At 65.0% G+C, this 112931-nt stretch carries 104 protein-coding genes (2 of these 104 running past the window's edge); 37 read left to right on the plus strand and 67 right to left on the minus strand.

Annotated features, from left to right (window positions below; all coding sequences use genetic code 11):
- Both QMN23_RS17535 and arsB read left to right on the plus strand, forming a co-directional pair.
- Nucleotides 1-277, plus strand: the 3' portion of a protein-coding gene (locus QMN23_RS17535) for an arsenate reductase ArsC (protein ID WP_282000620.1). The gene continues 137 nt to the left of window position 1, outside the view; 277 of the gene's 414 nt are visible here — the last part of the coding sequence; its start codon lies beyond the left edge, outside the window; it ends in the stop codon at nt 275-277.
- Between the two features lie 12 nt (nt 278-289).
- Nucleotides 290-1354, plus strand: a complete 1065-nt coding sequence (gene arsB / locus QMN23_RS17540) for an ACR3 family arsenite efflux transporter (RefSeq protein ID WP_282000621.1) — start codon at nt 290-292, stop codon at nt 1352-1354.
- Nucleotides 1355-1456: 102 nt separating this feature from the next.
- Here the strand turns inward: arsB and bfr are convergent, their stop codons facing one another.
- Entirely contained in the window at nt 1457-1924 is a 468-nt protein-coding gene (bfr, locus tag QMN23_RS17545) for a bacterioferritin (RefSeq protein ID WP_282000622.1), read from the minus strand.
- Nucleotides 1925-2034: 110 nt separating this feature from the next.
- Here bfr and QMN23_RS17550 point away from each other — a divergent pair, with 110 nt between their 5' ends.
- The 4 genes from QMN23_RS17550 to QMN23_RS17565 all read left to right on the plus strand — a co-directional run bounded on the left by QMN23_RS17550 (nt 2035) and on the right by QMN23_RS17565 (nt 5888).
- The gene (locus QMN23_RS17550; protein ID WP_282000623.1) at nt 2035-2439 is read left to right on the plus strand and encodes a pyridoxamine 5'-phosphate oxidase family protein; all 405 of its coding nucleotides are present in this window, start codon (nt 2035-2037) and stop codon (nt 2437-2439) included.
- A gap of 30 nt (nt 2440-2469) precedes the next feature.
- A complete protein-coding gene (locus QMN23_RS17555; protein ID WP_282000624.1) occupies nt 2470-4170 on the plus strand; it encodes an adenosylcobalamin-dependent ribonucleoside-diphosphate reductase in 1701 nt (566 codons plus the stop codon).
- A gap of 76 nt (nt 4171-4246) precedes the next feature.
- Complete coding sequence (locus QMN23_RS17560) at nt 4247-4504, plus strand: GSU3128 family (seleno)protein (RefSeq protein WP_282000625.1); 258 nt, start codon at nt 4247-4249, stop codon at nt 4502-4504.
- Between the two features lie 25 nt (nt 4505-4529).
- Nucleotides 4530-5888 (plus strand): MATE family efflux transporter, encoded by a 1359-nt coding sequence (locus QMN23_RS17565; RefSeq protein WP_282000626.1) that lies wholly within the window; start codon nt 4530-4532, stop codon nt 5886-5888.
- 9 nt (nt 5889-5897) lie between these two features.
- Here QMN23_RS17565 and QMN23_RS17570 read toward each other — a convergent pair whose 3' ends face one another.
- From QMN23_RS17570 to QMN23_RS17585, 4 genes are all read right to left on the minus strand, one after another.
- Entirely contained in the window at nt 5898-6569 is a 672-nt protein-coding gene (locus tag QMN23_RS17570) for a YdbL family protein (RefSeq protein ID WP_282000627.1), read from the minus strand.
- 235 nt (nt 6570-6804) lie between these two features.
- Complete coding sequence (locus tag QMN23_RS17575) at nt 6805-10341, minus strand: hypothetical protein (protein WP_282000628.1); 3537 nt, start codon at nt 10339-10341, stop codon at nt 6805-6807.
- A gap of 187 nt (nt 10342-10528) precedes the next feature.
- Nucleotides 10529-10813 (minus strand): HU family DNA-binding protein, encoded by a 285-nt coding sequence (locus QMN23_RS17580; RefSeq protein ID WP_282000629.1) that lies wholly within the window; start codon nt 10811-10813, stop codon nt 10529-10531.
- 194 nt (nt 10814-11007) lie between these two features.
- A complete protein-coding gene (locus QMN23_RS17585; protein ID WP_282000630.1) occupies nt 11008-13485 on the minus strand; it encodes a penicillin-binding protein 1A in 2478 nt (825 codons plus the stop codon).
- A 144-nt stretch (nt 13486-13629) separates the two neighbouring features.
- On the opposite strand from QMN23_RS17585, the gene QMN23_RS17590 reads away from it, so the two are divergent.
- A complete protein-coding gene (locus QMN23_RS17590; protein WP_282000631.1) occupies nt 13630-14679 on the plus strand; it encodes a DUF3187 family protein in 1050 nt (349 codons plus the stop codon).
- A 22-nt stretch (nt 14680-14701) separates the two neighbouring features.
- Here the strand turns inward: QMN23_RS17590 and lspA are convergent, their stop codons facing one another.
- On the minus strand, nt 14702-15187 hold the full coding sequence (lspA, locus tag QMN23_RS17595) for a signal peptidase II (RefSeq protein WP_282000632.1): 486 nt from the start codon (nt 15185-15187) through the stop codon (nt 14702-14704).
- Between the two features lie 76 nt (nt 15188-15263).
- Nucleotides 15264-18035 carry an isoleucine--tRNA ligase gene (gene ileS / locus QMN23_RS17600; protein ID WP_282000633.1) on the minus strand — a complete coding sequence of 924 codons (2772 nt, stop codon included), beginning with the start codon at nt 18033-18035 and terminating at the stop codon, nt 15264-15266.
- A gap of 295 nt (nt 18036-18330) precedes the next feature.
- Here ileS and QMN23_RS17605 point away from each other — a divergent pair, with 295 nt between their 5' ends.
- Both QMN23_RS17605 and QMN23_RS17610 read left to right on the plus strand, forming a co-directional pair.
- The gene (locus tag QMN23_RS17605; protein ID WP_282000634.1) at nt 18331-20091 is read left to right on the plus strand and encodes a cytochrome c3 family protein; all 1761 of its coding nucleotides are present in this window, start codon (nt 18331-18333) and stop codon (nt 20089-20091) included.
- A 45-nt stretch (nt 20092-20136) separates the two neighbouring features.
- Nucleotides 20137-21585 (plus strand): ATP-binding protein, encoded by a 1449-nt coding sequence (locus QMN23_RS17610; protein ID WP_282000635.1) that lies wholly within the window; start codon nt 20137-20139, stop codon nt 21583-21585.
- An 18-nt stretch (nt 21586-21603) separates the two neighbouring features.
- On the opposite strand, the gene QMN23_RS17615 is transcribed toward QMN23_RS17610, so the two are convergent.
- The 4 genes from QMN23_RS17615 to aroF all read right to left on the minus strand — a co-directional run bounded on the left by QMN23_RS17615 (nt 21604) and on the right by aroF (nt 26142).
- Complete coding sequence (locus QMN23_RS17615) at nt 21604-22452, minus strand: ChaN family lipoprotein (protein ID WP_282000636.1); 849 nt, start codon at nt 22450-22452, stop codon at nt 21604-21606.
- A 14-nt stretch (nt 22453-22466) separates the two neighbouring features.
- Nucleotides 22467-24524, minus strand: a complete 2058-nt coding sequence (locus QMN23_RS17620; RefSeq protein WP_282000637.1) for a M1 family metallopeptidase — start codon at nt 24522-24524, stop codon at nt 22467-22469.
- A 49-nt stretch (nt 24525-24573) separates the two neighbouring features.
- Nucleotides 24574-25056 (minus strand): hypothetical protein, encoded by a 483-nt coding sequence (locus tag QMN23_RS17625; RefSeq protein ID WP_282000638.1) that lies wholly within the window; start codon nt 25054-25056, stop codon nt 24574-24576.
- A 66-nt stretch (nt 25057-25122) separates the two neighbouring features.
- Entirely contained in the window at nt 25123-26142 is a 1020-nt protein-coding gene (aroF, locus tag QMN23_RS17630) for a 3-deoxy-7-phosphoheptulonate synthase (protein WP_282000639.1), read from the minus strand.
- A 361-nt stretch (nt 26143-26503) separates the two neighbouring features.
- Between aroF and QMN23_RS17635 the strand changes: the two genes are divergently transcribed.
- From QMN23_RS17635 to QMN23_RS17660, 6 genes are all read left to right on the plus strand, one after another.
- Nucleotides 26504-26947 (plus strand): YqaA family protein, encoded by a 444-nt coding sequence (locus tag QMN23_RS17635; RefSeq protein WP_282000640.1) that lies wholly within the window; start codon nt 26504-26506, stop codon nt 26945-26947.
- Between the two features lie 16 nt (nt 26948-26963).
- Nucleotides 26964-28133: a vWA domain-containing protein gene (locus QMN23_RS17640; RefSeq protein WP_282000641.1), complete on the plus strand. Its 1170-nt coding sequence runs from the start codon at nt 26964-26966 to the stop codon at nt 28131-28133.
- A gap of 4 nt (nt 28134-28137) precedes the next feature.
- Nucleotides 28138-28542, plus strand: a complete 405-nt coding sequence (locus tag QMN23_RS17645) for a hypothetical protein (protein ID WP_282000642.1) — start codon at nt 28138-28140, stop codon at nt 28540-28542.
- Between the two features lie 533 nt (nt 28543-29075).
- Nucleotides 29076-31040, plus strand: coding sequence for a methyl-accepting chemotaxis protein (locus tag QMN23_RS17650; RefSeq protein WP_282000643.1), 1965 nt, complete (start codon nt 29076-29078; stop codon nt 31038-31040).
- 167 nt (nt 31041-31207) lie between these two features.
- Nucleotides 31208-31747, plus strand: coding sequence for a DUF2284 domain-containing protein (locus QMN23_RS17655; protein WP_282000644.1), 540 nt, complete (start codon nt 31208-31210; stop codon nt 31745-31747).
- A 14-nt stretch (nt 31748-31761) separates the two neighbouring features.
- Nucleotides 31762-32064 carry a hypothetical protein gene (locus QMN23_RS17660; RefSeq protein ID WP_282000645.1) on the plus strand — a complete coding sequence of 101 codons (303 nt, stop codon included), beginning with the start codon at nt 31762-31764 and terminating at the stop codon, nt 32062-32064.
- A 224-nt stretch (nt 32065-32288) separates the two neighbouring features.
- Here QMN23_RS17660 and QMN23_RS17665 read toward each other — a convergent pair whose 3' ends face one another.
- Nucleotides 32289-33629, minus strand: a complete 1341-nt coding sequence (locus tag QMN23_RS17665; protein ID WP_282000646.1) for an MFS transporter — start codon at nt 33627-33629, stop codon at nt 32289-32291.
- A 197-nt stretch (nt 33630-33826) separates the two neighbouring features.
- On the opposite strand from QMN23_RS17665, the gene QMN23_RS17670 reads away from it, so the two are divergent.
- Together QMN23_RS17670 and QMN23_RS17675 are read left to right on the plus strand one after the other, a co-directional pair.
- A complete protein-coding gene (locus QMN23_RS17670) occupies nt 33827-34513 on the plus strand; it encodes a DUF554 domain-containing protein (protein WP_282000647.1) in 687 nt (228 codons plus the stop codon).
- An 82-nt stretch (nt 34514-34595) separates the two neighbouring features.
- The gene (locus QMN23_RS17675) at nt 34596-35177 is read left to right on the plus strand and encodes a DJ-1/PfpI family protein (protein WP_282000648.1); all 582 of its coding nucleotides are present in this window, start codon (nt 34596-34598) and stop codon (nt 35175-35177) included.
- Between the two features lie 146 nt (nt 35178-35323).
- Here the strand turns inward: QMN23_RS17675 and QMN23_RS17680 are convergent, their stop codons facing one another.
- The 16 genes from QMN23_RS17680 to QMN23_RS17755 form a co-directional block, all read right to left on the minus strand.
- Nucleotides 35324-35869 (minus strand): hypothetical protein, encoded by a 546-nt coding sequence (locus QMN23_RS17680; RefSeq protein ID WP_282000649.1) that lies wholly within the window; start codon nt 35867-35869, stop codon nt 35324-35326.
- A 34-nt stretch (nt 35870-35903) separates the two neighbouring features.
- Complete coding sequence (locus QMN23_RS17685; RefSeq protein WP_282000650.1) at nt 35904-43916, minus strand: DUF4347 domain-containing protein; 8013 nt, start codon at nt 43914-43916, stop codon at nt 35904-35906.
- 104 nt (nt 43917-44020) lie between these two features.
- Nucleotides 44021-44572 (minus strand): phage tail protein, encoded by a 552-nt coding sequence (locus QMN23_RS17690; RefSeq protein ID WP_282000651.1) that lies wholly within the window; start codon nt 44570-44572, stop codon nt 44021-44023.
- Between the two features lie 16 nt (nt 44573-44588).
- Complete coding sequence (locus QMN23_RS17695; protein ID WP_282000652.1) at nt 44589-45116, minus strand: phage tail protein; 528 nt, start codon at nt 45114-45116, stop codon at nt 44589-44591.
- Nucleotides 45117-45130: 14 nt separating this feature from the next.
- A complete protein-coding gene (locus tag QMN23_RS17700) occupies nt 45131-45649 on the minus strand; it encodes a phage tail protein (protein ID WP_282000653.1) in 519 nt (172 codons plus the stop codon).
- Nucleotides 45650-45760: 111 nt separating this feature from the next.
- A complete protein-coding gene (locus tag QMN23_RS17705; RefSeq protein WP_282000654.1) occupies nt 45761-46060 on the minus strand; it encodes a DUF6916 family protein in 300 nt (99 codons plus the stop codon).
- A 33-nt stretch (nt 46061-46093) separates the two neighbouring features.
- Nucleotides 46094-46624 (minus strand): GNAT family N-acetyltransferase, encoded by a 531-nt coding sequence (locus QMN23_RS17710; RefSeq protein ID WP_282000655.1) that lies wholly within the window; start codon nt 46622-46624, stop codon nt 46094-46096.
- A 480-nt stretch (nt 46625-47104) separates the two neighbouring features.
- Nucleotides 47105-47698: a hypothetical protein gene (locus tag QMN23_RS17715; protein ID WP_282000656.1), complete on the minus strand. Its 594-nt coding sequence runs from the start codon at nt 47696-47698 to the stop codon at nt 47105-47107.
- 106 nt (nt 47699-47804) lie between these two features.
- Nucleotides 47805-48296: a glutaredoxin domain-containing protein gene (locus QMN23_RS17720; protein WP_282000657.1), complete on the minus strand. Its 492-nt coding sequence runs from the start codon at nt 48294-48296 to the stop codon at nt 47805-47807.
- 322 nt (nt 48297-48618) lie between these two features.
- Nucleotides 48619-49524, minus strand: coding sequence for a hypothetical protein (locus QMN23_RS17725; protein WP_282000658.1), 906 nt, complete (start codon nt 49522-49524; stop codon nt 48619-48621).
- A gap of 259 nt (nt 49525-49783) precedes the next feature.
- A complete protein-coding gene (locus QMN23_RS17730) occupies nt 49784-50005 on the minus strand; it encodes a hypothetical protein (protein WP_282000659.1) in 222 nt (73 codons plus the stop codon).
- A 198-nt stretch (nt 50006-50203) separates the two neighbouring features.
- Nucleotides 50204-51247 (minus strand): transposase, encoded by a 1044-nt coding sequence (locus tag QMN23_RS17735; protein ID WP_282000660.1) that lies wholly within the window; start codon nt 51245-51247, stop codon nt 50204-50206.
- Nucleotides 51248-51311: 64 nt separating this feature from the next.
- Nucleotides 51312-51425 (minus strand): DUF4124 domain-containing protein, encoded by a 114-nt coding sequence (locus QMN23_RS17740; RefSeq protein WP_282000661.1) that lies wholly within the window; start codon nt 51423-51425, stop codon nt 51312-51314.
- A 573-nt stretch (nt 51426-51998) separates the two neighbouring features.
- Nucleotides 51999-52949 carry a hypothetical protein gene (locus tag QMN23_RS17745; protein WP_282000662.1) on the minus strand — a complete coding sequence of 317 codons (951 nt, stop codon included), beginning with the start codon at nt 52947-52949 and terminating at the stop codon, nt 51999-52001.
- Nucleotides 52950-53620: 671 nt separating this feature from the next.
- The gene (locus tag QMN23_RS17750; RefSeq protein WP_282000663.1) at nt 53621-53896 is read right to left on the minus strand and encodes a cytochrome C; all 276 of its coding nucleotides are present in this window, start codon (nt 53894-53896) and stop codon (nt 53621-53623) included.
- On the minus strand, nt 53893-54231 hold the full coding sequence (locus QMN23_RS17755) for a YajD family HNH nuclease (RefSeq protein ID WP_282000664.1): 339 nt from the start codon (nt 54229-54231) through the stop codon (nt 53893-53895). Before QMN23_RS17755 ends, QMN23_RS17750 begins: the two co-directional genes overlap by 4 nt.
- 169 nt (nt 54232-54400) lie before the next feature.
- On the opposite strand from QMN23_RS17755, the gene QMN23_RS17760 reads away from it, so the two are divergent.
- On the plus strand, nt 54401-55357 hold the full coding sequence (locus tag QMN23_RS17760; RefSeq protein ID WP_282000665.1) for a response regulator: 957 nt from the start codon (nt 54401-54403) through the stop codon (nt 55355-55357).
- A 12-nt stretch (nt 55358-55369) separates the two neighbouring features.
- Here the strand turns inward: QMN23_RS17760 and QMN23_RS17765 are convergent, their stop codons facing one another.
- From QMN23_RS17765 to QMN23_RS17815, 11 genes are all read right to left on the minus strand, one after another.
- A complete protein-coding gene (locus tag QMN23_RS17765; protein WP_282000666.1) occupies nt 55370-55684 on the minus strand; it encodes a hypothetical protein in 315 nt (104 codons plus the stop codon).
- Between the two features lie 107 nt (nt 55685-55791).
- Nucleotides 55792-56436: a hypothetical protein gene (locus QMN23_RS17770; protein ID WP_282000667.1), complete on the minus strand. Its 645-nt coding sequence runs from the start codon at nt 56434-56436 to the stop codon at nt 55792-55794.
- Between the two features lie 294 nt (nt 56437-56730).
- A complete protein-coding gene (locus tag QMN23_RS17775) occupies nt 56731-58317 on the minus strand; it encodes a hypothetical protein (RefSeq protein ID WP_282000668.1) in 1587 nt (528 codons plus the stop codon).
- Nucleotides 58318-58651: 334 nt separating this feature from the next.
- Nucleotides 58652-60094 carry a sigma-54-dependent transcriptional regulator gene (locus QMN23_RS17780; protein ID WP_282000669.1) on the minus strand — a complete coding sequence of 481 codons (1443 nt, stop codon included), beginning with the start codon at nt 60092-60094 and terminating at the stop codon, nt 58652-58654.
- On the minus strand, nt 60091-62415 hold the full coding sequence (locus QMN23_RS17785) for a sensor histidine kinase (RefSeq protein WP_282000670.1): 2325 nt from the start codon (nt 62413-62415) through the stop codon (nt 60091-60093). The genes QMN23_RS17780 and QMN23_RS17785 overlap by 4 nt, the downstream gene beginning before the upstream one ends.
- Before the next feature lie 384 nt (nt 62416-62799).
- The gene (locus QMN23_RS17790) at nt 62800-63168 is read right to left on the minus strand and encodes a surface-adhesin E family protein (protein WP_282000671.1); all 369 of its coding nucleotides are present in this window, start codon (nt 63166-63168) and stop codon (nt 62800-62802) included.
- A 44-nt stretch (nt 63169-63212) separates the two neighbouring features.
- Nucleotides 63213-64859, minus strand: coding sequence for a thiol reductant ABC exporter subunit CydC (cydC, locus tag QMN23_RS17795; RefSeq protein ID WP_282000672.1), 1647 nt, complete (start codon nt 64857-64859; stop codon nt 63213-63215).
- Nucleotides 64841-66589, minus strand: a complete 1749-nt coding sequence (cydD, locus tag QMN23_RS17800; RefSeq protein WP_282000673.1) for a thiol reductant ABC exporter subunit CydD — start codon at nt 66587-66589, stop codon at nt 64841-64843. The genes cydC and cydD overlap by 19 nt, the downstream gene beginning before the upstream one ends.
- Nucleotides 66582-67148 carry a YaeQ family protein gene (locus QMN23_RS17805; protein ID WP_282000674.1) on the minus strand — a complete coding sequence of 189 codons (567 nt, stop codon included), beginning with the start codon at nt 67146-67148 and terminating at the stop codon, nt 66582-66584. The genes cydD and QMN23_RS17805 overlap by 8 nt, the downstream gene beginning before the upstream one ends.
- 209 nt (nt 67149-67357) lie before the next feature.
- Nucleotides 67358-67558 carry a cold-shock protein gene (locus QMN23_RS17810; RefSeq protein WP_282000675.1) on the minus strand — a complete coding sequence of 67 codons (201 nt, stop codon included), beginning with the start codon at nt 67556-67558 and terminating at the stop codon, nt 67358-67360.
- A gap of 160 nt (nt 67559-67718) precedes the next feature.
- Nucleotides 67719-67985, minus strand: a complete 267-nt coding sequence (locus tag QMN23_RS17815) for a hypothetical protein (RefSeq protein WP_282000676.1) — start codon at nt 67983-67985, stop codon at nt 67719-67721.
- A 265-nt stretch (nt 67986-68250) separates the two neighbouring features.
- Between QMN23_RS17815 and QMN23_RS17820 the strand changes: the two genes are divergently transcribed.
- The 4 genes from QMN23_RS17820 (at nt 68251) to QMN23_RS17835 (ending at nt 73884) form a co-directional block, all read left to right on the plus strand.
- Complete coding sequence (locus QMN23_RS17820) at nt 68251-68604, plus strand: hypothetical protein (RefSeq protein WP_282000677.1); 354 nt, start codon at nt 68251-68253, stop codon at nt 68602-68604.
- A 305-nt stretch (nt 68605-68909) separates the two neighbouring features.
- The gene (locus QMN23_RS17825) at nt 68910-69545 is read left to right on the plus strand and encodes a trimeric intracellular cation channel family protein (protein WP_282000678.1); all 636 of its coding nucleotides are present in this window, start codon (nt 68910-68912) and stop codon (nt 69543-69545) included.
- A 46-nt stretch (nt 69546-69591) separates the two neighbouring features.
- Nucleotides 69592-70794 carry a class I SAM-dependent rRNA methyltransferase gene (locus QMN23_RS17830; RefSeq protein WP_282000679.1) on the plus strand — a complete coding sequence of 401 codons (1203 nt, stop codon included), beginning with the start codon at nt 69592-69594 and terminating at the stop codon, nt 70792-70794.
- Nucleotides 70795-70905: 111 nt separating this feature from the next.
- Nucleotides 70906-73884, plus strand: coding sequence for an NAD-glutamate dehydrogenase domain-containing protein (locus tag QMN23_RS17835; protein ID WP_282000680.1), 2979 nt, complete (start codon nt 70906-70908; stop codon nt 73882-73884).
- 151 nt (nt 73885-74035) lie between these two features.
- On the opposite strand, the gene QMN23_RS17840 is transcribed toward QMN23_RS17835, so the two are convergent.
- The 7 genes from QMN23_RS17840 to QMN23_RS17870 form a co-directional block, all read right to left on the minus strand.
- Nucleotides 74036-74467: an MOSC domain-containing protein gene (locus QMN23_RS17840; protein ID WP_282000681.1), complete on the minus strand. Its 432-nt coding sequence runs from the start codon at nt 74465-74467 to the stop codon at nt 74036-74038.
- Nucleotides 74468-74512: 45 nt separating this feature from the next.
- Complete coding sequence (moaA, locus tag QMN23_RS17845) at nt 74513-75490, minus strand: GTP 3',8-cyclase MoaA (protein WP_282000682.1); 978 nt, start codon at nt 75488-75490, stop codon at nt 74513-74515.
- Nucleotides 75491-75595: 105 nt separating this feature from the next.
- A complete protein-coding gene (mobAB, locus tag QMN23_RS17850; RefSeq protein WP_282000683.1) occupies nt 75596-76696 on the minus strand; it encodes a bifunctional molybdenum cofactor guanylyltransferase MobA/molybdopterin-guanine dinucleotide biosynthesis adaptor protein MobB in 1101 nt (366 codons plus the stop codon).
- A gap of 32 nt (nt 76697-76728) precedes the next feature.
- On the minus strand, nt 76729-79140 hold the full coding sequence (locus QMN23_RS17855) for a sensor histidine kinase (protein ID WP_282000684.1): 2412 nt from the start codon (nt 79138-79140) through the stop codon (nt 76729-76731).
- A gap of 97 nt (nt 79141-79237) precedes the next feature.
- Nucleotides 79238-79711: a PAS domain S-box protein gene (locus QMN23_RS17860; RefSeq protein ID WP_282000685.1), complete on the minus strand. Its 474-nt coding sequence runs from the start codon at nt 79709-79711 to the stop codon at nt 79238-79240.
- A gap of 73 nt (nt 79712-79784) precedes the next feature.
- Nucleotides 79785-80792 (minus strand): 4Fe-4S binding protein, encoded by a 1008-nt coding sequence (locus QMN23_RS17865; protein ID WP_282000686.1) that lies wholly within the window; start codon nt 80790-80792, stop codon nt 79785-79787.
- A gap of 85 nt (nt 80793-80877) precedes the next feature.
- Entirely contained in the window at nt 80878-82332 is a 1455-nt protein-coding gene (locus tag QMN23_RS17870) for an ammonia-forming cytochrome c nitrite reductase subunit c552 (protein WP_282000687.1), read from the minus strand.
- A gap of 288 nt (nt 82333-82620) precedes the next feature.
- Here QMN23_RS17870 and QMN23_RS17875 point away from each other — a divergent pair, with 288 nt between their 5' ends.
- Complete coding sequence (locus QMN23_RS17875) at nt 82621-83736, plus strand: methyl-accepting chemotaxis protein (protein WP_282000688.1); 1116 nt, start codon at nt 82621-82623, stop codon at nt 83734-83736.
- Nucleotides 83737-83870: 134 nt separating this feature from the next.
- A complete protein-coding gene (locus tag QMN23_RS17880; protein WP_282000689.1) occupies nt 83871-84668 on the plus strand; it encodes an alpha/beta fold hydrolase in 798 nt (265 codons plus the stop codon).
- Nucleotides 84669-84732: 64 nt separating this feature from the next.
- Here the strand turns inward: QMN23_RS17880 and QMN23_RS17885 are convergent, their stop codons facing one another.
- On the minus strand, nt 84733-85659 hold the full coding sequence (locus QMN23_RS17885) for a PLP-dependent cysteine synthase family protein (RefSeq protein WP_282000690.1): 927 nt from the start codon (nt 85657-85659) through the stop codon (nt 84733-84735).
- 91 nt (nt 85660-85750) lie between these two features.
- Here QMN23_RS17885 and QMN23_RS17890 point away from each other — a divergent pair, with 91 nt between their 5' ends.
- Nucleotides 85751-86335, plus strand: a complete 585-nt coding sequence (locus QMN23_RS17890; RefSeq protein ID WP_282000691.1) for an NUDIX hydrolase — start codon at nt 85751-85753, stop codon at nt 86333-86335.
- Nucleotides 86336-86487: 152 nt separating this feature from the next.
- Here the strand turns inward: QMN23_RS17890 and QMN23_RS17895 are convergent, their stop codons facing one another.
- The gene (locus QMN23_RS17895; RefSeq protein WP_282000692.1) at nt 86488-86868 is read right to left on the minus strand and encodes a PilZ domain-containing protein; all 381 of its coding nucleotides are present in this window, start codon (nt 86866-86868) and stop codon (nt 86488-86490) included.
- A 175-nt stretch (nt 86869-87043) separates the two neighbouring features.
- Between QMN23_RS17895 and msrA the strand changes: the two genes are divergently transcribed.
- The 6 genes from msrA (at nt 87044) to QMN23_RS17925 (ending at nt 90036) form a co-directional block, all read left to right on the plus strand.
- On the plus strand, nt 87044-87511 hold the full coding sequence (msrA, locus tag QMN23_RS17900) for a peptide-methionine (S)-S-oxide reductase MsrA (protein ID WP_282000693.1): 468 nt from the start codon (nt 87044-87046) through the stop codon (nt 87509-87511).
- 132 nt (nt 87512-87643) lie between these two features.
- Nucleotides 87644-88663 carry a low-specificity L-threonine aldolase gene (gene ltaE, locus QMN23_RS17905; RefSeq protein WP_282000694.1) on the plus strand — a complete coding sequence of 340 codons (1020 nt, stop codon included), beginning with the start codon at nt 87644-87646 and terminating at the stop codon, nt 88661-88663.
- A 169-nt stretch (nt 88664-88832) separates the two neighbouring features.
- Nucleotides 88833-88991, plus strand: a complete 159-nt coding sequence (locus QMN23_RS17910) for a hypothetical protein (RefSeq protein ID WP_282000695.1) — start codon at nt 88833-88835, stop codon at nt 88989-88991.
- 87 nt (nt 88992-89078) lie between these two features.
- Complete coding sequence (locus tag QMN23_RS17915; RefSeq protein WP_282000696.1) at nt 89079-89327, plus strand: hypothetical protein; 249 nt, start codon at nt 89079-89081, stop codon at nt 89325-89327.
- A complete protein-coding gene (locus QMN23_RS17920) occupies nt 89324-89620 on the plus strand; it encodes a hypothetical protein (protein WP_282000697.1) in 297 nt (98 codons plus the stop codon). The genes QMN23_RS17915 and QMN23_RS17920 overlap by 4 nt, the downstream gene beginning before the upstream one ends.
- 11 nt (nt 89621-89631) lie before the next feature.
- Nucleotides 89632-90036, plus strand: a complete 405-nt coding sequence (locus QMN23_RS17925; RefSeq protein ID WP_432613083.1) for a glutaredoxin family protein — start codon at nt 89632-89634, stop codon at nt 90034-90036.
- Here the strand turns inward: QMN23_RS17925 and QMN23_RS17930 are convergent.
- Nucleotides 89993-90520 (minus strand): YbhB/YbcL family Raf kinase inhibitor-like protein, encoded by a 528-nt coding sequence (locus tag QMN23_RS17930; protein ID WP_282000698.1) that lies wholly within the window; start codon nt 90518-90520, stop codon nt 89993-89995. The two genes, QMN23_RS17925 and QMN23_RS17930, sit on opposite strands and share 44 nt — an antisense overlap.
- Before the next feature lie 223 nt (nt 90521-90743).
- Here QMN23_RS17930 and QMN23_RS17935 point away from each other — a divergent pair, with 223 nt between their 5' ends.
- Nucleotides 90744-92417, plus strand: a complete 1674-nt coding sequence (locus tag QMN23_RS17935; RefSeq protein ID WP_282000699.1) for a methyl-accepting chemotaxis protein — start codon at nt 90744-90746, stop codon at nt 92415-92417.
- 14 nt (nt 92418-92431) lie between these two features.
- Here QMN23_RS17935 and QMN23_RS17940 read toward each other — a convergent pair whose 3' ends face one another.
- From QMN23_RS17940 to QMN23_RS17965, 6 genes are all read right to left on the minus strand, one after another.
- Nucleotides 92432-92845, minus strand: coding sequence for a rhodanese-like domain-containing protein (locus QMN23_RS17940; protein ID WP_282000700.1), 414 nt, complete (start codon nt 92843-92845; stop codon nt 92432-92434).
- A gap of 135 nt (nt 92846-92980) precedes the next feature.
- Complete coding sequence (locus tag QMN23_RS17945) at nt 92981-93385, minus strand: bacteriohemerythrin (protein WP_282000701.1); 405 nt, start codon at nt 93383-93385, stop codon at nt 92981-92983.
- A gap of 52 nt (nt 93386-93437) precedes the next feature.
- Nucleotides 93438-94187: a dienelactone hydrolase family protein gene (locus QMN23_RS17950; protein WP_282000702.1), complete on the minus strand. Its 750-nt coding sequence runs from the start codon at nt 94185-94187 to the stop codon at nt 93438-93440.
- A 264-nt stretch (nt 94188-94451) separates the two neighbouring features.
- On the minus strand, nt 94452-95105 hold the full coding sequence (locus QMN23_RS17955) for a YceH family protein (protein WP_282000703.1): 654 nt from the start codon (nt 95103-95105) through the stop codon (nt 94452-94454).
- A 94-nt stretch (nt 95106-95199) separates the two neighbouring features.
- The gene (locus QMN23_RS17960) at nt 95200-95535 is read right to left on the minus strand and encodes a hypothetical protein (protein WP_282000704.1); all 336 of its coding nucleotides are present in this window, start codon (nt 95533-95535) and stop codon (nt 95200-95202) included.
- A 14-nt stretch (nt 95536-95549) separates the two neighbouring features.
- Entirely contained in the window at nt 95550-97064 is a 1515-nt protein-coding gene (locus QMN23_RS17965; RefSeq protein ID WP_282000705.1) for a hypothetical protein, read from the minus strand.
- A gap of 521 nt (nt 97065-97585) precedes the next feature.
- Here QMN23_RS17965 and QMN23_RS17970 point away from each other — a divergent pair.
- A complete protein-coding gene (locus QMN23_RS17970; protein ID WP_282000706.1) occupies nt 97586-98497 on the plus strand; it encodes a DMT family transporter in 912 nt (303 codons plus the stop codon).
- Between the two features lie 37 nt (nt 98498-98534).
- On the opposite strand, the gene QMN23_RS17975 is transcribed toward QMN23_RS17970, so the two are convergent.
- Nucleotides 98535-99428 carry an MBL fold metallo-hydrolase gene (locus QMN23_RS17975; protein ID WP_282000707.1) on the minus strand — a complete coding sequence of 298 codons (894 nt, stop codon included), beginning with the start codon at nt 99426-99428 and terminating at the stop codon, nt 98535-98537.
- 68 nt (nt 99429-99496) lie between these two features.
- A complete protein-coding gene (locus QMN23_RS17980; protein ID WP_282000708.1) occupies nt 99497-101146 on the minus strand; it encodes a methyl-accepting chemotaxis protein in 1650 nt (549 codons plus the stop codon).
- Between the two features lie 291 nt (nt 101147-101437).
- Between QMN23_RS17980 and QMN23_RS17985 the strand changes: the two genes are divergently transcribed.
- From QMN23_RS17985 to QMN23_RS17995, 3 genes are read left to right on the plus strand one after another with little or no spacing between them, the layout of a single operon-like run.
- Nucleotides 101438-101782 carry a transcriptional regulator gene (locus QMN23_RS17985; RefSeq protein ID WP_282000709.1) on the plus strand — a complete coding sequence of 115 codons (345 nt, stop codon included), beginning with the start codon at nt 101438-101440 and terminating at the stop codon, nt 101780-101782.
- On the plus strand, nt 101779-102786 hold the full coding sequence (locus tag QMN23_RS17990; RefSeq protein ID WP_282000710.1) for a tRNA dihydrouridine synthase: 1008 nt from the start codon (nt 101779-101781) through the stop codon (nt 102784-102786). Before QMN23_RS17985 ends, QMN23_RS17990 begins: the two co-directional genes overlap by 4 nt.
- Nucleotides 102787-102790: 4 nt before the next feature.
- Complete coding sequence (locus QMN23_RS17995; RefSeq protein WP_282000711.1) at nt 102791-103015, plus strand: DUF3820 family protein; 225 nt, start codon at nt 102791-102793, stop codon at nt 103013-103015.
- A gap of 46 nt (nt 103016-103061) precedes the next feature.
- On the opposite strand, the gene QMN23_RS18000 is transcribed toward QMN23_RS17995, so the two are convergent.
- The 4 genes from QMN23_RS18000 to QMN23_RS18015 all read right to left on the minus strand — a co-directional run bounded on the left by QMN23_RS18000 (nt 103062) and on the right by QMN23_RS18015 (nt 106441).
- Complete coding sequence (locus QMN23_RS18000) at nt 103062-103427, minus strand: DUF2784 domain-containing protein (RefSeq protein ID WP_282000712.1); 366 nt, start codon at nt 103425-103427, stop codon at nt 103062-103064.
- Nucleotides 103428-103557: 130 nt separating this feature from the next.
- Nucleotides 103558-104982, minus strand: a complete 1425-nt coding sequence (locus QMN23_RS18005) for an MATE family efflux transporter (RefSeq protein WP_282000713.1) — start codon at nt 104980-104982, stop codon at nt 103558-103560.
- A gap of 341 nt (nt 104983-105323) precedes the next feature.
- Nucleotides 105324-105944 (minus strand): LysE family translocator, encoded by a 621-nt coding sequence (locus tag QMN23_RS18010; protein ID WP_282000714.1) that lies wholly within the window; start codon nt 105942-105944, stop codon nt 105324-105326.
- Nucleotides 105941-106441: an Lrp/AsnC family transcriptional regulator gene (locus tag QMN23_RS18015; RefSeq protein WP_282000715.1), complete on the minus strand. Its 501-nt coding sequence runs from the start codon at nt 106439-106441 to the stop codon at nt 105941-105943. Before QMN23_RS18015 ends, QMN23_RS18010 begins: the two co-directional genes overlap by 4 nt.
- Nucleotides 106442-106656: 215 nt before the next feature.
- On the opposite strand from QMN23_RS18015, the gene QMN23_RS18020 reads away from it, so the two are divergent.
- Nucleotides 106657-107172 (plus strand): FKBP-type peptidyl-prolyl cis-trans isomerase, encoded by a 516-nt coding sequence (locus QMN23_RS18020; RefSeq protein ID WP_282000716.1) that lies wholly within the window; start codon nt 106657-106659, stop codon nt 107170-107172.
- Between the two features lie 82 nt (nt 107173-107254).
- Here the strand turns inward: QMN23_RS18020 and QMN23_RS18025 are convergent, their stop codons facing one another.
- The 6 genes from QMN23_RS18025 to QMN23_RS18050 all read right to left on the minus strand — a co-directional run.
- Nucleotides 107255-108493 carry a glutaredoxin family protein gene (locus QMN23_RS18025; RefSeq protein WP_282000717.1) on the minus strand — a complete coding sequence of 413 codons (1239 nt, stop codon included), beginning with the start codon at nt 108491-108493 and terminating at the stop codon, nt 107255-107257.
- A gap of 73 nt (nt 108494-108566) precedes the next feature.
- On the minus strand, nt 108567-109307 hold the full coding sequence (locus tag QMN23_RS18030; RefSeq protein ID WP_282000718.1) for a DUF72 domain-containing protein: 741 nt from the start codon (nt 109305-109307) through the stop codon (nt 108567-108569).
- A 301-nt stretch (nt 109308-109608) separates the two neighbouring features.
- Complete coding sequence (locus tag QMN23_RS18035; protein ID WP_282000719.1) at nt 109609-111135, minus strand: B12-binding domain-containing radical SAM protein; 1527 nt, start codon at nt 111133-111135, stop codon at nt 109609-109611.
- Nucleotides 111136-111287: 152 nt separating this feature from the next.
- Complete coding sequence (locus QMN23_RS18040) at nt 111288-111731, minus strand: hypothetical protein (protein WP_282000720.1); 444 nt, start codon at nt 111729-111731, stop codon at nt 111288-111290.
- A 21-nt stretch (nt 111732-111752) separates the two neighbouring features.
- Nucleotides 111753-112394, minus strand: a complete 642-nt coding sequence (locus QMN23_RS18045) for a DUF4136 domain-containing protein (protein ID WP_282000721.1) — start codon at nt 112392-112394, stop codon at nt 111753-111755.
- Between the two features lie 89 nt (nt 112395-112483).
- On the minus strand, nt 112484-112931 hold the end of the coding sequence (locus QMN23_RS18050) for an HD-GYP domain-containing protein (protein ID WP_282000722.1). Its footprint extends 494 nt past the window's final position; only the last 448 of its 942 coding nucleotides appear in the window; its start codon lies off the right edge, out of view; its stop codon occupies nt 112484-112486.

The following is a 112931-nucleotide window of genomic DNA, read 5'->3' on the forward strand; positions in this document are numbered from 1 at the left end:
GGCGATCCGGGTGATGCGGGAACTCGGCATCGACATCGCGCACCACCGCTCAAAGGAACTGGGCGAATTCGCCGGCGAAACCTTCGACTATGTCATCACCCTCTGCGACAGCGCCAACGAACAGTGCCCGCTCTTTTTCGGCGGCGTCACCCACACCCATCTCGGCTTTGCCGACCCGGCCGGGGCGACGGGGAGCGAAGCGGAGATCGACGAGGCGTTCCGCCGGGTCCGGGACGACCTCAAAGAACGGCTGCTCGCCTTTTTCCGGGCGAACTGAGCGGAGGGGGCCATGTCCGTAAAATTGCCGTTTCTCGACCGCTTCCTCACCCTCTGGATCTTTGCCGCCATGGCGCTCGGGGTGGCCCTCGGCTACTTCGTCCCCGGCAGCGAGGCGTTCATCGACCGCTTCCGGGTCGGCACCACCAATATCCCGATCGCCGCCGGCCTGATCCTGATGATGTACCCCCCCTTCGCCAAGGTGAAATACGAGGAACTGCCGGAGGTCTTCCGCGACCGGCGGATCCTCGGCCTCTCGCTGGTGCAGAACTGGCTGATCGGCCCGGCGCTGATGTTCGTGCTGGCCGTCGTCTTTCTCCCCGACAAGCCGGAGTACATGGCCGGGCTGATCATGGTCGGCCTGGCCCGCTGCATCGCCATGGTGATCGTCTGGAACGAACTGGCCAAGGGGAATACCGAATACGCGGCGGGGCTGGTGGCGTTCAACAGCATCTTCCAGGTGCTCTTCTACAGCGTCTACGCCTGGTTCTTCATCACGGTGCTGCCGCCGCTGTTCGGCCTGGCGGGGAGCGTCGTGGCGGTGAGCATCGGGCAGATCGCCAAGAGCGTCTTCGTCTACCTGGGGATTCCGTGTCTGGCGGGGGCGCTGACCCGGCTCGTCGGCGTGAAGCTGCGGGGAAAAGCCTGGTACGAGCGGCAGGTGCTGCCGAAGATCGGCCCGTTGACCCTGATCGCCCTTCTCTTCACCATCGTGGTGATGTTCGCCCTCAAGGGGAACCTGATCGTCCAGCTCCCCTTCGACGTGGTCAGGATTGCCATCCCCCTGGGGATCTACTTCATCCTGATGTTCGTCGGCTCGTTCTATCTCGGCAGGAAACTGGGGGCCGACTACTCCCGGACCACCACCCTCGCCTTCACTGCCGCCAGCAACAACTTCGAGCTGGCCATCGCCGTGGCGGTGGCGGTCTTCGGCCTCAACTCCGGGGCGGCCTTCGCCGCGGTGATCGGGCCGCTGGTGGAGGTGCCGGTGATGATCGGCCTGGTCAACGTCGCCTTCCGGTTCCAACGCCGGTATTTTCCCGCCGGCGAACCGGCCGACACACCAGCAGACCGGTAGCGGCACAAGCAGGCGCAAAGGTCTGCCAGACGATAAAAACGCCGGGACCTCGATGGTCCCGGCGTTTTGCCGTCTGCCCCGGCCGGCGGCACCGACGCCCGGTCAGTCGAGCTGTTCCGCCAGGTAGGCCGGCACCCCCATCTGCCGCAACTGGTCCAGCTGGGCCTCGATCTCGTCGATATGCCCCTCCTCTTCGCGGAGAATCCCTTCCAAAAGCTCCCGGGTGCCGTTGTCCCCCACCTCCACCGCCACCCGGATGCTCTCGTTGTATCCCCGGATCGCCCCCTCTTCGGCGGCATGATCGTTCTGGTGCATCTTCGGCACCTCGTCGCCGATGTGCATCTTGTTCAGGTTGCTGACGATCGGCCGCCCTTCGAGAAAGAGAATCCGGGCGATCAGTTTCTCGGCATGCTTCATCTCGTCGATGGCCCGCTTTTCGATGCTCTTGTGCTGCCGCTCGTACCCCCAGTTGTCGCACATCTCCGCATGCACCATGTACTGGTTGATGGCCGTCAGCTCTTCGGCAAGCCGACTGTTCAACTGGTCGATGATCCGCTCGTTTCCTTTCATCCGCCACCTCCGCCCCGCGAAATGTCCCTGTCGCCAAACCGCGGCAAGGCCCTGCTTTTATGGTATTATTACCGACAGCGGAATTTCTTCAAGGGAAGGAGACCACGGAGATGTTCAGCGAAGAAATCAAGGACTTCATCGACCGGTCGCCGATGGCATTCGTCGCCTCGGCGGACCAGGCCGGCACCCCCCACCTGGCGGCGGCCCGCAACCTCCGGGTGCTCGATGACGACCACTTGGTGTTCGAGAACTGGTTCTGTCCCACCACCCTGGCCAACGTCACCCGCAACCGGCGGCTGGCGGTGGCGATCGCCACCCCCGACGCCACGGTGGGGTTCCAGTTCCTCGGCACGGTGAGCGAGGCACTCGACACCGCCATTCTCGATGGCTACCTCCCCGGCGGCGAAGCGCCAGGCTTCCCCCAGTCGCTGACCAGGCTGGTGATCCGGGTCGAGACGGTGCTGCCGTTTGTCGCCGGGGTCCATGCCGACGGTGCGGGCGACCGGCGGGAGTAAGCGGCTGATCCCGCGGAGGAGGCCGGACCGATGGAGCTGTCAGCAAACGCCCTTGCCGTGCTGCACGCGCGGTACCTGCTCAAGGATGAACGGGGGCGGGTGATCGAATCGCCCCGGGAGATGTTCGGCCGGATCGCCCGGACCATCGCCGCCGTCGAAAAGCGCTATCCCAACGGCAATGCGCCCTGCTGGGAAGAGCGGTTCTTCCAGTTGCTCAGCACGCGCCGTTTCCTCCCCAACTCGCCAACGATCATGAACGCCGGCAAGCCGGCCGGCCAGCTGGCCGCCTGCTTCGTCCTGCCGGTGGACGATTCGCTGACCGGCATCTTCGAAACGCTGAAGAACGCGGCGCTGATCCTGCAAAGCGGCGGCGGTACCGGCTTCTCCTTCTCCCGGCTCCGCCCCCGCCGGGATATCGTCCGCTCCACCGGCGGCATCGCCAGCGGTCCCGTCTCGTTCATGAAGATCTACAACTCGGCAACCGACGTGATCAAGCAGGGAGGAGCGCGGCGTGGCGCCAACATGGGGATTCTCCGCGTCGACCACCCGGATATCGTCGAATTCATCCGGATCAAGCGGACCGCCGCCGAACTGGCCAACTTCAACATCTCCGTCGCCGTCACCGACCGGTTCATGGCCGAATTGGCGGCCGACGGCACCTACGAGCTGGTCAATCCGCGCTCGGGAGCGGTGACCGGCACGGCGCGGGCCCGGGAGGTCTTCGACGAGATCGTGACCAGCGCCTGGGAGACCGGCGACCCGGGGGTGATCTTCATCGACCGGATCAACCGGGCCAACCCGACACCGCAGCTCGGTAGCTTCGAGAGCACCAACCCCTGCGGCGAACAGCCGCTGCTCCCCTACGAGGCGTGCGTCCTCGGCTCCCTCAACCTCGCCCGTTACGCCCGGGACGGCGCCCTGGATTACCCCGCCCTCGGCGATGCCGTCCGGACCGCCGTTCGCTTCCTCGACAACACCATCGACGCCAACAGCTATCCCCTCCCGGCCATCGAGGCGATGCACAAGGGGAACCGGAAGATCGGCCTCGGCGTCATGGGGTGGGCGGACCTGCTGGTCCTCCTCGGCCTGCCGTACAACCACCCGGCGGCCTTCGCCCTGGCCCGGACGGCGATGAAGTTCATCCGCGACACCGCCCGCCAGGCCTCGGCGGCGCTGGCGGCCGAGCGGGGGCCGTTCCCCAATTTCGCCCGGTCGATCTATGCCGCCCAGGAGCTGCCGCCGCTGCGGAATGCCACCGTCACCACCATCGCCCCGACCGGCACCCTGGCCCTGATCGCCGACTGCTCCAGCGGCATCGAACCGTATTTCGCCCTCGCCTACAAACGGCTGGTCCTCGACCGCGAGCTGACCGAGGTCAACCGGCTCTTCCTCCGGTTTGCCGAAGAACGGGGCTTCGCCTCGCCGGAGCTGCTCCGGGCGATCGAGCGCCGCGGTTCACTGCGAGGAGTCCGCAGCATTCCGACCGGGGTGCGCCGGCTCTTCCGGACCGCGCTGGAGATTCCCCTCGAAGACCACATCGAGATGCAGGCCGCCTTCCAGGAATACACCGACAATGCGGTTTCCAAGACCATCAACCTCCCCCACCGGGCGACCCGCGAGGATGTGGCGCGGGCCTACCGGCTTGCCTATGCCAGGGGATGCAAGGGGGTGACGGTCTTCCGCTACGGGGCGAAGAAGGGAACGTTGGTGAAATTTGCCGATGTCGACTGAAGCGGTCGTGAAAAAGAGTTGCATCACGGCCTGACAGGCGCCATAGTGGTGCCGGGACCGTACCGGAGGGACGACCATGCAGATCAGGAAACGAATTCTCGATTTCGAGTACGAAGAAGTGCTGGATGCCAAGACCCGGGAGCTGATCCGGGTCGGCTGCGCGGTGGCGGTGGGGTGCCCCACCTGACTGAAGAAACACTTCGCGGCAGCGAAGGAAGCGGGGGCGTCAGCCGCCGAACTGAAGGAAGCGCTGGCCTACGGGGTGATCGCCCCCTCCGGCCGGGCCAAGAATTTCGTCCAGGGGCTGGCCGCCGACCTGGGCATCGACGACTGAGCAGCGAGGAGACGGGATAAGGAGCATGGCAGGTAGAAGCTTGAGCGAACGGGGCGCCCGCCGCCGGACCAAGCGGGTCTCCATCCGCCGCAACGTCATCAGCCTCTCCCTGCCGGTGTTGCTCTCTTCGCTCTTCCAGCGGCTGGTCGCCATCGTCGACATCTTCCTGGTCGGCGGGCTGGGCGCGGCGGCCATCGCCGCCACCGGCCTGGGCCAGCTGCTGGTCCTGGTCACCATGACCGTCTTCTGGGGGCTGGCCACCGGCACGACCGTTGTAGTCGCCCACCTCTGGGGGAGCGGCCGTCGCCGGGAGGCGAAAAGCGCGGCATTCGCCGCCTGCCTGGTCTGCGTCGCCATGACCATGGTCGCCTCGGCCCTCGGCGGCCTCTACGGCGACCGGCTGGCAGCCTTTCTCGGTGCCCGCCACGAGGTGCTCACCCTGGCGGCGGGCTATATCCGGCTCGTTTTCATCTATCTGGCCTTTACCACCGGCCTCAACATCCTCTCGGCAATCATGCACGGCATCGGCAACACCCGGACGCCGATGCGGGCGATCATCCTGGTCAACATCCTCCATGTCCTGATCGCCTGGCCGCTGATCTACGGCGCGTTCGGCCTCCCCCGTCTCGGCGTCACCGGCGCCGCCTTCGCCATCAATGCCTCCGAATGCATCGGCTTTCTCTACCTGCTGTTCCGGGCGATCCGACTGCGTTACCTGCGCCCCGGGCGCCCCGACCCGACCCTCTTCCGGCGAATCTGGCGGGTCGGCTGGCCGGTGGCCCTGGAACGGGTCGCCCAGCAGAGCGGCCAGCTCTTCTACGCCAAGCTGATCATCGGCTACGGCACGGCGGCCTACGCCGCCCACCAGATCGGCGTCTCCATCGAGTCGCTCTCCTTCATGCCCGGTGCCGGGATGGGAATTGCCGCCGCCACCCTGATGGGACAGGCGCTCGGCGCCCGGAAGATCCGCCGGGCGCGGATCAGCCACCGCGAAGCCCTCCGGCTGGCGGTGATCGTCATGGGGACGATGGCGATCGTCTTCCTCACCTGCCCCGCCTTGCTGATCGGCCTCTTCACCACGGACCCGGCGGTGATCGACAAAGGGATCGTCTTCCTCCGGCTGGTCGCCTTCGCCCAGCTGCCGCTGGCCGTTTCCTTCGTCTACGCCGGCAGCCTGCGCGGGACCGGCGACACCTTTTACGTCTTCCTCGTCACCCTTGCCGCCATGTGGGGCATCCGGGTCTGCTTTTCCTGGCTCGCCGCCGACTGGCTCCACCTCTCCCTCTATGCCGTCTGGGGGGTATTCGTGGTCGACTGGTACGCCCGGGCGCTCGCTTTCTGGGGCCGCTACCGCCAGCGGGACCTGCACGCCGCCATCATCTGACCGGTGCCGCTATTTCTGGACCCACCGGCCGTTGGCCAACTGGACCCACCAGCCGGGTCGCGCCTCTTCCCGCCGGGTATCGGCGTAGGTCGCCGCCGCCTTGCCGAGCACCTGGTTGATCGCCGCCTTGCTCTCCTTCTGCTTGTTGAGCTTGATGATCGCCCGGGCCATCCCGGTGATCACCGTCTTGCGGTTGTCGTTTTCCGCCTTGACCAGCGCCTCGGTCTGGGCGGAGCTGCGCCCCTTGTCGCGGACCGTCACCAGCCCCTGGTTGGTCTCGCCGACCACCCCGCTGGTCCGCAGCGCATCGAGCTGCGGCAGGCGGGCCCGCATCTCGTCATAGGCCCGCAGTACATCGGGCATGCTCGACAGCTCGATGGCCAGTTCGTCGGCATAGTTGTCGGCCGCCCAGGCCTGGGAGACAAAGGAGATCGAAGGGAGCCGGTCGAAGAGCCGGCTCTGGGGCGTACTCGTACCCGGCTCGGCCGGCTGTTCCGCCGGCGGTTTGGCGGTTGGCGAACTGCTCTGCTCGTCGCCCGGCTTGAGGAGCATTTCGTCAAGGGACTTGTAGGCATCCTTGACCGCCTTTTCTGGGAAATAAACGTTGACGGTGATAATGGCACACGCCGCCAGCATACTGCACAGCCCGGTCACGACCCACTTGAGCATTGTTCGCATCATATCTTCCTCCTGTCAGCAGAGATCACCCGTGCACTATACCACATCGGCCGACCGTTGGCACCCCGCCGGCAACCGCTGAAAAAATCCAACCTGATTATCACCACACTTCCGCCACCGTCCCCCCTCCCATCACGGGGGAGGACGTATTAGTGCCTGCGGCAGCTTGACACCAAGCGGCAAAACCATTGTCGGACCGATCTTGCGCAGCTGCTCGCGCCGTATTCCTTCGGCCTTGTCAGTCCCGCCAGTTGAACTGGGTATCGGCCGGCGCCTCTCCGGCCGGCTCGGCACCCCGCACCGCTTTCCCCCGCGCCGCTGCCTCCCGGATCGCGCTGAAGAGATGGTCGAGGGCGATCCGGTTCTGCAGCGGCGCCACCGTGACGCTCAGATCCCGGATACCGAGGAAATCGGTATGGGAGATGTCGAGGGTGGTGAAGGTCAGGAAACCGCCTTCCAGGTAGGCGCTGAGCTCTCCCCGATCATAGGGCCGGTCGTTGCGGAAAAAGAAGCCGCGCAGCTTCTTGCCGGCCAGCCGCTGGAGGAACTCCTTGGAGAGAAGCATCCGCTCCTGCTTCCCCTTACGGGCCCAGAGATCGGTAAAGCCGCGCAGCCCGGCCAGTCCCGATCCTTCGCCATAGAGGCTGACGCCGCCGTCAAGACGCCCCGAAACATACCCCTGGATCTTCGGGATCGCGCTGCAGAGCTGTTGCAGGCTCATCCCGTCCACCAGGAGATCACCGCCATAGGCGATCCCGCGGCGCAACGCCACGAAGCCACGGCCGAAAATGGCCCCGTCATAGAAGCGGGAGCGAAGCGCGACGATCCGGACGATACCGTCCCCCTCCTGCAGCACCATCGTCGTTTCGCCCAGATTGAGCGGCCCGAAACGGACCGCACCGATCGTCAGCTCCCGCCCGGCGGCCGGCCGGGCCAGTTGATCGCGGAGCGCCGGGAAACGGGCCCGGGTGAAGGTGGTCGCCTCGGGAGGGCGGTGAAGTTGGGGAGCGGCGGAATCATAGTCGACGGGAATCGTTCCGGAAATATCCCCGATCACCAGCCGCTGGGAGGGGACCTCCAGCCGCACCCCGGCCAGGGAAAGGGCGCCGTCGACCTTCACCGCCGGGCCGTTGACTGCCGCCAGCCCGGCGACAGCGACGGTTCCGGCCACCGTCGCCTCCTGGATCATCCGGGGAAGAATGTTGACCACCGGATCGATCAGCTCGTTGACGGGGGTCGGCGCCAGCGAAAAGGCGACGGTCCCCTGCCGCTGCGGCGTCATCAGCTGCCCGATCCGCCCCTTGAGCCGGACGGCAACGGCCTCGCCGGCCGTCACCACGGCATCGTCGACGGTCAGCGCCGCGCCGGCATACTGGCCCGTCAGCCGCAGCCCGCCGTCGCTGAGGATGCTTTTCCCCCCCGCCCCGGCCAGGGCGACCTGTGCCAGTTGCACGGCTCCCCGGCAGTCGAGGCCGGTCGCTCTCCCGTAATGGCCGGTAACGGTACCGGTCGCCTGCCCGCCGGTCACCGTCACCCCCTTCTTGCCGGCCAGCATCCCCTGCAGTGGCCCGAGGCCCGCCTTGGTGACCGTCGCCGCAAAAGCCAGCTCCGGCTTGCTCCACCCCTGGCTGGCAACCAGCCGGGCAGTAACCGGCCCGCCGGCCACGGTCCCGGCCAGCTCGGCCGTACCGCCATCCTCGGCCAGCGCGAACCGGACGAGGCCCGAGGCCAGCGGCTGACCGCGCACCGCCAGTTGGCCAAGGGAGAGCGAACCATCCCCCGCCGGCCAGTTCCGGCCATCCCGCCGGCGGAGCGCCCCCTGCCAGCTGCCGGCGAGGCCGGTGATCGTCAGCTGATCGCGGCTGACCGTCCCCCCGTTCAGGCTGACGGCCAGCGGACGGTCACCGCCGCTGCCGGCGGAGCGGGGAAGCAGGCGAAAACGGATCGCCGCAGCGCCGAAGTCGGTCGTCGCCACCCGGAAACGGCCGGCGGTCAGCGCCAGCGAGCTGCCGTCGAAACTGAACAAGGAACGGGCGGCAGCGGTGGTCCGATCCCAGGCGATGCCGGTACCGCTCAGCGTCCCGTCGCCCGTCATGGCCCCACGACGCCGGCTGAAGCGAAGGGCAACCCGCCCGTCGCCGACGGTCAGCCGATGGCTGCGGAGTTCTCCCTGCCAGCCGGTGGCATTGATGGCTGCCGTTCCTGCCAGGGTGGCAAGGTTCGCCCCCTGCACCGCCAGCGAAGCCGACACCCGGCCAGTGGGCGACTTGACGCCGTAGCGCTCCAGGAATCCGGCCAGGCCGGCCAGGGGCGCCTCGGCCAGCCGGAGTTCGCCGTGCAGCGGGGTGGCGGTGCCTGGGGCAAAGGTTGCAGCGCCGGTCAGCGTCAGACCGGCGAAGCGGGCGGTCACCGGGGCCGTCTCGATCAGCAGCGGCCGCAACCGCTCCGAGAGCCTGACAACCAGCGGCAGTTCGAGCCGGGAGAGGGGAACGGTCCGATCGGCAGCGGCAGCGACCAGCCGGCCCCGGGCGATAAGTTCGCCGCCGGCGTGTTCAAAGGTCACCACACCGCCGACGGCCCGGCAAAGCGGCCGACCATCCAGGGAGAGCGCACCGTCCTGCAGGAACAGATCGCCGGACAGCGTGCCGATGCCGCGCCGGGCACTCCCCGTCAGCCGGAGGCCATGGCTGCCGAGCCGGCCGGCAAGGGCGACCCGCCGCGCCACCGCCGCCGGCAGCAGCAGCGCCGCCAGCCGCTGGAGCTCGACCTCGGCCAACCGGCCGCTAATAGTGAATTCCCGCGCGCCGCGCACCCCTTGCACCGTGCCGGCCAGCCGGGCCGCCAACAGCTTGTCGACGGCAATGTCGAGGCTCTCCAGCCGGGCCTCGTCGGTGGCGGGGCGATACCAGCCGCGGCCGGCGAGGCGCACAGAGAGCGGTACCGGTCGCCCGGCAAGCGGGACGGTCAGGTTACGGACCTCCGCCTCGGCTGCCAACGAATAGCGGCCGCTCCGCAGGGCAGCGGTAAGCTGCAAGCTTCCCGCTGCCGTTGCCAACGCCGACGAAGGCACGCCACGCACCAGCCCGGCGAAAGGGGCAAGAGCGAGCTGCGGGGCATCGAGCCGGAGCGCAAAATCCGGGGTGGCGCCCGGGCGGAAATCACCCCGTAGGGTATAGCGGTTCCCCGCATGATCGCGGCAGGAGAGATCGACCGTCCCCTCGCGGCTCCCGCGCGACGCCAGCTCGCGCAAGCGCAGGGAAAGGCCCTGCACCCCGTAGCCGACCCCCCGGACAGCCCCGTCACGGATCTGCAGCACCCCGATCCGGACCTCGGCCCCCCGCCCCTTTGCCTTGGTCGGCCGGCGCAGCCCCGCCACATTCCAGATACCGGCGCGGTTCCGCAACAGTTCGAGCGTTGGCCGCTCCAGCTCGACGCGCCGGAAGACCGGCTGGCCCCGCAGCAGAGCCGGCCACTGTGGCGCGATCACCACGGCCTCAGCGGTCGCCAGCCGGCCGGCCGGGAAGCCGGACGGGTTATCAACGGCCACGCCGCGGATGACCAGCGAATCGCCCCGCAGTTCCAGGCCGGCAATCCGGACCGGGTAATGGAGATAGCCGGTCAGCAGTCGGCCGAGCTGGGGAGCGGCAAAGGTGGCGAGATAGATTTTCAGGAGGATGGCCAGGGCAAGCACGATCAGCACGAGCGCTGCCAGCAGGCAGGCTGCCAGGCGCCCGAATCGCCGGGACGTGTGGCTTGGTTCAGCAGAGCGCGGCATCGATCATCTTCCCCCTGACGGAGACTTTAATCGGCAACGAGGGGATTGGCAAGGGGCAAGGATAAAACGGACGACGGGGCGGCCGGAAAACGGGCCCGGATAAAGAAAAAGCCCCGATCAGGCGGGGCTTTCTCATTTCGCTGCAGAGTCAACCATTGCGTCGCCCGAAACGGGCGGTCGGCAGAGATTATTTCTTCTTGCCAGCAACGGCGTCCTTGAGGGCTTTGCCCGGACGGAACTTGGGAACCTTGGCGGCAGCGATCTTGATTTCCTTACCGGTCTGGGGGTTACGGCCGGTGCGGGCCTTGCGGGTGGATACCTCGAAACTCCCGAAGCCGACCAGGGTAACTTTGTCACCCTTTTTCAGCGCATCGCCGACAGCGCCAATGAAGGCACCAACAGCCTTGTCAGCAGCTGCCTTGGTCAGGTTGGCAGATTTCGCTACAGCATCCACAAGTTCTGCTTTGGTCATGGTCAACCCTCCTTTTTATGATAATTCACGGAATACTATAGACAGAAATTTCCACTTTGCAAGGGATTATTTACGGAAATGAAATTTTTTTATCCGCCGGAAACCGTTGTCACAAAAGGACTTATGGCTCCCACCCCCCTCTCAACCCCCGTCAATCGGCGTCGTCGATTCATAACACTATAAAATCATTACAACTATTGCGCATCATCCGCCGCCGGCGCATCGCTATCATAGCTCTTCGGCTCGGTCCCGGCCGCGAACCCCTCGACGATCGCTCCCGGCGCGCCATCGCGCGCCAGCTTGCCCGTTTGAGGATCGATGGTGGCAAAGGTAATATCCGACGGCGCCGTAAAATTCTTCACCGGCAGCCGGGCAACCGCCTGTTTCATGAATTCGGTCCAGATCGGCGCCGCCGCCTGGCCGCCCGATCCCCCGGCCCCGAGGGAGCGTTCCTGATCATAGCCGACCCAGACGCCGGTTACCAGTTGCGGTACATAGCCGATAAACCAGGCATCCTTCATATCGTTGGTGGTACCGGTCTTCCCGGCCACCGGCCGGCCGAGCGCCCGGGCCCGTTGTCCGGTGCCGCTGGTGACGACACTTTCCATCAGATTGGTAATGATGTAGGCGGTTTCCGGCGAGATGACCGGGACGGCGGCTGGCCCGCGCTCGCTGCCGGCAGCCGGCGCTGGAGCCTGTGCCGGCGCCGTTGCCCCATCCCCGTCGACAACCGTCGCCGAGGAGTTGTTGGTCATCACCGGGATCACCGGAGGCGCCGTCTCCTCCAGCACCTTCCCGTCGCTGTCCTCCACCTTGGTAATGAAATAGGGGGTGGTCCGGTAGCCGCCGGAGGCGAAGACCGCGTAGGCCGAGGTCAATTCGAGGGGGGTAAGGCTCGACGAACCGAGCGCCAGGGTCAGGTTGGCCGCCAGCGGCGAGGTAATGCCGAGTTTCTTGGCGTAATCGATCGCGTAGTCGACGCCAATCTGTTCGAGGATCTTCACGCTCACCACGTTGATCGAGTTGGTCAGCGCCTCACGCATCGTGACGTTGCCGCGGTAGATATTGTCATAGTTCTTCGGCCGCCAGGCCTTTTCCTGGCCGCTGTCATACTCGACGGGGGAATCGTCGAAGATGGTGGCGGGCGTCAGCCCCTTGTCGAGGGCGGCCGCATAGATCAGCGGCTTGAAAGCCGACCCGGGGTTGCGGCGCGCCTGGATCGCCCGATTGAACTGGCTCTTGTGGAAATCGTAGCCGCCGACCATCGCCCGCACCGCCCCGGTCCGGGGATCGATCGACACCACCGCGGCCTGGGCCTCCGGCTCCTGATCGAGGGCCAGCACCGCCCCGGCCTTGTTGACATCCGGGGTAATGACGCTAACCAGGACCACGCTGCCGAGCGGCAGGAATTTCCCTTTGCCTTCCTGTTTGCCCCAGCTGTTGACCAGTTGGAGCTTGCCCGCCCAGGCCATGTTTTTCCGCGACAGGATGCCGGTCCGGTCGCCGACCCGGACCGTCGCCTCACCCTTGGCCGGGTTCACCGCCGTCACCACCCCTTGGTAGGTGCTCCCCTCCTTGAGGCTGGCCGTGTCGATGCCATCTTCCACCTTCCGGCAGAAGTCGTCGACCTCCGTCTCGGCAAGGTAGCGAAGCGGGCCGCGGAACCCCTGGCGCTTGTCGACGTTCTTCAGGCCGGTCACCACCGCTTCGTAGGCCGCCTTCTGCATCGCGCCGTCCATCGTCGTATAGATCCGCAGCCCTTCCTTGTACAGCTTGTCCATGCCGTACTTCTCTTCGAGCTGAATCCGGATGTGCTCGAGGAAATAGGCCGACTGGTCGCTGTTGACCGTTTTCATCGACTTGATGACGATCGGCATCGCCCGGGCATGCTCCGCTTCCGCCTGGGTGATATATCCCTCCTTGACCATCCGGTCGAGGACGTACGCCTGGCGCTCCTTGGCCCGATCCAGGTGCTTGATCGGCGAATAGTAGTTGGGCGCCTTGGGGAGGCCGGCCAGCATCGCCATCTCCGCCAGGTTCAGCTGGTCGACGTTCTTGCCGAAGTAGGTCTCCGCCGCCACCTGCACCCCGTAGGAACCCGCGCCGAGATAGATCTGGTTCAGGTAAATATAGAGGATTTCGTCCTTGGAGAGCCGTTCCTCCATCCGTTTGGCAAGGATCGCCTCCTTGAACTTGCGGGAGAACTTCTTCTCCGGAGTGAGAAGCATCGACTTGGCCACCTGCTGGGTGATGGTGGACGCCCCCTCCTTCTTGCTCAACGACAGGAGGTTCTTGACGGCCGCCCGGAGAATCCCCACATAGTCGAGCCCCTTGTGTTGATAAAAGTTGGCATCTTCCGCGGCGACAAAAGCCTGGATCAGCTGGCGGGGAATCTTGTCCACCGGGACGACGATCCGCCGCTCCAGGTAAAATTCGCCCACCAGGCTGCCGTCGTCGCCGAACACCTGGGAAACGATCGGCGGCTTGTAATCGGCCAGGCGATCGACCCGCGGCAGCGAGTTGTACAGGAAAAACAGGTAACCGGCTAGTGCGAGCAGCCCGATTCCACCGATGATCGAGGCTGTCACGAGAAAAATTTTTAATGGACTTTTTCCTTGCCGCCGGTTTATGTTCCGGGAGGCGGGGTTCTGCCGACCGTTGTACAACGCCATAAAACATCTCCAAGCCGTTGAAATGCAGGCTATTACGTGCTATCTGATCACCATAGCCCAGATCGCCGCGCCAGTTCAAGAAGTTTGTGGCCGGGCGCGGGACGGGGCGAGTGGTGACATGCGACGAACAGGAGGGATACCCGAATGACGAGTTGCCCAAAAAAACAGAAGTTTTGGCCGCGGATGGCGGCACCGCTCCTCACCTCTGCAGGCATCGCCCTAGTGGCTGCCTTGACCGGAGCCCCGGCGCTCGCCATGGAGATCACTCCGTTCCGGGTCGTCAACATGAGTCCGCTGGTGCAGATTTTCGGCCTGCCGGTGCCGGACAGCGCCCGCGTCCTGCAGCCCAATCAAGGCGAGGTGTCGCTCTCCGTCAACCTGGCCAACAATTTTGCCATTGACGAAAACAACCACGAGGCGATCACGCTGGATGGAGAAACCTACCGGGGGGCGCTCGACCTCCGCTATGGCCTGGCCCGGCGCTTCGAGGCGGGGATCGAAATCCCGGTAGTCGCCCAGAGCGGCGGCTTTCTCGACGGCTTTATCGAATGGTTCCATCGGACCTTCGGCTTCAACAACGGCGGCCGGGATGAGGTGCCGCGCGACCGACTCCTCTACCGCTACGAGCGGGATGGCAGCGACCGGCTGGTCATGGACGACGGCGGCGTGGGGCTGGGGGACATTCGTTTGACGGGGGGGATGCAGCTTTACGACGAACAGACCGAGGCGCCCCGCTCGCTTTCCCTGCGGGCGGCGCTCAAGCTACCTACCGGCAACAGCCACAAGCTGCGCGGCAGCGGCAGCGTCGACTTTTCACTCTGGCTCAACGGCAGCGACGATTTTCGCCTCGGCCCGGCAGGACATATGACCATTTTCGGCTCCGCCGGCGGGACGGTGATGAGCGACGGCGACGTCCTGAAGGATCAGCAGCGCAACCTGGCGGCCTTCGGCGCCGCCGGCTTCGGCTGGAGCCCGGCCGACTGGATCGCCTTGAAGGCCCAGGCGCTCTGGCACACCTCCCTCTACCGGGACAGCGAGCTGCGGGAGTTAGGCAACGACACCATCATGGGAACCATCGGCGGCACGCTGGCCTTTACCGAGCGGACCAGCCTGGATCTCGGAGTTTCTGAGGATTTGAGCGTAAAAACCGCCCCCGACGTCACCTTCAACTTCGCCCTGCATCATCGGTTCTGAGCGGCGCCACGCGCCGGGCGGATCAGGCTTTTCCGTGCCGCCGCTCTTCGCGGAGCATGTCGAACGCCAGGAGGGCAACGCCGACGCAGATGGCCGAATCGGCAACGTTGAAGGCGGGCCAGTGGTAAGTGCGCCAGTAGACATCGAGGAAGTCGATCACTTCGCCGAGCCGGACCCGGTCGATCAGGTTGCCGAGGGCACCGGCAAAGATCATTGCCAGCGCGACCGCCGCCAGCGTCTGGTCGTCCCGCAGTTTCCGGTAGGCGAAAATGATCACGACCAGGGCGGCCAGCGAAATGCCGATAAAGAACGGCAGCCGGTAACTGAAGCCGGAAAGAAAACTGAAGGCAGCGCCCCGGTTGCGCATGTAGGTGATACTGAACAGGCCGTCGATGACCGGCCGGGACTGGTAAAGCGCCATGCTCCGGTCGATCAGGATCTTGGTCGCCTGGTCGAGGCCAAGGATCAGCACGGTCACGGCCAGCAGGATTAGGTAGCGTGGTTTCATAGCGGCAATCTTTCGTCAGTCGGACGGAAAACGCGCCGGCGGTCTCGCCGCCGGCGCCGTGGTTTCCGGCAGTTTCTCACTTCACGGCGGCGGTACACTTGGCGCAGAGGGTCGGGTGCTCCGGATCGATCCCCAGCTCCTCCTCATAATGCCAGCAGCGCTCGCATTTCGTCCCCGGCGCGGCGCCGACCCCGATTCGCAACCCCTTGACGTTCTCCGCTTCCATGCTCTCGCCGGCAATCTCCGTCACCAGCTCCACCTTGGAAACGATAAAGATCGTTGCCAATTCATCGGCATACTCTCGAAGGAAAGCAAGAAGCTCCGGTTCGGCGGCCAGCTGCACCGCCGCGTCGAGGGAGTGGCCGATCACTTTCTGCACCCGGGCCTGCTCCAGAGCCTTGGCAACGTCGCTACGGACCCGGATGATCTGTTCCCAACGCTCGACGAGCGCTTCGTCCTTCCATTCGGGACGCAACGGCGGGAAGGCCGCGAGGTGGACGCTTTCCTCGGCCTGCTTCGGCATGTACCGCCAGACCTCGTCGGTGGTGAAGGAGAGGACCGGCGCCATCAGTTTCACCAGCGCTTCCAGCACCAGGTACATGACAGTCTGGGCGCTGCGCCGTTCCGGCGAATCCTTGCGGTTGGTGTAGCGCTCCTTGATGATGTCGAGGTAGAAGGCGCTCATCTCGACGGTACAGAAACCATTGACCGCATGGTAGAGAATGTGGAACTCGTACTCGTCGTAAGCCCGCAGCACCTTCTCTTTGAGGAGTTCCAGCTGGTGCAGGGCCCAGCGGTCGAGCTCGGTCATCGCCGCGAAGGGTACCATGTCGGTAGCCGGATCGAAGTCATAGAGATTGCCGAGCAGGTAGCGGCAGGTGTTGCGGATCCGCCGGTAGGCTTCGGCAAGGCGGGTCAGGATCTCCTGGGAGATCCGGATGTCGTCCCGGTAATCCTGGGCCGCCACCCAGAGACGGAGGATCTCGGCGCCGTATTTCTTGATCACCTCTTCAGGGGCGACGACGTTGCCGACCGACTTGCTCATCTTCCGCCCGGAACCGTCGACGACGAAGCCGTGGGTGAGAACCTCGCGGTACGGTGCCCGCCCCCGGGTACCGACACTGGCCAAGAGCGACGAGTGGAACCACCCCCGGTGCTGGTCGCTCCCTTCCAGGTACATGTTGGCGGGCGAGCCGAGCTCGGGGCGGTTCTCCATCACCGCCGCATGGGACACCCCGGAGTCGAACCAGACATCGAGGATATCCATCTCCTTCTCGAAGTCGGCCTTGCCGCAGGCCGGGCAGGTCGTTCCGGCCGGCAACAGCTCCGCCGCCTCCTTCTCGTACCAGATATCGGAACCGTCTGCCATGAAGAGGTCGGCAACATGGTGCATCACCGTGCCGTCGGCGAGGATCTCGCCGCAGGACTTGCAGTAGAAGGCGGTAATCGGCACCCCCCAGCTCCGCTGCCGGGAGATGCACCAGTCGGGCCGGTTCTCGATCATCCCGTAAATCCGCTCCTGCCCCCACTTGGGAATCCAGGAAACTCGGTTGATCTCCTCCAGCGAGCGCTGGCGGAGATTGTTCTTCTCCATGCCGATGAACCACTGTTCGGTCGCCCGGAAGATGATCGGCTTCTTGCAGCGCCAGCAGTGGGGATAGGAGTGGGTGACCTCGCCGGCGCCGACCAGGGCGCCGACTTCCCGCAGCTTCTCCATCACCGAAGCATTGGCATCGAAGACGAACTGGCCGCCGAAGAACTCCAGGCTCTGGATGTAGCGGCCCCGGTTGTCAACCGGGTTGTAGATATCGAGCCCCTCCTTGAGCGCCAGTTCATAGTCCTCCTGGCCATGCCCCGGCGCCGTGTGGACGCAGCCGGTACCGGCTTCGAGGGTGACGTGGTCGCCAAGCAGCACGATCGAGTCCCGATCGTAGAAGGGGTGCCGGCACCGTTTCCGATAGAGGAGGTCGGCGCCGAAAGTGGCAATCACCTCTCCCTGCACGCCGGTGGCCTGCTGAAAGGCATCTTTGAGCCCCTCGGCCACCACCAGCGCCTCGCCACCGGTTTCCAGGGCAACGTAGCTGAGCTCGGGGTGGAGGGCGATCGCCAGGTTAGCCGGAATGGTCCAGGGGGTGGTGGTCCAGATGACCAGGGAGACTTTCTTGCCGGCCAGGGCGGGCACCGCGGCGCTGATGTCGTCCTGGAGGGCGAATTTGACGTAGATAGAGGGCGAAACCTTGTCGGCGTACTCGACTTCCGCCTCGGCCAGTGCCGTCACGCACGACGAACACCAGTGGACCGGTTTCTTCCCCTTGTAGAGGCCGCCGTTTTCGGCGAAGCGGGCCAGTTCCCGGGCGGTGATCCCTTCGTAGTCGAAGCTCATCGTCAGGTACGGCTTGTCCCACTGGCCGAGCACGCCGAGCCGCTCGAACTCCTGGCGCTGGATATCGACGAACTTCGCCGCGTACTCCCGGCACTGCTTGCGCATCTGGTGCTTGGAGATCTCGTGCTTCTTGCTCCCCAGGTTCTTCTCCACCTGCAGTTCGATGGGAAGGCCGTGGCAGTCCCAGCCGGGGACATACGGCGCGTCGTGGCCGGTCATCCGTTTGCTCTTGAGAATGATATCCTTGAGGATCTTGTTGAGGGCGTGGCCGATATGGATATGGCCGTTGGCATACGGCGGGCCGTCATGGAGAATGTAGCGCGGCTTTCCCGCCCCCGCCGCGGTGAGCTTGCCGTACAGGTCCTGCTCCTGCCACCCGGCAAGGATGTCGAGCTCCTTCTGGGGGAGATTGGCCTTCATCGGGAAATCGGTAACCGGCAGGTTCAGGGTTTGCTTGTAGTCCATGAAACGTCCTCCGCAACGTAAGTGTTCATCCATAAAAACGAGGCGCGGCACGGGCCGCGCCAAACATGGTACGCTACAAGTAAACCGTCGAAAAGTCAAGGGTAAACGGGAAAATCCCCCCTACCCCGGCCAGCCGCCGCGCCGGGAGCGAGAAACGTCGGCCGCCACGTTGACCGGGCGGGAGTGTGGCGTTAGAATGAAAACTAATGCGAAAAAAGTGTCGGCCCGCCGGCGCAGAGTGTACAATCCCCTTCGCCCGGTCCGGAAAGGGCTGCGGAGAAAGGAAAGACGATCCATGACGAATCGCCAGCTGCTTCCCGCGCTCTTCCTCCTGGCGCTCGCAGCACCGGCCCTGGCCGCCGCGCCGCCGGCCGGGGAGTCGGGCTGCATCGCCTGTCACAGCAATGCCACAACGATGAAGGAAGCCGGCTACCCCCATTTCACCGTTACCAACGCCGAAGTCGAGGCCCAGTCGGGGATGACCGCCGACTGCCAGGACTGCCACCGGGGTGATCCGCAAGCGCGGGACAAAGAAAAAGCGCACACCGGGCTCGGCCGGCTGTTGGTGGTCAGGAAGAAAGGGCTGACCGCCGAACCGGTGGAACGGCGTCATCCGCTCTACTTCGGCGAGGGCGGCATGGGCCGGATCAGGTACGTGGCCGACAAAGACGGCAAGGGGGTGTTCGATTCGACCGTGACTACCATCCTCTGGCAGGATAAGCGCCCCGACACCCTGTCGCAGAACTTCACCATGATGAAGCAGACCTGCGGCGCCTGCCATCCCCGCGAATTTGCCCAGTTCACCACGAGCACCATGGGGCGGAATGCCAAACAGAGCTCGTATCGCAGCTGGACCGATGCCGCCCGGGGACCGCATAACTGCGGCGTCTGGTTTGCCGGCAACTACGACCGGATCGCCGCCAATACCGCGGTACCGTTCAGCGCCGCGGTAAACGACCTGAACCAGCGGGCCTGCAACAGCTGCCATGTCGGCTGCCTCGACTGCCACTATGACCCGCAGCCGGCATCGACGACCGACCCGAAACTGGGGATGCACACCTTCAACCGGACCCCGAAACCGGAAAGCTGCTACGGCGGCGGCCGGGGCTCGCTCTGCCATGCCGGCCCGGAAGACCGGCGGCGCGGCGCCGGCTACTTCGGCAGTTCCTTCTCCCACCCCGAAGGAGCCGAACCGGACATCCACCTGGCTAAGAAAGTCGGCTGCCTCGACTGCCACGAAAGCAGCCGTGACGGCAAGCTGTCCCACGCCATGGTCAAGCGCCAGGCGACCTGTGACCGCTGCCATGCCGCCATCGTCAAGAGCCACGGCAGCTCGGTGCACCGGCACCTTGCCTGCGAGGCCTGCCACATCCGCAACGTCGGCGGTTACCAGGGGACCTTCTGGGGCCCGGGAAAACTGGCCGGCTCGCCGACCCCATTCCTCAAGTACAAGGAGTATTACGGCATCATGGCGGACCCGATCCTGATCCGCGACCAGCGGGGAAGATGGATTCCGGTCAAGCCGTTCCCGATGGCAGTGATGAACGTCAAGACGGCCGACTTCAAGCCGGGGCTCTATTGGCGCTGGCCAGGCACCCTCCCCGATCTGCAGCGGACCGATGATGCCTGGGGCTACGTCGGGCTCTTTGACGGCCTGCCGGAAAACAACAAGGCACTGCTCTGGATCCAGATCGACAAACTCTCCCACAAGTACGGTCCGGCCCGCTCCTGCGACTCGTGTCACGGTACACCAGACGGCGAACAGCGCCAACTGGTCAGCTGGGATTACGCCGGTCCCGGCGCGCTCCCCTTCAGCGGCAGCCATACAGTCATCGCCAACAGCCATGGCCTGTTCATCCGCGACATGAAGGCAACCGACAGCGTCGAACCGACCACCGGAAATACCATTTCCAGCTTCGCGCCGTGGATTTACCTGAAAGACCGCTGGTCGATCCCCGGCAATTTCGCCGTGCCGCTGCCCAAGGACCGGGCCGGCTACGAACGGCTCAAGGGCAACCGGCCACAAGCGATCGCTACCGGTATCGTTCATCGGTAGCCCGACGGACCAACGACCGGCCATTTACCGGAGGAATCTCCACTCATGACCGACACAATCCGGATGCTGATCCTCGAAGACTCGGAAGACGACCTGCTGCTCTTGCTCCGCGAGGTGCGAAAAAGCGGCCTGGAGCTGACCCACCACTGCGTCGACAACGCCGCAGCCATGTGTGAGGCGCTCGATCGCCAGGAGTGGGACATCATCATTGCCGACTACAACATGCCCCAATTCGGCGCCCTGGCCGGGCTCGGAATAGTCAAGGAACGCCGTCTCGATATCCCGTTCATCATCGTTTCCGGCAAGATCGGCGAGGATCTGGCGGTGGCGGCGATGAAGGCCGGCGCCCACGACTACCTGATGAAAGGGAACCTTTCCCGGCTCGTCCCGGCCATCGAGCGGGAAATCCGCGAGGCTGGCGAGCGGCAGCGACGGCGCCAGGCCGAGGAAGCGATCCATACCCAGTTCAACCAGATCAGCACCATTTTCGACTCGCTCAACGCCATGGTCTACGTCATGGATATGGAAAACTTCGAACTCATTTATCTGAACAAGTACGGCACTCAGCTGTTCGGTGAAGATTGGGAAGGAAAGCCGTGTTACGAGGTGATCCAGGGGGGAAAGACCGTTCCGTGCGACTTCTGCTCCAACGACAAGCTGCTTATCGACGGCAAGCCGCTCCCTCCCTACATCTGGGAGTACCGGAACGAAACCAGCAGCCGCTGGTACCAGTGCATCGACAAGGCGATCCGCTGGACCGACGGCCGGCTGGTCCGGATGGAGATCGCCATCGATATCACCGAACGGAAAGAAATGGAGCGGATGAAGGATGAGATGATCTCGGCGGTGAGCCACGAGATGCACACCCCGCTGACCGCCATGCTCGGTTTTACCGAATTCCTGCTCGAGAACGAGGTCGACCGGGACCAGCAGAAAAACTTCCTCCGCACCATCTACAAGGAAACCGAGCGGCTCAACGAGCTGATCAACAACTTCCTCCAGCTGCAGCGCCTCAAGGCCAGCACCGTCAAATTCAGGATTTCCCCGGTCAAGGTGCGGCTCCTCCTTGACGATGCGGTTTCCCTCTACGCCGCCAGCGCCAAAAATCACCGGTTCAGCGTAGAGTGCCCGCCGGACCTGCCGCCGGTCCGCGGCAATGAAGAACAGCTCTACCAGGCGATCTGCAATCTCGTCTCCAATGCCATCAAGTACTCTCCCGAAGGCGGCACCATCGCGATCGGGGCCGCAGCCGACGACGGGATGATTACCATCCGGGTGCAGGACGAAGGGATCGGCATTCCGCCCGAATTTCACGACAAGATCTTCGATCGTTTTTTCCGGGTGGACAATAGCGACCGGCGCAAGGTGGGTGGTGCCGGGCTCGGTCTCACCCTGGTGAGGGAAATCGTTGCCGCCCACGGTGGCCGGGTGCGGGTCGAAAGCATTCCCGGCAAGGGAAGTACGTTCTTCGTCACCCTGCCGGTAATGAGGTAGGCGGGCGTTGCGAACCCGTCAATGGGTCAGCCAGAGATAATCGGCGTCGGCCACCGTTACCTCGCCCCGGTGGGCCCGTGAGTCGGGAAGGATGACCCAGCCGCCGAGCGCCGGATCATCCCCGGCAACCTCGGCGGGAATCCCCCCCCGGATAGCATGCCCCGCCCCAGTAATCACCACCATCGTCCGCCCCGGATTGCGTCGGGCGAAGCGGACGATGTGGAAAGCCATCGATTTGTTCCAGAGCTGCTGCGCTTCGCAGAAATTCCGGAAAAGGTCCTTCTCCGGGGCGTGGTCGGCATAGGCCCGCCGCACCATCTCCATATACGCCGAATTCACGTCACAGGTCACGTTGGGGACAAGCCGCGCCTTTTCTTCGGGGGCAAGGGAGGCAAAGCCGTGGCGGGCCACCTTGCGGGCGATCTCCCGGGGAATGTTCAAGCCGACCACCGGTATCCGCTTCTCCCGGGCATAGCACAGAATTGCGCCGTAAAAATGCCACGGCATCTGCCAGTTTCGGTAATACACCTCGCGAAACTCTTTTTCGGCCAATGCTCCGGCCGTCCACCGGTCGAGCGCCTCCTGGCTCTCGGCGGTGAACATCTCCATGCCGATGGCCAGCGGCACCCCGGCCTCTGCCAACGCCCGGATGACCCGTAGCTGAAAATCGTGATCGGCCTGGACGTCATGGATCTCGCCGACATAGACCAAGCGGGCCGCCTTGATCTCCCGGACCATCTCATGGAACGGGATTTCCCGGTTATCCTTTACCCGGACGATCAGATCATGACCGCGGCTCGCCACCGCCAGCAGAATGACCGCCGCCAGCACCGCCAGCGGCACGACCATTTTGGCCCTTCTCCCCATGCTCCCCTCCCGTCTCAGAAGACGACCGTCCCGGCCCCGGCGACAGGCGGCACCGTTTCTTTGCGCCGGTTTTCCCCGGCAGAAAAAACCAGCAGACTGTAACGGCCATAGTGGGTGATCTTCAGGGCGCAGGCCTCGGCGGCGGCCAGCGACCGGGGGAGGAACAGCGCGGCCACCCGCTCGCTGCTCCGCAGTCGGTTGCCGGCGACGAACAGGGCATCGCCCGGCGCTGCATAGCGCACGCCATCGACGGTAAACCCGGCCGGCGCGGCTTTCACCTCCGCCGGCAAAACCGGCAACAAGCCGGCCGCACGCGGGATGCCGCAGAGGAGCAGGTCGCGGTTGGCCAGAGCAGCGGTCGATAGCGCCCCCTCCCGGACCAGCACGGCATCCTCCCGGCCGAGCGAGCGCAGCAGCAGCCGGAGCAGCGGCTCGTAGGCTTCGTAACCGGTGGCGACCACCACGGTCAGCGCCCGGCTCCCCTTCAGCCGGTTGACGGTGGCCGGCAGTTCGTCAGCGGCGAGCAGCCGGAACAGGTCGACCTCCGGGTCGAGCAGCAGCCGCTCCGGCGCCGCCGGCACCCGGAACGCAAAGGGGGTCGCGGCCGATGCCAGCTGCAGAGTCCGGTCGTAAGACTCCCCCCCCGCCGTCAGCCGGATCGTCAGCGGAACCGCATAGGGGGTCCCCTCCTGGCGGACCGTACCCCGCACCTCCCACTCCACTCCCCGGCGTTGGCGGGTCACCCCGGCGAAGCTGAGCCGCGGCCCCCCCGGCCGGTCGAGCCACTGGGCAACGAATGGCGTGAGCTCCTCGCCCGCCGCCCGGGAAAAGGCCCGGGTAAAGTCGTCCCACGAGGCACGCTGGAAGCATTTATCGCGAAACACCTCCCGCAGGGCGGCCTCGAAGGCCTTGTTGCCGATCCGCCGCCGGATCATGTGGAAGAGCATCGCCCCCTTGCCGTAGCCGATCGACCGGGAGGCGGGATCGCTGCGACTGACGAACTGGCGGAGCGGGAAATCGGCCCCCGGTCCGACGAGCGAGGCGTAGTCGGCCAGGATGCGGAACCGGTACCCCCGCGCCGCCCGGGGCGACTGCCGCTCCTCCTGGTGGTAATCGGCCAGATAGGTGACCAGCCCTTCCGACCAGTTCCCCCGCCGGTAATCGACCAGGACGCCGTTGCCCCACCAGTTGTGGGCGATTTCGTGCGGGAGGCTGGTATCGATGATGAACGGCAGCCGGATCACCGTACCGCCGATCAGCGTATAGGAAGGGAAGCCATAGCCGGTCGGGAAGAAGTTTTCCACCACGGCGAATTTTTCGAAGGGATAGGTACCGAAGCGGCGGTCGTCCTCGGCGAGGTAGCGCGCCGACGCGGCAAGATAGCTGTCCGCCAGGGGGGCATCGTCGGCAAGAAAGTAGGTATAGAGCGGCAGCGAGCCGAGTTGCCGTTCCTCGATCCGGTAGGGTCCGGCCGACAGGGCGAGCGTCTCCACCGGGTGTTCCTCTTCCCAGGTGGAACTGGTCACCCCCGCCGCCGTCGTGCGGGCAATCCGCCGGCCGGCGCTGATCGCTTCGGTCCCGGCGGGAGCGATCAGCGTCAGGGTACGGCGACCGGGGCGGACCGGCGGCACGGGATACCATTCGGCATCGCTGCCGAGGTAAGTCCCCTGCGGCGAGATCGTGCCGCTGACCCCGTAGGTCGGATCCTCGGTGGCCACCGGATGCGCCGGCGCCCGGTCGGCGAAGCGGCAATGATAGCTGACCGTCACCTGCGGCGCCGGGCTTCGTTCCGGCAGCTCCACCACCAGCAGGTCGCCGGTACGCCGGAAGTGGGCCGGCTGGCCGGCCACGGCGACCCGGTCGATCTCGGCCGCCGGATTGAGCGTCAGGGACAGGGCGACGGCCGGCTCACCGCTCAGCTGCAGCAGGGTCTCGCCAGTCAGGAGCTGGTGCTCGGGATCGAGGCGGACCCGGAGCTCCTGGCGTTCCACGCCGAAGGAGCTCGGCGTGGAACAGGCCGGCAACGGCAGGCTGGCGAAAAGGATAACGATGAGCAAAAGGAGCGGTTTCATGGGGTATAACTATACCACCAAAACTGCTCGGCGAAAGGGACGGTCGGGATCAGCGCGCCGCGCCGCCGGCCGTCGCGGGGAGATAGCGGTAGCGCTTCCGTTTCTCCCCGGCCAGGGCGAGGAGATCCGCCTGGGCCACCTTCCAGACGCCATCCTCCCACACCAGGCGAAGCGAGCGGGTGCTGAACTCGGTGGCCGCCGGCCCCCCCTCCAGGCCGAAGCGCCCCCGTACCGTAGCCGCGTCGGCGCTCCGGACGGAGACCCGGACCTCCTGCAGCTGCTCCCAGCAGCAGGCGGGACGCCGGGCGGCACCGGCCAGCTTCCGGGCGAACCCTTCGCGGCTCTCCCGGCCGGTGACGCTCGTCCGGTCGTAGAGCGCACCGTAATCGCCGCTGCGCCACAACTCCAGGATCGCCTCCAGCTGTCGCTGGATCTCCCCGGACAGCTGGGAATCGGCCGGGCGGACCGTCCGCCCCTCCACCGTCCCCACCAGCAGCAGCACCAGCCACATCATCCCGAGTACCCGCTTCATCCCCGACCTCCTGTCGTGAGTTTTTTCTCATCATACGGAGGCCGGGGAGCAGGCGCAAGGGCTTTTCTACACCGTCCGGCCCACCGATTCGGCCACCAGCTTCAGCTGGGCCATCAGGGTGGCGAACTTTTTCGGCTTCAGCGATTGGGGGCCGTCGGACGAGGCCCGCTCGGGATCGGGATGGACCTCGATGATCAGGCCGTCGGCGCCGGCGGCCACCGCGGCCAGCGCCATCGGCCCGACGTAGTGGTAATCGCCGGTGCCGTGGGACGGGTCGACCACCACCGGCAGGTGGGTCTTCTCCTTGAGGACCGGGATGGCCGACAGGTCGAGGGTGTTGCGGGTGGCGGTCTCGAAGGTGCGAATCCCCCGTTCGCAGAGGATCACCGACTGGTTCCCCTCCGCCAGGACGTACTCGGCGCTCATCAGGAATTCCTGGATAGTCATCGACATCCCCCGTTTGAGGAGAACCGGCTTCCGGAGCTGTCCCACCTTCTTGAGCAGGGCGAAGTTCTGGGCGTTACGGGCGCCGATCTGCAGGATGTCGGCATACTCGGCGACCAGCTCGGCGGTTTCCGGATTGACCACCTCGGTGACGATCGGCAGCCCGGTGAGCGCCCGTGCCTTGGCAAGCAGCTTCAGCCCCTCCTCCTCCAACCCCTGGAACGAGTAGGGTGAGGTCCGCGGCTTGAACGCTCCGCCGCGCAGTACCCGCGCTCCGGCAGCCTTGACCGCCTCCGCCGTCTCGACGATCTGCGCCTCACCCTCCACCGAGCAGGGGCCGGCCATGACGATGATCTCAGGGCCGCCAATCCGCACCGTTGCGGAAATCTCGATCACGCTCGGTTCCAGTTTGACCTCCTTGGATGCCAGCTTGTACGGCTTGAGAATCGGCAGCACATTCTCCACCCCATGCATCGACTCGATCGACTGGAGGACCAGTTTGCCCCGCTCGTCGCCGACCGCCCCGATCACGTCCCGGGTCGTCCCGTGAATGACGTGGGGCTTGTAGCCGAGCTCCTTGATCCGCTTGAGCACTTCGTCCCGATCCTTCTTCGCCGCGCCCGCCTTCATGACAATGATCATCCTTTCCTCCTTGTGGTCCCGGAAAAGCACAAGGCCGGAGGATTCCCCCCCGGCCTTGATTCTCTGTGCAGCATTAAAAAAGCCGGGGGCGGTTTCCTGTCCACCCTCGGCTTCCGGTTTTGTGTATGGTTTGGTTCAGCTTCCCCTACGATAAACCTCGACCCTGGGCAGACGGCCTAAAATAAAAGCCGTACCAAAAGTAAAAGTTAAAGTAGGAAAAGAAACCGTGCTGATGCATGGTCGCAATAGTTGCCGTTTTGCCGGCAGATGTCAAGTGATAATTTCATCCCCCCGCCAGCGACGGGCAACCGGTTGCGCAAACCCTTTGACATCCTCCCCCCCGTTCCGCTACGGTTAGATCATGGAGCAGCTGATCGCCAGCCACAGTTATCCGGCCCTCTTTCTCCTCAGCTTCCTCGCCTCGACCCTGCTCCCGCTCGGGTCGGAGTGGCTGCTGGTGCTGCTGGTGCTGCGCCGCGGCGACCCGCTGCTGGCGGTCGCCGTCGCCACCGCCGGCAACTATCTCGGCGCCTGCACCACCTACCTGATCGGCCTTTACGGCGGGACGCTGCTGGTCCGCCGGGTATTGCGGATCGACGAAGCGGCCGAGGATCGGGCGAAGCGCGTGTACCGGCGTTACGGCGCCTGGTCGCTGCTCTTCTCCTGGCTGCCGGTGGTCGGCGACCCGCTCTGCCTGGTCGGCGGCCTGCTCCGGGTCGGCTTCGGCCGCTTTTCCCTGCTGGTCGGCAGCGGCAAACTGCTCCGCTACGCCGCCGTCGCCTGGCTGACACTGCAGAGCAACTGACGAACAAGACGAAGCCATGTCCGATACAATACTCGAAAACGCCATCGTCCGTTTGCTGAAGCGCCGCCCCTTCTACGGCCAGTTCCTGCTCGGCCTCCGCCGGCTGGAAGGGGAGACCGCCGCACCGCTCGGCGTCACCATCCGCGACGGCGTGCCGACCCTGACCGTCTCCCCCCGCTTTGCCGCTGCACCGCCGGCGATCCAGGAAGGGCTTTTGGAACACGTCATCAAGCACCTCCTCCATCTACACATGTCCCGCCGCAAGGGACGTCACGCCGGCGACTGGGACATCGCCTGCGACCTGGCGATCAACCCGACGATTGCACAACTGCCGGCCGAGGCCTACCTGCCCGCGTCGTTCGCCCTTCCCGACGGCCTGGCAGCCGAGGAATACTATGCCCAACTGGTCGACCCCTTCGACCTCGGCGGCCTCGACGGCGCCGGCATCGGCGACGCCGCCCGGGATGAAGGGGGAAAGAGCGGCGCCGGCCGCGACGAAATGCCGGCCGGGGAACTGGTCGACGACCACTGCCAATGGGACGACGCCGAGAGCACCCCGCTCCGGCTGGCGGAAGAGGTGGTGCGGGGGCTGACCCGCGACGCCTGGCAAAAGTGCGACGGCGAGGTGCCGGCCGACATCCGCCGGGTGGTCGAAGGGCTGCTTCGGCCATCGCCGATCCCCTGGCGCCAAATCCTCCGCCAGTTCGTCGCCGCCGCCGGGCGGACCGGCCGGGAAACCACCTGGATGAAGGAGCACCGCCGGTTCGCCCACGTCACGCCGGGAAGTCGCAAGAAACGTCGGCTGAACCTGCTGATCGGCATCGACGTCAGCGACTCCACCAATATCGTCGCCCTCCGCGAGGCCTTCGCCCACGAGCTGGTCCGGATCTCCCGGGGGCGGGAGGCGCAGCTGACCGTGCTCTACGCCAACAGCCGCGTCCAGCGGATCGAGACCTTCCGGGGGAGTACCGCCGTCGCCGAGGTCTATCACGGCGGCGGCTTCACCGATCTCCGGCCGGTATTCGATTATGCCAGGACCATGCAGCCGCGCCCGGCGGCGGTGATCTACCTGACCGACGGCATCGGCCCAGTGCCGGAACGGATGGAGTTCCCCACCCTCTGGGTATTGACCAGCGACGGCGAAAAACCGGCTCCCTGGGGAGTGGCAATGAGACTGGAGGTATGAAGCAATGACCGACACCCAACCGATGACCGCCGATTCGGTCAGGGAGCTGCTCGAAGCCGCCGGCGCGACGGTGATGGCCCGCTCGGGCCGCTCCGAAAGCTACGGCTCACCGCGGGATTTCTCCTTCGAGGTCAAGGCGCTCTTCGCCAACGGCCTCGGGCTGCACATCATCGCCCGGCAGTTCAATTATCGGGACCCGTGGGAGGCGGAGGGACGGATCAACGAAGTGGTCGACGTCTCGCTGCTCCGCGACGGGACCTACACGGCACTGCCGAAAGGGTATCCCTGGTTCCAGGGGTGCGATCTGGAGGAGGGGGTCGACGAGGCGGGACTCCGGGAGATCGTCGCCTGCGTCCGGGAGCTCAATCCGAAGGTCTACCTGCTGCAGGAGCTGACCGGCGACCTGTAGCAGCCGCAGGCGCCGGCCACAACAGAAAAGCCCCGGCGGAGCAACTCCGTCGGGGCGATCGAGTGGCGAAAGGGCTGGTTCCCTCCCTGGAACCGATGGGCACGTTCCATAAAATACTAATGTGATTCCTTTTACGTAAATCCCCCACCCATGTCAAGCAATAAAACGGCTTGAAACGGCTGTTCGAGGCGTGCCGGCGGCCACAATTGCTGCCATTCCGTATCGGCAGACACCCCTCAATCGTTCGCCCCGACGGCCGCCGCCGCAACAGCCGGGAATCCTTCGCCTTTATCAAACAGTGTTCGCGAAATCCGCAATAATTAAACATTTTTCCTCAAGATATCCCCACCGGCACCGATAGCAATACCTAGGGCAACACCGCAACATAGGGGGGCAACGGGCGGCCTGCAAGCCGCCGGCCCGCCAACCGATCAGTCCTGCCAAAGAAGGCAGCGCCGCAGCACAATCGTGAAGCGGCCGCTGCCTTTTGTCGTTTTTGCCGGTCATTTGCAATGCAAAGGGGGAGAAGGCTGATGCAGATTTTTCACAACTTGCGGATTCGCGGTAAATTCATGATCATCATCTGTTCGTTGACCATCCCGATTGCGATTCTGCTCTACCTGCTCGTCGCCGAAAAGAACATCGCCATCGACTTCGCCGCCAAGGAGATCAGCGGCGATCGCTATCTCCGGCCGCTCTACCAGCTGCTCGTCACCGTTCCCCGCTACCACCTCGATGCCGGCACCCCGGCGGCCGGGGCGGACCGGGAGCGGGTTGCCACCGCACTGCAGGAGCTGGAAACCACGGAGCGGGCCCTGGGAGGGCCGCTCAAGACCGGCGAAAAGTATGACGCCCTGCTTGCCGCCTGGAAACCGCTGGCGGAGCAGCCGGCGGACCGCCAGGCATTTACCGCCACCTACCAGAACATCCAGGCGCTCATCTCCCAGGTGGGAGACACCTCCAACCTGATCCTCGATCCCGACCTCGACAGCTACTACGCCATGGACGCCACCTTGCTCAAGCTGCCGGCCATCGAGGACATCCTCTGCCAGCTGATCATTCATGCCCGGGAGAGCCTGACCGCCGGCACGGTGTCGGCCGACGCCAAGACCCGCTTCGTGGTGCTGCTCGGCCAGCTCCGTTTCAATATCGGCGAACTGCAGCGCGGCATGGGGGTGGCCTACGCCAACAACGGCGCCGGCAACCTCAAGCCGAAGGTCGGGCCGCTACTTGAGGCAACCGTGGCTGCCGTCAACGGTGTGGCCGACACCATCGAGAAAGAGATCATCGCCGGCGACCGGCCGACCATCGACGCCGCAGCATTCGAAAGCCGGACCGTCGCCGCCGTGACCAAGGCCAGCGAGCTGTGGCAGCAGAGCATCGGCGAACTCGATCTGTTGCTCGGCCTGCGGATCGCCGGTTTCCAGCAGAAGAAGTATTTCGCCATCGCCTGGGTAAGCGTCATCCTGGTCGCCAGCATCATCCTGTCACTGTTCATGGTTCGGAACATCGCCCAGCGGCTGGCAGCCGTCGCCCTGTCGCTCAGCGAAGTAGCCGGAGGAAACCTGGCAATCCAGGTTGCCGATCCGGCCCGGGACGAAGTCGGCGACCTCTGCCGGGCGCTCGGAGAAACCGTCAGCGCTCTGCGCGGCCTGGTGGAGCTGACCGTCCACTCCTCCCACGAGGTAGCGACGGTGGTCAGCGGCCTGGAAGAAGGGGCCCGCTCGACCGTCCGGGAGCTGGAGCAGCAGTGCGTCCAGGCGAGCCAGGCAGCCACGGCGGTGGAGGAGATGAGCCAGACCATCGATGAGATCGCCCAGGGGGCGCGGAACGTCTCCGGCCACTCCCAGGAGGCGATCGGTGCCACCGAAAACGGCCGCGGCGTCACCAGCGACACTACCGGGGCGATCAAGCGCATCCACGACGCCACCGGCGGGCTGGCGGCAATGATCGAACAGTTGAACGGCAGTACCGCCGAGATTGGCGAGATCGTCTCGGTGATCGAAGACATCGCCGACCAGACCAACCTGCTGGCCCTCAACGCCGCCATCGAGGCGGCCCGCGCCGGCGAAATGGGCCGGGGGTTCGCGGTAGTCGCCGACGAGGTTCGGGCACTGGCGGAAAAGACCGTCCGGGCCACCGCCGAGATTTCCCGGCGGATCGAAACGGTGCAGGCCGATGCCGGCCGGACGGCCAAAACGATGGAAAGCGCCCTCGGCGAAGTGGCGGTCGCCTCCGATCACATCCGCCGGCTCGAAGAGGTCTTTGTCAGCATCGACGGCAAGGTGCAGTCGGTCAACGACCAGATCGCCCACATCGCCGTGGCGATCGACCAGCAGTCGACCGTTTCCCAGGAAGTGTCGCACAACATCGAACAGACCTCCAGCTCGGCCCGGGCGGTGGAACAAGTATCGCGCAGCGTGCTCGGCACGGTAGAGACACTGAAGCAGACCGCCGCCAGTCTGGTGTCGACCACCGCCCGCTTCCGGATGGGCTAGCCACCCCGCCCCTCTCTCAACGGCGGCGCCCCGGGAACGCCCGGCCGCGCCGCCGCCAGCTCCTTCCGCTTGCAATTCGCCCGAATCTCTGCCATCTAATGGGATGACGACGGCGCCCGGACCGGCAGGGACCGGTCGGTGTCCAAGCGAAGCGAAGGAGAAGGAAGATGGCGGATCAGGCGTTGCTGCAGAAACTGTTTCAGGAAGGCGGGGGACGTGATTTCCGCTGGATCGACCCCGCCGAGATCGTCGTCGGCCAGTGGGTGCGGCTGAAGTGCATGTTCGGCTGCAGCGACTACGGCCGGAACGCCTCCTGTCCGCCCAACACCCCTTCGGTGGCCGAGTGCCGCGACTTTTTCCGCGAATACCGCCTCGGGGCGATCTTCCACTTCGCCAAACGGCTCGACGACCCGGAGGAACGGCACGGCTGGTCGCGGGAGCTGAACCGGCAGCTCTTGGAACTGGAGCGGTCGGTCTTCGTCGCCGGCTATCAGAAGGCCTTCCTGATGTTCATGGACAACTGCAAGCTCTGCCGGGAATGCGCCCGCAGCCGCGCCAACTGCCGCAATCAGAAGCATGCCCGCCCCTCGGCCGAGGCGATGGCAGTCGACGTCTTCGCCACCGTCGCCAAGTTCGGCTACCCGATCGAAGTGCTCGGCAGCTACGGCGAAGAAATGAACCGCTACGCCTTCCTGCTGATCGAATAGCACAGGAGCCCGTCATGCCCGGAAGAACCGTCATTGCCGCCGCCCTCCTCGTCGCTGTCACCACCGGCGTCGGCCACGCTGCAGCAACCGCTGCGCCGGCCGCTCCCACCAGCCCTCCCGCACAGCCGGGCAACACGGCACTGCCGAGCAACCTCTTGCCCACCGCCGACCCGGCCGCAACGCCGCCCGCCGCCAACCCGGTCACCACCTCCCCGCCGCCCGCCGCCCCGCCCCGGAGCAGCGGCATGCAGCACGAGTTCCACGGCGGTTTCACCACCATCTTCGGCGTCACCAACGGCACCCCCCGTTCTAACTGACGAGCCGCCATTTTTCTCCCTCTCCCCAGCCCTCCCCCATCAGAGGGGGAGGGAGTTTATGGGAGCTTGCGGAAGATTGGAGCTTTTCGGTTTCGAATGCGGCGACGAACCACCGGACGGTGCATCGCGTTCGGATTTGCGCCAGATTCGTCGCGGCCGACCGAGCGACACCGCAGGCGGAGCAGCGCTACGGCGAAGATGGCGTGAAGACGGACGCGAGCCCTCTAAGGGTCTTCGGGGGGGGACGTGAGGTCTGCCGCCGCCTGCATCCCCGCCGCTACCTCGGGAATGATGCCGAGCCGGGCGTAGATCGGCCGGACCAGTGGCCGCAGATGCCGCAGCTGCCGGCCGAAGAGCACCCCGCCGAGCAGGCAGGCGAGCCCGCCGAGCAGCAGGGTATTCTGGGCGCCGAGCCGGTCGGCCACCGCGCCGGCCAGCAGGCTGCCGATCGGCGTCGCCCCCATGAACGACATGGTGAAGAAGCTCATCACCCGCCCCCGCTTGTCGTCGTCGACGATCGTCTGGAGAATGGTGTTGCTGGAGGCAATCTGGGCCATGGCGCCGAAGCCGGCCAGGGCAAGAAACAACGGCGAGAGGACCAGCGAGCGGGAGAGCGCGAAACCGGCTACGCCGAGACCGAAGACGCCGGCGGCCACCGCGATCACCCGGCCGAGGCCGAGGACACTCCTGCGGGAAGCGAGGTAGAGGGTGCTGCCGAAGGCGCCGATCCCGGCCGAAGCCATCAGGAAGCCGAAGGTATGGGCGCCACCATGGAGGACCTCCTTGGCGAAGATCGGCATCAGCACCACGTACGGCATCCCCATCAGGCTGATCAGGCCGAGCAGCATCAGGATGTAGCGGATCGGCTTGAAATCGAAGGCGTAGCCGAACCCCTCGCGCAACTCGTGGAGGACATGCTTCCGGCCGGGACGCGGCGGCACCGGCCGGAGCCGCATTGCCGCGAGGGCGATGATCACTGCCAGGTAGCTGGCGGCATTGATCAGGAAGCAGACTCCTTCGCCGAGGGTGGCGACCAGGATTCCGGCAATGGACGGGCCGATCAGCCGAGCGCCGTTGACCATCGACGAGTTGAGGGCGATGGCATTCCCCAGGTCTTCCTTTTTCTCCACCATCTCCACCACGAACGACTGACGGATCGGGATGTCGAAGGCATTGACCACCCCCAGCAGCGCGCTCAGCACGATGATCAGCCAGATCGGGATCGTACCGGCCAGGACGAAGGCCGCCAGCACCGCCGCCTGGACCATGGCCAGTGTCTGGGTAGCGATCAGCAGCGGCCGGCGCCGCCAGCGGTCGGCCAACACCCCGGCCACCGGCGCCAGGAGGAAGGTCGGAATCTGGCTGGCAAAGCCAACGACGCCAAGCAGGAGCGCCGAGCCGGTCAGCCGGTAGACGAGCCAGCTCATCGCCACCTGCTGCATCCAGGTGCCAACCAGCGAGACGCTCTGGCCGGCGAAAAACAACCGGTAGTTCCGGGAATGCAGCGCCCGCAGCATCAGCCGCAGCCGTTCTCCAACCTTCTCCAGCTGATCATTCGCCCCCATCGACACCCGTTACCCCTTTGCCTTCCAACTTGTTTGCCCCGCTGCCGTCGTTCGTTAGACCGGTCGACTATCTATGCTAACAGCAGCGAGGCCACTTGTCACCATCCTCTTTTCACCGGCGGCCGCCAACCGGCATTTTTCGTTGCCAGCCGCCGGCAGCCATGCTATTACGGCGACATTCCCCGCAAGGAGTCCCCATGATTCTCACCGGAACCATCGCCAACGTCGCCACCATCTGCGCCGGCGCCCTGATCGGTCGCTATGCCGGCCGTTTCGTCCCCGCCCAAACCCGCCGGACGGTGATGGCCGGGCTAGGACTGACCGTCCTGCTGATCGGCCTGCAACTGGCCCTGAAGAGCCGCCAGCCGCTGCTGGTAATCGGCGGGCTGATCATCGGCGGCGTACTCGGCGAGCTGCTGCAGATCGAAGCGCGGCTGGAAAATTTCGGCCGCTGGCTGCAGGAACGCTATGCCGGCGCCGGCAACATCGCCGAAGGCTTCGTTACCGCCAGCCTCCTCTACTGCGTCGGCGCCATGGCGATCATGGGCTCCTTGCAGGACGGCCTCGGCGGCAAGCCCTCCATCCTCTACGCCAAAGCCGCCCTCGACGGCGTCGCTTCCATCGCCCTCGCCTCGACCCTCGGCATCGGCGTGCTGTTCGCCGCCCTGCCGGTGGCCCTCTATCAGGGGGGGATCACCCTGGCCGCCGAGGTGGCCAAGGGGGTGCTGACCGAACCGGTGATCGTCGAGATGAACGCCGCCGGCGGCCTGCTGATCGTCGCCATCGCCCTCGACATGCTGGAGCTGAAGCGCATCCCGGTCGGCAACCTGCTGCCGGCGGTCTTCGTCGTTGTCGGGCTTGCCTGGGCGTGTGGCCTCGCCTGAACCGGGCGGGAAAACGTGGTAGACTTGAGCCATGGTCGGCAGTCGGTCGGCCAGAGTACGGTTCGACAAGGAGAACGAGCTCATGGCAACGAAGAAGATTCTGATGCTGGTGGGTGATTACGTGGAAGATTACGAAGTGATGGTCCCCTTCCAGGCGCTGCAGCTGGTCGGGCATCAGGTGCATGCCGCCTGCCCGGGGAAGAAGGCCGGCGAATTCGTCCGGACGGCCATCCACGACTTCGAAGGGGACCAGACCTACAGCGAGAAGCGCGGCCACAACTTCACCCTCAACGCCACCTTCGCCGACCTCCGCCCGGAAGATTACGACGCCCTGGTCATCCCCGGCGGCCGCGCCCCCGAATACATCCGGCTCAACGAAGACGTGCTGGCGGCTGTCCGCCACTTCGCCACGGCCGGCAAGCCGATCGCCGCCGTCTGCCACGGCGCCCAGCTCCTGGCGGCGGCCGGCGTCCTCAAGGGGCGGCAGTGCAACGGCTACCCGGCGGTAGCCCCGGAAATCCGCAGCGCCGGCGGCAGCTGGGTCGAACTCCCGATGGACGGCGCCCACACCGACGGCAACCTGGTCACCGCCCCGGCCTGGCCGGCCCACCCCGCCTGGCTGGCCGCCTTCCTGAAGCTGCTTGGGACGAAGATCGAACCGTAACGGTTACTGGCTATTTTTAGTGACGCGGTTTGGTGGGAAAAAGGTGAGTTAAGAATATTTATTAAAACGCCCCCGCCATTCCACGAAGGGAACGGCGGGGGCGTCGGCAGGTTGGCGAGCCGGGGCAGCCGCCCGGCTCTTCCCGGCTACCGCACGGCGCCGATCGTTACCGCCAGCTTGTCGGTCAGGTCGACGGTGCTGTTGGTCAGCGTGTCGTACCCCACCGCCTTGACGATCGTTACCGGCGCATTCAGCGCCTGCAGCCCGCTCAGGGTGATGCTCGCCCCCGTCCCCACCGTGCACGCCAGCCGCAGGAACTCGCCCGAACGGTAGCTGTCGCTGGTGGTCGCCATCGTCAGGTACGCCTTCCGCGTCGAGGCCGAGTAGTTGCCGTAGGCCAGGTTCGTCCCGCTCAGCGCGCTCCCCGGGGTGAGCGTGCTGGTGACGATCTGCCCGCTGCCGCCGGTGGTCGTGGTGACGTCCATCCCCACCGGCAGCGTCAGGGTGAAGTCGATGCCGCTGATCGACGCCGGCAGCTGCGCCGTGCTCATGGCGCTGAAGGTCACGGTGGCCGTCCCGGCTGGAAAGACGTAGTCGCCGGTCGACGGGGTGCTGCTGCCGTCGCCTCCGCCGCAGCCGGCCAGGGCCGCCAGGGTCAGGATCACGCCGATCAGGTGCTGTACTCTCTTCATGCTTTCCTCCTCAGGTATATTTCCATTTCGCTCGTTAGTGAATCGCGCCGATGGCCATCCGCAGGATGACGATGACGTCGCTGATGTCGACCTTGCCGTCACCGACCGAGATGCCGTTGACCATCGGCGCGACGTCGAGCCGGGTCAGTTGGCTCGTGTCCGGCTGGATGATCCCGACGGTCATCCGCAGCGCCTGCAGGGCGTCGACGACGGTGAGTTTCGCCGTGTCGGTGGCCGTCGGCAGGGTGTAGATGATGTTCCGCTGCACGGTGACGCTGGTGTTGTTCTGGTCGACGCCGGTGACCGCTACCTGGTAGACCTTGGCTTCGCTGAAGGTCAGCGGCTGCTGGAAGCTGCCGTTGACTACCGCCGGGGTGTAGCTCTGGCCGTTGACGCTGACGGTGACGGCGACCGGGGTGGTGTTGTCGGCGACCGTGCCGGCCAGGGTGTAGCTGCCGAGGACGGTCCGGATGTCGGCGGCCGGGTCGCTGACCGCCAGGGAGAAGGCCGTGGCCAGGGTGACGGTCCGCTTGATTTCGACGGTCTGCCCGGCGCCGTTCGTGGCGGTGATCAGGATGGTGTTCTGGCCGTTCTGCAGGGTGGCGGTGAATGCGTAGCCGCTGGCGGTGAGCGCGGCCAGCTGCGGCGTGGCGCCGTTGACCGACCAGCTGACGACGGTGGTGGCGTCGAGCGGGCTGATGCTGCCGCTGACGGCGATGTTCTGCTGGTAGGTGACGGCGTTGTCGTCGGGGGTGGCAACCGTCAGCTGCGGTGCCGTCGCGTCGAGGGTGATGGTCCGGCTGGTGGTGCTGCTGACGCCGGCGTTGTTGGTGACGACGACGGTAACGGTGTTCGCCCCGGCCACGAGTTGCACCGGATAGCTGAAGCTGCCGTCGGCGTTGACGGTGACGGCGACGCCGTTGACGGTGACCGAGCGGATGCCCGCCGGGTCGCGGGCGATGCCGCTGACGTTCTGGGTGGTGACGGTGGTGACGGCGTTGTTGGAGAGGGTCGAGAGCGTGGTGGTCGGCGGCGTGGTGCCGTAGACGACGGTGATGCTCTGGGTGACCTGGGGCGCGCTGCTGTAGTTGGCGTCGCCGGCCTGGTTGGCGGCGATGGTGCACGTGCCGAGCGCCTTGCCGGTGACGGTGGTGCCGCTCACCGTGCAGACGGTTGGGGTAGTACTGCTAAAGGCCACGGTCAGGCCGGAAGTGGCGGTGGCGCTGACGGTGGCGGTGCCGCCGACGGTGAGCGACGGTGTGCTACCGAAGCTGATCGTCTGGCTCCCTTTGCCGATGCTGATGCTCTGGGTGGCCGGGGGCGCGGCGGTGTAGTTGCTATCCCCCGGCTGGTTGGCGGCGATGGTGCAGGTCCCGGCGGTGAGGCCGCTGACGGTGGTGCCGGTGACGCTACAGACCGCCGGGGTGGTGGAGGTGAAGCCGACGGTCAGGCCGGAAGTGGCCGTGGCGCTGACGGTGGCAGTGCCGTTGACGACGACGCTCGGCGCGGCGCCGAAGCTGATCGTCTGGCTCCCCTTGCCGACGGTGATGCTCTGGGTGGCCTGGGGGGCCGGGTTGTAGTTGCTGTTCCCCGCTTGATCGGCGGCGATGGTGCAGGTCCCGGCAGTGAGGCCGCTGACGGTGGTGCCGCTCACCGTGCAGACTGCCGGGGTGGTGGAGGTGAAGGCCACGGCCAGGCCGGAAGTGGCCGTGGCGCTGACCGTGCCGCTGCCATTGACGGTGAGGGTCGGCGCGGCGCCGAAGCTGATCGTCTGGCTCCCCTTGCCGACGGTGATGCTCTGGGTTACCTGGAGGGCCGGGTTGTAGTTGACACTCCCCGGCTGGTTGGCGGCGACGGTGCAAGTCCCGGCCGTGAGGCCGCTGACGGTGGTGCCGCTCACCGTACAGACCGCCGGGGTGGTGGAGGTGAAGGCGACGGCCAGGCCGGAGGTCGCCGTGGCGCTGACCGTGCCGCTGCCGTTGACCACCACGCTCGGCGCGGTGCCGAAGCTGATCGTCTGGCCCGCCTTGCCGACCACGATGGTCCGCTGGACGGCGGGGGCGGCGCTGTAGGTGGCATTCCCCGCCTGGGTGGCGGTGACGACGATGCTGCCGGCACCGGTGATGGTCAGGAGGTTGCCGGAGAGGCTTGCCGGGCCGCTGGTGAGGCTGAAGGAAACCGGCAGTCCGGAGGTGGCGGTGGCGGAGAGGGCGAGCGGGGCATCGCCGTAGGTGGCCGTGGCCGGCGGGGTGAAGGTGATGCTCTGATCCAGCGTGCCGTTGGTCAGGGTGTAGGTGGCGGTCAGGCTGGCAACGCTGGCGGTGACGGTGTAGCTCCCCGGCGTGCCGTTGGCGGCGACGCCGTAGGCGGCGCTGCCGGCAGCATCGCTAGTGGCGCTGCCGTTGGCGGCGATGCTCGCGCCGCTGGCCGGGCCGGTGAAGGTGACGGTGACGCCGTCGAGCGGCCCGCCGAGGGCGTCGGCAACGGCAGCAGTGAGCGGGGCGGCGAAGGCGACGGTGGGGGGTGCCAGCTGGCCGGAACCGCCGGTGGCGGTGAGACTGGCCGGCAGCCCCCGTTCGTAGGCGCCCATATCGCAGGAGCCGTTCTGCGGCCGGCTCAGCCCCCGCTGGTCGGCGGTCGGGGCGCCGGTGCAGTCGCCGGCGTCGATGGCCGGGGAGTTATTGAGCAGCGCCATGGTCATGGTCGGGCCGCCGTTGTCGGCCAGCGTGCCGAGGAGCGGGTCCTGGCCGGTCAGGTTGCCGGTGCTGTCGCCGGTAATGGTGGCGCCGGCGGAATCCTGGATCAGGTTGTAGCCCTGGGACGTGACGGTGCCGGCGATGTCCGGACCGGTAGCGGCGCTGTTGCCGGCGACGATGCTGTTTTTGATGGCAAGGGTGCCGCCGGCGACGGCGATGCCACCGCCCAGGGTCGTGGCGTTGTTGTTGGCAACGGTGACGTTGACGAGGGTGGCCGCCCCGCCGCTATTGGCGATGCCGCCGCCCTGGGCCGTGGCGCTGTTGTCGCTGATGGTGACGTTGGTCAGGCTGAGGGTGGCGCCGGTGGCAATGGCCCCCCCGCTGGCCGCGCTGTTATTGCGGAACAGGGTGTCGCTGACGGTTATGGTCCCCGCGGCGCTGATGGCCCCGCCGGTGGCGGTGGCGCTGTTGCCGCTGAAGACGCAGCCGCTGATGGCGGTGGTGGCGGTGGCATTGTCGCTGAGCGCCCCGCCGGTGACGGCGCTGCCGTCGGCGAGGGTCAGTTTCTCCAGGGTGAAGCTGGTGCCGGCAGCAACCTGGAAGAGCTGGACGGCGTTGCCGCCGCTGAGGGTGAGCTGGCCGGCGCCGGGACCGCTGATGGTCAGGTCCTTGTCGATGGTGAGGCTGGAGACGAGGGTGATGGTCTGCCCGTTCAGGCCGCCGGCAAAGGTGACGGCATCGCCGGGATTGGCGTCGAGAATGGCCTGGCGGAGCGAACCGGCGCCGCTGTCATTGGTAGTGGTGACCACACGGGTGGTGGCGGTGGTGACGGCAACGGTGTTGGAGTCGGCACCGGTGCCGCCGCTATTGTAGGCCCGCACCCGGTAGTAGTAGGGAGTATTGGCGGTCAGGCCGCTGACGGCGGCAGTAGTGACGTTGCCGACATCTTTGTTGGCGTAGCCAGCCACCGGGCTGGTGAAGCCGCTGTCCGTGGCCACATCCAGCTTATAGCCGCTGGCGCCGCTGGCACTGTTCCAATTGGCGGTGAAACCGGAGAAGGTAACGGCGCTGGCAGCGCTGGCCGTCGGGGCAGCCGGGGCGGTGAGCTGGCTGATGATGTTGGAGCTGCCGCTGGTGCCGCTGCCGTTGTAGGCCCGCACCCGGTAGTAGTAGGTGGTGGTGGCGGCAAGGCCGCTGACGGCGGCAGTGGTGACGTTGCCGACGTCTTTGTTGGTGTAGCCGGCCACCGGGCTGGTGAAGCCGCTGTCCGTGGCCACATCGAGGTAGTAGCCGCCGGCGCCGGTTACCGCTCCCCAGGTGGCGCTGAAGCCGCTGGCGGTAACAGCGGTGGCGGCGGTGGCGATGGGGATCAGGCTGTCGACCAGCACGCCGGTGGTGGCGCCGACACCATGGAGGGTGAGGTCGGCACTGTTGCCGGCGACATCAGTGATGGTGCCGGTGTTGAGGGCCAGGGCGCCGACGGCGATGCCGTCGCTGTCGAGATCGCCGCTTTGCACCGTGTAGCGGTAGGTGATGCCGGTGGCGGTCTTCGCCAGGTAGGCGGCCGTCCGGGGGGTAGCGCCGACGGTCAGCCCGAGGGTGGAATCGGTGCCGGTGACGGTGACGTTCTCGCTGAAGCTGACCGTGAAGTCCAGATTCTGGCCGGCGGTATAGCTGCCGTTGGCCGGGACGGTGACCGTGGTGACAGTGGGGGACACGTTGTCGACGGTGGCGTTGCTGCTGCCGGCGGCGGTGGTGGTATTACCGGCGTTGTCGCTGGCGGTGACGGCGACGTTGCGGTTGGTGGCGCTGTTGAGGGCACCGGCCGCGATGACATAGGTGGCACTCCAACTGCCGCCGCTGTTCGTCGCCGCTACGGCGGCACCGCCGCCGAACTGGCTGAAGTCCACCGTCACGCCGCTGATGTCGGCATTGTTGTCGCCGCCGGCGGTGTTGTCCCAGGTGGCGATGACCGTATCGCCGATCTTGAAGGTACCGCCGCTGCCGGTGGCGCCGCTGATGCCGATGTGGGCGGCTGTGACCGTCGGCGCGATGGTATCGACGGTGGCGTTGCTGGTGTCGGCGGTGGTGGTGCTGTTGCCGGCATTGTCGCTGGCGGTAACCGAGACATTGCGGTTGGTGGCGTCAATGGCCCCGGCGACCAGGGCGTAGGTGGCGGTCCAGCTGCCGGCGCTGTTCGTCGCCGCCACGGCGGAGCCGCCGCCAAACTGGCTGAAATCGACGGTGACGCTACTGATGGTATCGCTGTTGTTGTCGCCGCCGGCGGTGTTGTTCCAGGTGGCGGTGACGGTGTCGCCGATCTTGAAGGCGCCGCCGGTGCCGGTGGCACCGCTGATGCTGATATTGGCAGCGGTGACCGTCGGCGCGATGGTGTCGACGGTGGCGTTGCTGGTGTCGGCGGTGGTTGTGCTGTTACCGGCGTTGTCGGTGGCGGTAACGGCGACGTTTTTGTTCGGGCCATCGATGGCCCCGGCAACGAGGGTATAGCTGGCGGTCCAGCTGCCGGCGCTGTTCGTCGCCGCCACGGCGGAGCCGCCGCCGAACTGGCTGAAGTCCACCGTCACGCCGCTGATGGTGTCGCTGTTGTTGTCGCCGCTGGCGGTGTCGTTCCAGGTGGCGGTGACGGTATCACCGATCCGGTAGGCGCCGCCGCTGCCGGTGGCACCGCTGATACTGATGCGGGCGTCGGTGACCGTCGGCGCGATGGTATCGACGGTGGCGTTACTGGTGGCGGCGGTGGTAGTGCTGTTGCCGGCATTGTCGCTGGCGGTAACCGAGACATTGCGGTTGGTGGCATCGATGGCCCCGGCGACCAGGGTGTAGGTGGCGGTCCAGCTGCCGGCGCTGTTCGTCGCCGCCACGGCGGAGCCGCCGCCAAACTGGCTGAAATCGACAGTGACGCTACTGATGGTGTCGCTGTTGTTGTCGCCGCCGGCGGTGTTGTTCCAGGTGGCGGTGACGGTGTCGCCAATCCGGTAGGCGCCGCCGGTGCCGGTGGCACCGTTGATGCTGATATTGGCAACGGTGACCGTTGGCGCGATGGTGTCGACGATGGCGTTAGTGGTGTCGGCGGTGGTGGTGCTGCCGGCACTGTTGGTGGCGGTAACCGAGACATTGCGGTTGCTGGCGTCGATGGCGCCGGCGACCAGGGTGTAGGTAGCGGTCCAGCTGCCGCCGCTGTTCGTCGCCGCCACGGCAGCACCGCCGCCGAACTGGCTGAAGTCCACCGTCACGCCGCTGATGCCGGCATTGTTGTCACCGCCGGCGGTGTTGTTCCAGGTGGCGGTGACGGTGTCGCCGATCCGGTAGGCGCCGCCGGTCCCCGTGGCGCCGCTGATGCCGATATTGGCATCGGTCACCGTAGGAGGGGCGAGAACCGTGACGGTGATTGTCCGGGTGGCGGTGGCCGCGCCGTCGCTCACCTGGACGGTAAAGCTGTCGCTCCCGGCATATCCCGCCGCCGGGGTGTAGGTGATGGTGCCGCCGGGGGCGATGTCGGTAGCGCCGGACGAGGCCGTTGCACCGACGAAGCTCAAGGCGCCGTGGCTCGGCGGCGCGCTCTGACTCCAGGTCTCCGTCTGGCCCGAATCGGTATCGCTGACGTGCAGCAGCCCCGTGATATCCGTGGCGGGAGCGTTCTGGTTCACCGTCAGCGCCGTCGTCGCGCCGACGAAGGTCGGAGCGACGTTACAGGCCCCGGTGGTAAAGGTCTGGTCGCTGCCGGTGACGGTGCCGCCGCTGCTTACCGCCTTGGCCCGGAAGTGATAGGCGGTGTTGCAGGTCAGGCCGGAAACGGCGGCCGACACCGCGGTGGCGACAGCGCCGGTCACCGGACTCTGCGCCGCCGTGACCGAGCTGCCGTAGCTGACAGTCGTCCCGTAGTCGAAGGTAACCGTGCTGCTGACGCCGTTGGCATTGACCGTCCCGTTCAGGGTGGCGCCGCCGGCGGTGATGCCGCTTGCCGCCCCGGTGGTAACGGTGGGCGGTGCAAGATAGGTAAACTGGTCACTGGCAGTGGTGGCACTGGTCCCGCCCGCAGTGGTGACGGTGACATCCACCGTCCCGGCCGTGCCGGCCGGCGCCGTGGCAGTGATCTGGCTCGCCGAATCGACGGTATAGCTGGTAGCGTTATTGGCCCCGAACTTGACGGCGGAGGCCCCGGAAAGGCCGGTGCCGGTGATGATGACGCTGGTACCGCCGGCGGTTGGGCCGCTGGTCGGACTTATGCCGGTAACGGCCGGCGTTGGTGGCAGGGCAGGATAATCGGCGACGACAAATCCCGTCAGCGACGTGCTATTGCCGACGCCGCCACCACTGGACCCTTGGGTAATATCGACATGAACGGCACTGACCGAGGTCGGCGTGAGCGTGAAGGTCTTCGAATAGTTGCCGTTGGCGTCGATGGAATCGTAGCTTGAAGAGTTGACCGTAAACGTTGCGACGGGAGTGGCATTATTGTCCAGCCTGATCGAGAAGGTATAGCTATAGCTGGGACCAGGATACACACCGACCGTCACGGACTTTATGGTAAAAACACCCCCGCCGACGACCGGCGTGATATCGATCGTGCCCTGCGTCGAGGTATTGGTACCGTTTATGTCCAGGTAAACGCCGTACGAATCGACATTGATGATATTGCTGTTGTCGCCGTTCAGTTCATGCCCGGTAAAGGTGAAGTAACTATCCGACACGCTTGTCCCGGAAGAGTTGATCGTGCCAAAGCGTGTCAAATCGTAGGCAACATCGAGAAGGGCGCGGTAGCCCTCCCCGAACGACAGGTGTGCGACGGTAACCGTGCCGGTGCTGGCTTCCAGGTCCCAGTTCCCGCCCAGGCTTGCCGCGCCGGTAGGGTCCGTTGAAGCGGCAACGACGGCCCCGGTGGCGTGCGCGATGGCGGCTATGAATTGCCGCCCCGCCGCCCCCCTGGCGACATTGCAGCCGTAGAGCAGGATATCGCCGTCCCGTTTCAGGGCATTGCCGATTGTCGCCAGGTCGGCGGCGTGGTTTTGCAGGTTCCGCGACGTCAGCGTCAGCGCCCCCAGGCGGAGCACCCCGCTGGCACCGTGGGAGATGACATGGACGGCATCGAGGTCGCTCTTTCCTGCCAGGAACGCCGCCATCTGCTCCACCCCATCGCCGCCGGCGGAGAGGCGGACCACCTCCGTGCCCGGCCGGACGCCCTCTGCCAGCAGCTGCGCATCGGGCACGCCGGCGTCGATGAAAACGATCGAATGCTCCCCTGCCGAAGCCGCTACGGGCCCGAGTAGGAAAAACAGGCTGACCAAAGCTACGGTCATGAGCAAATAAAGTTTAGTGCGCAGCATCGACATGGAGCGTACCTCCTGGCAGGCGATTCGCCTATCCTTGTTTCGTTTCGGGGAGAGAAGAGCAGCTTCTCTCCCCGGAGACAGCAGTGACGGTTCGATACTCGTTGTTACGGATGCTGGGGCCAGACGCCGGTCAGCGCGATACAGAGCAATACCGGCAGATACGGCTGCATATTATTGTGGGGAATCGGACCCGGGGCACTGCCCGCCAGTTGCACCGCGTCGGCGGCCAGACGGACATCGGGCGCCGCCGGCGATTGATAGGTGTTCACCGCCGCGAATTTTTTCCCCGGATTCCCTCCCGCCGCCAGATAATGACTCGCCACGGCTGTCTGGTCCGCATTGGCCGCAACGGCATTCAGCGTGTGGCTGTGGGGCGGGAAATCGTTCTCCATCAACGTCACCGAGGACTCGCCAACGACATCACCCCAGTCGCGGGGGGTCAGTCCCTTCCCGGCACCGCACCCCATGGGTGCTCGTCCCATCAGATTCGGCAGGCCGAAGGTCGCCCGGCCGTCGCCGCCATAGGTTGTGCCGAGAATGCTGAACAGCGCCGGGTTCTGTTGAACCTGCATCAGTTGGCCGTCGCAGGTGGCCCAGCCGTAAGGGGCGTAGGTGAAGGCAAAGGCTCGTATTTCTCCGTAAAATGGGTCGGACATGGTCTCTCTCTCCTTTTCACCAATCTCTGGGAGGATATACTCCGGTCAGCGCAATGCAGTAGTTGACGACCAACGAGGGCTGCATATTTTCATGACCCGCGGAAGCGCCGGCCGGAGCGAGCGAAGCGGGCGCCAGGAAAGCCGCCGGCGACGCCTTCTCCGTGGCGTAGGCAAACTTGCTGTTGGTAGCATCCGCCACCGCCGCCAGCAGGTTCCCGCCGGGAGCGTTGCTATTGCCGGCGGCGCTGCTGGCGAGCAGGCCATGGCTATGGGCCGGCAGCTGGGAGGCGGCGGTCAGGGCAACGGTTTCCGTCCCCCCCGTCACCCCTTCCGGGTAGGTCTGGCTGCGATGGATCATCGTCCGCCCCCGCAGGTCGGGGAGGTTGAAGGTGGTCCGGCCGTCGCCGCCATAGATGGTACTTAACAGGCTGTACAGCGCCGGGTTCTGTTGAATCTGCACCTGTTGGCCGTCGCACGTCGCCCACCCCCGCGGAGCAAAGTTGAATGCGAGCAGGCGTATTTCGCCGATATACGGATCGCCCATGGCTGTTCTCCTTTCTAGGACTGTTGGGGATATTCGCCGGCCAGCGCAATAATGAAATTGACACTCAGGGCCGGCATGACGTTGTCATGGGGGAAAGCGGCACCCGCAGACGGCTCCACGGCAACCCCGCTCATGGGGGCGTCGGAGGTGGCGTCGGAGTAAAGGCTGAAGGCGGCACTGTTCGCCGGGTAGTTGTCGGCCGGGGCCGTGGTGGTGGCATCCCCGCCAACGCTGATGGCATGGGTATGGTTCGGGATGTTGGCGACCTGCAACGACACCAGCTCCGTGCCGAACGAGCTGCCGAGCGGCCTGGCAGTCAGGTTTGGCGCCTGTCCCTTGTGGAGCGGCACCCGGCCCCGGAGGTCCGGCAGGTTGAAGGTGGTGACGCCATCCCCGCCATAGGTGACGCCGATCAGGGCAAAAAGCGGCTGATAATCATTCACCCTCAGGGTGCGACCATCGCACAGCGCCCAGTTCACCGGCGCGTAATTCCCGGCGAACATCCTGATTTCTCCGATAAAACAATCGCTCATCGTTTCCTCCTGTCTGTGGGAAGATAAACTTCTCGGCCGTCCTGGCCAAGCTGCTCGGGACAGCCAGCCAACTGCAATGCAACGTGCTGTGTCCTCCTCTTCTCCCGCCGGTCATCGCTCCCGCGGTGCGCTGAAAACTGCCTGATAATAGACCGCATCCGTATGCCCGGTATGGATCGGGCCGAGGAACAACGCCATCTCGCCCATGACGGGGTGCCGCACCGTGTGGGTATTGTGCCGGAATACGGATGCCGGGCTCCCCTTGAACACGAGCGAAAATCCTTCCAGCATGGCGGAGCTTGTCGCACTGACCTCCACCAGTTCCACGGTTACCGGCGCCATGTCGACCGGCGCCACCTCGAAGGCGGTCGCGATATGCGGCTCGAAATCCTCTTTCCTGAAACCTGCCATCCCCTTTTCCTCCTCTGCGCTGTAAATATGCTGTCAGGCTTGCTCCCCCGCGACCGCCGGCCGGCGGACCATGAAGAGGTAGACCCCCTTGTCTTCCTCAACCCGGAAGCCGACCCGCTGGTAATACTCGAGAATCGGGTTGTTCTTCTCCACATGCAGGCTGACCGGCAGGCCATGCCGCCCGGCTTCCCGCAGCAGTGCGTTCAGGAGATTGCCGCCGATGCCGCGTTGCCTGAAATCCGGCAACAGTGCGATATCGATCAGCCGGTATTCCGTATCCCGCCGATCCACGTAGAATCTGCCCGCCGGGATACCGTCCGCCAGGATGATGTCGAAGGAGGGATTCAGGTAGCTCTGCATGTACTGGGCGTGCTGCAACTGGAACTGCATCCGCAGGAAGCTTTCCCACGGCTCGTCCGGCCAGCCGACAAGCGACTTTTCTTCGGCGCGGGTCGAGGCGTAGAGCCGGAAGAGAAACTCCCGGTCGTCATCGGTAACGGGGCGGAGCGAGATCGAGGTCGGGGGATTGGCTGCGGTCATCGGCAGCCTCGCTGTGCCAGACATGTCACCTCCTTGGCAGCAGGCCAATTAACAACAATCTTCTCTTTTAGCAGACATTCCGGCCGGTGGAGATGGCCGTTCGTCAGTACATTCGTAGGAGGTTTTGGGAGGAGGGTACCAATCCACAGGATGGCGGCGGCCAAGCCGCTGGAGACGATGGCGTTGCGATGGTCGGTAAAGCCGGCCACCGTCCCGTCGGTATTGCGGGCGGCAACCGATCGAGTACCAAAAATCTAGCACATGCCGCGGCAACCACAAAGCGCTTTTTCGAACAAAACTCAAGTGATCACTAAAAGTTACTATATATAGTAACCTCGGATGATTATTTTTTGCCAATGGGAGAAAAACAGTGTTCGGCCGACAACCAGCAGGGTGACAAAGGAGAGAGAGAAGGGAAAGGATCCGGTAACTGGAAACCGTTTGCCGGCGGCAGCCACCGGGCGGGGCAAGGACAGGCCGGCCCGGCTCGCTGCCGGAAGCCGGCTAAGCCGGCCGGCTGACCGAGAAGCCGGTTCTCAAGCCGGCCTGCAGATCGAAGAGGTGCCGCACTTCCGTAACGGTATACGTGCCGGCGAACCGTGGCAGCACCGCCTGCAGGGTGACTGCGTCGCCGACGTGCAACGAGCCGTTGACCTCGGCCACCGCGGCGCCGGCCATCGTCCCGCCGGCACGGTCGAGTGCCGCCTCCCGCAGGGCCTGTCCCAACGTTATGCTCCAGCTTTTCGCCACCCGGCGTCGTATCCGCGTGACGGGCTTCGTTTCGGCAACGACGGTGAGCGTGTGGCCGCCCGTCTCGCGGTAGCCGGCACCGAGGCGGTTGATCGCCCCGCTGAAGAGAGTCGCAGTCCCGAGCGTCACCCGCAGCTGGTGCCCGAGATCGAAAACGGCGCTGTCGGCAAAGAGGTAGCCGCCGCTGGCGCTCCAGTTGTTGAGGGTGATTTCGCAGGAGGTCGCACCATCCGCCCGCTCCCGGATGACAAGGGACTGCAGGTCGATCTGGATGGCGGGAGAAGCAGCGCCGGCCACGGCAATCTCGGGACGGCTTGCGGCAAGCAGCGACGACCAGGTGTCAGACATGCGGAATCCTCCCTGCCGGTCATGCGCCGGGCGCCCGCCGCGCAAGGCGGGCGGGCAGCAGCTCATGATGCGGCAATCGCCAGGGGTGCAGGTACCGGAAGCACGGTCACTCGTTCCCCAGGTACTGTTCGAGCAGCTGGGCCGAGAAGCCGGACATCCGCTTGGAGCCGACCAGGATCAGCGGGACGCCGTGTCCGCCCAGTTCGCGGAAGCGGGCGTTGGCGCTCTGGTCCTTTTCGATATCGTAGATGGCAACCGGGTAGTTTTTGGCGGCAATGTACTGCTTGGCCATTTTGCAGGTGGGGCACCAGTCGGTCACGTACATTTCGATGGTCCCGGTGAAACGCTTCGACTGCGGAGCGGCCGGGGCGGAGCGCTGCGGTGCCGGGCGCGCAGCCCCCGTGGCGGCAGCCGGAGAGGGAGCCGGCGCGAAATCGGCATCGGAGTAAACCTTCGTCTTTTTGCGCTTCTTCGCGGCCGGCGGCGGCGTGTCCTTGAAGGTCACCGAACCGTCATCGCCGACCCAGCGGTACATTTCGGCCCCGCACGAACCGGCGACCAGCAGAATCATCAGCAATACTGAAATGCTAAGCTTCATGGAGCCTCCCGGGATTATCGGTCCCCGCTTGCGCCCTCCCCTGCTGGCGCCGTTGGGGGCATTCTCTTCTCTCTTCTCTATTACTTCGCCGCAACAATCGTAATGAGCCCGTTTTCGGATGTTGCGCGGGCCACCAGGGGACGTAGTTGATTTGTTGACTTACCCTTCACTACTCAACTAATCAACTACGTCCCCTTAGATGTTTGATTCGCGCTGTTCGTGGCATGGTTTTTCAGATAGTTATCCTATGTAAGTTAGCATAAGTGACCAACGTCCCCGAAGGGTGCTCCGCACCACCCGATGGTTGGCTGTCGTATCTGATTCATTTCAAGTTGACAGTCCACGTTCTACCGAGAGAACTTTCGAAGCCATTGGTGTATAACAGTTTCGTGAAACCTGCGGCCCTAGCCTGTTCATCAATATGAATTTCGTTCTGAAATTTGTAGACGAGTGGTTGTGACATTAATGCGTATTTGATGCGAAGGGTCTTCTTGTTGTCTCCTGTTGCTCTTACTTGTGCATCCATTCCGGTTCGGACAAATATCTCTTCTACTGAAGACGCATAAGCATCACGCAATGCTGTTTGCACTTTAGGCAGTAATGATGCAGTCTTAGAATATATTCTTTTTCCAGTTTCGTTTTTTCGGGTTGAATAGGCCTCTTTAGCAATGGTGAGTACTGCAACATCTTGAATTGCTTGTTTAACATCATCTGCATTCGCGTAATACTTCTTCATTTTAGAACGAAGATCATTGGTTCTCTTTTCCATTTCCTTCAGTTTGTTATCATCAGAAGTTACTTTGTTTTCAGCTTCCTGCGTTTTTTGTTTTTCTGATATCTCTTGTTGAAGCGCTGCTACTTGCGAATATTCAGAGGCATTTTTTTGAATTGCTTCAAGGTGGGTTTTGGCAGCGTCATAGTTTTTACTTTCTATTGATTTTTTTGCGTTAATCAGATGTTCACCGGGAGGCATTTGTTTGAATTTTTCACTTACCTGTGGTGGAGCTGAGGCCTGTGGCGGTGGGTTTTTCTTTTCTTCAAGAACATTGGCGATAACACCAAGGCCAAATAGAATCAGTAATCCCTTGACTACAATTGGACTGGCTTTCCATTTCTGAACGAGGATATTCTCACCCTGCGTAGTAGTTTTAGCGTTGTCCCTATACATCGTTTTCCAGACGAACCAGACAATCGCTCCGATGACCAACAAACCAATCAGCCCTGTCATGATATTTTCTTCCTTTCAGATTGATTTTTTTATCAGACAACGGGGCCGGAAATCACCGGCTGTCAGGCCGGTGTATTTACGTGGTTATACCATGTCCTCCGGCTCCTTAACCTCTCTTCGGGGAGAGAAAAGGAGGAAATCAGAATGACGGCAAAGGATATTGTTTCAAGTATTTCAGCGAGGATTGTCGCGGATTACAGCAAACTCGCTTCCATGACTCGTGAGGAGTTGTTTGCTGAACATGACCGCATTTGTCTTTCTACTCCGGGTTTGTCTGCGCCTTGCAAAGGTCTTCGACTCGTCGAATATTCTTCAAACCATTGATGAGCTGGTTTGTTTCGCTGAGTAATGGACTGATTTTTTCTTGGTCGAATCCTCCTTGAAGTTCGATGAGTCGGGCCGTGTAGGTAGCATTCACGATTGTTGCGGCGGTTAGCATATCGAGGGAGTCTTTCAGTACCATCAATTGTTCGTCAGTCATCGCTTCCTCCTGGGTAATGGTGCCCTAGTGGAACACTCAGTTTCTCGGCTTTATTCGGGCCTCATCAGCCCGCAAAATAATTCGGTCTTTTATTCGATTTTGTATAACGGACCGGGCGGTGAGCGGGTTCACCGCTCCACTGCTCTGGTTATGTCATCGCCCAGTCAAGGGGCCCAGTCAAGGGGGACGCCCATAAATTTATAAGTTACTTCCTGCATCCTCCAAAGCTTTGCTCAGAAAATCATCAAGACGCCACCCTCTCTCGGCAGCGAACCTTTCCCCACGGCCAACCGTTAGGCTTACAGCTGGCTGAGTCAGCCCAAGCCGTTTGGCCAAAGCCGTCGATGTACTTCCAAGTTCCCTGACAGCCCAGTAGCAAAAGAGGCTGCGAGCCTCGACGCGTTGCGGTTGCCTCCCTGGCGCTTCCACTTCGGCCGGATTGATGCCGAGGGCGCCTGCAACCACTAAGACCAGTTTTTCGAGATCACATCCCAGATGGAAGTATCGTGCTCTCTTCTCCATCTCTTCATTCGCAGATTCCAGAATCCTCTCCACAAAATCACTGTCTCCGAGAATCCTCTCGTCGCTCTTCAGGAAGATGCCGCCCGCCCGCGCCGATATGACGGCACTCCAACCTCCCGAACTCCGAAACAGACCGCCGCCTGTCAAGTCATCGCGTCTGCCGTGTGCTACACCGTCAGTGATAAATGCCTCATAGGCCTGAAGAGCTGTATTCGGTCGCTTTCCGAACCGGCCGAGTATTTCATGGGCTGCAAACCACGCATCACCATTGCGTGCGAAAATGCGGCTATTCCCACAATAGCGATGCTCCCGCAGTTCTTCCAGTGAAGACACAACCCCGGCACGGAGCGGATTCAGGTGGATGTAGCGTACCAACTCCAGAAGGTAAGGCTCCTCCTGACAAAGAATTGACTTGTAACGGTTTTGGAACAGGTGTCCATGTCGACCGTGCCGCCGATTGAATTTGGTTGCATATCCGGTCAAAAGGCGACGCATGACGGTGGCGACGGGCACAGTTCCGGTCTGTAGCAGCAAGTGAAAATGGTTTAGGATCAAAGCCCATGCATAGCACCGCGTCGAGGTTTCGGCGAGGATCGTCCCCATCCGCAAGACAAAATCATCCCTGTCCGAGTCATCGGTGAAAATTTCACGGCGCTCAATGCCGCGACAAATGATGTGGTGGAGCGTGCCAGCTCCATCGATCCGAGCCTGACGGGGCATCTCTTTTCATCCTTCTTGTTTCAATAGAAACTTATAAATTTATGGGCGTCCCCCTAGATTCCTCCTAGATTCCTCTAGATTCCTTCGAACCGTCATCGCCGACCCAGCGGTACATTTCGGCCCCGCACGAACCGGCGACCAGCAGAATCATCAGCAATACTGAAATGCTAAGCTTCATGGAGCCTTCCTGGATTATCGGTCCCCGCTTGCGCCCTCCCCTGCTGGCGCCGTTAGGGGCATTCTCTTCCCTATTACTTCGCCGCAACAATCGTAATGAGCCCGTTTTCGGAGGTTGCGCGGGCCACCAGGGGGCGTAGTTGATTTGTTGACTTACCCTTCACTACTCAACTAATAAACTACGTCCCCTTAGATGTTTGATTCGCGCTGTTCGTGGAATGGTTTTTCAGATAGTTATCCTATGTAAGTTAGCATAAGTGACCAACGTCCCCGAAGGGTGCTGCTGTACTAGGTCAACGCGTAGGATCTTGGGCTCTGTTGTCGCCATTTTGGCCAGTTCTTCTAGATTCGCTCTGTTTGCTTTGAAGAACTTTACCATCCTTGGAGTGTGGTCAAACTTTCTCTCAGAATACTCCCTAAAACCGAAGTATCCAGCGAAACAGGCCGCCACCAGAGCGGCTATTGATATGATCTTCAATTTTCTCCGAGGCATTAAAATCCTTCTTTCATGGCCAACGTCACAAGGCGCACCGGCGGAGCGTAGCGAAGACCGCGTGTCGCCGCGGGTTGAACATTATACTTTTGCAACAAGTTGAATGTAGAAATGAACCTTTGTCTTAGCAGAGAGGTTTTGTTCGGTAACAATATTTTTTGCTTGCTGTATAGCATACTTAATCTTAGGACCAGAGGCATCACAGTAATATTCAATATTTTGATACTCACGCGACAAGGTAAATCCCTTAACCTTCGGGTTAGGCCAGACAAAATCAACTTTAATTTTCTCAGGTGTTTTTGGCTCTTTATTCAAAGGAAGAACAAAGTTACCTGATAGCTTATTGAGTTGAGAAACTGTCATTTCATATTTTTGCTCCTCCCACTTATCGGTTGATAGTGGGAAGCGAGCATAAGCTGGCACCTGTACTTCGTCTGAGACAAATACTAATCTAGAATTTTCTTCTGCAATGCTTTTTAGATAAACATGTTCTTCTTTAAATCTATCTTTGAATTCATCTGGGATAGACTGTATTAAATAATGGCCATCTATCACAATTCCCCTCGGCCTTGCTATGTCGTTAAGCCTAGCACTAAGATTGAGCACGTGTCCTGAGTAATCCAATGTGTCTTTTCCAGAATACAAACAGCAAGCTGGGCCACGTGAAATGCCGAAACCTATGTTTTGAGGCGTTGTGAAATTTATCATTGGATCATCTTCAAACATGTTTGGAAAGTCTGATATTGCAGAAAAGCAGGATGAAAATACATATTGTGAAACTTGAAAAAGAGTTTTCTCAGAATATCTAAATGTCATCAACATACCATCGCCGGTAAGCTTGACAAATACAGCTTTTGAAAAATATTTCTCTAACAATTGAAGGTAAAATCTTTTGATAAACATTGCGGTATCAGGAGATTCATGATGTGTGCTGAATACTGAAAAACCACGGATATCGCATACAACCGCAATAACAAATTCAGAACGCCCTTCGGCAGATAATAACTTTTTTCGCAGCGCTTCAGTTTTCATCAATTTCTCCTTGTTGTTCAACTAGTTATTGACCGGTCAGGACCGGCATCTAATATTATATGCAAGCATCTAATAATATATCCCGGCATCTAACTTTAGATACCGGGATGCATATAACAATAGATGCTTTTGGCAACCTCTCGGGCATCTAATATTATATACTGGCATCCAATATTAGATGCCCTCAACTGCCACTGTTCTTCATCTCGGCATCCAATATTATATGCTTCTCCAGTTCTGTCCCCTTGATCTTGCCATGCTGGATGTACCAGAGCTTGACGTCAGGGTCCCATGTCCCGCCCATAGTTTTGGCCATTCTCCCCAATTCAGGAGCCCAAAAGGGGACGTTGTTAGCCAGTTAACTTGCTCACGATTTCATCTCTTGGTGCAGGCTGCGGGTCAGACATTAGGCCCCCCCACCAAGCCGATCATCACAGCCCCTGCCCTGCTTTTCATAGTTCACTCCCCGATAATGAATGATCATTCCTGCCGGTCTGCTGGCACAGCCGGCATAAGAGAACTCTTAGCATACGGCGCCCGGGCAACAAAGCGTTTTTTCGACCAAAATGCCTGCAAGCCCGAAAAGTTACTATATGTAGTAACCTGAGATGATTTTTTTGCAGCGACGACGAGTGGCGGGATGATGAGACCGTGAAACGGCGGGGAGAGGATCAGTGCCGGGGGGCGGCAAAGCGGTGGCAGTACAGGCACTGCTCTTTCGGCGGGTGCCCCGGCGGCAGCGGCCGGGCGGCGGTGGCATGGCAGCGGACGCACCCCTGTTCGGTCGCTTCCCGGGCGGCGCCGTTAGCGAGCGCCTCCTGGAACGGGCGGTGTACCGCGTCGAGCGGCACCGGCTTCCCCTGTTCGGAGCCACGGTGCCGGGCGAGGACGGCGACGAGCGCCACGATGAGCACCAGGAAGAGAACGTCGCGTTTGCCGAGCTTCATCGCTTTGGGTCCTCCCCCTGCAGGTAGTCGCCGAGCAGCGACCGGCTGTGCTCGTCGTCGTGGCAGTAGATGCAGAGGTTCTCCCAGTTGCTGCCGTCGGGGGGGTTGTTGTGGTGGTTGCCGTCCTTGTGGTGGACGGTAAGGAGGTGGAGGTTCTCCAGGGTGAACTCCCGGCCGCACTTGGCGCAGATCCAGCCGTGCAGCTTGAGGGAGCGCTCCCGGTAGTTGGTCGGCGCGTCCTGCTCCGCCCGCAGCCGGCGGACCAGCTCGTCCAGCTCTTCCTGGCTCTTGGCCGGCCCCGGTCGCGGCGTCCGCGGTCTGAAGGTTCTGCCCATGGTTTCTCCCCCTGCGACGGCCCGAATTGGCGGCGGACCGTCCTGCCTGCCGTTCAGGGTACCCGATAACCGGCGGCAGCGCAACCGGCTCGTGCCGACACGCCGGCGGCGATCTATTCATTAAAGAAACGGCCCGCCCTGCCGAAACGTATCATGGAGGTAACGCGACATGGCAGAGCACGCAGAGTCCGCCCCCCTGGCCGCCCCGATCCTGATCGCCGACGACAATCTGCTGATCCGGAGCATGCTCGAAGGGAGCCTGAAGGCCGCCGGTTACACGGTGGTCGCCGCCGAAAACGGCAAGCAGGCGCTGGAGATCTTCAACAAGGGCTACTACCCGATCGTCATCACCGACTGGGTCATGCCGGAAATGACCGGCCCGGAGCTCTGCCGCGCCATCCGCGCCGACGATTCGGGCCGCTATACCTACCTGATCATCCTCACCTCCCAGGATTCGAAGAACGATATCATCGCCGGCCTCGACGCCGGCGCCGACGAGTACCTGATCAAGCCGTTCCACCAGGCGGAGCTGCTGACCCGGCTGAAGACCGCCCGGCGGATTCTCGACCTGGAAAGTTCGCTGAAGCGGAGCATGGAGGAGGTCGCCAGCCTGTCGCTGGTCGACCCGGTCACCGGGGTGTTCAACCGCCGCTACCTGGAGCAGCGCCTCCCCCAGGAGCTGAAGCGGGCCTACCGCTATGAGCACTCGCTGGCGGTGATGGTGATCGGCATCGGCAATTTGCGGGAGACGGTGGAGAGCCACGGCCACTTCACCGGAGAACTGCTGCTGAAAGGGTGCGCCGACTGCCTGACGGAATCGGTGCGCAAGGATATCGACTGGCTGGCCCGCTTTGGCGAGGAGACCTTCGTGGCGGTGCTGCCGGAGACCGATGCGGCGGGGGCGATGATCCTTGCCAAACGGCTGCGGATCAGGAGCGCGGCGACGGAAATCAAGATCTACAACCAGACGGTCCGGCTCGCCGCCGCCTTCGGCGTGGTCGGCTTCACCGCCAGCCAGCAGCGGCCGGGAATGACCATGGAAATCCTCCTCGACCGGGCGACCGGCTGCTTCCACCAGGCGTTGAAGGAGGCGGGCGAGCCGATCAAGGGGGTGCAGATCAGCTGATCCCGGCCAGGGTCAGTCGCCGCCGAAGAAGCGCCTGACCTTCCGCCCGAACTCGCGGAACGCCTCGCCGGTCTTCCGGCCGGCGTCACGGAACCACTCCCCCATCGACCGGCCGGCCTTCTTGGTCTCGGTCCCGGTCGCCTTCCCCATCTCCTTGAACCCCTGGCCGACTTCCTTCCCCCCCTGCTTGAAGGCTTCGCCGGTCTCTTTCCCCATCTTTTTGAAGCCCTGGCCGACCTCTTTGCCCCCCTCCTTGAAGCCGTTATCGGCCCAGCCGGGGGCGGCCAGGAAGACGATCAGCATTAGTGCCGGCAACGCTCTTTTCATGACGGTATGCTCCTCGATGGCGTCGATCCGGTCCCGGACAGCGGGAACCTGGAACTAGACTCTACCACCGAAACAGGCCACCGTCAAAAGGAGCGGGCCGACGCCGGCTAGTCGCCGCCGCGGCGGCGTGCCTCTGCCGCCTGCTGGGGGAGCGGCTGGTAGCCGACCGGAATCTCGAAGAGTACATCCGGCAGGGGGCCAGCGGCGACCTCGCGCCACTCGGCCGTCACTTCGCCGCCGGCGTCCTGCCACTTGACCGGGCAGGCGGCAAAGGCCGGCTCCTCCCAGAGCGTTCCCCGGTACTCCCTGCCGTTGCGCCGGACGACCCGGACCGCCGACTTGACCACCGGCCGGCCATCGAGCGTCTCCGTGCCGAGCCGCTGCCGGACGATGGTCAGCCCCGGCTCGAAGAAGGGGGGAAGGAGGTCGTTCATGGCATCGAGCGGCAGCTCGGCGTAGCGATTCATGGCCGGCACCAGCAACCAGAGCCGCGCCCGGTCGAAGCGGGCGATCATGATCGACGAGCGGCGGGCGCCGTCGGTCTCGACACGCACCCGGTCGGCCCGCACGAGCAGCCGGGCGCTGCCGGTGACCCCTTTGACGGTGGTCACGAGCTCGGCGCGGTAATCGGCAACGGCTGGCCGCGCGGTGGCAGGAGACGGGGGATCGGGCATCACGGCCTCCGTGCAGGCGGCCAGGAACAGCAGCCAGAGCGCCCCGGCCCGCCGCAATAAATTCAGGGGGTGTTTCATCGCTTACCTCCGGGTGACACGACACAATCTTCCGCATCATCCCGCATTATTATCTTGCCCCGCCCTCGACAGGCATGGGCGCCTAACTTGACTACTCGACAGTCCCCCTCGCCCCCTCCCATCAAGAGAGGGGGATGTTTATGCGGATGGTCAAGGTACTTCTTAGGAAGTCAAATCCCGGCCATTTGCTCCCTCCTCAGCCCTTCGAGGGAGGCTTGCGCACGCTTGGTCCAACTCGGCAAAAAAAACGCTCCCGCACCGGACCGGCTGCGGGAGCGGAGAAACGACCGGCCGCTATTCCACCTTGGTGGTGGCGGTCTTGACGTTGTTGGCGGCATTGACGTCGCCGGTGGCGGTGACGGTAGCCGTCCAGTAGACGGTGGTCGAGTAGGACGGCGCCTTCCAGCTGAAGGAGTAGGTGGTGGAACTGGAGTCGGCGGTCGTCGTCACGTTGCTGCTGAAGCTGCCGACGGTCCGGCCGTACTTGTCCTTGCCGACCAGGGTCAGGGTGCCGTTGACCACGCCGCTGAAGGTATTGTTCACCGAGACGGCAAGGGTCCGGGTTTCGTACTTGTGCACCGAACTCGGGATCGAGGTGCCGGTGATGCTCAGGTCGACGGTGACCGGCGGGGCGGCGTTCGGGTCTTCGTACTCGACGACCAGCTGGGCGCTCCGCACCACGGTCGGCTTGCCGACCTCACCCTTGACGTAGATCATCAGGTCGAAGTCGCTGGTCAGCGGGCACTCGCCGACCGAATAGCCGTCCACCGGATCGACCAGCACGCCGGTGAGCGGATCGATGTACTGGTCGAGGAAGTTGTTCCAGTTCTTGCTCTCCGCCAGGATCGGCAGACCGGTGGTCGGGTCCTTGATCGTCAGCAGGTCGATGGTGGTGGTGGTCGGCGTGCCGGCGACGTACTGGGTGATCTCGACGCCGGGGAGGTCCTGGCCGAACTTGCTCGACTTCAGCCGGTAACGGGGATTGACGCCGGCGAACGGGTCGCGGTCGAGGGTGGTGTACCAGGCGTTGGTGTACTTGCCGGCGGCGTCACGGAGCACGGTACCGGCCGGAAGGAACTCGCCGTCGCCCCCTTCGTAGGAGTCGACCGCCGACAGCCAGCTGCCGTCGGCGGCGACGGTGTAGCGCGGCAGGATGCCGGTGGCGTTCTCGTTCTCGAAATCCTCGGGACGGATCTGGTCGTTGGGGCTGTTGGTGATGTCATGATCGACGATCAGCTTGGCCGAGGTGACCTTGTAGTTGGCGCCGGCCACTTTCCAGGCGGCGGGGAGCGCCATCTTGGTGTAAAGGTAGACTGGGGTCGGCTCCTGGTTGTAGTTCCCCCAGTAGTAGAGGACCTTGCCGTCGTCCTTCAGCCGCCAGCTGTAGTCAACGCCGGAGACCATGGTCGGCAGGTAGGGGGACTGCATCAGGTGCTCCATGACCACGTAGTGCTCGGTGGCCGCCTTCGCCTTCAGCGAGCCGAGCCCCTTCATCCACTCGCCTTTGATCGGGCCGGTCTTCCAGTCGCCCGTCGCCGGGTTCTGCGCCTTGACGCCGGTGACGTTGCCGTTGCCGTCGAGGACGTTGGCGACGAAGCCATCGTCGTAGACGCCGTCCATCGGTTTCGGCAACAGCGCCGAGGCGTCGAAGTTCTTGACGTACCAGCCGTACGACGAATCGATCGGCAGATAGGTGAGACCGTCTTCCTGTACCACCGGGCTGCCGAGACAGGCGGAACCGATGATCCCCTTGTCGCACTGGACGTCGTACACATTGAAAACGTGGTTCGAGGTGAAGTTGACGGTTGCCGCCTGGGCCGCTGCCGCGGTCATTACCAGGCCGAGCGCCATTGCCGATGCCCTGCTGAACGTTCTCTTCATTCTTTCTACTCCTCCGTTGGTTGGATGGCGCGGGCCGGGAGGCTGTGCCGCCGGCCCGCCGCGTTCCACCGGAAAGAGCAAGCAGGGTGCCATGATTATAATTTATTATTAGCCTATTGAAATTAATTGATTTTTAGCGTCAATCCCGAATTTCCGGGTGCTGGAGGGGGGCAACCGGAGTTGCCGCAGCAGCCGGCGGTGCCGTGGCCGCCGTCACCGGCCACCGCCGTCGCGAACCGTGATCACAAGGGGTTAGGAACGAATGCGGCCCGCCGACAACCGTGGTTGCCATGCAACCACGGTTGCCCGGGTCCGACGGGAGGCCGGCGCACGTTCAGGCGTCGCTGACGATTTTTTTCAGTCGCTTGGCCAGGGCCTGGCGGGTGATGCCGAGCATGGTCGCCGCCAGGGTCTGGTTCCCCCGGGAGCGACGGAGCGCTTCCTTGACCACCAGGTTCGCCGTCTCTTCCAGGCGGGGGAGGCGTTGGGGAAAGGTCAGCCGGGCCGGCGGCTCGCCGGTGGCGGCCGGTTCCGCGACCACCGGCGACGGGCCCGGACCGTCGTCGCCGCAGTAGCCGATCGCCGCCTTGAAACTGTCGAGCGACAGGACGTGGGACTTGTGCAGGCTGACTGCGTTGTAGATCATCGCCCGCAACTCCCGGACGTTGCCGGGGAACGCATAGGTCGACAGGAGGGTGGCCAGCTCCTTCGGGGCGGTCGGTTTTTTCTTGCCGAACGAATCCGCCGCCTCCTGGAGGAAATGATCGATCAACAGCGGCAGGTCCTCGAAGCGTTCGCGGAGCGGCGGAATCCGCACCTGGTGGGCGCTCAGCCGGTAGTAAAGATCCTTGCGGAAGGCACCGCTCTCCTTCTTGGCGGCCAGCTCGTGGTTGGTGGCGAAGAGCAGCTTCGCTTTCAGCCGGCGCGGCTGGTCGGCGCCGAGCGGGAAAAATTCCCCCTCCTGGAGCAACCGGAGCAGCTTTACCTGCGAGGCGTGGCTCAGGTCGCCGATCTCGTCGAGGAACAGGGTGCCGCCGGCTGCCTCCTCGATCATCCCCCGCCGCTCCCGGTCGGCGCCGGTGAACGCCCCGCGGGTATGGCCGAACAGGGTGTCGGAGAAGACGTTGTCGTCCAGCCCCGCGACGTTGACCGCCACCCACGGGCCATCCGGGCAGCGGATACAGCGGATCGCCCGGGCGATCAGTTCCTTGCCGACGCCGCTTTCGCCGGTGATCAGGATCGGCTCGCTGCTCTGGGCCACCGCCTCGCAGTACTGGAGGACGGCGCGCATCTTCTGGCTGCGGCTCTTGATCTTGTAGAAGGCGTCGGGGAACTCCAGGTGATCTTCGAGGAAACGGGCCTTCAGCCGCTGGTTCTCGTCGCGCAGCTCCTTCATCGAAAAGGCGCGCTGGATGCCGGTCACCAGCCGCTCCCGCTCCACCGTCTTGACGTAGTAGTCGACGGCGCCGAGCTGCATGCAGCGGACGGCGGTATCGACCTGGTTGAGGCCGCTCAGGACAATCACCGGCGTATCCGGATAGTCGCGGGTGATCATCGGCAGCAGGTCCTGGCCGGAAAAGTGCGGCATCGTCAGATCGAGGAGGATCAGGCTGACCTCGGTCCGCTGGAGGATGCCGAGCACTTCCCGGCTGTCGGAGCACTTGATGATGTTATTGACGCCGGTCGCCTCGCGCAGGGTCAGGGAGAGGCTGCGCAGCCAGGGGAGCTCGTCGTCGACCAGGAGGATCGGCGCAGCGGGATACAGCTCTTCGTTCATGGTCCGGTAACCTCCTGTTCGACCGGCAGATAGAGATGGACGGTGGTCCCTTCGTTGAGGGCGGAATGGAACTCCAGGCTGCCGCCGTAATCCTTGACGATCCGCATCGACACCGACAGGCCGAGGCCGGTGCCGCCGCTCTCGCGCTTGGTAGTGAAAAACGGGTCGGTAATGTGGGGAAGGTTTTCCCGGGGAATCCCCACCCCCTCGTCGCTGACCCGGATCACGCAGGCCCGGCGGCCGGCGTCGTAGTACGTATCGATCGCCACCCCCTTCTCCTTGTCGGGGAGCGCCTGGCAAGCGTTCATCACCAGGTTGACCACTACCTGCTCGATCCGCTGCAGGTTGCCGATGAACAGCGGCAGCCCCGGCGCCAGCTCGCTCGTCAGCCGGTTGGTGGCATTCTTGATCGTGTTGCCGGCCAGCCGGAGCGCCGCCCGGACCGCCTCGTTCAGGTCGATCGCCTCGCGCAGCTCCGGCCCGTCGGCCCGGGCGAAATCCTTCAGGTCCTCGACAATCCGCTTGATCCGCCCGGCGCCGTCGAACATCTCGCTGAACAGGTGCGGCATCTCCTCGCGCATCTCCGAATAGGGGAGCCCGCCGAGCAGGAAGTCGCCGTGCTGCTCATAGTGCTTTTTCAGGATCGGCCCGGCGTCGGCGCAGGCTTTTTTCACCAGCTCGGTATTGAGCAGGATCAGCGCGTTCGGATTGTTGATCTCGTGGGCGACGCCGGCAGCCAGTTCGCCGAGGGAGGCGAGCCGGCTGGCCCGGATCGTCTCCTCCAGGAGCCGTTTCTTGTCGGTGACGTCGCTGGCGAGCATGATCACGTGGCTGATCTCCCCGGCGGCGGTTTTGACCGGGAACGCCTTGACCTCCAGCACCCGGCCGTCGGGGGTGGTGATGATCGCCTCCTCGTCGACCCCGGACTGGAAGGCGGTGACCGCCGGGCAGTTGTCGCAGATCGAGGCCCGGTTGTAGAGGAGCTTGCAGCAGTATTCGCCGGGGATCGAGCCAAGCCGCTGGTTGAAGTAGTTTCCCGCCTCCCGGTTCGACCAGATCACCTGCATCTCCGGCGAGATCAGAGTCAGGCCGTCGGGGATGCCGTCGAGAATGATCTGGAACTGCTGCGACAGCTGCTTGTAGCTCTGCTCACTCCGCCGCAGCTCCGCCTCGGCCCGCCGCCGGCGCAGGATATTGGTGGTCAGGACGAGGGTAATCCCCAGCAGCGAGACGACGATGGCGACCGCCAGCCAGAACTGGGAGGGGCTCAGCTGGTAGGCCGACGGCGGCTCGTTGATCAGCCGGTAATGGGCCGGCAGGCTGCTGAGCGGAATCCCGAGCCGCTTCAGTTCCAGGTAGTCGAAGGCGGGGACCGCCGGCGGCGCCGCCAGCGGGATGGCCGCGGCCGGTTCGCCGTTGAGGATCCGCAGCGCCATCGCCGCCGCCAGCCGCCCCTGGGTCTTGGCGCTGACCAGCGGGCCGCCGACGATCCCCTGGCCGAGATATCCTCCCCAGAAGCTGTAGATCGGCAGGTCGGTCGTCTGGCGGAGCAGCAGCGTCTGCTCGTTGAACGAGAGGAGATTGCCGGCATCGTCGCGGATCGAACCGTTGACCAGCAGCACCGTGTCGGTGCCGAGCTCTGTCAGCCGCCGCCGCAGCGTCTCCGCCGGCAGGTCGTCCCAGAAGCGGAAGGTTGCCTGGTCGGCAAATTTCGTCGCCACCACCTTCAGCCGGCGCTGATTGATCCGGTCGGTCAGCTCCCGGTTACTGCCAATCACCACCATCTCCCGGATGCGCGGGTGGAAAGCGAGCGCCTGGCGGATCACCCCGGCGAAATCGGGATCGGCCCGCACCCCGGTGATCGGCGCCCCGGCCGGGAGCAGTCCCGACACATCGTTATTGATGCCGCAAAAGACGATCGGCACATTGCGGAACAGGTCGTGGCGGTGTTCCAGGGCGAAATTGAGCGCCTCGTTGTCCGACAGCAGCACCAGATCGTAGGTGCGCCCCTTGAGCTTGTAATGGAGAATGGCGTCGAGGATGTGGGAAAAGTACTGCGCATCCTGGTGACGCTTGGTATCGAGATACTCGACGTCGGCATCGATCCGCCGCGCCGAGGAGGCCAACACCTCCTGGATGCCGGCCATGATCCGGTCGGTCCAGGGATACCCCGGATGGTACGAGTGGAGGACCAGGACATGGTAGGCCTGACCGGCGGGGTGTTCCGCCGCGGCGGCCACGGCGCAGCAAAAGAGCACTGCCAGCGCCGGGAGCAGCACGCGGCAGGCGAATTGTCTGCCGAGCCGAACGATCATGGACATCCTGAATTCCCCCCGTCTCCCGAACCACCGGTGCCGGCATCCGCCGGGCATTTCCCTGCTAAATCCCGGAGTCGTTACCGGCGTTTGGCGGTATTGAAGTGACGGCAGAACAGACCGGACCGGTGGCGTCGCTCACCGCCGACGAGACGGCAAGCGGGTAACAAGCGCCGAAAAGCTTGTCCAATCAAACAATTGGCGAGGAATAACGGACGGATAGTCGGGAACCGGTGGCCGAAATACACAAACGAACTTCAATATATACATAATCCAATCTGCACATTTCAGACCAATTATTACTACCGGTTTATGAATTGTTTTTCAGAAGCTGGCGGGTCGGAAACAGGGGGAAGCCGCCGCGCCCGATGGCTGCGGCGGCGGGGAGAGTCACTTGCAGAGGAGCTCGAAGGTGGCTTCATTGAGCGAGCCGGGCTTGATCGGAAATTCGCGGGGAGCCTGATAATACTTGCTCGTGGCAATGAAATCCCCCGCCGTATTGTAGGTGGCGTCGGCAATTTCGAACAGCCGGTGCGCCGTGCAGTCGGCAGTGAACTGGATTTTCCGTCCGGCCACCCCCTGGCGCGGTTTCACGTAGTGCCAACGGACCCAGACCGACGGCTGGTTATGGTACGGCGCATAGGAGAGGTAATCGACCGCGGCGATCACCGTTTTCCCCTCCCGGTAAACCTGCCAGTCGGCAACGGCCTCACCGGCCGCCGCCATGATGATCAGCATCGTCATCGCCAGCCATTTCATGTGCCACCTCCTCGAATCGATTCTTCGCGGGACAGCCTGTCCCGTCAGGTCCGGCCGGGCAGCCGGACGACCCGCCCGGCCAGCGCCAGACAGGCGGGCCGATGGGTGATCACCAGCAGCGTTTTTCCCCGGCAGCGCTCCGCCAGCCGGGCCACCACCTGCCGCTCGGTGGCGGCGTCCAGCCCCTCGGTCGGCTCGTCGAGCAGCACGAGCGGCGCCTCCTTCAAAAGCGCCCGGGCCAGGGCAAGCCGGCGCGCCTCGCCGCCCGAGACGGCACGGCCCCCCTCGCCGACCGGCGTGTCGAGCCCCTCCGGCAAGGCAGCAACCCAGGCCGCCAGCCCCGCATCGTCCAGGGCCTGCCCGAGCTCGGCGGCGCCCGCCGCCGGGTTGGCCAGCAGCAGGTTCTCCCGGATGGTCCCGTTGAAGAGATGGGGCCGCTGCGGCACCACCGTCACCAGTCGCCGCATCTCGTCGGCCGCCAGCTGGCGGAGTTCGATGCCGCCGACGATGACACTGCCGCGATAGTCGCGGAAGCGGAGCAGGATTTCCAAATAGGTGCTCTTGCCGACCCCGCTCGGGCCGGTCAGCGCCAGCCGCTCCCCGGCGGCAATTTCCAGGTCGGCCAGCGGCACTTCCGGCAGGCCGGGGGCGTGGATGCCGGTGACGCCGCGAAAGGCGACTCCGCAGGTCGTCGGTGCGGGTACCGGCGTCGCCGGCTCGGGGACCGGCGGTGAAGCCTCGGCCAGATCGCGAAGCCGGCGGATCGCCGCCCGGGCCGCCGGCAGCAGCTGCAGCGCCGCCGGCATGCCGCCGGCCGCTTCGAAAGCGGCAGCGGTAAAAAGGAGCAACATCACCAGTTCCGGCCCCGCCAGCCGGCCGGCGGTCACCGCCGCGCCACCGGTCGCCAGCACCGCGGCCACCGCCAGGCCGCCGCAGGCAATCCCGCCGGCGGCGGTCAGCCCGCCGAGCCTCGCCAGCCGTTCCTGATCGGCCACCAGCCGCCGCGACAGCTCGTCGACCCGGGCCGCCTGCCGCTCCACGGCGCCGAGCAAGAGCAGTTCCTCCGCCCCCTGCACCCCTTCGGTAACCAGCGACCGCAGTTCCCCTGCCAGCTCGGTCGAGCGGCGCCCCGGTGCCGCCGCCAGCCGCCGGGCCAAAAGCGGCAGTGCCCCGCCCGCCAGGAGCAGGAAGAGCAGCAGCACCACCGCCGTCGTCCGGTCCCAGCCGGCGGCCACCACCACCGCCAGGACAATTGCCGTCGCCCCGGTGGCCAGCGGGGCGACGATCCGCAGGTAGAGGCTCTCCAGGGCATCGACGTCGGCGCGGAGCCGCCCCGCCACCTCGCCGCCGGCGTAACGTTCCAGCCCCGCCGGGGCCAGCGGTTCCAGCCGGGCGAAGAGCCAGACCCGCAGCTCGGCAAGGATGCGCAGCGCCGCCTCGTGGGTCACCAGCCGCTCGCCGTAGCGGCCGACCGTTCGGATTACCGCCAGGCCGCGGATCGCCGCGGCTGGGAAAAAATAGTTGAACGGCGTGGCGGTCACCCCGGCGACCGCCATCGAGGCGATGAACCACCCCGACACCGCCATCAGGGAGACGTTGGCAGCGATCACCACCACCCCGAGCAGCACCCCGGCCGCCATCCAGCGCCACTGTCGCCGGGCAACGCCGAGGATCAGCAGCAGGTCGCGCATTGCCCCTCCCCGGCCGCCAGGTAGTCGGCCGGCGTCACCAGCCGCTCCAGCCGCCCGCCGGCCAGCACCGCCACCCGGCCGGCCCGCCGCAACGTCTCCTCGCGGTGGCTGATCACCAGCACCGTCCGACCGACTGCCAACCGCGCCAGCGCCTCGCCGACCAGCCGCTCGTTCTCCGGATCGAGACCGGCCGTCGGCTCGTCGAGGACCACCAGCGAGGCATCGCGCACCAGTGCCCGCGCCACCGCCAGCCGGCGCAGCTCGCCGCCGGAGAGCCCCGCCCCCCGCTCGCCGAGTTCGGTGGTCAGGCCGGCCGGCAGCCGGGCAACGAACGGTGCCGCGGCCGCGGCCTCCAGGGCCGCCCAAAGCTGCTCCTCGCTCGCCTCGGGCCGGCCGAGGAGCAAATTCTCCCGGATGGTGCCGGCGAAGAAGAACGGCCGCTGCGGCACCCAGGCGAGCCGCGCCCGCCAGGCGGCAGGATCGAGCCGGGCCAGATCGGTGCCGTTGACCATGATCCGCCCGGTCTCGGGACGCATCAGGCCGACCAGCAGGCGGACCAGGGTCGTCTTGCCGGTACCGCTCTCCCCCGCCAGGGCGGTAAGGCTGCCGGCCGGCAGCTCCAGGTCGATCCCGGCCAGCCCGCCCCGGTTGCCGCCATAACGGAACGCCACCCCTTCGAAAGAAACCGCCGGCGGGCCCGGCGGCACCGGCAAGGTCCCATCGTACCCCGCCGGCAGCGGCAGCGCCAGGAGCGGCACGATCCGTTCGGCAGCCGCCACCCCCTGCATCCGCGCGTGGTAGGAGAGACCGAGCACCCGCAACGGCAGGTAGAATTCGGGGGCGAGGAGCAGCACGAACAGGCCGTCGGCCAGGGTCAGGCCCCGACCGAGCAGCCGGAAGCCGACCACCACCGCCACCACCGCCGTGCCGACAGTGGCGAAAAACTCCAGGGTGAAGGCCGAGAGGAAGGCCAGCCGCAGCACCGCCATCGTTCCCTGGCGATACGCCTCCGACACCCGGGCAACGGTCGCCGCCTCCCGTTTGGCGGCGGCGAAAATCTTCAGGTCCGGCAACCCCTGCACCAGGTCGAGAAGGTGCCCCGCCAGCCGGGCCAGCGTCCCCCACTGGCGACGGTTGAGGCTTTCCGAGCCCCGGCCGATCAGGACCATGAACAGGGGGATGAAGGGGGCGGAAAAGAGCAGCACCAGCCCGGCGCGCCATTCGGCGGGCAGGACGACCAACAGCGCGAGCAGCGGCAGCAGGGCGGCCAGCGCCAGGTGGGGGAGGAAGCGGGCGAAATAGGGTTCGACCCCGTCTACCCCGGCGGTGACCGCCTCCACCAGCGGCCCGGTTTCCTCGCCGGCCAGCCCCGCCGGGCCGAGCGCCTGCAGCCGGCGATAGAGAAACTGGCGGACCCGCTCCTTGACCCGGGCCGCGGCCGCGGCCGCCCCCCGCTCGCCGAGGAAGGCGCAGCCGCCGCGGCCCAGCGCCAGCGCTGCCACCCCCCCCGCCAGGGGGAGAATCGCCGCCAGGGGAGTGCCGTCGATCACCAGACGCTGGCAGGCGACGGCCAGCAAGCGCGCCTGGACGATGATCAGCACGCCGCCGACGCCCGCCCAGCCGACCGCCCGAAGCAGTGGGCCGCGGACCGTACGCGCCTCATCGAGCAGCCACGCCTCGGGACGCCGCTCCACCGCCGGCGCCGCGCTTTCGCCGCTGCCGTCAGGCATGGGCCATTGCCTGGAAGGGATCGGGCCCCACCAGCCGGACGAGGGTGGTTTCCAGGGTGTCGTCGCCAACCGTCAGGTAGAGGGTCCTTTCGGTGACCGTCAGGCTCCAGACGATCGAGCGCTGCAGGCGGGCGGCCAGTTGCGCCAGGAAGCGCTGATCGATGGTATAAACGGTGAGGTTGGGCATGCCGGCGAGCTTGGCCAGGTGCAGTTCCTGCCAGTTCCAGCAAGCCGGGCCACAGGCGAGGAGGATCACCCGGTCGCTGTGCCGGCTTGCCCGGAGCAGCCGCTCCGGGGCGGGGAGCCCGACTTCGAGCCAGAGGGTAATCCGGCCGCCGGCCCCCTTCACCCAGAGGTCGGGTTCGTCGCCGGCGCAGACCCCCCGGGTAAAGACGAGTTCCGGTTCGAGAAAGAGCGCATGGGCAAGCAGCCGCGCCACCAGCCGCTCCTCGGTCTCGGAAGGGTGTTGGGCGACGGTGGTATGGAGGGTTTCGTAGAGATTGCGGTCCAGATGGGAGAGTTCGATAGTGGCGCGGTAGATGATCGACGAGAGGGCCATGGGGTGAAGATCCTTTCCGTGACGGCCAGGTCGGGACCGGCAGGGGGGAGCGACGGAAGGTGGTCCGGGACGGCGGCTGCTCTTCAATGATAGCCGATAGGGGGAGATGATGCCAGAAGGAATTTTGCCGCGGCCGGTGGCCGGCAGCGGCAAAAAAAAAAACGCCCCGGATTGCTCCGGGGCGTTTTCGAGCCGTTCGGGAAACCCGATTAGCCTTTGATGACGTTGGCAGCCTGCAGCCCTTTGGGGCCCTTGACGATGTCAAACGTCACGCTATCGCCTTCAGCCAGGGACTTGAAACCATTCCCCGAGATGGCGGAGTAGTGCACGAAAACGTCCTCGCCATTTTCCTGCTCGAGAAAACCAAAACCCTTGCTGTCATTGAACCACTTCACCGTACCTTTTACCATTTGCTTACTTTCTCCTGATACTTCTTGTTGTAATATCATCCGGGGCATACCGCGGACGTCGTTTCAACCTAACAGGTTTCCCTGAATAATGTCAAACGATTAAATTCACCTGGCAAAAAAAAACGGCCGCGCCGTGGCAAAACGGCGCCGACCCGGCTGTTCAGAGCATGAACGAACGAACGAGCGACTGCACTTCCTCGTCGGCACCGGCCTGGGCAGCCACCACCGCCTGCCGTTCTTCGAGCGGCATGAAGTCGGAAAGGTACTCCCGGGCATCGTCATGGCTACCGGCAACGGCCGCCGCGGTCATGCAGAGGACCACCACCGGCACGCCGGCCCGGTACCCCTCGACAAGTTTGCCGATCTCTTCGCGACGCTTCTCGGTACTCCAGGCCTGATACACTTCCGTCCCAATATCGGTAAACATGCTGCCCCCCCTCACTGGTTTGTTATCCGGCAACGGCACCCTGCCTCGCCGGCGGAACGGTCCGGGGGAGGGAGTGTCCAGCTTAATGCAAAGCGTGACGTCGGTCCAGAATTTTAATCTGACCGTCCCTTGCCGCATCGGGGGGCGGTACTGCCCGATTTTTCAGCAGCCCGCACCGCTCCCTTGCCGGCCCCGGCCGGCGGGAACCCCCCGCATGCCGGCGCCAAACGGGGATCGACAGCCGACAGGAGAGTTGGCACGGCTCATGAAAACCCAGCAGGGAGAGGCGCGTGCGAAACGCGCCGGCGCCCACCGTCGCACGACGGTCGGGCAACGCAAGCCGCCGGGTGAAACTCCGGATTCTCCCGGCCGGGAGACCCCTATGGACCGTGACGACCTGGTAACTCTTGCGGCGGCTGCCGCCGCCCTGCAAACCACCCACCTCCGGGTGCTGATGCTCGTCAAGCAGCAGGCCCTGGCCGGTGAACTGATCGACGGAGAATGGTATGTCGAGCGGGCCGCCCTCGACCGGGTCTGCCGGGAAGGCATGACACCGCTCGCCGGCCCGAGCTGCCGCAGTTCCTGTACCTCTGGCGGCTGCGGTTGCGGCAGCAAGTAGGCTGCCCCGCCGTTCCGGGCCCGCGGTACCGCCGGCCAGCCAGCCCCCGCCCCCCCGGCGCGGGAATCCGCGTCTCCTCCCCCCCCTTCCCCTCTCCAGAGCAGCGCCCGCCGACCGGCGACCGGCTCGCGGCGGCAAAATTTATGTTGCTCCGGCGCCGACGCCATGCTATCTGGTTCATCTTCCAGACCTTTTCCGACAGGGAGCATCGCAATGGCGCAATTCTCCACCCACGGCAGCGGACATCCCGGCCGTGACCTCGCCCGACGACCGACGACAGAACAAGCGCTGCCGGAGGAACGGCAATGACGGCCGCCGGGACCGGCGGCACCTTCGACGTTATCTATGCCCTCGACCTGCTCGGCACCGCCGCCTTCGCCGCCTCGGGGGCACTGGTCGGCATCCGCAAGCGGATGGACCTGCTCGGGGTGGTGGTGCTCGGCCTGGTGACCGCCACCGGCGGCGGGGTAGTCCGGGATCTGCTGATGAACGACACCCCGCCCTTCTGTTTCAAGAATGAAACCTATCTCTACCTGGCGCTGGCGGTCACGATCATCGTCTTTCTGATCCCCCGCAAGTTCGAGCGGCAGCGCAAGACGATGCTCTTGCTCGACGCCCTCGGCCTCGGCACTTTCCTGGTCATCGGCACCTCCAAGGCGCTCGCCTTCAAGCTCGGCTTCATGGGCTCGGTGATCATGGGGGTGATGACCGCCACCGCCGGCGGGATGATCCGGGACATGCTCGGCAACGAGATCCCGCTGATCCTGCAACGGGAGATCTATGCCTCCGCCTGCATTGCCGGCGGCATCGTCCTTTACCTGCTGCACCGGGCGGGGGTGGCGGCGGCGGTCACCCTGCCGGTGGCAGCCCTCGTGGTGATCGCCATCAGGATCGCCGCCATCCTCCGGGGGTGGCAGCTGCCAAAGGGGCCGGTCATCTGACCGCCGGCCAGGCCAAAAGATTTCCCGCCCATCGCAAGGAGACGTCATGAAGCAGCAGAGATGCATCGTCGGCCCGGAATCGGTGCGGATGCTGGAACTGGGGCATCCGTGGATCATCGCCGACCGCTATACGAAACAATGGCCGGCCGGCCGGGCCGGCGACCTGGTGGAACTGACCGACGAACAGGGACGGTTCCTCGCCACGGCGCTCCTCGATCCGGGCGAGCGGATCGTCGCCCGGGTGCTCGATCGGCAGAGGCTCCGCCTCGATGGCGACTGGCTGGCACAGCGACTGCGCCGGGCGCTGCAGCTCCGCCGCGACCATACCATCCTGGCCGATACCGATGCCTACCGGCTGGTGAACGGCGAGGGGGACGGCCTCCCCGGGCTGACCGTCGACCGCTACGGCGACCACCTGATGATCCAGCTTTACAGCGGGGCCTGGCGCCCCCATCTGCGGCTCGTGGTGCCGCTCCTCGACGAACTGCTGCAGCCGAAGGGAATCTACGAGAAGAGCCGCCCCCAGCAGACCCGCGAACTGGAAGCGCTGAACGAGGAGAAGCGCTACGGCCGGCTGCTGGCCGGCAGCGCCGCCCCGGCCCGGCTGACGGTGCGGGAGAACGGTCTCTCCTTCCTTGTCGAGCTGGAACGGGGGCTGAACACCGGCCTGTTCCTCGACCAGCGCAACAATCGCCGCGACCTGATGGGCCGGGTGGCCGGCAAACGGCTGCTCAATCTCTTCGCCTACACCGGCGCTTTCTCGGTGGCCGCGGCGGCGGCCGGGGCGAGCCGGGTCACCGGCGTCGACGTCTCTGCCGGCTACAGCGACTGGGCAAAGGAAAACTTTGGCGCCAACCGGCTCAATCCGAAACGGCACGACTTCCTTGTCGGCGACTGCCTGGCGGTGCTCGGCGAGCTGCAACGCCAGGGAAAGCGCTACGACATTATCCTCATGGATCCCCCCTCGTTCTCCACCACCGCCAGAAGCCGCTTCACCACCCGCGGCGGCACCGCCGACCTGGTGGCGACGGCCCTGCCGCTCCTGGAAAGCGGCGGCCTGCTGATCACCTCCTCCAACCACCAGAAGGTCGACCTAGCCGACTACCTGAAAGAGCTGCGCCGCGGCGCCCTCCAGGCGAAGAGCGAGTTGCGGGTGATCGGCCTCGCCGGCCAGCCGGAGGATTTCCCCTACCCGGTTACCTTCCCCGAGGGGCGCTATCTGAAGTACGCCCTGAGCGTCAAGGGCTGACCGACGCGCGCCCAGCGAGGAAAGCGGTTAGCAAAGCCGGCCAGGCAGTGTATACTGTGCAGCGTAACGACGCCCCGGAAGGGCGAGCCGACGACAACGGGAGGAGTGTGCATGAGCGCGGCAACGACGGCGGGCAGGACCCAGCGGGCCGAGCAGGCGGAAAACCGCCGCTGGCTCCGGGAACAGATGAACCCCTACTTTTTCATCGCCATGAAGGACGAACCGGCGGCTCTGGCGATGCTGACCCGGGAGCTCGGCGCCCTCCGCCACAACCGGCGGCTGCTGCTCGCCGACCGGGAGAAGGCGATCATCATGGCGATGGTCAACCGGCCGGGAACCCTTTACGAGACCCTCCGCCGGGTCCAGGAGCGGGAGATCTCCTACGCGATGATCGCCCACTCGAACGACCCGATCCCGGGACGGGAGGAGGCGCTGGAGATCCAGCGCTTCGAATTCGACCGGAAGAGCAACGAGGAGATCCTGGCCGGCGCCGGCACCATCGTCCCGCCGGAGGTCTGCCGCCGGGTGGCGGCGGCGCTGCGCCGCTATTACCCCGATTTCGACCATAAGGAACTGGAGCGGCTGCTGCGGATCCTCTGGCAGAACAACGACAACTACGTCCGGGTTTCGCCCCCGCGGCGGGTTGCCCAGGTGCTGCGGCTGTTCCAGGAGGCAAACCGGCGCGGCGGCCTTTATCTGGACGTCGAACCGATGGAGAACGGCGGCGCCCACGAATCGCGGGTCTTCTTCGCCGTCGCCAACCCGCCGCAGAAGGATTTCCTCCTCCAGGTGATGGAGGTCTTCTACCGGCTCAGTCTCGGGGTGAACCGGGCCTACTGCCTGACCATCTCCAACGGCGTCCACCCGTACTTCCTCGGCACTTTTTACGTCCGGCAGCACGACGGCGGAGTGATCGCCAAAGAGGCCGAGATCTTCGCCCGGCTCCGCGAAGAGCTCTACAACACCCAGGTGCTGGCGACCCGCTCCCACACCTACCGGGAGTTCGTCACCAGCGGCCTGATGAGCGGCGAGGACGCCTCGCTGGTCAACGCCTTCATCGCTTTCTGCCACACCAACCTGGCCCACAACCAGCCGGACCGCTTCGGCCTCGACGATGTCCGGAGCGCTTTCCACGCCCACCCGGAAATCGCCCTCCAGCTGGTGCAGCTGTTCCGGACCCGCTTCGACCCCGAGCTTGCCGACCGGGAGAGCGTCTATGCCACGGCACTGGCCGCCGCCGACCGGGAGGTGGCGGAGTACAATACCGGCCACCGTTACCTGGACGAGATCCGCCGGGCGATCTTCCGCTGTTGCCTGACGTTTATCCGCCACACCCTGAAGAGCAACTTCTTCGTCCTGGAAAAGCAGGCCCTCTCCTTCCGTCTCGACCCCGCCTACCTGACAGAGCTCGGCCCGGCCTGCACCGCCGACCTGCCGCCGGCGGCGCCGTTCCGGGTCACCTTCTTCTTCAGCCGCTACGGCTTCGGCTACCACATCGGCTTCTCCGACATCGCCCGCGGCGGCTGGCGGACGGTGATCGCCCGCACCCCCGACGACTTCGTCACCAACGCCAACACCCTCTTCCGGGAGAACTTCGTCCTCGCCCATACCCAGCACCTGAAGAACAAGGACATCTACGAGGGGGGCTCGAAGCTGGTGGTGATGCTCGACGCGTCGGACCTGATGCGTGGCCACGAGCGGGAGATGGAAACCTGGCGGCTTTTCAAGCTCCAGTACGGGATCCTCAACGCCTTCCTCGACATCTTCATCACCGCCGCCGGCGTGGCCAAGCACCCGCGGGTGGTCGACTACTACCGGGAGGACGAGCCGATCGAGCTCGGCCCCGACGAGAACATGCACGACTCGATGATCGAGACCATCGCCCGGGTGTCGAAGCGGCGCGGCTACCTGCTCGGCATCGGCATCATGTCGAGCAAGCGGGTCGGCATCAACCACAAGGAGTACGGTGTCACCTCCACCGGGGTGGTGACCTTCGCCGAGATCACCATGGCCGAACTCGGCATCGACATCCGCCGCGACCCGTTCAGCATCAAGTTCACCGGCGGCCCCAACGGCGACGTGGCGGGGAACGCCATGCGCATCCTGCTCGACCGCTCGCCGCAGGTGAAGATCGCCCTGATCCTCGACGGCACTGCCGCCCTCTGCGACCCGGCGGGCGCAGACCATACCGAGCTGCGCCGCATTCTTCTCAAGGAAGATCTGGACGCCTTTGCGCCGACGGCGCTCCACCCCGGCGGCTTCATGCTCTTCCGCACCGGCAGCCGCCGCGAGGGGCTGCGGGAGCTTTTCCGGAAGGTGACCAGGACCGCCGCCGGTCTCAGCGAAGAGTGGATCTCCCTCGATGAGTTCTCCAAGGAGTTCGACGAGCTGGTCTTCACCGTCCCCGCCGACCTGTTCATCCCCGGCGGCGGCCGCCCCGAGACCATCGACAAGGAGAACTGGCAGCGCTTCCTCCAGGCCGACGGCACCCCCTCGGCCCGGGCGATCGTCGAGGGGGCCAACTCGTTCCTTACCCCCGAGGCCCGGGTCCAGCTCCAGCAGCACGGAGTGCTGATCATGCGCGACGCCTCGGCCAACAAATGCGGCGTCATCTCCTCCTCCTACGAGATCATCGCCAACCTGCTGCTCAGCGAACAGGAGTTCCTGGACGAGAAGGAGCGCTACGTCGCCGACGTGCTGGCGATCCTCGAACAGCGGGCCGGCGACGAGGCGCGGCTGATCCTCCGGCGCCACCGGGAGAACCCGGCGCTGCTCTGCACCGAGATTTCCAACAGCCTGAGCAGCGAGATCAACGCCAACTACGCCCGGCTGTTCCGCTTTTTCCAGGCGCGCCCCGAGCTCTGCCGGCAACCGCTCTACCGCCGGGCGATCCTCGCCCACCTGCCGCAGCTGATCCGCGACGAGCCCCGTTTCCGCCGCCGGCTCGGCCAACTGCCGCAGAAGTATCTCTCGGCGATCCTTGCCGCCGAGCTCGGCGCCTCGCTGGTCTACAAGGGAGACCGGGAAGCCGAGTTCGAGGACGCGATCCGGCTCCACCTGCAGCGCAATTTCCGAGCCGGGGGTCAGTAAAGAACATCCCATCTTCCGCAGCACTCTCCTCCCCTTCCCCCTCCCCCTCGATGGGGGAGGGGGAGGGGGAGGCGTGCGGGCACTGATCGCCCATAAAAAACGCCCCCTCCGCGAACGGAGGGGGCGTCATGAATAGCGGGCCGGCGAGGGCTCAACGGAGGTGCACCGGATCGCCCGGCTGCACCATGCCGCCGCGGAGGACCCGGGCGAAGATTCCTTCCTTCGGCATGACACAGTCCCCCGCCTGCTGATAGATAGCGCAGCGGGTATGGCACTCCTTGCCGATCTGGGTCACTTCCAGGAGCGTCTCCCCCACCGCCAGCCGGGTCCCGACCGGCAGCGCCGGCAGTTCGATCCCGACGGTGGTGATATTTTCGGCGAAATCGCCGTTGTCGACGTCGAGCCCCAACGCCCGCATCTTGTCGATGCTTTCCCGCGCCAGCAGGCTTACCTGGCGGTGCCACTCCCCGGCATGGGCATCGCCGACGATGCCGTGGTTTTCCCGCAGCTCCACCTGTGCTACCGGGGTTTTCCGCTCCCCCTTGTTGCGACTGATGCAGACGGCAATCACTGTTGCGCCCATGAACGTCTCCCCTGCCGTACCGGACGGCCGTCCCTCATCTCTCATTCATCCTCCCACTTTGGCCATGGAGAACGGCCGGTGCGCCGCCTGCTCCGGTGCCAGCCCGTGCCGAGCCGGTTTGCAGCCGACCAGCCGACGGAGCAGCTCTTCGAGTACGGCGGGCTCGGCGGCGATAAACGGCCGGAGATCGAAGGCATCGTCGGCAAAGAGGCACCCCTTGGCCAGCCCGGTGGAGGTGACCCGAATCCGGTTGCAATCGCCGCAGAAGTGACCGGAGACGGCACTGATCACCCCGATGGTCCCGGCCGCGCCGGGGATGCGAAACTCCTCCGCCGGCCCGGCCAACTCCCCCTTCGCCACCGGTTCCAGCGAAAACTCGGCGCCGATCCGGGCCAGGATCTCCCGTCCCGCCACCGTCAGCGCCTGCCAGTTCTCCTCGCGGGTGGCGGGCATGTACTCGATGAAGCGGACCTGATAGGGCCTGGTCAGGGTCAGCCGGGCAAAGTCGACCACCTCGTCGTCGTTGATGCCCCGCATCACCACCATGTTGATCTTGGGCGGCGGGAAGCCGGCGGCTTCGGCGGCGGCAAGGCCGTCCAGCACCCGCTGCAGCTCGCCGGTGCGGGCAATCTGGCGGAAGGTGGCGGAACGGAGGGAATCGAGGCTGACGTTGAGCCGCTGGACGCCGGCCCGGCGCAGGTCGGCCGCCAGTTCTGGCAACAGCAGGCCGTTGGTGGTCAGGACCAGCTGTCTGAGGCCCGGCAACGCTGCCAGCCGCGCCAGGAACGGCACCAGTCCCTTGCGCACCAGCGGTTCGCCGCCGGTGACCCGGATCTTCTCGATACCGATGGCGACGGCCGCCCGGGCGATCCGGTACAACTCCTCGTAGCGGAGGATGTCGTCATGGCCGAGCTTGGCCACGCCAGCGGCCGGCATGCAGTAGCGGCAGCGGAGATTGCAGCGGTCGGTGACCGAAAGCCGGAGATAGTTGATGCGCCGGCCGTAGCCGTCGGTGAGGGGCATAATCGTGTCCAATCGTCGCGGGCGGCGCCGAAATGGCGTCAGTGTTCCAGTATAGCAGAAGAGCCGCCCCGCCGCCTATCCCGTATACGGTGGCACCCCCCGGCCTCAGCGGAGAAAGCGCGCCTCGACGAAATCGGCCACCCGGCGCGGCTCGTTGAGGTCGAGCACCGGCACATCCAGCGCCAGCGGCTCGTCGCTGGCCACCGCCAGGAGCGTCGGGTCATTCTCCTCCCCCCGGCAGAGGAGGGTGGCACTCCGATCCCGCCGGTGCACCTCGATTTTCGGCAGGCCGCTCATCTTGAACCCCTCGGTCAGAACGATGTCGACGTCGCCGAAATACGTCGCCAGCAGCTCCTCGATCGGCGGGGCGGCGGCGTGGCGCTTGACCAGCGCCAGTTTTTCCGGCGACGAGATGAGCATCGTATCGGCGCCGGCGGCGGTGAAACGGTAGGAGTCCTTCCCGGGGTGGTCGATGTCGAAGCGGTGGGCATCGTGCTTGATGGCGCCGACCCGGTAACCGCGGGCCTTCAACTCGGCAATCACCTGCTCCAGCAGGGTTGTCTTCCCCGTCCCCGACTTGGCGACGAACGAAACCGCTTGCACCGTTTTCCGCTCTTCCTGACTGCTGATCATGGCAAACTCCTCGGGAGTATTGATATTGACGAAGGTCCTCCCCGGCGTGACCAGCTCGGCCAGTTCGGCCAGCGGAACGACCCGGGTCCGTACCAGGGGATAAAGATCGAACAGCCGCAGGGTGCCGGCCGCCAGGAGCCGTTCCAGCGGCGCCAGGCAGCCGCTGCCGTAGACGGCGCAGAGCGGCTCGTAGCCGGCAGCGGAGCGGGGGACGACAACGTCGTAGCCGATCCGGAGCTCTACCAGCCGGGCCATCAGCCGTGGTTCGGGCCAGGGCAGGTCGCAGGCCAGGGCAAAGATCCAGGGGGTACCGGCATGGCGCAGGGCGGTAATCAGGCCGCCGAGGGGGCTGCCGGGACAGTCGTCGGCGATGACCGGCACCCCCAGCGCCCGGAGCTCCGCCCGCGCCCCTCCCACCAGCAGGGTCCGGGCAAACAGCGCCCGGCAGGCCTCGACGGAGCGGCTGGCCAGCGGCCGCCCGCCGAAGGGGAGTAGCGCCTTGTCGCGCCCCATCCGTCGGCTCTTGCCGCCGGCGAGGACGATGCCGGTCACGTCGTGGTACAGCTCGCTCATGGCGATGATCCCCCGTCGGAGTGGCGGTGCCGCTAGAGGGTAAAGAAAAAGGTCGCGCCCCGGTCGACCGCCGCCTCGGCCCAGACCCGGCCACCGTGGCGGTGCACAATCCGCTGTACCGTCGCCAGGCCGATGCCGGTCCCCTCGAATTCACCGGCCCGGTGGAGCCGCTGGAAAGGGCCGAACAGCTTGCCGGCGTAGCGCATGTCGAAACCGGTGCCGTTGTCGCTGACGAAACAGGTCGTACCGTCTCCCGCCCCTTCGCGGATGCCGAATTCGATCCGCCCCCGCTCGCGCCGGCCGGTGTACTTCCAGGCATTGCCGAGGAGATTTTCCAGCACGACCCGGAGGAGCGTCGCATCCCCCTGCACCCGCACCCCGTCGGCAACGACAAAATCGACGGCCCGCGCCGGCTCCCGCAGCCGCAGCTCGCCGGCGATCTCCCGGGCCAGGGCGCTCAGATCGATCGTTTCATATGCCAGTTCACCCCGCGTCACCTTCGCCAGGTTGAGGATGGCGTCGATCATCTCCCCCATCCGGGCAGATGCCAGCCTGATCCGTTCCAGAGACTCCCGGCCGGTGGCGTCGAAGGCAATCGCCTGGTCGTCCGCGAGGATCGCCGCAAAGCCGTTGATCGCCCGGAGCGGGGCGCGAAGATCGTGGGCCACCGAATAGCCAAAGGCCTCCAGTTCCCGGTTGGCGGCTTCCAGCTCGCGGCTCCGGCGCTGCAGCTCCTCCTCCGCCCGTTTCCGGTCGGAGATATCGACCAGGGTACCGACCACCGCCGGCCGGCCGGCAAAGCGGGCACCCTTCCCCCAGGCCAGGACGGCGAACCGCGTGCCGTCGCGGCGTACCCCCGTCACCTCGCACAGTCCTCCCGTCGGCTCGCCGGCCGGATTCGCCAGCTTCCACCGGACCTCCTCCCGATCCTCGGCTGCCACCAGGTCGAGCGGACCGAGCCGGCCAACCAGTTCTTCGGGGCGGTAGCCGAACAGCTCGGCCATCGTCGGGTTCACATAGTGGTAAACCAGGTCCTGGATGACGAAGATACCGACCAGCGAAGCCTCCATGGTGGTCCGGTATTTCTCCTCGCTCTCCTCGATCAGCCGCGCCAGGGCCAGCCGTTCCTCGACCTGCCAGGCATTGTGGATCGCCACGCCAATCGCCGGGGTGACCCCGGCCATCAGGTTCAGGTCGCTTTTCAGCAGCGGTTTGCAGGTGTGGCGGCGATCGACGGCCAGGATGCCGAGGGACTTGCCGTCGCAGACGATCGGGCAACAGATGAACGAGTGGACCTCCAACCGGCGGGCCATCGCCAGCCGTTCGGGAGAGAGGGCGGGTGCGAACTCTTCGGGGCTGTCGATCAGCAGCGAGCGCTGTTCGCGGAAGGAGGTGGCAAAAATCCCCCGGGCATGATCGCCGTCGAGGCGGAATTCGGTCTCGGCCAGCGCCGAGCGCTGCCGGTCGTCAAAGCCGAAGCTGTCGCGGAAAACCAGGCGGGTACGGTCGGGAGCGGCGGTGAAAATCACGCCGCGGTCGTATTTGAGCCGCTTGTCGAGTACCTGGACCACATTGGCCAGAATACCGTCCACGTCCGTCTGCCGGCTGATTACCTGCCCGAGTTCGTTGACCAGTAGGGCATTTTCGTAATTCTCACCGATCTGGTCGAGCAGGATGCCGGTCGAATCCTGAAGATGGGTCAGGGCGGCGCGAAAATCCTTTTTCTCGGCCCGCTCGGCCAGGAGCATCGCCAGCAGCATGACCGGAACGCCGATGGCCGCCGTGCGAGCGAGTAGCTCCGGCCCCAGGCCGGCGCTGCCGGCAAGTCCCACCAGGCCGAGCAGCAGTACGGCGGTCCGGGCATACTTCCACCGGTCGGCCCGGCCCTGCCGCCAGGTGACGATGTAGCTGCAGACCGAACCGCCGCGGAAGATGCATTCGGGATGTTCGATCTGCGGCAGCGCCCCGGTGAACAGCATGACGAATGCTTCGATGAAGCCGGTCCGGTTGGCACACTGGTACGGCTCTTCCCGGACCCCCTCCTTGAAGCTGACGTCGATCTGCACCCGGTTCGCGGCGAGAAACCGGGAACTGAAGACCGACGACCGGGTAAAGAAGGAGGCGGCCCGCCCCGCCAGCCGAAGGCCGTGCCGCGGGCCGACCAGGCCGAGGAAGCACTGCCGCAGCACGCCGAGGGCCTCGGGCGAGGCGACGTACCGCCCCGCCTCGCGGGCGATATCTTCGTTGCCGGTGAACTGGACGAGCCGGTCGTAAAAACGGTTCACCTGCACCTGGTTGAACCAGTGCCCCGGATCGTGCACCTCGGCGAACGTCATCCCCGCGTAGCGGAGCAGGTCCGGCACGTCGACGGCGGGATAACGGTTGCGGAGGAGCTTGAGGTAGATATCGATGATGCGGCTGCTGTAAAGCGGCTGATCGTTCATGGCCGGTTCGCACCGCCGCCGGAGCCGGCAGACGGTAAGGGAATGATACGGCTGCCGTCCAGCCTACCGGAACCCCCGGACGCAATCAAGTGACAAATTAATCCGCCGCTAATGAGCCGGGCGGCGGCGCCGTGGCACCGCAGCGCTCTTCCAGCTCGGCCAGCCGGGTCCGCAGGTTCTTTTCCCGCGCCCACCGCTCGCTGACATCGCGAAGGATGGCGCCACTGCCGTAAACCGGCCCGTCACCGGCGGAGAGAAGCGTCATCGAAAACTCGGTGGAGATCCGACTACCGTCGCGCCGCAAGGCTGGCGCCGAGAGCAGCCGGCTGCCGTAGGCGGTCACCCCGGTGGCCATCACCCGTCGATACCCTTCCCAATGCCGCGCCCGCAGGTTTTCCGGAATGATCAGGTCGAGGGACCGGCCGAGCGCCTCGGCGGCGGTAAAGCCGAACAGCCGCTCGGCGGCCGGGCTCCAGAGCCGGATGATTCCGTCGCGGTCGGCAAAGATGAAGGCATCGGGGCTCCCCTCGGCAATCGCCCGGTACAACGCGGCGTCATGGTCGGCTGACATTGTCGCACCTCCTTGGTGGTCGGCTTGCTTAACATTACCGTCTCACCGGTTACCGTCAAGGAGACGGCCCGGCTCAGTGGCTCAGATACGGCACCAGCGGGAGCAGCTGCCGGTAATCGTCGATGGTCAGCGAACCCTGCCAGTGCCCCGTTACCATCCCGGTGCCGATGCCGGCGGCAAAGAGCAGCAGCACCGCGGCGGGGAAGACCCAGCCGGGAAGCTGCCGCCGCCAGAACGGCAAGCCGATCCGCAGCGTGGCACGCTCCGGGCAGCTTGCTACGCAACTGAGGCAGGCGGTGCACTCGGGGGAGACGATCCGGGTCCGGGCGTGGACCGGCAGGTTCGCCGGGCAAGCGGCGCTACAGCGTCGACAGCCGGTGCAGCCGGCGGGCTCCCGCCTGATCTTGAGGGGACTCAGGATACTGGCCAGCCCGAGCAGCGCCCCGTAGGGGCAGAGGTAGCGGCACCAGACATTGCGGTAGACCAGCGACAGGCCGGTGAGCAGGGTGAGAATTACCGCCGTGGTCGGCGACATGTCGGTAAAGAAGCGGAGCATCTTGACGTCGCTCACCGCCCAGTAGGGGGAACCGAGGAAGCCGGCCAGCGCCGGCACCGGCATATCGAGCAGGATCAGCTTGACGAAGAAGAGGAGCAGGGCGTACTTCAACCCCCGGAGGGTCAGATCGAGCCAGGGCCAGGGGGTAAAATTCCGGCCGAGCAGCCATCGACCCAGTTTCCATGCCCCTTCGGAGAGGGTCCCGACTGGGCAGAGCCAGGAGCAGAACGATTTTTTCGCCAGCAGGCTGACGGCGATGGCGGTGAGGAAGATGACCAGCGCCGCTGGATGGACCTGATTGATGTCGCCGGTGGCCAGCCAGTATTTGAGGCTCGCCAGGGCGCCGATCGGCAGGAATCCCTCCACCCCCGGCGGCCGGGAGACATTGGGGGGGGTGCCCCCGGCGGCGACGGCATTGACGAAGAGACCGAAGCGCACGCCGAGGAAGAGCACCCAGGCGAGAAAGCCCCACTGGATCACGGCTCGCCAGCGGGGAATGCGTACGGGGGAACAGGGACCGTTCATGGATGATGCCTCGTTTCGGTGAGGGGCAAGGTGTGGAGCGAAGGAGTTCGTTGCCTCACTCCTCCCCCCACACCTCACTGGGCAACTACTTCCCGGCCAGCGGATCCTTGATCTCCTGCTCCGGCTTGAACATCAGCTTCTTCGAACCACGGTTGTTGACGTATTTGGCGAGTTCCAGGTCGACCTTTTCCGGTACCGTCACCCCCGCCTTGGCCAGCGCCTGGCGCAGCAGCCCGTCAGCCTTGCCGGCATGGATGGCGGCATCGCCCAGGACCCGTTGCGCTTCGGTGGGATTATGGAAACCGACCGAATTCTCGGCACCGATGAACACCACCCGGTAGAACGCCTCCAGGTAATGGTCCTTCGCTTCGGCATAGAGCGTCCGGTCGACCGGTTTGCCAGCCGTTTGCTCCCGGTTCGCCAGTTCGAAGAGCTTGGCGACGGTAGCAGTGGCATAACCGGCACGGATAAACTGCGACATGGTCCGGTCCTGGATGGCGATCACCCGGTCGCGCAACTGGTCGGGGCTTTCGGTATGGCACTGCCGACAGGCCTGCAGGTCGTTTTTCAGCGGACTCATGATCCGGTGATCAGCAATCTCCCGCCCCCCCACCTTGATGGTCGGCATGTGGCAGTCGCTGCAGGTTGCACCGGCCTGCCAGTGGACGCTGTCGTTGGAAAAGAGTTCAAATTCGGGGTGACGGATGAATGCCAGTTTAAACCCGGTCACCTTCTGGGTCCACTCGCCGTACTCCGGATGCTCGCGGAGCACTTTGATGATCTGCTCGATGGTGATGTGCCCCCACGAGCTCCCCTGCCAGGGAAAGACCACATCGGTCGATTTCATCTGAGTGTCCTTGGGGACGCTGTAAGTGACGTGACACTGGGCGCAGACCAGCGACCGCTTGTCCTGCCGGGTCAGTTGCCCCCCGGCGACGCCGAGTTCGGCCAAGCCCTTGCCGAGAGTGAAACCGCGGGAAATCTGCAGCGACATATCCCGGTTGTTATGACAGTCGATGCAGGCCACGCCGAGGGTCCGGTGCTCACCGGGCACCTTGGCCAGCACATCCAGGTACGGCTCGGCAAAGTAGTCCCGCCCCATCTTCCCCTGGAGGATCGGCGCATAGGGTGTCTTGCAGGTAAGACAGGACCCCCCGGCCTTGATTCGCGACGGATCGACCTCCAGCTGATCCTGGAGCATGAAGATGTGGCCGCGCGGCTCCCGGTATTCGACGCCGAAGCCCCAGCCGTTGTAGAGCAGCGCCAGGAACGGGAACTCGTTGAGCTTGTCGGGACGCGCCATCCCCTCGTCATAGCCGCGCTTGTACTTGCTCTTGCCGGCCGGGGTCGGCTCGCCGTTCTTCTGCCAGCGCTCGTATTCCGCCGGATAGACCTTCCCCCAGACCGCCGGGTCGATCGTCCCGTCGGCAATATCGGACATCGTCACCGGCTCCGTCTTCTTCGGCGTACACCCCGCGCCGACCGCTGTGGCCGCCAGGATCACCGCCACCATCCCACGTTTCACCATCTTCGTTGTCATGCTCTCCTCCCCAGTAGTTGGCTGCCATCCGGCGGTCCCGGATGAAATGCCGGCTCGCGGCGGGCCGCACCGCGGCGGCGATCTCCCTTGGAGCATTAGAACCAACGTCCGGCGGAAACGCCTTGACATAAGTCAAAGGGCGACAAATGTGCCGGGTAAAGAGGACTGTTCCGACCCGATTTGGCGGCAATACAAAAAACGACTTCAGCTTTTTTCCCCGCTGCCGATAAAGGAATGGTGAGCGTCGCACGGCGACCGCCCCCAGTTTTCTATCAGAAAGGGATCCCGATGTTTTTCTCGGCAAAGTTGAAAAAACAGCTGGCAGAGCAGGAAACCGAACTCAATACCCTCAAGCAGATGCTCGACAATCTGGGCAATATCGTCATGCTCTGCGACACTACTCCGGAAAACAAGATCTTCTACATGAACAAACCGGCCCGCGAAATGCTGATGAAGCATCGCCAGGAGCTGAACGGCGGGCTGCGGGGGGCCGACGTGGCCAACGCCTTCGGCCAGTCGATCCACCAGTACCACAAGGACCCGGGGCGGGTCCGGATGATCCTCGGCAAGCCGGGCGAACTCCCCAACCGGGCTGAGATCCCGATCGGCGGACTTACCCTCCGCACCACCGCCTACCCGATCTGGGACGCCAGGGAGCGGGGCAAGCTGCTCTGCTACATGGCCTGCTGGGACGATATCAGCGCCGAGAAAGCGATCGAGGAGCACAGCCGGGCCGAGATCGACCGGAAGAATTACCTGGAGGAGCGAGTGGCGCAGATCGCTACCGCCATGGAAGAGATGAGCATGACCGTCACCGAGGTGGCGCGCAACACCTCCAATGCCTCCGATTCGGCGATCAAGGTGGCCCAGAACGCCCACGAGGGACAGACCATCGTCAACCAATCGGTCCAGGAGATGCAGAAGGTGGCGCAGATCGTCCGCGACTCGGCGGCCATCGTCGACTCCCTCGGCGGCAAGTCGGAGAAGATCGGCGAGATCATCAACGTCATCAACGAGATTGCCGACCAGACCAACCTCCTGGCGCTGAACGCGGCCATCGAGGCGGCCCGGGCCGGCGAGCAGGGGCGCGGCTTCGCCGTCGTCGCCGACGAGGTGCGCAACCTGGCAGAAAAGACCATGGCCTCCACCAAGCAGATCGGTGCCATGGTCGGCGAGATTCAGCAGGAGACCCGCCTGGCGGTCGGCTCGATCGAAAACGTCAAGCAGGAGGCGGAAGTGAGCGAGCGGTTGTCCCAGCAGGTGGAAACCTCGCTCGAATCGATCGTCCGCGCCGTGGAAGACATCAAGAACGTCATCACCCAGATCGCCACCGCCTCGGAAGAGCAGGCCGCCACCGCCACGGTCATCGCCGGCAATCTGGAGGAGATCACCCGCCACGGCTGAGCCGCCTGAAAATCCGTCCCGACGAGGCCCGCACTGCGGGCCTTTTCTTTTTGCCCCGGCCCCTTGCCGGGGTGCGCCGGATGGTATATGGTTGCCAGGGACGACACACTGTCACCCTTACAGGAGGCGACCCCATGCAGGCATTGATCAACGACATCACCATGGCCTACGACGATCACGGCAGCGGGCCGGCGGTAGTCCTGCTCCACGGCTTTCCCCTCTGCCGGCGGATGTGGCATCCGCAGATCAGGGCCATCACCGAAGCGGGCTTCCGGCTGATCGTCCCCGACCTGCGGGGCTTCGGCGAGAGCGATGCCCCCGACGGCCCCTACTCGATTGATCTCTTCGCCGACGACGTGGTGGAACTACTCGACCGGCTCGGCATCGAACGGGCGGTGGTCGGCGGCATGTCGATGGGGGGGTATGTCCTCTTCAACCTTGTGGAGCGCTACCGCGAGCGGCTGGCCGGCGCCTGCTTCATCGTCACCCGGGCGATGGCCGACGACGCGGCGGGCAAGGCGCGCCGGCTGGAACTGGCCCGGCAGACCATGAAGTTCGGTCCCCAGGTAGTGGCTGACGCCTTCGAAAAAATTCTTTTTGCCGAGGAGTCGCTGACCCGGCGGCCGAAACTGGTGGGTGAGGTCTACGGCTGGATCACCGCCACCGACTCCCGCGGGTTGGCGGGAGGATTGCTGGCGATGCGCGAACGGAAGGATTACACGCCATTACTCGGCGGCATCGACCTGCCGGCCCTGGCGATCGGGGCCGACGACGACCGGGCCGCCCCGCCGGAGCTCGGCCGGGCCATCGCCGCCGCTATCCCCGGCTGCCGCTTCTGCCTGGTCCCCGAAGCCGGCCATCTGGCCAACCTCGAACACCCGGGAGCCTTCAACGATTGTCTGCTGGAGTTCCTGCGCAGCATCCCGGCCTAACGGCGGGCACGAAAAAGCCCGCGCGGGGCGGGCTTGAACAGGACAACGGGACGGTAACGGCGCGCTACGGCGGGCAGCAGGCGCAGACCGAGCGGAAGAGCGCCGTGCTCAGGTAGCGGTCGCCCCGGTCGGGGAGGATGACGACGATGGTGGCGCCGGCCGGCGCATCCTTGGCCACGGCAATCGCCCCGGCCACTGCGGCGCCGCTCGACATGCCGACGAACAGCCCCTCCCGGGCCGCCAGCAGTCGGGCAGTCTCGAAGGCCGGCTCGTCATGGACCGTCAGCTTGAGGTCGAGGGCCTCGGGCCGGTAGATGGCCGGCACGATCGCCTCCTGCATGTTCTTCAGCCCCTGAACCTTGTGGCCGAGCCGCGGCTCGACGCCGACGACTGCCGCCGCCGGACGGTGCTCCTTCAGGTAGCGGCCGATCCCCATCAGGGTGCCGGTAGTTCCCATCCCGGCGACAAAGAAGTCTACCTCCCCCCCCGCCTGGCGGAACAGCTCCGGGCCGGTGGTTTCGTAGTGGGCCAGCGGATTGTTCGGGTTGGCGTACTGGTTCGGCATGTAGTAGCTCTCCGGGTTCTCCTCCAGGATACGGTGGGCAAGGCGGATCGCCCCATCGGTCCCCTCGTTGGCCGGCGACAGCACCACCTCGGCGCCGTAGGCCTCCAGGACGCTCCGCCGTTCCATGCTGACGCAGCCGGGCATGGCGAGCTTCACCCGGTACCCCTTGGCGGCGCCGAGCATCGCCAGGGCAATCCCGGTATTGCCGGAAGTCGGCTCGAGGACGGTCTTTGCCGCGGTCAGCTCGCCCGACTCTTCGGCCTTGGCCAGCATGTAGAGGGCAGGCCGGTCCTTGATAGAACCGCCGGTATTGTTCCCCTCCAGTTTGGCGAGAATGCGGACCCGGGGGTTCGGATTGATCTGGGTCAGTTCGATAAGCGGCGTGGCGCCGATGCTGCCGGCGAGAGAAAAGGGTTTCTGCTCCATGAACGGCTTCCTTTGCTGGGATTGGTGCCGTTTCATCGTAGCGGAATACGAGCGGAATTACAACAGTCTATAGCAGCGGGAGAAAGCTGGAATGACACTGGACGACATCGAGCAGCGGCTGGCCGGGATGCCGATACAGGAAAGCCCCGCCGCGGGCCTCGTTCCGGCGGCCGTGGCGCTGTTGGTCGCTGCCGGGCCGGACGGCCCGGAAATCCTCTTCATCGAACGGGCAAATCACCCGGGCGACCCCTGGTCGGGCGACCTCGGCTTCCCCGGCGGCAAGGTGGAACCGGTCGATGCGACCCCCCAGGCCGCGGCGGAGCGGGAAACCGTGGAGGAACTCGGCCTCGACCTCCGGCGGGAACGTCGGCTCGGTCGGCTGGCCGATATCGCCGGCGCCCATCTGCCGGTCCAGGTCTCCTGTTTCGTCTACGGCCTGGCGGGAAAACCACCGCTACAGCTGAGCGCCGAGGTACGGGACGCCTTCTGGGTGCCGCTCCGGGAACTGGCGGAGCCGGCCCGGCGGCTGACGGCCCCGGTCCGCTTCGGCGGCGAAACCCTGGAGCGGCCGGCCATCCGTCTCACTCAGGCCGGGAAGCCGGTCCTCTGGGGCATCACCTACCGGCTGGTCATCCAGTTCCTCGCCCGCCTCGCCGGGCAGGACGAACACCTCTGACCGGCAAGGCGCCGCGGGAAAAACATTTGGCCCAGGGGGGAACTTATTAATTAGGCAGGGAGAAGAGACTGTGCGACGGCACAGCAGCGCTACGCCGGGCACTTTCGCCGGCGTAGTGGACCACGCAGGAGCAGGGAGAACGGCAGGACCGTTTAGCTGAGTACCGCGGCCGGCGGCGGGGTGCTGATAAATTCGTAAAAATCGGCCATGAACCGTTCCGGTGCTTCGCCCTCGTGCTTCATCAACGATTCGCAGGTCATCAGCAGGTAGGGATCGAGGTGGGGGGAGCTGAAACCGACGCCGTCGCTGCCGCTACGGACCACCCGGCCGGGGACCGTTACCGACAGAGTGATGGGGCCGCTGATGAAATAGATGGAAACCGCGGCATCCTCCTCGCTCCGGTGGTCGCCATGCACGGCAAGAAACATTCCCTGCTGGCTGATATCCTTCACCTGGCCGAAAAACACCCGGGTATCCTTTTCCAGGAATGCAGGTGCCGAAAAGGTCAATCGCTGGTGCTTGCGCCGTTCCACGATACCCCCTTTCTTTCGCCGGCCAGACCAGCAGCACGGCATAATCAACTATACCACTTTTTTGCTAGCATTGCGAAAAATCGTTACTTTTCTTTCACCATCCAGAGATTCGCAGCACAGGACAGCGCCCCCCGGACTATGCTATCCTGAACGGGAAGAACGAAAGGAGGAGGCTATGAACAAGGCAACGTTCGCCGCCGGCTGCTTCTGGGGGGTGGAAGCCACGTTCCGCCGCGTGTCCGGCGTGGTGGCGACCCAGGTCGGCTATATGGGCGGCTGGAAGGAGCGACCGACCTACGAGGAGGTCTGCAGCAAGGCCACCGGCCATGCCGAAGTGGTCGAGATAACCTTCGATCCGGCGGTGGTCTCCTACGACGAGCTCCTGCAGGTGTTCTGGGACTGTCACGACCCGACCCAGCTCAACCGCCAGGGACCGGATATCGGCACCAATTACCGTTCGGCCATCTTCTGCCATTCGTCAGCCCAGGAAGCGGCAGCCTGCGCCTCCCGCGACCGGGAGCAGAATTCCGGCCGGCACAGCCGGCCGATCGTCACCGAGATCACCGCCGCCGGCGCTTTCTGGCGAGCCGAGGAGTACCACCAGCAGTACCTGGAGAAGCACAGCGGCAGCTGCCACTGGTAGCCGTCGCTCGCGCCCCGGAGCGACCGGACGTCGCCGGACTTCCCTGCGGGCCGTTTCTGTGTTACCCTGCCGGGACGGCGCCGGACCGACGGTCGGGCCCTCCGCCGCAATTCCGTCCCCGGGAGACCCATCATGCACCCGATCGATCTGCGAAGCGATACCGTTACCCGGCCGACCGCCGCCATGCGGCAGGCGATGGCCGGTGCCCCGGTCGGCGACGACGTCTACGGCGAGGACCCGACGGTCAACCGCCTGGAAGAGCTGGGCGCCGCCACCATCGGCAGCGAAGCGGCACTGTTCGTCGCCAGCGGCACCCAGGCAAACCTGCTGGCGCTACTCTGCCATTGCGGCCGAGGCGAGGAATACATCGCCGGGCAGACCGCCCACTGCTACTGCTTCGAAGGGGGTGGCGCAGCAGCGTTCGGCGGCATCCAGCCCCAGCCCCTCGACTTTGCCGCAGACGGCACACTCGACCTGACGGCGATCGCCCGGGCGGTCAAGCCGGACGATCCCCATTTTCCCCGGACTCGACTTCTCTGCCTGGAGAACACCCAGGGCGGCAAAGTGCTCCCCCTCGCCTACCTGGCCGAGGCCCGGGCCGTCGCTGCCGGCCACGGGCTGGGCATGCACCTGGACGGCGCCCGGATATTCAACGCCGCGGTCAAGCTCGGCGTCGACGTCCGCCGGATCTCCGGCCACTTCGACAGCCTCTCGGTCTGCCTCTCCAAGGGGCTTGGCGCCCCAGTCGGCTCGCTTCTCTGCGGCAGCCGCGAGCTGGTCGCCGCGGCCCGGCGCTGGCGGAAGGCCCTGGGGGGCGGCATGCGCCAGGCGGGAATCCTGGCCGCCGCCGGCATCGTCGCCCTGACCGACCACGTCGAGCGACTGGCGGAAGACCACGAACACGCCCGCCAGCTGGCGAGCGGCCTGGCCGAGATCGACGAACTGGAACTCGATCCGACGGCCGTCCAGACGAACATGGTCTTTGTCACCCTGAGCGACGAACGGTCCCTCGCCCTGGCAGCCTTTCTCCGGGAGCGGAATATCCTGATCGCCGGCCGGGGCTGCATCCGCCTAGTGACCCACCTGGACGTTGACGAGGCCGATATCCGGAAGACTGTCGCCGCCTGCAAGGATTTCTTCGCCGCCCGCTGAAGCCGCACCGAACGGCCCGGCCGTTGAAAATCGCCCCCGCTATGTTTTACTTAGCAGTATCCGCCACCGGACCGGCGATTTCATACCGCTCAGGGAGGAAGAAACCATGGGATGCGAAGGCGGCGAACAGCATAGGCTTCACATGTGCAGCCTCAGCGCTGCGGGAGACATGGCAACAATCAGGAAGCTCCAGACCAAACCGACCGTGGAGTGCGGCAATTGCGGGGCCAAGGCCAACGACCCCGCCAACGTCTGCGATCCGGTCGAACTGCCGGACATTGCCTGGCTGGGTGACGGCGCCGACGTCAAGCTGGAGCGGGAAAAGTAACGAACCTGCGAGCTGCCGGCCAGCAGACCAGCCCGGCCGGCAGTCCCCTTCATCCCCAGCCCGTCACCATGCGGGCGGAGTATCGTAATGCGTAACCCGATCATATCCGCGCTGCTTGCCTCGGCGATAGCCCTCCTCGCCTCCTGCGCCTTCATAACCGTCAATGTCTATTTTCCGGAAAAGGAAGTGAAAAAGGCTTTCAAGACGCTGGATGAGCAATTGCTCCGCCAGGACGGCGAAGCAGCGCCGGGAAATATGCCCGGCCAGCCGGCCGGAACGGCAGCCCCGGCTGCCGGCGCAGGCAACGACCAGCCGCCTGCCAAGGAGAATCCATGAAACCGTCGATTATCGCCCTGCCGGTTCTGGCGCTGCTGCTGACCGTCACCCCGGCGGTCGCCACCCTCACCCAGGAACCGCCGCAGGCGAGTAAAAAAAACCTCTGCCTGCTCTGGTCGGAGGATTGTCCGGACAAGAAACTCACCATCACCGAGCAGATCGCCGCCCTGAAGCGCGAGATCGCCCTCGGCACCACCGTTTACACACCGAAGGAACTGCAACGACTCCGCAACAAGCTCGATGAATATCAATTCTTCTACGACCGGCTGATGTTCGGCAATAGCGGAAAATGAGGAACAATACGATGTCGATCGCTGACCGCCCGTTCCGCGCCGCGCGCGGCATGTTACCACTGTTCGCGCTGCTGGCGCTCCTGTTGGCCCATTGGCCGGCCGCCGCCGCGCCTCTTCCCGCGGGGCCGCCGGCAGTGACCATCTATGTCGGCGAAGGGTGACCGTACTGCGCCGAGGTGGAAAGTTATTTCACCAGGAAAGGGATCCCGTTCGTCCGACGGGACATCAGGCATGACCGGGCCGCGCTCCGGGAGTGGCGTGACCGCTATCGGGGAGAGATCGTGCCGACGATCGTCATCGACCATGGCCGGAAGATCATCGACGGCTGCGATTTGCCGGCCATCGAACGGGCGTTGCGGGAGTTGGGAGTGATCAGCGGCGCCGGTACGTCCCCATCAGCTCCCCGCGGCCAATGACGTGCCCGGCCATCACCCGCTCTAGCTCCGCGGCAGTGGTCGTGGGGCCGAGAGCGAAGATCGTGTCGAGCGCATACAGTTTGAAGTAGTAGCGATGGGTTCCCGATGGCGGGCAGGGGCCGCCGTAGCGGTTCCGTTGCCAGCTGTTCCGCCCCTCCGTCGCCCCGGCGGGAACGCTGTTTTCCCCGATCATTCCCTCGGGGGAAATGTTCCAGACCACCCAGTGGACCCAGGTGCCGGCCGGCGCATCCGGATCGTCGACGATGAGCGCCAGGGAGCGGGCCGCCTTCGGCACGCCGGAAAAATGAAGCGGCGGATTGTGGTCGTTCCCGTCGCAGGTATAGGCGGCCGGGATCGCCCCACCACCGGTAAACACCGGACTGGTCACCGTCACTCTTTCCATACTCCGCCTCTCCTTTCCTGCCGTCGGCGCCGCCAGCAACAGCCCGAGCGCCGCCACCAACAACGTAATCCCTTTCCCCATTGTCGCCCTCGCCACGCCCCCCATCGAGCCGGAACACGCATTTCGCCATCATTGCAAGTCTACCGGGAGTGGCGTCGAATTCAAGCAACCGGCCGCGCGCGGCCCGCCGCCAACCGATTTGCGAACAAAAGACTAAAGAATCCTGTTGACACTCCGATATAATCCAAATATACGCATAATCAAACTGATGTCCCGGGACTTTGCACAATAAAGGAGAAGTGGCATGCGGGCGGTTAAAGCGATACGGAATCTGTATCTCAATCTCTCAGTGAAGACCAAGTTGCTGTTCTTCACCATCTTTTCCCTCAGCTGGCTGATAATCATCGGCGGCGTAGGGGTCTGGAGCGGCAAGACGATCAATAGGGGCGCCTCCTTTGCCAACTCTACCATCAAGGAGATCGTCCTGTTCAACGGCATGAAGAACGATTTTCTCTTCCTGCGCCTCGACCTGGCACACATGACCTTTCTTCAGGATAGCGAACGGTTCAACGCCGCCCTTCACGATGCCGAGCAGCGGCTGAAAATCATTGCCGGCGCCATCGACCAGGCGAACCGGCGGACCGATCTGGATGCCACCGAGAAAGAGGCGATGAAAACGTTCGCCGATGCGTTCAAGGAGTACCAGGAATATGCCCGGAAATTGATCGAGCTGGAAAAGACCGCCCTCGCCGCCAACACCCCCCAGGCCCGCCAGGCAGTCACCAGCTTCATCGCCGGCAACGATTCGACGCTCTTCCAGGATGCCGGCGACGCAGTCACCGATCTGATCGACCATAACGAACAGGTGAATCTCGAACTGTCCAACCGGAACCAGAAAAGCTACCGGACCCAGAGCGCCGTCATGGGCGGGGTCGTCGCGCTGGCAACGGTGCTGGGGCTGTTCTTCGGCTGGCTGATCAGCCGCTCGATCATCCGCCCTCTCGAGCATGCACTGGCAGTGGTTGTGGCAGTGGAAAACGGCGACCTGACCCGCGAGGTACCGGTCGATACCCGGGACGATTTCGGCAGGCTGGCGGAAGGGGTCAACGGCATGATCGAGCAGACCCGCTCGGTTGTCACCCACCTGATGGACCACGCCCACCAGATCGAAGGCAAGGCCGCCAGCCTGTACGGCAACTCGGTCCAACTGGCCACCGCAGCCGAGGAGATTGCCTCCCAGGCTTCGACGGTGGCGGTAGCCAGCGAGGAGATGAGCGCCACCGCCCACGATATTGCCTGCAATTGCGGCCAGGCGGCAACCAGTGCCACCGAGGTGAATCAGGCGGCGGCCAGCGGCGCCGAAGTCGTCGCCGGCACCGTTGCCACCATGGAGGAAATTGCCGGGCAGGTAAATACGATGAGCCGGGAGGTCCAGGAACTAGGTCGGCGCTCGGACGAGATCGGCGAGATCGTCGGCACCATCCAGGATATTGCGGACCAGACCAACCTGCTGGCGCTCAATGCCGCCATCGAAGCGGCACGGGCCGGCGAACACGGCCGGGGGTTTGCGGTGGTGGCCGACGAAGTCCGCTCCCTGGCGGAAAAGACCACCCAGGCAACCAAGAGCATCGGGGGAATGATCAAGACGATCCAGAACGATACCGCCAGCGTGGTGACGACGATGGGGAGCGGCGTCAAGCGGGTAGAGAGCGGCACCGCCGAAGCAGGGAGAAGCGGCGAAGCGCTGGCCCGGATCCGTTCCCGGGTCGATGAGCTGGAATGCCAGATCTCCCAGGTTGCGACGGCCGCCGAGCAGCAGAGCGCAACGACCGCCGAGATCAGCGGCAATATCGGCCAGATCAGCACCGTGGTCCAGGACGCTTCGATACAGGCCCAGCAGAGCGCCGAGAATGCCCAGATTCTCAACGGGCTGTCGGAGGAACTGAAGAGGCTGGTCGGCCGGTTCCGGGTCGCCTGAAACCGGCCGGGCCGTTATCTGCCGGTGACGAAAAGCGCCGGATAGGGCCAGCCGGCAATGCCGTCTTCCAGGATATACATCCGTTCCTCGCTGACCCCTTTGGTGGCCAGGTAGGTATAGGCGTTCTTGGCCCCGCCGAGCCCCCGGGGGCAGACCACTACCAAGGGGGCGGCCGAGGCGTTGGCCAGCGGCAGGACTTTGTCGAGGCGCTGCTTCTCCTCATCGCTCTTCGCCGGGAAGGCGTTGGTTTCGATTGCGCCCTTGAAGTGATGCGCGGCGAAATCGGCAGCCGGCTGGATATCGACGATGAGCACCGGTTTGCCGCTTTCGAGCCACCCCTTGAATTCGTCCGGCTCCACGTAATTGGCGGCCAGCGCCGGGATTGCCGTCAGCAGCAGCAACACCGCCGCCATAATGATCCGCTTCATATTGCCTCCTTGAATAACAGTAATCGTTATCGGTTATAGATGACTTTTCATATTATTCAAAGAGGTTTTTTCGCCGACCGATGAAGCCGGTGGACACGGGAAGGCTGGGCAAAAGAAAAGCGGCCGCCGGCCGCTTCAGGTTTCGGGATGGAGATAATTGACCAACTCCCGGTCAAGATTGCAGATATGTTCCATGATCCAGTGGATCAGGCGCCGTTTGACCACCAGGGCCAGGTCCCGTTTCACCCCGCCTTCCCGCAGGCGGGCGGCAAAATTCTCCAGGTCCCGGCCGAAATCGGCATGCTGACGTCGCTGGCGCTCCGCTTCCGGATAGCCCGCCGCGGCCATCAACCGTTCTTCGTAATCGAAGTGGGCCCGGATATACCCCTGCAGAAAAGCCAGCCGGCCAAGCAACTCGGTTCCCGGCCGCTCTTCCTGGCAGGCCTCGGAAAAGGCGACAAACAGCCGGAAAATCTCCCGGTGCTGCTCATCGATCTCCCCATGACCGAGATCCAGGTTTTCCTGCCATTCGACCAACATCGCGCTCCCCCAAGCCTTGCCCGCAATCGCCGCCACCCGGCTGCCGCGACACTCATTCAGCGACAGTCGGCGACCGGCCTTCCTCCTCTGCAAACAGCTCGGCGAAAAACTGCCGCATTGCCAGCCAGGAGCGCCGGTCGGCCCGGGCGTCATACGCCGCTCCCTTAGTCGGATCGTTGCCGGCGGCCGGATTGGTAAAACTATGCACCGCCCCGCCGTAGAGCACCAGCTGCCAATCGACGCCGGCCTGGCGCAGTTCGTCCTGGAATGCCGCCACCTGGCTCGCCGGAGCAATGGGATCGGCGGCGCCGTGCAGCGCCAATACCTTGGCCCGGATGTTCCGGGCGTCGGCCGGCTGGGGGGTATCGAGGCCACCGTGGAAGCTGACCACCCCGCACAGCTCGGCACCGCTCCGGGCCAGCTCCAGCACCGCCGTGCCGCCGAAGCAGTAGCCGATGGCCGCCAGCCGCGCCGGGTCGACTGCTGGCTGGCGCCGCAGTTCTGCCAGCCCCGCCGCAGCACGGGCCCGCAACAGTTGCCGGTCGCTCTTGTACTTGGCAGCCTCCGCCGCCGCAGCTTCGGGGGTTGCCGGTCGGATTCCCCTGCCGTAGAGGTCGGCGCCGAAGGCGACGAAACCGAGGCGGGCCAGCGCCTCCACCCGCCCCTGCACGTAAGGGCCGAGCCCGGTCCATTCGTGGGCTACCAGCACCCCGGGCCGTTGTCCCTGCACCGCATCGTCATAGACGAGATACCCCTCCAGCACCGTCTCGCCCTGCCGGTATTCGACGCTTCTCGTCACCATCCGCGCCTCCCGTCCACACCGAATGAATAGACCGGCACGGCATCAACCCGCCGGCCAGCCCGCACCGTCATCCAGTATACCAGGAAAACGGCCGGCGGCAGGTCCCCCCCTAACGGGCGCGACCTCACGGTATCGTTATTTTGCACCGCCGCAGGGCAAAACGGTTGACTGCTGACTCTCTCGGTGGAGCGGGAACGTGACAGAGGGACCGCACCGGCCTGCCGCGGCAGGCCGGTCCAGCCTTCAAAGGGAAGGGAAGGGGCGCTATTCGAATTGGGCGCGAAACTCCTCGATGAGCTGCCGCAGCCCGGCAACCTCGCTCCGTAGGGCGGCAACTTCCTCTTCGAGCTTTGCCACCCGTTCGTTCTCGGCCATCACCCGCAGCCGCGCGGCTTCCGGCGCCGGCTCCTCGGCGACAACGACCGGCTCGCCGGCACAGAGATGGGCGAAGCGGGACTCCTTGCGGCCGGGCTGGCGGGGAAGCCGCGCCACCAGCGGCGGAGTCCGACCGGCCAGTTCGTCGAGAACCGTCTCCACCGCCGCCAGATCGGCAAAAGAGTGCATCCGCTCCCCCCTGGTCCGGAGTTCGCCGACGGTCTGGGGTCCGCGCAGCAGCAGCTCGCCGAGGAGCGCCAGCTCCGCCGGACTGAGCCGGAGCCGCTCCGCCAGGAGGTGGCGGTACTTGGGAACCCGCCCCCCCTCGGCAGCCACCACCGCCAACTGTTTGAAACGAAGCCCGTCGAGGGCCCGCACTACCTCGGCCTCATCGAGGGCAAGTACCGGCTCGCGGTTCGACTTCTGGTTACAGGCGGCAGTCAGGGAATTGAGGCTGAGGGGATAGTATTCGGGGGTGGTCAGCTCCTTTTCAACCAGGCAGCCGAGCACCCTGACCTCCGTGTCGTTCAGGACAATCTCCATCCGGAGCTCCTTTGCAGTTAAATTGCTCCCCACCGACAGCTGTCGGCAGGGAGCTTCGAGGTTTTCCGCTCCGGCAGCGGCCAAGGCTCCCGGCTCAGCGGTCAGTCGGGGTGACGATCCGCTCCGCAGCGAAGCAATGGACGAACCGAGGCGAAGGGGAAGCGCACGGTTTCCCTTCCAGGATGACCTGCTGCCCCTGGTAGGTCGCCCGCAGTTGCCCCGCAAGCGGGCCGGTCAACAGATAATCGGTCTGCGTTCCCGTGCGGTCGGCGGTGGTCAGGACAAGCTGAGGATGCGGTTCGTTCCCCACCAGCCGCACCGTGCCGCTGAGGGTAGTGGCAAGCGTCTTCCGGTTCCCCATGGCCTGGCTGCGACCGACGGCCAGCAGCACCAGTAGGGCGACAAATCCGACAACGAGTAGCATGCGCATCGTCAGTCCCTCCTTTAGAACGCCGGCCTAATGCCCTGGTTGCGCAGCTCTTGTTCCTGCTGGTGGAGACTGGCATCGATGCAGACATGCAGCGGCCGGCCAGTCTCCTGCACCTGGGCCTGCAACTGCGGATTGCCGTTCACCGCCGCCAGGACCTCCCGGGCCGTTCTGACGGTGTTGGCGGCCGGCTCGGCAGCGGCCGCCGCCAGGGCCGGAGTGGCGACCGGCACCAGCGCGGTCCGGGTTACCGAAGCCCCGCTCCCGGCGGCACTGCCGGCCAGGTTCTGGGCGATCAGGTATCCCTTGGTGGTATAAGGCGCCGGCACCCCGGCGGTCAGATCGATCACCTGGCCACCTCCGGCATCGACCAGCCAGGCCTTCTCGTTGGCAGTCGCCGGCGTCCAGGTGACGGTACCGGCGGTGCCGCTGACCGGGGTAAAGCTGGCGAAGCCAAGTCCCCAGGCCTGCAGGGCGGTCAGGCTGGTTGGGTTGGTACTGGTGAAAAGCCCCGGCAAGCGGATGGTATTATAGATTCCCGGCCAGGTATTGATCGAAGTATAGGTCCACTCCGGATGCCCCGCCGGCGCCGTGACGGTCGTGCCGTTGCCGAAGTAGAGCGCCAGCGCCCAGTCGCGGAAGGCACTGGTGAAGGTTTTGCCGGTACCGGCGGCGGCGAGGGCGGTATTCACCTCGGTAATGCCGGTGTCGTTGTTATGGAGCATGCTGTAGAAGATATTGCCGGCGCCGAACTGATCCTGGAAATACTGGGCCCACATGTAGACCACCCCATAGTTGGCGGCGCTCCCCTCCCAGACGGTCAGCGAATGGCCGGCGGCATGCTCATAAGTAGCCACCGTCTCGTAATCGGGGCCGTAGCCGCAGATATCGCCGGCCACCGTCGCCATCCCCTCGTCGAGCCAGGTGTCGTCGCTCACCCCGAGGCGATGCTCCTTCTGCTCCCAGTGGATCATGTGCTGGAACTCGTGGGCCATGGTGGTATTGAACTCGGCATTGGCCGGGGTGACCACCGCCGAGTTGACGTTCATGTAGAGCAGTTCTTTCTGGTTGGAATGGGTGACGGAGCTGGGGTACTCATTGAGCGGATCGAAGTAGCCGGCCACATAACTCGTGCTGGTCACCGCATTGAAGCCGTCCCGGACATTGAGCAGCAGGATGTAGACCTTCGGGTCGCCGTCGGCTCCCGGGGTCGGCTCGCTGCCGAAGGCGGCGGTATCCTTGGGGTAGACGGTAGTGTCGAACTGGGCGATCACGGCGTTGATTTCCGCCGTGGTAACGGCCGCTCCCTGTTCGAGATAGATGTAGCAGTGGCTCCCCTCCGCCATCTTGGTGGCGGTGGTCTGGTAATAGGAGTTGTTGGTAAAGTCGTCGGCCCAGAACGTCAGGGTATCCGCCGCCGTCGTCGGCGTCGTCGGTGATGCCGGCGACGGTGATGACGACGAACTGCCGCCGCCACCGCCGCACCCCGCCAGGAGTGCCAGGCTCATCAAGACCATCAGCAGCCGCTTCATCCGTTAATCTGCCCCTTTCCCCCCCAGTCGGAGGCGCCAGCCGCGCCCCACCTGTCCCGTTACGGCCATCTGGCGAAACCGCCCGCTGCGGCATCGCAATGACCCGGTCAGGATAATCTTTTACGGGCAAAAAGCTCAATGATTTTTTGCGACTCCCCCTCGACCACCGGAAACGGTTGACCGGCGGCGGCCCGGCATGATATAGGGGAACTATGTATTATCCGCTCTTCAGCATACTCCCCCCACCACCGGTCATCCCCGCCTAGTCGGGCAGGCCGGTCGTCACTTTTTTCCCCCGGCGTCGTGCAGACGCTGCCACTCGTAGTGCGCCTTCCTGCCTTCACGTCGGATTCCCTCCGGTTTCCGCCCGTGAACGGTTCCATTGCCCCTGACGACATCACGCTGCCACGCTGATCTCCTCTCCAGGCCGGCCAGAGTCCCGCTTTCCGTGCGGCAACCGGCGATCCGGTCCCCGTTTTCCCGGGGCCGGACCGGTCACCACGCACAGAAGGAGATTCATCATGGAGACTACGGGAACCGGGCGCGTCGCGGCGCGCCACGGACTCTTACTGATCATTACGGCGGCGCTGCTCTGGGGAACGGTCGGCATCACTACCAGGGCGCTGTACGGGCTGGCCGCCACCACCCCCTTGTCGATCGGCTTTTTTCGCTTGGCCCTGGCGGTGCCGGTACTGCTGCTCGGCTGCTGGCCGCTGGTCGGCCGCCAGTTCTTCCGGGTGGGCCGGCACGACCTGGGGCTGATGGTCCTCATTGGCGCAATGACCGCCCTCTACCAGGTCTGCTACTTCGCCGCCATCGCCCGCTGCGGCGTAGCCGTGGCCACCCTGGTCACCCTCTGCACGGCACCGGTGCTGGTGGCGTTGCTCTCCGTCATCTTTCTCGGCGAAAAGCCAACCGGTAGGACGATGGCGGCGTTGCTGCTCGCCCTGGGCGGAACGGCGCTCCTGGTTGGCGGCGGCCCCGTCGGCGTGCGGGGCGCCGGCGGCGTCCTGCTCGCCCTCGGTTCGGCCTTCGGCTACGCCGTAGTGGCGCTGGCGACCCGGACGCTGGCTGGCCGCTACCACCCGCTGCAACCGATTGCCATCAGCTTCGCCATCGGTGCCCTGGTACTCCTCGCCGCGGTCATCCCCCAGGGGCTAGTGGTCAGCTACCCGCCGACCGGCTGGCTGCTCCTCGGCTACCTCGGCGTGGTACCAACCGCCCTTGCCTACGTCCTGTTCATCAGCGGCATCCGGCACACCACTGCCACGGTCGCCAGCATCTGCACCCTGCTGGAGCCGTTGACATCGACAGTGCTCGCCTGGCTGCTCTTCGCCGAACGGCTTGGCCGCGGCGGCATCGCCGGGGCGGCCAAGCTGACGGGGGCAATTCTGTTGTTGTATGCGGGGGGAAGAAAGGGGCGGCGGAAATGACTGTCGCCGGAAGGCGGGAATAGGGGGATGCGCCCCCCTACCCCACCCGCTGCCACTGCAGGGTGCCGGCGGCAAAGACGGTCGTTACCTCCCCCGTCACCACCAGGTAGGCGAGGAGCGAACGGAGGGTGCTGCCGACCAGCACGTACTGGTTGGCGTTCAGCTCGATACCGTACTCGAGACAGACCCGCTCCAGCACCCCCTCCCAGGAGACGGGAGTGGCACAGCAGGCCCGGACGAAGTCGAGGGTTGCCGCCAGCCGCCGCCGGTTGGCGGCCACAAGCGGCGCCAGATCGGCGGTCGGCTCGCCGTGGCTCGGTACGTAGCAGCCCGCCGTCACCCCGTCGAGCCGGGCCAGGGTCTCCAGATGGCCCTGGACGTCGTAGAGGAAAAAGAGCGGATATTTGGCGAGGATCGCCTCGGCGAAGAGGCTGTCGGCCAGGAACAACACGTCGTCAGGGGTGCGGACACCGATCATCTCCAGGTAATGCCCCGGCAGCGGCAGCGCTTCGAGCCCACTCGCCAGGATCGGCCCCGCCGCCGGCAGCAGGTCGGTCACCGTCGACGGCTTGGCGAGCAGGAACTTGTTGCGCAGCGCCGGCAACGGGAAGCCACCGTAGAGGACGGTCGGCTCCAGGAGCGGCTGGACGATGAAGGCCGCCTCCAGGGGGGTGGCGGCGATCCGGCAGCCGGTCCGTTTCTGGAGGAAGGCGTTGCCGCCGATATGATCGGCATTGGAGTGGGTGTTGACGATCAGCTCCAGGGTCCACCCCTGCTCGTCGAGCAGCTTGAGGATCTGCCGCCCCGCCTCCTCGTCGTTGCCGCTGTCGATCAGGGTCGCCCGCTTGTCGCGGACATAGACGCCGATGTTGGCCGGAGCCGGGATCAGCCAGGTATTGCCGGCAAGCTGCCGGATCGTCAGACGGGCCATGGGATTCCCCTTTCACTCGCGTGATGGAGGCATTGTAAAGCAGCCGCCGGCAACCGTCAACCCCGTGGTCAGGCGACCCGGAAGCGGTGAATCGCCGTCTCGAGTCCCTGGGCCAGCGTCGTCAGCTGATGCGCCGCGTCGGCGCAGTCGTGGGACCCCCGCGCCGTTTCCTGCACCAGCAGGGTGATCTGCTGGATGTTGTCGCTGATCTGGCCGGTGGTCGCCGTCTGCTCCTCGGCAGCGGTAGCGATCTGGCCGATCTGGCTGGAAACCGAACCGACCTGGTCGAGAATCCCCCGCAGCGCGTCTTCCGCTCGGCCGGCCTCCGCCGAGCCGCTCTCCACCTCGCGGACCCCTTCTTCCATGGCCGCCACCGCGCCCCTCGTTTCCGCCTGGATTGCCTTGATCATCCCGGCAATCTCCCGGGTGGCGGTGGTGGTCCGTTCGGCCAGCGCCCGCACTTCGTCAGCCACCACCGCGAAGCCCCGCCCCTGCTCGCCGGCCCGGGCCGCCTCGATGGCAGCGTTGAGCGCCAACAGATTGGTCTGGTCGGCGATATCTTCGATGGTGCCAATGATCTCGCCGATCTGATCGCTTCGCCGCCCCAGCAGCTCGATAGTCCCGGCCAACGTCCGGACCCGCTCGGCAATCTGCCCCATTACAGCGATGACATCCTTGGCCACGTCGACCCCGGAGGTGGCAATGGTGCTGGAAGCCTGGGAATTTTCGGCGGCCTCGTGGCAGTTGCGCGAAATCTCCTGCGACGTGCTGGCCATCTGCTCGCCGGCAGTGGCAACGCCAGTCGACTCCGTCGCCACCTGCCCGGCGGTGTCGGCGATCCGCTGGGAGGTGGTCGAGAGCTGCTCCGCCGCACCGACCAGCTGGCCGGAGGCGCCGGTGACCTGGGCAACCACCTCGCGGAAATTCTCGACCATCGCCCGCAGGCTGCCGAGCATCGTCCGGACACTCCCCCGGCCGGCAACCGGTACCTCGACCGACAGGTCGCCGGCGGCGATCCGGTCGGTGATGGCGGTGCATTGGGCGAAGGTGCCGCTAATGCTGCGGATGATCAGACCGCCGAGCACGAGACAGCCGGCCAGCAGCGCGATGCAGACCGTGACCATCAGCAGTTCGGAATGGCGCAGTACCCCATCGGCCTGCTGCTCGGTCCGGTTCCCCCGGGCAACGGTCAGGGCAACCAGTTTATCGATCTGCCGCCGATGCTCTTCATACTGGCCGTTGAGGGTATTCTTCACAACCGCTGCCGCCGCAGCCTGATCGCCGCGCAGCAGGGCGGGAAAGAATTCGTTCAGGGCGGTAGCGAAGAACGCCGTGGCCGGCCGGTAGGCATCATCGAGGAGCAGCTGCCGGCTTTCCCGGTCCGTCAGTTCCTTGTCCCAGAAGGCATGCCGCTCGACACAATCGGCCTGGAGTTTCTTGAAGGCGGCGAACAGTTGCTCCTGCTTCGCCCGGTCCGGTTCATTGAGCGCCCGGAGAACCACCAGGTACGGTTCGATGATATATTCGGGAGGAGGCAGGATATCGGCCACCACATCCTTCCCCTGGACGATCTCCCGGTAGAGGGGGCCATTGACCCGGACCGTGCCGATCACCGAGAAGGCGGTGATCGCCAGGAGGATGATGCCGACCACCGAGACGAGGGCCAGGCAAACGATCTGCTGCAGGATACTGAACCGCGAAATACCGTGACGTGCCATCTGCTTCTCTCCGTTGAGGGGTTGATTGCTGCCGATCATGGCGAACGAGGGGGCGGCAGTGCCCGAAGCGTGCCGGCGACAACCTCTCATTAATCGCCATAAAACGGTGTTACCTTTAGGATTTTTTTGCCGACGGCGAATTTTTCCGTTCAGGTGGCAGCGGCAGAAGCATTGTGGCCGGTCGGCACCAGGGGAAAACCGGCCGGGTCGAGAGGAGGGCAGAGCGGTTCTCTTCTTGACGGCGGTCACGCCGTAACGGTACTCTGGGGCATAAAACAGGGAGGAGGAACCATGAAACCAGCACCGCGGAAACCGACGGTCCCCCGCAACGCCGCGGAAACGGCCCGCCACGCCGTGATCGACCTCCTCTGCCGGGAAACCCGGTCGGCAAAGGAGCTCTCCGCCGAGCTGCGGCTCACCGAACGGGAGGTCTACGACCACCTGGAGCATATCCGCCGGAGCCTCCACGCCGAAGGCGCCGCTCTGGAGATCGTCCCGGCGGTCTGCCGTAGCTGCGGGTTCACCTTTGCCAAGCGCGACCGGCTGACCGCCCCGGGCCGCTGCCCGGTCTGCCGCCACGAGGCGATCAGCGACCCGCTTTACACCATCCACCGCCCGGGGCACGAGCCGGCATGACTCCCGACGCGGCCGTTCTCATGCCGAACCCGGCCCGCCCGGACGGCGCCCCGCTCCCCTGGCCGGCCGGCGGACCGCCGCTGATGCTGGCGCCGATGCAGGGGCTGACCAACCGCGCCCTCCGCGCCCTGTTCATCGACTGGGTCCGCCCCGACACGGTCTTCACCGAATTCATGCGGGTCAATCCCGTCGGTGCCGGCCGCAGCCTCTCCGCCACCGACCTGCGGGAAATCGCCCCGGCGGAACGGGGAACGCCACTGGTAGTGCAACTGATCGGCCATGGCCGGGAGACGCTGGTGGCGGCGGCCCGGGCCGCCGAAGCCGCCGGCGCGCGCCACCTCAACCTCAATCTCGGCTGCCCCTTCGGCCGGATGACCTCTGGCCCGGCCGGCGGCCGGCTGCTCCGCCATCCCGAAACGCTGGCGGAGCTGATTCCCCCCCTGCGCGACGCCATTGCCGGCACCTTTTCCGTCAAGCTCCGCGCCGGCTACGACGACCCGCAGCAGATCTTTTCCCTCCTGCCGCTCTTCGAGGCCGCCGGGGTCGATTTCCTCGTCCTCCATCCCCGCACCGTCGTCCAGGAGTACGCCGGCACTGCCGATCATGCGGTCACCGCCGCCGTGGTGCGGCAGACCCGGCTGCCGGTCATCGCCAACGGCGACATCCGCGACGCCGCCGGCGGCCGGCGCCTGCTGGCTGAGAGCGGCGCCGCCGGCCTGATGCTCGGCCGGGGCGCCATTGCCGACCCGCTCCTCTTCGAGCGGTTGCGCGGCCGTGCCGCCGCGGTGCCCGAGCCGGCGGAACGGCGGGCAACCCTCCGCCGCTACCTCGGCGAGCTGCTCCCCCGCTACCGGGAGCTGTTCTGCGGCGACGCTCAGGCGCTGAGCAAGATCAAGGGGGTGGTCGCCACAATGGACGATCCCGCCCTCGCCAAACCGCTGAAACGGCTCCGCCGGGCGGCCACCGTCACCGCCTTCGCCGCCGTCCTCGACGAACTCGGCTAAGCCGATGGAAACGCCCCTCCCCTGCGATCACCAGGCGCTGCGCGAGCTGGCCACCGCCCGGATGCCGTTCGGCAAGTACGCCGGTCGCCGGCTGATCGACCTCCCCGAACCGTACGTCGTCTGGTTCGCCCGCGAAGGCTTCCCCCCCGGCAAGCTGGGCGACCAGCTCCGCGCCATTTACGAAATCAAGGTCAACGGTCTGGAATTTCTCTTCGCGCCGCTCCGGTGAGCGGCCGGACGGGCCGGCAAAGGAATGGCGAGCGGGCCGAACGCCGCTAGCGGTGCCGCCAGCAGTGCCACAGCCGCAGATAGACGAGCAGGTTGAGGAGGACCACCGTTAGGGCGAGGATATATTGCAGCTGACGGGTCAGGCCGAGAGGATAGAGGAGCGGTTCCAGGTACCGCTCGATGAAGGTGCCGCGATAGCCCGCTTCGCCCCCCAGCCGGCGGAAATGGTTTTCCAGGTCGGTGAGCGGACAGACCCACCCTCCGAGTTCGATCGCTGCCCCCCAGACGGCCGCCGGCAGGTGGAGCCATGCCAGCCGCGGCCAGCGCAGCACTGCCACCCCGCCCGCCACGACAAAGAGGATAAAAAGGGCATGGACCAGTACTACCAGATCGGCCAGGGTCGCGTAGCCCATCGTTACCTCCTCCGCCAGCGAGCCGGCGGGAATGGACCGTCACGAAACAGTATAGCCGGCAGCAGCCGATTGAACAGTCCGGGGAATGGCCGGGCGCCGGCGAAGAGACCGCCGCCCGAAACGCGGCAGGTCAGCAGGAGAGCCCGGAGGCAAGGCGGGGGGAATCCTCCAGCGACCGGCGCCCCGCCGCAACGTAACGGGCGCTGATCGTCCGCAGCCGGAAGCTGAGCAGCAGGGCGGCCGCCGTTAGGCCGGCGATCAGTCCGATCCAGAACCCCGCCGCGCCCAGCGGTGCCCGCCAGAGGGACGTCAGGCCGAGGGTATAGCCGAGCGGCAGCCCGACGACCCAGTAGGCAACGATCAACAGCTGCATCGGTACCCGGGTATCCTTGTAGCCGCGCAGCGCGCCGGCGGTGCTCACCTGGATCGCATCCGAAACCTGAAAAAGCGCCGCCAGGGCCAGCAGTCCGGCCGCCGTCTCGGCAACCGCCGGGTTGGTGGTGTAGATGCCGGCGATCGCCGGAGCACCGAAATAGCTCGCCGCCGAACTGAACAGGGCGATCAGCACCGTCAGGCCGATGCCGATATAGCCAGCCCGCCGGGCGCCGGCGAACTCGCCCCGGCCAATCGCCCGGCCGACCCGGACCGAGATGGCGCTGGCGATGCTCATCGGCACCATGAACACCAGCGAGGAGAAACTGAGGCTGATCTGATGGGCGGCGACGATGTCGGCGCCGAGAGAGCCGATCAGCAGGGCGATTACGGCAAAGATGCTCGCCTCGATGAACAGGGCGCAACCGATCGGGACCCCCAGCCGGAGCAGCTGCCCCAGTTCGTGCCAATCGGGGCGGGGCCAGGCGGCGAAGAGGCCGGCAGGGCGGTAGACTTTCCCCCGCCGGACCACCGCGAACATGCCGAGCCACATTGCCCACATGCTGAAGGCGGTGGCCCAGCCGCACCCCACTCCGCCGAGCCGGGGGAGACCGAGCTTGCCGTAGATCAGGAGATAGTTGGCGAGACAGTTGCAGACCAGCCCGAGCAGGCCGATAATCATGCTCGGCTTGGGGCGGGAGAGTCCCTCGCTGAAGTGGCGCAGCACGAAATAGCCGGCGACCGCCGGCAACCCCCAGGAAACCCCTTCCAGGTAGCCGAGGGTCAACGGGGCGACCCGCGGATCCACCCGGAGCAGATCGAGCAACGGCCCGGCATGGCGGAGCGGCACCATCAGCACTCCGCCGAGGAATAAGCCGAGCAGCAGCGCCTGCCGAACGTGGCCGCCGATCTCCCGCTGCCGCCCGGCGCCGTGAAGCTGGGCCACCGACGGGGTCACGGCCATCAAAATCCCGAGCAGGAAGAGGAACAGCGGAAACCAGATGCTCGACCCCATCGCCACCGCCGCCAAGTCGACGGAAGAAACCCGGCCGGCCATCACCGTATCGACGAAGCCCATCGCCGACTGGGAAAGCTGGGCGGCAATCAGCGGCAACGAAAGCTTCGTCAGGGCGGCCAACTCGCCGGAGAGCTGCCGCAGTATCGTTCGATGCGTTTTCGTCATGATCGGTTCCGACGGCGCCAACGGGGCGCGTAAAAAAAAAGACCGCGCCTCTGCGCAGTCCGTGACACAAAGTTTCATTATACCTGGATATTTTTTTTATTGATACCCTATATTTCTGCTCCAGCCGACGATATAGTTACTACAGGTAGCGCTACCTGCAGCACACTGCCAGACAAAGGAGGGCGACATTATCGAGGAAGCTACTCCGGAAGACAATTTAAGGCAGGACCTGTCCGGCGGCACGACCGCGCCGGAATGACCCTTGAAAAGGGTGCACGGAATAAAGAATAGCGAGGCCCGCCCCACCGGCGGGCCTTTCATTTGTACACCGGCCGGCAGCATCAGGCCGGCAGGGTAGTAACGGCCAGCGTGGCCGCGAGGATCAGGAAGGTCGCGGCGGCGCCACCGGTAAAGAGCGCCAGCCCCCGATGACCGACGGCCCGCCCCGAGCGGGCGACCAGGTAGGCGACCAGCGCCTCCACCCCCGAAGCAACGACGAACCAGACGACGGTAAAGAGCACCAGCCCCGGCCAGCCGCCGGCCAGATAGCTCCGCTGCATCGTCGGCGCGCCGGTGGCAAGCCAGAAGGTCCAAGAGAGCGGGTTGGCCAGGTTGCCGATGACCCCTTTCCAGAAAGACCAGCCGACGTTGCCGGCGGGCCGGGCAGCCGTTTGCCAGAGTCGCCGGGCATCCCGGGCGGCGGCATAGCCGAGATAGAGAAAATAGCCGCTACCGATCAGGGCGACCCAGAACCGGGCGCCAGCCACCGCCTGGATCACCCAGGTGAAGGCCAGGGCCGGCAGCAGCAACACCAGGTCGGCGCAGGCCGAACCGAGAATCACCCGGAAGCTGGACGAAAAGCCGCGGCAGGCCGCCTCCTGGACGATGGTCACGAAGATCGGCCCGACGGAAAGGGCGGCACCGATCCCGAGCAGCACGCCGAGCCAGATGACTTCACTCATGACCGTTTCCCCCGGCTGGCGCCCGGCCCATTCGCCGGCAGCGGCGCCACTCCCTCCTCCTTGATCGTCACCATCCCGATGGAGGTCACCGTCCGCGACACCGCCGCTATCCCCCGGATGCGGGCCAGCAGGTCGCGCAGCGACTCCAGGGTGGCGGCCCGGACCTTGAGGATATAGCTGTCCTCGCCGTCGACATCGTGGCATTCGAGAATCAACGGCTCGGCCAGTACGAACCGCTCGAACTCGTCCTGCTCTTCCGAGGCAGTGATGGCCCGGGTGGTCACCCGGACAAAGGCCGCCAGCCCGCGGCCGACGCCGGCCGGATCGAGCTGCGCCGCGTAACCGCGAATGACGCCGCTTTTTTCCAGCCGCTGGATCCGGGCATAGACCGACGGAGCGCTCAGGCCGACCGCCTTGCCGACCGCGGCATGGGTGGCGCGACCATCCCGCTGCAACAGCTCAAGAATTTTTAAATCGTTATCATCCAACCCCTGCATACATATTTCCTTAGTTAATTTATAAATTACAACTAACAATATTAGTCAATATTAGCTTTTTGCCTTACTGTCAACAGTTTTCCTCACCACTCACCGGCTCTCCCGCCCCGCGAAGCGACCGCCCGAAAAAAATCGGTATGATCTGGGGGCCGATATCGGGTATGATGGGACAAACAGGTGGCTACACCGCAACAAACAATCAGAAAGGTATTTTCATGGCACTGGCACAGAAGGGCGACAAGGTTAAAATCGACTACACCGGCACCCTCGAAGACGGCACCGTTTTCGATTCCACCCTGGAGAGTGAATGCAGCGATGATTGCTGCGACAGCGACGGCTGCGACGACGATTGCGATTGCGAGTCCGACGACTGCGGCTGCGGTTGCGAGAGCGGGCCGATGGAGTTGACCATCGGCGAACGGCAACTCCTTCCCCAGATCGACGACGCGCTGATCGGCATGGCGCCGGGCGAGAAGAAGACGATCCGCATCCCGGCCGCGGAGGCCTTCGGCGAGTATGACGAAGAGCGGGTCTTTACCGTTACCCGCAACCATCTCCCCGAGGACCTGACCCCCTCGGTCGGCGACGAACTGGTATTGGCCAACGACGACGAAGAAGAACTGGGAGTGGCGGTGATCGAGGTCACCGACGACAGCGTCACCTTCGACGCCAACCACCCGCTGGCCGGCGAGGATCTCTCCTTCGAAGTGACCCTGCTGGAAATCCTCTAACCGACCTTTTCAGGTTAGCCAACCGACCGGGGCGGCGTCTCGCCGCCCCGGCCCACCGCTTCCCCCCCCAGCGGCGCGACGGTCAGCCGTCGTTGCCGAACCGCTCCGGCCGCACCCGCCGGGCAACCACCACTGTCAAGCCGGCGCCGAGCAGCGCCGCCGCCAGCAGCAGCAGGGATACCAGGGCATTATTGAGCAGTGCCGGCCGGATCAGCAGCACCGCGCCGAGACAGAGCATCATGCTGCCGGAGATGAGCTTCAGCAGCCGCCCCTGCCATTCGCTCAGCTTCCTGCTGCCGAGGGTGACGACGAACAGCCCGACGATCACCGCCAACGGCACCACATAGACCAGGTTGTAAAAGGCGAGATAGAGATAGTAGCCGCCCGTCGACAGCCGGTGGAGAGTCAGAACCCGGGTGAAGACCATCGGGAAGCCGGCGGTACAGAGCAGCTCGTAGGTATTGGCGGCAACCGCCAGCACTACCGTCGAGGCGAGCATCGCCGGCAGGGCGCCGGCCCGGACAATCTCCCGCATCCGTTCGAACAACCGGGGCTTCACCCCTTCCGGGATCACCAACGACACCCCCTCTTCGAAAAAGAAGAAGTCCTTGATATTGAGCAGGGCGATGACAATCGCCAGCAGCCCGGCGCCGACGGTAATCGCCGGCAGATTCCCCACCAGGATGAACAGGTTGAGCCAGGCGGCCATGAACAGGAAGTAGACGAGGCCGGAAAAGAAGACGAAGACCCCGCCGAGCAGGAGCATCCGCCGCCGCGAATGGACATGGGTCAGCAGGCTGAGCAAAAAGAAGAGGACGAAGAAGGCGCAGGGATTGAAACTGTCGAGCCCGGCAACCACCACCGTGAAGGCGGGGAGGGAAAGCGAGCGGCTATCCACCCGGCCGAAAAAGGGGATGGCCAGGGAGTCGTCCGGCGGGCAGGGGGCCGGTGTCGGCCGGGGGGTGGTCAGCGTCGCCACCCGGGTTTCCAGCTGCCGGGCGGTTTCGGGGGAAAATCCGGAATACATCCGCCCGGCAAGGATAATGGTCGGCACCCCGGTGGCCTCTTCACCGAGCTGACGGCTCATCCGGAGCAGCAGCTCCAGATTCTCCCGGTGCTGCAGCACCTCGTAGTCGCGCACCTGCAGCGCCGGATGACGCTTGGCCAGCTCGGCCAGAAACGGCTTGGCGCGGGCGCAGTGGGGACACCCCTCGCCCCAGAAGAAGTAGAGCGTCACCGGTTCGGCGGCGGCAGCCGTCACGGCCAGCAGCAGCGGCAGGGCAACCAGTAGTGCGACGATTCGGCGAACGAGCCCGGCCATCACGACCTCCTCCAGGGCTGACCGCTCCCCGCCCGGCGTAGGCCGGGCAGTTGAACTTCCGCAGCCGGCAGCCTCAGCGGGCCGGCCCGAGACCGCAGAGTGCCGCCAGTTCGCCGGCGTTGGCAGGAGCATGACCGGCGGCATCGTTATTGAAATAGATCAGCACCTCGCGCCCCGCCGCCCGGTAGGCGGCAATCCGTTCGGCATCGGCCGCCAGTTCGGCAGTGGAGTACCGGCTGGCGTAGGTGCCGCCGTGACCATGCCGACGCAGGTAGACGAAGCCGGCGGTCAGGGGGAGCTCGGCAACGAACGCGGGCCAGTCGGCCATGCAGAGGCAGACGCCCGCCCCGCGGCAAAGTTCGACCACCTCGGCACAGCACCAGCTGGGGTGGCGGAACTCCAGGGCCTGGCGCACCGGATAGCGCCCGGCAAGCGCCAGGAAACGGCCCAACCGGTCAGGATCGCAGGCGAAGTCCGGCGGCAGCTGCCAGAGGACCGCCCGGAGCTTGTCGCCAAGGAGGAGCACCCCGTCGAAAAAGCGGCCGAGGGGATCGGCGGCATCGGCCAGCCGCTTAACGTGGGTGATGAAGCGGCTCCCCTTGGCGCTGAATACGAAGCCGTGCGGCGACTCCCGCCGCCAGCGGTCGAAGGTTGCCGGCTTCAGTAGCCGGTAGAAGGTAACGTTCAGCTCGACGCTGGCGAAGAGCGAGCAGTAGTAGGCGAACCACTGCGATTGCGGCAGGTCCGCCGGATAGAACGTTCCCCGCCAGTGGGAATAGCTGAAACCGCTGCAGCCGATGAAGAGCCCGGGCATCGTCTCTCCCCCCGCCGGCGGCCGAAGGCTCCCGGCCACCGGTGTCTCTCTTTTACCATAGCGGGAAAATCGTCCAACGCAAGGGAGATTCGGCCGCCGGGAACTGCACCGTTTTGACCGGCGTCAAGGAACGGCCGGCTGGCGACTGGTAGGCTGGGGTCACTGTTTACGGCTCGGAAGGTGACTGATGACGTCAAGCGAATGGGTAGTTACGGCAACCATCTGGCTGCTGACCGCCATCGGCGGCTTTTTCGCCCTGCGTAGTGCCTGGCGGCGCCGGCGGAAGAGCGGCTAGCAGACATCAGGGGGCCAGCCGTTCGCCGCACTCCACGTCGAACATGCCACGCCAGTCGATATTCTCGGTGATCTTGCGGAAATGGAAGCCGTAGATGGCGAAGGTGATCGCCAGCGGCAAGAGCCGCGGCCGATGGAGGAGTGACCAGAAGAAGAGCCGCCAGAACTGCAGCCGCTCCCGACCGATGACCCCCAACAGCAGCAGCGATTTGAAGAAGGCCCCGCAATAGCCCGGCTTGACGCGGAACGGCCCCGGCTGCCGGGGGCGGTAGCGGCGGAGGAAGCCGATCACCCGCCGGTAGTACTGTTTCGGCGCATAAATGGTGGTAAGGATGCGCCGGTAGCCGTCGATCAGGGTCGTTGCCGGCATCTCCGGCACGAAATTGAGCGCCACGGCGGTATTGTTCCCCGTCGTATCCCCCAAAAGCCGCCCTTCGCGGAGCAGCCGCCGGTAAAGTTTCGTCCCGCGCAAGGCGGTCAGCATCCCGACCATCGCCGTGGCGATGCCGCTCTCCTGGATGAAGCGGATCTGCTTCTCGAAAATGGAGACCGGATCGCTGTCGAAGCCGACGATGAAGCCCCCCTGTACCTGTAACCCGGCCTGCTGAATCCGGCGGATGCTGGCCAGCAGGTCGCGATTGTTGTTCTGCACCTTGCCGGTCTCCCGCAACCCCGCCTCGTGCGGTGTTTCGATCCCAACGAATACTTCCTCGAACCCGGCCCGAACCATCAGCTCCATCAACGCCGGATCGTCGGCCAGGTCGATCGACGCCTCGGTAAAGAAGGCGAACGGATAACGGCGCGGCGCCAGCCAGGAGATGATGGCCGGCAAGACCTCTTCCTTCAGCTTGCGCCGGTCGCCGATGAAATTGTCGTCGACCAGGAAAATCCCGCCCCGCCAGCCCCGCTCGTAGAGTACCGTCAACTCAGCCAAGAGCTGCGCCGTCGTCTTGGTGCGCGGCCGGCGGCCGAACAGCTGGGTGATGTCGCAGAACTCGCAGTCAAACGGACAGCCCCGCGAATACTGGACGTTCATCGCCGCGTAGTGACGAGGGTCGACCAGCTCCCAGAGAGGGATCGGCGTCTCCCGGACATCGGCCCGGCGGTCGGCGGCATAGAGACGCCCGGCCCGCCCCGCCGCCAGATCGGCCAGAAAAGGAGGGAGGGTCACTTCCGCCTCGCCGAGCACCAGGTGATCGACCTGGGGAAAATCAGCCGGGGCACTGGTGAAGAGCGGGCCGCCGGCCACCGTCCGCACCCCGAGCCGTCGGCAGCGCTCCAGCACTTCGAGCACCGAATCGCGCTGGACGACCATGGCGCTGACAAAGACGCAGTCCGCCCATGCCAGATCGCGGTCGGCCAGGGGACGTACGTTCAGGTCGACGAGCCGCTTCTCCCAGGAAGAGGGAAGCAGGGCGGCGACGGTCAGGAGTCCCAGCGGCGGAAAGGCCGCCTTCTTGCCGATGAATTTCAGGGCATGGCGGAAACTCCAGAAGGTATCGGGGGAATGGGGATAGACCAGCAGAATGTTCATTACGCTCTCCAACAAAGCGGTTCGGTGGAGAAGCCGAGGAGGGGGCGAATCGCTTTCTCTCAATGATAGAAGCTTTCCGCCAAGGGGGATGTAAAACAAATGTAAATTACCGGTGACGACGGGGTCACCGGGTGTTGGCGACCGGCCGCCCCTCAGTGGGAAGGGACGACAGTCTCGAAGCTCTGCATCCATTCGAAGCCATTGTCATCGTCGTGGGTATAGTAACGGTAGGTGAAAAGCAGCCGCGTCCCCGGCGGCGCCGGCGCCGGCACGGTGAGGCTGAAGGGGGCGACCTCGTCGAGTTGGAGCACCCGGGGGATGACATAACTGACCGAACGGGCAACGACCTTACCGGATGCGTCAAGGATCGACACCCAGACCTCGATCTCCACCATCCGCTGGTAACGGCGGTTTTTCAGCACCCCGTCGATTTCGGTTGCCGAGCCGGCCGGCCTGGTCTCCCAGGCTAGGGCCATATCGAAATTGGCGTAATGCTCGGGGAGCGTCGCCAGCCGCTGCCGGTTCAGGTCGGGATAGACGACGCAGCCGGCGAGGGAGAGCACGAACAGGATCGACAGAAAGAATCGGCGTACCATGGGCAACAACCTCCCGCACGATCAGATCAAACCGGCTTTCATCAACCGGCTGATGACGATCTTCGCCAGTTCCTTGCCGATGGCCAGGGTCCGCCCCGGCTCGGCTGTCTCGGTGGTCACCGCCCAGAGCAACCGGCTGCTGGCGGCATCGAACAAGCTGACCTGGATCGTTGCCACTTCATAGGTCCTGACGACCGGCGGCTCGTAAAAAATCCCCGAGCCGTAATAATTGTAGAGGTCCCAGGAATAATAGTCGGCGGGCGGCCAGTAGCCGGGATAACCGCCAGGGTAACCGCTCGTGTAGCCCGGTTCCACGTCGGTCCGACGTTCCCGGTTGACCAGCTGGATGGTTAGGACGCCATCGGCACCGGAAGCGGCCACCGCGCCGGCCAAGGCCTTCCGGTCAGGGCCGTAGGCACTGACCAGCACCGTATGGCTCGGCACCGCAGCCACGCCGTGCGCCGCCAGTTCGGCAGCCAGCACATCCTCGTTGACCTGCCGGATTGTGCCGTTCCGCGTGACATTGACCACCAGCAGTTTATGGAACTTCCGCCCCCCGAGGTCGGGAGCGCGCCAGGTATCGACCACCGAAACGGTGGAACAGGAGACGAGCAGCAGCATCAGAATGGCCAGGGAAACCATTTTCATGATCGGCGTACGCATGATCCACCTCCTGTTCCCATTGTATCAGGAGCAGCGGCGAATGCCAGGAGCCTCCGGTCAGGAAAGCGACGACGCGGCAGCAGAACGGGTCAGGCGGACTCCAGGGAGGCCAGGAGATCGACCAGGGCGGGATCGAGGACGCTCCCCCGCATCGAGCGGAGCATCTCCAGGGTCTTTTCCCGGGAGAAACGCGGCCGATAGGGGCGATCCGAAGAGAGGGCGTCATAGACGTCGGCAACGGCGACGATCCGCGCCTCGACCGGGATGTCCTTGCCGGCGAGGCCGGTCGGGTACCCCTGGCCGTCGAAGCGCTCGTGATGATAGAGGATGATGTTGACGATAACCGGGGAAAGATTGGCAGTAGTTGCCACTTCGGCCCCCCAGGAGGAATGCTTCTTCACCAGGTCGAACTCTTCATCCCGGAGTTGCCGTTTGGCGTTCAGCACCTGTTCCGGCACGCCGATCTTGCCGCAATCGTGGAGCCAGCTGCCGTGGCGGATTTCCCGCAGCATCTCCTTCGGCAGCGCCAGCGCCTCG

This window comes from Geotalea uraniireducens, from assembly GCF_027943965.1.
Classification (GTDB): domain Bacteria; phylum Desulfobacterota; class Desulfuromonadia; order Geobacterales; family Geobacteraceae; genus Geobacter; species Geobacter uraniireducens.

What these genes read in the sequence shown, in the direction of transcription:
- QMN23_RS17920 (WP_282000697.1), top strand. Translation starts at nt 89,324, where the DNA reads ATGAAACCGTCGATTATCGCCCTGCCGGTTCTGGCGCTGCTGCTGACC.
- QMN23_RS17575 (WP_282000628.1), bottom strand. Translation starts at nt 10,341, where the DNA reads ATGCCGCGCTCTGCTGAACCAAGCCACACGTCCCGGCGATTCGGGCGC.
- QMN23_RS17615 (WP_282000636.1), bottom strand. Translation starts at nt 22,452, where the DNA reads ATGGGGAGAAGGGCCAAAATGGTCGTGCCGCTGGCGGTGCTGGCGGCG.
- QMN23_RS17980 (WP_282000708.1), bottom strand. Translation starts at nt 101,146, where the DNA reads ATGGCACGTCACGGTATTTCGCGGTTCAGTATCCTGCAGCAGATCGTT.
- msrA (WP_282000693.1), top strand. Translation starts at nt 87,044, where the DNA reads ATGAACAAGGCAACGTTCGCCGCCGGCTGCTTCTGGGGGGTGGAAGCC.
- QMN23_RS17785 (WP_282000670.1), bottom strand. Translation starts at nt 62,415, where the DNA reads ATGTCCATGATCGTTCGGCTCGGCAGACAATTCGCCTGCCGCGTGCTG.
- QMN23_RS17970 (WP_282000706.1), top strand. Translation starts at nt 97,586, where the DNA reads ATGGAGACTACGGGAACCGGGCGCGTCGCGGCGCGCCACGGACTCTTA.
- QMN23_RS17590 (WP_282000631.1), top strand. Translation starts at nt 13,630, where the DNA reads ATGACGAGTTGCCCAAAAAAACAGAAGTTTTGGCCGCGGATGGCGGCA.
- QMN23_RS17555 (WP_282000624.1), top strand. Translation starts at nt 2,470, where the DNA reads ATGGAGCTGTCAGCAAACGCCCTTGCCGTGCTGCACGCGCGGTACCTG.
- QMN23_RS17775 (WP_282000668.1), bottom strand. Translation starts at nt 58,317, where the DNA reads ATGAAGAGAACGTTCAGCAGGGCATCGGCAATGGCGCTCGGCCTGGTA.
- aroF (WP_282000639.1), bottom strand. Translation starts at nt 26,142, where the DNA reads ATGATCATTGTCATGAAGGCGGGCGCGGCGAAGAAGGATCGGGACGAA.
- QMN23_RS17975 (WP_282000707.1), bottom strand. Translation starts at nt 99,428, where the DNA reads ATGGCCCGTCTGACGATCCGGCAGCTTGCCGGCAATACCTGGCTGATC.
- QMN23_RS17945 (WP_282000701.1), bottom strand. Translation starts at nt 93,385, where the DNA reads ATGTTGGTCGAATGGCAGGAAAACCTGGATCTCGGTCATGGGGAGATC.
- QMN23_RS17860 (WP_282000685.1), bottom strand. Translation starts at nt 79,711, where the DNA reads ATGTCAGCCGACCATGACGCCGCGTTGTACCGGGCGATTGCCGAGGGG.
- QMN23_RS17750 (WP_282000663.1), bottom strand. Translation starts at nt 53,896, where the DNA reads ATGAAGCTCGGCAAACGCGACGTTCTCTTCCTGGTGCTCATCGTGGCG.
- QMN23_RS18040 (WP_282000720.1), bottom strand. Translation starts at nt 111,731, where the DNA reads ATGGTACGCCGATTCTTTCTGTCGATCCTGTTCGTGCTCTCCCTCGCC.
- QMN23_RS17610 (WP_282000635.1), top strand. Translation starts at nt 20,137, where the DNA reads ATGACCGACACAATCCGGATGCTGATCCTCGAAGACTCGGAAGACGAC.
- QMN23_RS17855 (WP_282000684.1), bottom strand. Translation starts at nt 79,140, where the DNA reads ATGAACGATCAGCCGCTTTACAGCAGCCGCATCATCGATATCTACCTC.
- QMN23_RS17990 (WP_282000710.1), top strand. Translation starts at nt 101,779, where the DNA reads ATGACTCCCGACGCGGCCGTTCTCATGCCGAACCCGGCCCGCCCGGAC.
- QMN23_RS17685 (WP_282000650.1), bottom strand. Translation starts at nt 43,916, where the DNA reads ATGTCGATGCTGCGCACTAAACTTTATTTGCTCATGACCGTAGCTTTG.
- QMN23_RS17955 (WP_282000703.1), bottom strand. Translation starts at nt 95,105, where the DNA reads ATGGAGATTGTCCTGAACGACACGGAGGTCAGGGTGCTCGGCTGCCTG.
- QMN23_RS18025 (WP_282000717.1), bottom strand. Translation starts at nt 108,493, where the DNA reads ATGGCCGGGCTCGTTCGCCGAATCGTCGCACTACTGGTTGCCCTGCCG.
- bfr (WP_282000622.1), bottom strand. Translation starts at nt 1,924, where the DNA reads ATGAAAGGAAACGAGCGGATCATCGACCAGTTGAACAGTCGGCTTGCC.
- QMN23_RS17720 (WP_282000657.1), bottom strand. Translation starts at nt 48,296, where the DNA reads ATGAAGCTTAGCATTTCAGTATTGCTGATGATTCTGCTGGTCGCCGGT.
- QMN23_RS17960 (WP_282000704.1), bottom strand. Translation starts at nt 95,535, where the DNA reads ATGCGCATGCTACTCGTTGTCGGATTTGTCGCCCTACTGGTGCTGCTG.
- QMN23_RS17655 (WP_282000644.1), top strand. Translation starts at nt 31,208, where the DNA reads ATGGCGGATCAGGCGTTGCTGCAGAAACTGTTTCAGGAAGGCGGGGGA.
- mobAB (WP_282000683.1), bottom strand. Translation starts at nt 76,696, where the DNA reads ATGAGCGAGCTGTACCACGACGTGACCGGCATCGTCCTCGCCGGCGGC.
- QMN23_RS18045 (WP_282000721.1), bottom strand. Translation starts at nt 112,394, where the DNA reads ATGCGTACGCCGATCATGAAAATGGTTTCCCTGGCCATTCTGATGCTG.
- QMN23_RS17640 (WP_282000641.1), top strand. Translation starts at nt 26,964, where the DNA reads ATGTCCGATACAATACTCGAAAACGCCATCGTCCGTTTGCTGAAGCGC.
- QMN23_RS18020 (WP_282000716.1), top strand. Translation starts at nt 106,657, where the DNA reads ATGGCACTGGCACAGAAGGGCGACAAGGTTAAAATCGACTACACCGGC.
- QMN23_RS17885 (WP_282000690.1), bottom strand. Translation starts at nt 85,659, where the DNA reads ATGGAGCAGAAACCCTTTTCTCTCGCCGGCAGCATCGGCGCCACGCCG.
- QMN23_RS17765 (WP_282000666.1), bottom strand. Translation starts at nt 55,684, where the DNA reads ATGAAAAGAGCGTTGCCGGCACTAATGCTGATCGTCTTCCTGGCCGCC.
- QMN23_RS17890 (WP_282000691.1), top strand. Translation starts at nt 85,751, where the DNA reads ATGACACTGGACGACATCGAGCAGCGGCTGGCCGGGATGCCGATACAG.
- QMN23_RS17780 (WP_282000669.1), bottom strand. Translation starts at nt 60,094, where the DNA reads ATGAACGAAGAGCTGTATCCCGCTGCGCCGATCCTCCTGGTCGACGAC.
- QMN23_RS17740 (WP_282000661.1), bottom strand. Translation starts at nt 51,425, where the DNA reads ATGAAGCTTAGCATTTCAGTATTGCTGATGATTCTGCTGGTCGCCGGT.
- QMN23_RS17645 (WP_282000642.1), top strand. Translation starts at nt 28,138, where the DNA reads ATGACCGACACCCAACCGATGACCGCCGATTCGGTCAGGGAGCTGCTC.
- QMN23_RS17570 (WP_282000627.1), bottom strand. Translation starts at nt 6,569, where the DNA reads ATGATGCGAACAATGCTCAAGTGGGTCGTGACCGGGCTGTGCAGTATG.
- QMN23_RS17835 (WP_282000680.1), top strand. Translation starts at nt 70,906, where the DNA reads ATGAGCGCGGCAACGACGGCGGGCAGGACCCAGCGGGCCGAGCAGGCG.
- cydC (WP_282000672.1), bottom strand. Translation starts at nt 64,859, where the DNA reads ATGCGCGACCTGCTGCTGATCCTCGGCGTTGCCCGGCGACAGTGGCGC.
- ltaE (WP_282000694.1), top strand. Translation starts at nt 87,644, where the DNA reads ATGCACCCGATCGATCTGCGAAGCGATACCGTTACCCGGCCGACCGCC.
- QMN23_RS17700 (WP_282000653.1), bottom strand. Translation starts at nt 45,649, where the DNA reads ATGAGCGATTGTTTTATCGGAGAAATCAGGATGTTCGCCGGGAATTAC.
- QMN23_RS17805 (WP_282000674.1), bottom strand. Translation starts at nt 67,148, where the DNA reads ATGGCCCTCTCGTCGATCATCTACCGCGCCACTATCGAACTCTCCCAT.
- QMN23_RS17730 (WP_282000659.1), bottom strand. Translation starts at nt 50,005, where the DNA reads ATGACTGACGAACAATTGATGGTACTGAAAGACTCCCTCGATATGCTA.
- QMN23_RS17690 (WP_282000651.1), bottom strand. Translation starts at nt 44,572, where the DNA reads ATGTCCGACCCATTTTACGGAGAAATACGAGCCTTTGCCTTCACCTAC.
- QMN23_RS17870 (WP_282000687.1), bottom strand. Translation starts at nt 82,332, where the DNA reads ATGACAACGAAGATGGTGAAACGTGGGATGGTGGCGGTGATCCTGGCG.
- QMN23_RS18015 (WP_282000715.1), bottom strand. Translation starts at nt 106,441, where the DNA reads ATGCAGGGGTTGGATGATAACGATTTAAAAATTCTTGAGCTGTTGCAG.
- QMN23_RS17875 (WP_282000688.1), top strand. Translation starts at nt 82,621, where the DNA reads ATGTTTTTCTCGGCAAAGTTGAAAAAACAGCTGGCAGAGCAGGAAACC.
- QMN23_RS17715 (WP_282000656.1), bottom strand. Translation starts at nt 47,698, where the DNA reads ATGTCTGACACCTGGTCGTCGCTGCTTGCCGCAAGCCGTCCCGAGATT.
- QMN23_RS17915 (WP_282000696.1), top strand. Translation starts at nt 89,079, where the DNA reads ATGCGTAACCCGATCATATCCGCGCTGCTTGCCTCGGCGATAGCCCTC.
- QMN23_RS17810 (WP_282000675.1), bottom strand. Translation starts at nt 67,558, where the DNA reads ATGGTAAAAGGTACGGTGAAGTGGTTCAATGACAGCAAGGGTTTTGGT.
- QMN23_RS17625 (WP_282000638.1), bottom strand. Translation starts at nt 25,056, where the DNA reads ATGAAGCGGGTACTCGGGATGATGTGGCTGGTGCTGCTGCTGGTGGGG.
- QMN23_RS17965 (WP_282000705.1), bottom strand. Translation starts at nt 97,064, where the DNA reads ATGAAGCGGCTGCTGATGGTCTTGATGAGCCTGGCACTCCTGGCGGGG.
- QMN23_RS17745 (WP_282000662.1), bottom strand. Translation starts at nt 52,949, where the DNA reads ATGAAAACTGAAGCGCTGCGAAAAAAGTTATTATCTGCCGAAGGGCGT.
- QMN23_RS17910 (WP_282000695.1), top strand. Translation starts at nt 88,833, where the DNA reads ATGGCAACAATCAGGAAGCTCCAGACCAAACCGACCGTGGAGTGCGGC.
- QMN23_RS17565 (WP_282000626.1), top strand. Translation starts at nt 4,530, where the DNA reads ATGGCAGGTAGAAGCTTGAGCGAACGGGGCGCCCGCCGCCGGACCAAG.
- QMN23_RS17790 (WP_282000671.1), bottom strand. Translation starts at nt 63,168, where the DNA reads ATGAAATGGCTGGCGATGACGATGCTGATCATCATGGCGGCGGCCGGT.
- QMN23_RS17940 (WP_282000700.1), bottom strand. Translation starts at nt 92,845, where the DNA reads ATGAAGCGGATCATTATGGCGGCGGTGTTGCTGCTGCTGACGGCAATC.
- QMN23_RS18010 (WP_282000714.1), bottom strand. Translation starts at nt 105,944, where the DNA reads ATGAGTGAAGTCATCTGGCTCGGCGTGCTGCTCGGGATCGGTGCCGCC.
- QMN23_RS17760 (WP_282000665.1), top strand. Translation starts at nt 54,401, where the DNA reads ATGGCAGAGCACGCAGAGTCCGCCCCCCTGGCCGCCCCGATCCTGATC.
- QMN23_RS17675 (WP_282000648.1), top strand. Translation starts at nt 34,596, where the DNA reads ATGGCAACGAAGAAGATTCTGATGCTGGTGGGTGATTACGTGGAAGAT.
- QMN23_RS17725 (WP_282000658.1), bottom strand. Translation starts at nt 49,524, where the DNA reads ATGACAGGGCTGATTGGTTTGTTGGTCATCGGAGCGATTGTCTGGTTC.
- QMN23_RS17620 (WP_282000637.1), bottom strand. Translation starts at nt 24,524, where the DNA reads ATGAAACCGCTCCTTTTGCTCATCGTTATCCTTTTCGCCAGCCTGCCG.
- QMN23_RS17660 (WP_282000645.1), top strand. Translation starts at nt 31,762, where the DNA reads ATGCCCGGAAGAACCGTCATTGCCGCCGCCCTCCTCGTCGCTGTCACC.
- cydD (WP_282000673.1), bottom strand. Translation starts at nt 66,589, where the DNA reads ATGCCTGACGGCAGCGGCGAAAGCGCGGCGCCGGCGGTGGAGCGGCGT.
- QMN23_RS17710 (WP_282000655.1), bottom strand. Translation starts at nt 46,624, where the DNA reads ATGTCTGGCACAGCGAGGCTGCCGATGACCGCAGCCAATCCCCCGACC.
- QMN23_RS17635 (WP_282000640.1), top strand. Translation starts at nt 26,504, where the DNA reads ATGGAGCAGCTGATCGCCAGCCACAGTTATCCGGCCCTCTTTCTCCTC.
- QMN23_RS17735 (WP_282000660.1), bottom strand. Translation starts at nt 51,247, where the DNA reads ATGCCCCGTCAGGCTCGGATCGATGGAGCTGGCACGCTCCACCACATC.
- QMN23_RS18030 (WP_282000718.1), bottom strand. Translation starts at nt 109,307, where the DNA reads ATGCCCGGGCTCTTCATCGGCTGCAGCGGTTTCAGCTATTCCCACTGG.
- QMN23_RS18035 (WP_282000719.1), bottom strand. Translation starts at nt 111,135, where the DNA reads ATGAACATTCTGCTGGTCTATCCCCATTCCCCCGATACCTTCTGGAGT.
- arsB (WP_282000621.1), top strand. Translation starts at nt 290, where the DNA reads ATGTCCGTAAAATTGCCGTTTCTCGACCGCTTCCTCACCCTCTGGATC.
- ileS (WP_282000633.1), bottom strand. Translation starts at nt 18,035, where the DNA reads ATGGACTACAAGCAAACCCTGAACCTGCCGGTTACCGATTTCCCGATG.
- moaA (WP_282000682.1), bottom strand. Translation starts at nt 75,490, where the DNA reads ATGCCCCTCACCGACGGCTACGGCCGGCGCATCAACTATCTCCGGCTT.
- QMN23_RS17930 (WP_282000698.1), bottom strand. Translation starts at nt 90,520, where the DNA reads ATGGGGAAAGGGATTACGTTGTTGGTGGCGGCGCTCGGGCTGTTGCTG.
- QMN23_RS17820 (WP_282000677.1), top strand. Translation starts at nt 68,251, where the DNA reads ATGAAAACCCAGCAGGGAGAGGCGCGTGCGAAACGCGCCGGCGCCCAC.
- QMN23_RS17825 (WP_282000678.1), top strand. Translation starts at nt 68,910, where the DNA reads ATGACGGCCGCCGGGACCGGCGGCACCTTCGACGTTATCTATGCCCTC.
- QMN23_RS17770 (WP_282000667.1), bottom strand. Translation starts at nt 56,436, where the DNA reads ATGAAACACCCCCTGAATTTATTGCGGCGGGCCGGGGCGCTCTGGCTG.
- QMN23_RS17680 (WP_282000649.1), bottom strand. Translation starts at nt 35,869, where the DNA reads ATGAAGAGAGTACAGCACCTGATCGGCGTGATCCTGACCCTGGCGGCC.
- QMN23_RS18005 (WP_282000713.1), bottom strand. Translation starts at nt 104,982, where the DNA reads ATGACGAAAACGCATCGAACGATACTGCGGCAGCTCTCCGGCGAGTTG.
- QMN23_RS17580 (WP_282000629.1), bottom strand. Translation starts at nt 10,813, where the DNA reads ATGACCAAAGCAGAACTTGTGGATGCTGTAGCGAAATCTGCCAACCTG.
- QMN23_RS17695 (WP_282000652.1), bottom strand. Translation starts at nt 45,116, where the DNA reads ATGGGCGATCCGTATATCGGCGAAATACGCCTGCTCGCATTCAACTTT.
- QMN23_RS17670 (WP_282000647.1), top strand. Translation starts at nt 33,827, where the DNA reads ATGATTCTCACCGGAACCATCGCCAACGTCGCCACCATCTGCGCCGGC.
- QMN23_RS17650 (WP_282000643.1), top strand. Translation starts at nt 29,076, where the DNA reads ATGCAGATTTTTCACAACTTGCGGATTCGCGGTAAATTCATGATCATC.
- QMN23_RS17550 (WP_282000623.1), top strand. Translation starts at nt 2,035, where the DNA reads ATGTTCAGCGAAGAAATCAAGGACTTCATCGACCGGTCGCCGATGGCA.
- QMN23_RS17880 (WP_282000689.1), top strand. Translation starts at nt 83,871, where the DNA reads ATGCAGGCATTGATCAACGACATCACCATGGCCTACGACGATCACGGC.
- QMN23_RS17840 (WP_282000681.1), bottom strand. Translation starts at nt 74,467, where the DNA reads ATGGGCGCAACAGTGATTGCCGTCTGCATCAGTCGCAACAAGGGGGAG.
- QMN23_RS17705 (WP_282000654.1), bottom strand. Translation starts at nt 46,060, where the DNA reads ATGGCAGGTTTCAGGAAAGAGGATTTCGAGCCGCATATCGCGACCGCC.
- QMN23_RS17665 (WP_282000646.1), bottom strand. Translation starts at nt 33,629, where the DNA reads ATGGGGGCGAATGATCAGCTGGAGAAGGTTGGAGAACGGCTGCGGCTG.
- QMN23_RS17830 (WP_282000679.1), top strand. Translation starts at nt 69,592, where the DNA reads ATGAAGCAGCAGAGATGCATCGTCGGCCCGGAATCGGTGCGGATGCTG.
- QMN23_RS17865 (WP_282000686.1), bottom strand. Translation starts at nt 80,792, where the DNA reads ATGAACGGTCCCTGTTCCCCCGTACGCATTCCCCGCTGGCGAGCCGTG.
- QMN23_RS17585 (WP_282000630.1), bottom strand. Translation starts at nt 13,485, where the DNA reads ATGGCGTTGTACAACGGTCGGCAGAACCCCGCCTCCCGGAACATAAAC.
- QMN23_RS17815 (WP_282000676.1), bottom strand. Translation starts at nt 67,985, where the DNA reads ATGTTTACCGATATTGGGACGGAAGTGTATCAGGCCTGGAGTACCGAG.
- QMN23_RS18000 (WP_282000712.1), bottom strand. Translation starts at nt 103,427, where the DNA reads ATGGGCTACGCGACCCTGGCCGATCTGGTAGTACTGGTCCATGCCCTT.
- lspA (WP_282000632.1), bottom strand. Translation starts at nt 15,187, where the DNA reads ATGAAACCACGCTACCTAATCCTGCTGGCCGTGACCGTGCTGATCCTT.
- QMN23_RS17995 (WP_282000711.1), top strand. Translation starts at nt 102,791, where the DNA reads ATGGAAACGCCCCTCCCCTGCGATCACCAGGCGCTGCGCGAGCTGGCC.
- QMN23_RS17605 (WP_282000634.1), top strand. Translation starts at nt 18,331, where the DNA reads ATGACGAATCGCCAGCTGCTTCCCGCGCTCTTCCTCCTGGCGCTCGCA.
- QMN23_RS17935 (WP_282000699.1), top strand. Translation starts at nt 90,744, where the DNA reads ATGCGGGCGGTTAAAGCGATACGGAATCTGTATCTCAATCTCTCAGTG.
- QMN23_RS17755 (WP_282000664.1), bottom strand. Translation starts at nt 54,231, where the DNA reads ATGGGCAGAACCTTCAGACCGCGGACGCCGCGACCGGGGCCGGCCAAG.
- QMN23_RS17985 (WP_282000709.1), top strand. Translation starts at nt 101,438, where the DNA reads ATGAAACCAGCACCGCGGAAACCGACGGTCCCCCGCAACGCCGCGGAA.
- QMN23_RS17950 (WP_282000702.1), bottom strand. Translation starts at nt 94,187, where the DNA reads ATGGTGACGAGAAGCGTCGAATACCGGCAGGGCGAGACGGTGCTGGAG.